This is a genomic window from Vibrio sp. 10N.247.311.14, assembly GCF_041467715.1.
Lineage (GTDB): Bacteria > Pseudomonadota > Gammaproteobacteria > Enterobacterales > Vibrionaceae > Vibrio > Vibrio crassostreae_C.
Genome location: NZ_JBFSVE010000015.1, coordinates 1 through 89,490, shown reverse-complemented (window position 1 = coordinate 89,490; position 89,490 = coordinate 1). Strand labels below are relative to the sequence as shown.

The following is an 89,490-nucleotide window of genomic DNA, read 5'->3' as shown; positions in this document are numbered from 1 at the left end:
CATGTAGGCTAGCTACACATCGATGCCTCTGCCTTGTATAAATACCCAGCAACTCACTGCAAAGATCAGCTCGAAAGATCAACACGCCCTAGTTATTGATGTGACAGAGCCCTAACCGAAGGGGTATCAGGCAAGAAAACCTCGATAAACAAGAACAAAAAAAGCCAGTCAACAGACTGGCTTTCTTGTGTTCATCTTAGTGCGATGAGCTCATCGCGTTTAAACAAAGGCGAACATTAACCGATAAACGAGATGTAACCTTGAAGGATAATCAGGTTAACGATATCGATAAAGAAGGCACCAACAATTGGCACCACCATGAACGCCTGTGGTGAAGGACCAAAACGGTTCACCAAAGAGCCCATGTTCATTACCGCTGTTGGTGTTGCACCTAGGCCGAAACCACAGTGACCACCTGCCATAACCGCTGCGTCGTAGTTAGAACCCATTACTTTGAACGTCACAAAGTAAGAGAAGATACCTAACACAACCGCCTGAACCGCCAGGATAACCAAGAACGGAATCGCAAGGTCAAATATGTTCCAAAGCTTAAGGCTCATTAGCGCCATTGCTAGGAACAGTGACAATGACACCGTACCAAGAATATCGACCGTTTCGCTGTCAGTCTTATGCAGCTTAGTCACTTCAAACACGTTAGTGATGAACACACCGATAAACAACGCGTAAACGAAGTCAGGAATCATCAACCAAGAAATTTCAAAAGTCGCCACCCACTGCTCTAGGTACTTCGCACCCGTGATACAGATAAGAAGGATGAACAACACTTCAATCACCTTCTTCGCCGTCACTTTGTCTTCTTCATACTCGTTGTAAGTAACAAGTTCAGGGAAGCGTTCATGTGTTTGCGTGCCAGTGCCGTACTCAGATTCAAGCTGGTTTTTATCAATCAGCTTTTGCGCCACTGGGCTACCGATAATACCACCGATGATCAAACCAAAGGTCGCTGAAGCCATCGCGATTTCTAGCGTATTTGCAATGCCAAACGTGTCTGCAAAAGTTTGAGACCAAGCCGCGCCTGTGCCGTGACCGCCCGAAAGGGTGATAGAGCCAGCAATCAAACCCATCAAGGGTTCAAGGCCTAGTGCCGTAGCTAAGGTTACGCCTACACCGTTTTGGATAATGATGTAAACCGACGCTACCCCTAAGAATAGGAATACCTTAGCACCACCTTTTATCAGCTGCGTGTAGTTCGCCGCAAGACCGACCGTTGCAAAGAACATCAACATAAACGTGTTCTGCAGGGGCAAGGAAAACTCAAGATCAAGGCCGTTAAAGTGCAGGGCTGTAATAGCAAAAGCGACAATCAAGCCGCCGACAATGGGCTCTGGAATGTTGTACTTTTTGAGAATCGGAAGCTTTGCATTGACGAAATGACCTAGAAACAAAACACTAATCGCGATTAGGAAGGATTCTAGTGGTCCAATTGAAATTAATTGATTCATATAACCTCTATTTTTTTACGTTCTCATCTTCCCTAATGAGTCTAGTTTTATCTGTAATTATTTGTGCTGCTCTACCTATATTTATACAAACTGGAGAGAAAGTGTGGATTCGAAAAGCGAACACATTACTGCGATCGCTTAGTACCATGTTAGTAGCACGTTAACTTTTATAGGAGATAAAAGGATTTGTGACAACAATCACCTCCTAAAAGTTGAAAACGGCGTGAGTATCTATGCCGCTGACTCTGCTTTCTTAATACCTAAAAAAGCAAAAAGGAGCTATTTCTAGCTCCTCTTTCATCACCATCGCTGGTAATTAGAATTTTTTCGGTGCGTAACCAGTCATAACCTCAATGCGAAGTTCTTTACCGATCTTCGTCATTGGGTGAACAATTACGAGTCCTTTAACAGACTTTTTAAGTTTACCCATATCCGCTTGCTCAGCCTTAGTGATCTCACGGCTAAATGGCATATCAACCAGAGACTTACGCTCTTGGTTCACATCATAGCTTTCTTTGTGTTTAAGCTGGGCAATTTTCTTAGTTAGCTTCTTAATCTCTTCCTCGAACTGACGAACAACAGGACGATCATTACGAGTTTTAGCAGCATCTAACTTGTGGCGACACTTGTCTAGACGGTTGTTAATTTGTTGAAGTTCGTTTTTAACACTCATAATAATTTCCTAAGATTAAACAAGCCAATTCGGATTGGGGCGCGGAGTATAGCACAAGGGTTGTGTTGAACCGAAATTTATCTGTTAATTACCAATAGAAACGAATCACATCGACACCGCTCATTCAGCTTACTTATTCTTTGTGGCGAATCTCTAAGCGGATTATTCATTGATATGATAGCGCCTACTTCAAAAATTGCAGTCCTCGATGCATCAAAATTCCGTCTAAACTTATACTCTAACGAAATAACTAAATCAGGGTGCACAGCTTGGAGTTGTTACCCCCAGCACGACTCTGAATCGCAACGTAATCACAAGGATAGCCGATGACATTATTGAAACGAACATTGACCTGCAGCCTAGCCCTGAGTGCAATGTTTGCCACAACTTATGCATCTAGTGAACAAGCCACCCAAAGTAACCTAATCGTCGAGTACTCTACACCGCAAAATACCGAAGAAGAGCAGCTCAAACGAGAGATTCAAAGCAGTGGCGTTAATGACACCGTGGTCGACCTATCAAACCAACTCTTCATGTTTGAGAAGCCATTAACCATTCAATATGGCGGGGAAAAAGGACCACTCTACGATCCACAAACCCATCAAGTACTGATCCCTTACAGTTTTTACGCTGAGTCACTCAATTACTTTGAGAAGAACCAATACGAAAAAGAGTATGGGAAATCTGCGCAAACCGGCGCTATTGATACCTTGCTGCACACCCTGCTACACGAGACTGGGCATGCGTATATCGAAGATCAGAACATTGCCATATTGGGTAAAGAAGAAGATGCGGTTGATAACCTAGCAACCGTGCTACTGCTTAACTACGTAGAGCATGGGGCCGACGCTGCTATCAGCGCTGCAGACATGTTCGCTTTCGAGTCAGAAGACCGCCCAGAGTATTACGACTTGGGGGAATACATCGACGAGCACAGTTTCGATCTGCAGCGTTACTTCTCCACGTTATGCTTGGTGTATGGCAGCGATCCCGATGCCTATAAGAACTTGCTCGATGAAGTGGAAAACGACTATTTGAAAGACAGAAAAGAGTTCTGCGTTGAGCACTTTGACGTGATCGATGAAAATTGGCATCAGTATTTAAAAAAGAGTGACGATGCTTAGATGCTTAAAGGTTAGTGTCGAGAACTAGGAAAACGGCTTTGGCATCAAATTCCAAAGCCGTCACTCGATAGATTGGCTTAAGTCTTACGTGTTAAGAGTTAAGAGTTAAGAGTTAAGAGTTAAGAGTTAAGAGCTTAAACCCTAGACGTTCACTTTGTACTTCAGATCTTGTGCTTCATCGCCCGTCATCCCTCGAAAACCCCAACAATGTGAAGGCTGCTCTTTAATGGTGATTTCAATATCAATCGGAGAGATAGCTAACTGCTTCTCTATCTCAGAAAATATCTTCTTAATTAAGCGCTTTTTGGTGTTTACCGCTCGACCTTCCATCATATTTATCTCAATGACGGTATAGGCTTCTGTTCTTCCTTCCGGGTAAAAGAAGTCATCTCGTTCCAATGGCACAAACCGATGTGCTCGCTTGTCATCGGGTAAACCCATTTCACTGTTCAAGCACTGCTGCAACACATTAGAGAGCTGCAACTTAATTGGATTTAAGCACTCTTTGATACCATAAATAACAATCATGACCATTCCTTTGATGCGATGTTAGGTATAGAAGAACGTCAGATAGAAGCATCGTCTGGCAACTACCCATTCGCTTACTATTTGTTCATATATTACCTAATGACGCGTATGAGAAAAGGTAAAAACAATGAATTTATGAACAGGTGCAACAAAATATCTATCCCTTTGCGAACATAAGCCGAAGCGAATTGATCGAACACCACCCTCCCCGCGTATATCTTCTCGAATCACATCTGAACTAAGGAGTACTATGTGCCGAATTCACCTAGGAAGACCACGCGGACAGACGCCGAACCAGAAACACCCGTAGAGTCTTCTCTGGAGCTCGCTGTGTTTCCCCTCCCCATCTTCCTTTTACCGGGAGGCAGACAAAGACTGCGCATTTTTGAGCCAAAGTATCTCGCGATGGTCGCTCACGCAGCGCAGGGCGATGGTTTCATTATCGCCACTCAAGACAAATCTAACTCTGATCATCTCAGCTCTTGGGGAACAAAGGTGACCATCGTCGACTTCAATATGTCGGACGACCAGATATTAGAAATTGATGTCGAAGGCGAAAAGTTGGTGCAATTGCATGGGTCGTTTCGAGACGATGATGACCTGATTAAAAGTAAGTTCAGCTTGTTGCCTCACTGGCCTACCGATGAATATAAAGTGCCTAACGTGTTTACCGCTTTCTTGGTTCAGTTGTTTCGCGACCACGATTCGATAAGAACACTCTATCCCACTCCTGATTTTGAGAGCCCACAATGGATCTGTGCGCGATTGCTCGAAATGATGCCTATCCCACTGGAAAAGAAAACAGAATTTACTGAGCCAGCCAGTTTTCCGTCTCTAGTTCCTTTTTTGAATCAAATCATTACGGGGCAATAAGCACTTTTCTTCACTATAATTTTGTATAGTAGAAATTAATTTAAATTAAAGTGATCCCGACTTTCTCCTTTCACGTAGTGCCCATCAAATTCGCATGATGGTTAGTTACTATGCAAGTGGAAAGCAGAAGTTCAGGGAACGGCAAGGAGCATGTCATTATTCCCGATAACAAAGTACCTACAGACAACAAAGTACCGACAGAGCTCTCGAGCTGGCTGGTGTTGGTTGGTACAGACCGAGACAAGCAGGCGTTCACCTGTTTGTTCAAGTTCTTCGCTCCTAAGATCAAGCGTTTTGGTATCAGTAAGTTGGGTGGCGAAGCTGCTGCAAACGAGCTAGTTCAAGACACGATGACTAATGTTTGGAAGAAAGCACATCTCTACAATGTAGATAAAGGCGCTGCGACCACTTGGGTCTACACGGTAATGCGTAATGCAGCATTCGACATGTTGCGCAAAGTGAAAGCGAAAGCCGAACAAACGATAGCCGACGATATCTGGCCAATCGATGCGATGGTAGCCGAGTCTCAAAGCGAAGATTTGCCATTCGGTGACCATTTGATGAGCCGACACGTAATGACTCAAATAGAAAAGTTGCCTCTCGCTCAGAAAACCATCGTCAAAGGCGTTTACTTTCAAGAGCTCTCTCAAGAGCAACTCGCTCAGCAACTTGGCGTCCCACTTGGAACAGTGAAATCACGTCTGAGACTCGCTTTAGCCAAATTAAAAGTTCACATGGGGGAACAAGACCATGATTAAACATCACCCAAACGCGGCAATCTTGAAAGACTTCGTCGATGGCACGTTGGCTGATTCAGTTTCTTTGATTGTTTCTAGCCATGTAGAGCTGTGTGAACACTGCCAACAGCAAGTCAAGCAGCTTACAGCTGTAGCAGCGAATAATGCTTTTGACGCAGAACCAGTATTCTCAAATGAAGATCTAGACAGCTTCTCAATGGACGACATGGACTTTGATTTTGACGCGATAGAGCAAATCACAGCTGATACTTCTCAGTCTGTTGAAGTGACTCCAGAGGTTCAGAAAGTAACTGTTGCTGACACGACATTCACAATCCCTCGCGCTCTAAACTCAGTAGCGAGAAAGGACTGGATGAACCTAGGCAAAATTTCACGAGCAAGACTCGATTTTGCTGACGAAGCACACCACACCAGCTTGTTGCACATCGACAAAGATGGACAAGTGCCTTGCCACACCCACAAAGGCTTCGAGATCACGCTTCTTCTAGAGGGCAGTTTCGAAGACGAAATGGGCGTTTACAACAAAGGTGACTTCATCTGGTTGGATGGCAATCACACTCATCAACCGGCAACAAAAGAAGGTTGTGTCTGTTTAACCGTTTCAAGTGATGCGCTTTACTTCACAAAAGGTGTGAGCCAACTATTCAATCCACTTGGAAAATATATCTATTAACCCAGTTGCAGGCTATAAATATACAGGATGGCATAAAGCTATCCTGTATATCGTCAATACATCTGAATAAAAACAACTACGGTGTCAAAGTAAAAACACACCCAGCTCTGTAAATACGATTAGCAATGTTGAACTATAAGAAAAAGCTCAGAGCAAGAGCAAAGGAGTTGGCCAATGGAAAAGAAAATCAAAATCGGTATCAGTGCATGTGTTGCTGGACACAAAGTACGTTTCGACACAGGTCATAAACGCTCTCGTTTTTGTACAGACGACCTAGCAGACTACGTGGAATTGGAACCTGTTTGCCCAGAGATGGCTGTTGGTCTTCCAACCCCTCGTCCAACCATTCGTCAAACAAGAATGCTAGATGACATCATCCATGTTTCTCGCCCTGATGGCTCAGGTGATGTGACCAACGAACTGATCGAGTTCGGTCAAAACTACTCAAAGAAAAACCAACACATTGCTGGCTTTATTGTGTGTCAAAAAAGCCCAACCTGCGGCATGGAGCGCGTGAAGGTGTACCACCACCATGGTCGCGGCTCTGAATCGACAGGCATAGGCATGTTCACCCAACAAATTATGGACGGCAACCCGTTACTTCCCGTTGAAGAAAACGGCCGCCTTAACGATCCCATTTTGCGTGAAAACTTCATGACTCGAGTGTTCACTTACCAAAAATGGCTCGATCTTGTGGATGAAGGTGTGACCAAGCACAAACTGATTCAGTTCCACAGCGCCCACAAATATCTAGTCATGTGTCACCACGTTGAGGGTTACAAAAGCTTAGGCAAACTGCTAGCGGGTAATGATTTAGATATCGACGAACTAGCGGCTCAATACATCGAAGGCTTGATGACGGCGTTGTCTCATCACGCGAATCGAGGCAGTCACGCCAATACGCTGCATCATTTGCAGGGTTACTTTAAAAAACAACTGAGTAGCGCTCACAAGCAAGAGCTGACCAACCAGATCGCATCATTCAGAGAGGGCGTTGTTCCACTGCTAGTGCCACTGACACTGATCAATCACTACCTGATGGAATACCCGAACGAATACCTAGAATCACAGGTTTACCTAAACCCGCACCCTCAAGAACTTAAACTGAGATACGGATATTGAGCGACATACTATGGATACGACGAGACCTGCGGATTCACGATAACCCAGCGCTCGTCGCGGCAGTTGAAAACGGCGTAACGACCGCCGTTTTCATTTCAACGCCTCAAACGTGGCGGCAACACCACCTTGCGCCGATCAAAGCTGATTTCATCTATCGTCATCTAAAACAACTCGATTCCCAGCTCGCTGAATTCGGGATAACGTTGCTTCACCTGAAAGCTAGCGACTTTGACGACCAATCCAAACAGCTCATCGATTTGTGCCAGCAGCTTGATGCCAAGTGCGTCTACGCTAACTCTGAACCAGAGGTCGATGAACAAGCTCGCGATAAAAAGCTGATTTCAAGCGGCCTAAACCTGAAGATCAGCGATTGTGACGTTATGCTGCCACTCGGTAGCGTTCTCAACAAACAAGGCGAGATGTTCAAAGTCTTTACGCCCTTTAAGAACGCTTGGTTAAAAGAAGTTCAGGTGAAAGGCATCATCTGCAGTCCAGCTCCTGTCGAGTCAGCTGAACGTTCACAAACACAGCTTCCTGACGACTTACAAGCCTTAACCATCTCTGCTGACTATGATTTCGATTTTCCGCGTGTTGATTCGAGTCGCTGGCCATTAAGCCAAGATGTATTGGGCAATGTGATCCCCAATTTCTTAGGCAATAAAGTCAACGACTACGCACGTCTGAGAGATATTCCCTCAGTTAAAGGAACATCGGGGCTATCACCTTATTTAGCGATTGGCGCCGTGAGCCCACGTTGGTTAGCGATTCAATTGATTCAGCAGCAACCCGATCTGTTATTTGATACGCAATTACCGGCCTTTTGTTGGCTCAATGAATTGATTTGGCGAGATTTTTATAAGCATTTGATGTTCCACCACCCTAAACTGGTCAAAGGTGCTAACTTTCAGCAAAAATACAATGGTTTAGATTGGTATCACGATCATCCTAGCTTCAAAGCTTGGTGCGAAGGAAAAACAGGATATCCATTGGTTGATGCCGCAATGCGTCAACTGGTTGAAACGGGCTGGATGCACAACAGACTAAGAATGGTGGTGGCAAGCTTCCTAACCAAGCACCTGCTTATTGACTGGCGTTGGGGCGAGCGTTTCTTTATGTCGCACCTTATCGACGGAGACTTTAGTGCCAACAATGGTGGCTGGCAGTGGGCTTCAAGTACTGGCTGTGATGCTCAACCTTACTTCCGAATTTTCAATCCAATCACTCAGAGTGAAAAGTTTGATCCAAAAGGAATTTTTATTCGTAAGTACATACCAGAGCTGCAAAATATCCCAGATAAGCATGTACATTTCCCACATGACTTTATCGCTAAAAACGGAATAGACAGCGAATACTGGCAACCCATCGTTGAGCATAAAGAAGCACGATTGAGAGCCTTAGCCTTCTTCAAATAATTAGAGTGAATATTATGGATAACTCTCTATGGCTTGATAACTTTCTCAACATGTATCGAGAACTCGGAACCGACAATTTCGACGTGCTTAAGACGGTTTATCACCCTGATATTGAATTCCAAGATCCGCTGCATCATGTCAGCGGTATTTCGGCGCTTACGCACTACTTCGAGAACCTCTACACCCAAGTAACCAGCTGTTACTTTCATATCGAACACACTTTCGAAGCGAACGACGAAGCTTCCGTTTACTGGACGATGCAGTTTGCTCACAAGCAATTAAATGGGCAAAAGCCAATCGAAGTACAAGGGCACAGCCACCTTAAGATGCTCGACGGTCAAGTGGTCTACCACAGAGACTACCTCGACGTCGGCTCTATGTTGTACGAACACATTCCAGTACTGGGCTGCGCGATCAAATCCATCAAAAAGAGGGCGAGCCGATAATGCGTATTATGATTACAGGCGCGACCTCTGGTATCGGCCAATCCCTAGCTAAAGATTACGCTCAGCAAGGGCATCAGGTGATTGCTTGTGGCCGCAACTCAGACAAGCTGCAAGCCTTAGTTGACTCGCACGAGACAGACGTCGCGCATTCATCAATTTCACCGCTCTGTTTCGACTTGACTGATTACCACAACTTCCCAGAACTCGACCAAGACAAGCCGCTCGATCTGCTGATTTTAAATGCGGGTGATTGTGAGTACATCGACGACCCAGTGAATTTTGATGCCGAGCTTTTTGAGCGCGTCATCAACATAAACCTAATTTCAATTGGCTACGCCCTTAAAGCTTGGTTAAAAAACATCAAGCCCGGCGGCCGTTTGGTTTTAGTCAGCTCCAGCGCCAGCTTTTTACCTTTGCCAAGAGCCGAGGCTTATGGCGCTTCAAAGGCAGCCCTCACCTACTTAGGCAGAACACTTTCGGTTGATCTGGCAACGCACAACATTCATGTCTCAATTGTGCACCCTGGCTTTGTTGAAACGCCATTAACCGAGCGAAATACGTTCTCTATGCCTATGATTATTAGTAGTGAGGCCGCAACTCAGCGAATCGTAAATGGTATCGCTCAAGGAAAGAGTGAAATCGATTTCCCAAGACGATTCATCATGTTGATGAAGCTACTAAGAATGCTCCCAACTCCAGTTTGGCAAAAACTCGCTTCAAGGATGGTATAACAATGAAGAAAATCGCCATTATTGGTTCAGGTATCTCTGGACTCACTTGCGCGCATATATTAGATAAGCACCACGACGTAACAGTATTCGAAAAGAATGATTACGTTGGGGGGCACACCGCGACCGTTGATATTGAACATCAAGGCTCGGCGTTTTCGATAGATACAGGTTTCATCGTATTCAACGATCGAACCTACCCGAATTTCAATCAGCTTCTAGAACAACTCGATGTCGAAAGGCAACCGACTGAGATGAGCTTCAGCGTCCACAACACCACCACTAAGTTCGAGTACAACGGCCACAGCATTAATTCGTTGTTCGCGCAGAGGAGCAACATCTTCAAACCTCAGTTCTGGTCTTTAGTGTCTGACATTCTCAAGTTCAACAAGCTGTGTAAGGCTCAGTTTGAAAGCAATGAATTCACACCAGACGTTACCCTTGGCAGTTTCCTACGAGATAATCAATTTTCCGACTTTTTCAGCCAGCACTACATCTTACCGATGGGCGCGGCGATTTGGTCGACAAGCTTGGAAGAAATGGAAGAGTTTGAGCTCAAGTTCTTCATTCAGTTTTTCTACAACCATGGATTGCTCGATATCGCGAACCGTCCTCAGTGGTATGTGATACCAAAGGGATCGCGTTCTTATGTTGAAATCATCCTTTCACGCCTAAGTAAGACTGTTGCACTGAATACATCGATTAAACAAGTGACTCGCCAAGAAACAGGCGTCACGATTGAATTTGAAGATGGCAGCGCACAAGGTTTCGACGAAGTAATCTTTGCTTGCCACTCAGACCAAGCCTTACGCTTGCTTGGTGATGCAACAGAACAAGAGCAACAGGTACTGGGCGAGATCCCATACAGCCGCAATGAAGTGGTTCTGCACACCGATACTCGCTTGTTACCAGACAGAAAACTGGCTTGGGCAAGCTGGAACTACATGTTGGATGGCGACAGTAAACGACCTGCCTGTGTCACGTACAACATGAACATTCTGCAAGGCATCGAAAGCCAAGACACCTTCTGTGTCACCTTGAATCAAAGCGAAGCCATCGACCCAGAAAAAATTATTCGCAGCTTTGTTTATCATCACCCGGTACTTAATTCGAACACGGTCGAAGCTCAGCACAAGCGTGAGCAAATCTGTGGCAAAAACCAGACGCACTTTGCTGGCGCTTATTGGTATAACGGCTTCCATGAAGACGGTGTCCACAGTGCACTCGATGTGACCAAACGCTTCGGTTTAGATTTGAGTACGAGTTCCGCGCTATGAACAGTCAAACCCTGACACCCGAGATGGGGATCGCATCCGAAAAGAGTGAAGAGCTCAGCGGTATCTATTGGGGTAACGTCAGACATCGCCGCTTTGGCGACATCACTCATGAGTTCAGCTATCAGCTGTATATGATGGGGTTAGATCTTGATGAGCTGCCCCAAACCACAGCGCGCAGTGCGCTGTTCGGAACTCGTTGGTACAACCCGATTCGCTTTGTCGAATCGGATTATCTCGCTGAAAAAAAAGAAAATGTCACCACGGATGAACCAAAATCACTTAAGCAACGTATAGCTTCCAAAGTGCAACAACTTGGTGGGGTTTGGTCTGATTCAAACCGTGTGACGATGCTGGCTCAGTGCCGCTGTTTAGGCATCTACTTCAGCCCAATCAACTGTTTCTTCTGTTATGACGAGACTGGAGATTGTAAGTACATGTTGGCTGAGGTGAGTAATACGCCTTGGCGAGAAAGACACTACTATCTCATCGACATGCACCAAGAATTGAAGGTAAAAAAAGAGTTTCACGTTTCGCCGTTCATGGATTTGAACATGACTTATTTTTGGAAGATTAAGCCACCAGCGAAACGCACGTTAGTTCACATCGAAAGCCGCCGAGACGACAAGCTTTTCGATGCGACACTAGCCCTGACGAAGCAGTCAGTAACCAAGACAAACATTAGACGAACGGTATTCAAGATTCCGGCGATGACGATAAAAGTCGTGATGGGAATTTATTATCAGGCTCTCAAATTATTCCTGAAAAAAGTACCGTTTGTGGCGCATCCAGACTCAACATCTTAAGCGCTTAAAACAGAAATCATTTCTAGCTTGGGTTCGCTCCAATCAAGGAGCTGAACTCAGCTTAGTTGGCACAAAATATTAGAATGAGTTATCAGCGAGGTTTACATGGAACAGCTTGCCAAACAAAACAACAATATTGAACAACAAGCTAAAGCCGTTGCTGTTTCAAGCAACTGTAAATATCGAGCTTTAATCTTCAAGGTGTTAGAAAGCCTGCAATTCGCAACGCTTGAAATCATTGAGCGCGACCAGCATTCAGTATTTGGTGATCGAGAAGCTGAATTGAAAGGTCGAATCGTGATTCATGATGCGACCTTTTTTAGAGATGTGGTCATCAATGGCAGCATTGGGGCATCTGAAGCCTATATCGATGGTAAATGGACCAGCCCAAACCTCACGCGTGTGATTCAAATCATGGCTCGTAACCAAGCCCAATTGGATGAGCTTGATGACAAGACACAATGGATTTCTCGCATCAAAAACCTATTGCTGCGCCGTAAGAATGCCAACACCGAGCAAGGCTCTAAGCGAAATATTCTCGCCCACTACGACATTGGCAACGAACTGTATGAGCGCTTCTTAGATAGCTCGATGCAGTACTCTTCCGCAATCTACAGCGAAGACGCAGAAACCTTGTCGAAGGCTCAACAAAACAAAATGAAAACCATCTGTGAGCGACTAGAACTGTCTGAGAAAGATAGCGTGGTCGAGATAGGCACAGGGTGGGGCGGCTTAGCCATCTTCATGGCGCAACACTACGGTTGCCACGTCACCACTACCACGATCTCAGATGCCCAACATGCACTAGCTGAACAGAGAGTAAAAGCGCTTGGTTTAACCGACAAAATCACCCTGCTCAAAGAGGATTATCGCAATCTCACTGGTGAGTATGACAAGTTGGTTTCGATCGAGATGATAGAGGCGGTCGGACATGAGTATCTACAAACCTTCTTTGAAAAATGTTCCTCGCTACTTAAGCCCTCAGGCAAGATGCTGATTCAAGCAATTACTATTGCTGACAGCCGTTACGACAAATACCGTAAAGGTGTCGACTTTATTCAGAAGTACATCTTCCCCGGCGGTTGCCTACCTTCTGTTTCAGTGATGACCCAACACCTTGCGACCAGCACCGACCTTGTGGTTCAAGAAATTGATGACATTGGCCTGCACTACGCTCGAACGCTGAATGATTGGAACATCGCCTTTGAAAATAGTTGGGAAGAGCTCGAGTCTCTCGGCTATTCAGAAGAGTTTAAACGCTTATGGACCTTCTACTTCTGCTACTGTGAAGGCGCATTCAAAGAGCGCGTGATCAGCACTCACCATGTAGTCGCAAGAAAACCTCGTTACTTTGGAGAAAAAGATGAAGCGGTTTTGGATTATTAATCTCGTACTGTTTCAAGCGACCTGGGTTTGCAGTGCTTTCTTTACCGCGCAAGCCCCGTTCGTCACACCACTGATTGTAGTGGTTCACTTCCTTCTATCACCGACTCGCAGTAGCGATTTGAAGATACTCATTTTATTACCATTGGGGCTATTGCTTGATAGCCTCTTACTCCACTTCGGCGTGTTTGCCGTCGACTCTGAAATTGCGAATCAATCGTGGTTCCCGGTGTGGCTTGTCTGCCTGTGGATCATGTTCTTAATCAGTTTTAACCACAGCCTAAATTGGCTTTTAAAATGCTCGAAAGTGATCTTGTTTGTCATAGGGTTCGTAGCAGGTACTAGTAGTTATTGGGGAGGCATCAAAGCAGGTGCTCTTCTTACTACTTGGCCAGATGCATCGGTAGTTGCTGCCCTTGCAATAAGTTGGGGGATTTTGTTGCCCTTACTGGTGGCCGCCTACTCCAACTTAATACAACCTAAAATGGCAATAACGAGGTGACTTATGGCTTATCCACGCAACCCGACACAAACGTTCAAACCTGAGCGAGGTATTGTTCGCGCTCATCAGCAAGCAAAAAACACACTTCTAAGCTTTATTACTCTCCCGTTAATATTTGCTGCGCTGTTATTTGCCGGACACGCTAGAGCCTCTGCTGTCGATGATCTGAACAAACGTGGTGAGGGTGAAATGAGTTACCTGTTTTGGACTCTCTACTCGGCAGAATTCTACGCGACTCCAACCAACTCCGAACGAGCTTTGAAGCTTGAGTATTACCGCTCTATCGATAGCAAAGACCTCGTAGACGCTACCGAAGATCAGTGGAACAAGCTTGGCTACTCTGACAGCAACATTCAACGTTGGTTGAAACCCTTGTACGCGATGTGGCCGAACGTGGAAGAAGGAAGCACACTAACGATTCGTGTCGCTGAAGATAACGTAAGTCGTTTTTATTTCGATGAACAACCGATCGGCACCATCCAAGACAAGCAATTTGGTGAAGCCTTTCTAGCGATTTGGTTGTCTGAAAACACCTCTGAACCCGGTCTTCGTAAACAACTTTTAGGTTTGAACAAATGAATCCAAAAACAACAATAATAAAATTTGCTCTGGCATTTTTTTCACTCACTTGGCTAGTGGGCTGTGGCTCTGCAAGTTTAGAAGACCATGTCGACACAACGCCAGAGCTCAAGCTTGAAACCTTTTTTAATGGCGAGCTAATGGCCTACGGCATGGTGCTAGACCGCTCTGGTAACTTACTGCGCCGCTTTGATGCCAAACTGATCGCGACTTGGGACGGTGACAACGGAGAAATAAAAGAGTGGTTCTCTTTTGCTGATGGCGAGCGCTCAACTCGCGTTTGGAATCTGATCAAAACGGGCGAAAACACCTATTCTGGGACTGCCAACGATGTCGTTGGAACCGCTTATGGTGAAACCCAAGGTTCTGCGCTGTATTGGAAATATGATCTAGAAATTGAAGTAGACGGCAGCACCTATGAAGTGGTGCTCGATGATTGGATGTTCTTAATGGACGATAAACGCTTGTTCAACAAGACTGAGATGTCTAAGTTTGGCTTTAAAGTCGGAGAGGTCATCTTATACATCGAGAAGATTTGATGTAACTGCCGTTTCTGATTCTTAGTTTTAAAACGATGACTACATCTACAGTACGTAACAAAACAGCCCACAACAAAAATTGTGGGCTGTTTTGTTTGATCCCTCGAATAGCATACCTGCATGCTCAAGCCATTGTGCTAAGATGCGCCACCAGCATACAAATGGACTAGACTGACACTAAGCAGTCCCCATTTGTTTCGCTAAGCGTAGATTCCCTACCATGAATAATTGAAAAGGCTTTAAAGCATGAGCAAGTTGACCTCAGCGGAGCGTAAAGCTCGCGACAATGAACGTTTCTCACAACGCGTAAACGACCGCAGAGAAAAAGGTGAAGACGTAGTTGCTTACGCACTGACCAACAAAAAAGCTGTAAAATTCCTGACTAAGTCAGAGAAAAAACGTTTCAACGAAACGAGAGCGACTCTGCAAGAAGAGAAGCGAGTGAAAGAACAAGAAGAGCTTAACCGAATCGAAGACGCGTTCACGATCAAACAGTTCGACGACGAATAATCACTTATGATTACTCAAAAGCGCTGGCTCTATGCCGGCGCTTTTACTTGTTAGTTCGTTGTTTTTTAACGCTGTTATTTCTTGCTAAACCCGTCGATTCTTAACGGCTTTCCCCCACTCTCTTAGCTCAGCCTTACCGCTCGCCCGATCACCCAAGCTATTAACCTATCAACCTATCAACCAGGCTATCGATCAACTTTAGCCATAGATCTCAGAAAATCTTAGCCTAGCCCCTTACTATCTCGAATCAACTCTACAAACTTAAGACAGTATGATTTTAATTACCGGATCAAGCAGCGGTTTAGGCGCAGCGCTCGCGATACAATACGCTAACACTGCAACAGACGCTCAGCGTGTAGCCATTACAGGTCGCAACTCACAACGTTTAGCAGAAGTAGCGCAAGGCCTACCTGCGAATACCATTAGCCAAGCGTGTGATCTCTGTGACCCGCACTCAGTGAGTGAGTTATTGGATGCGTTACCTGAAATGCCTAAACTGGTGATCCACAGTGCTGGCAGTGGCTACTTCGGTAAAATAGAACAGCAAGATCCAACCACCATCAGCGACATGCTGAAGAACAATATCGAGTCTTCGATCTTTTTGATTCGCGAGCTTGTGCAGCGCTACAAAGATCAATCGGTCACCATTGCAGTGGTGATGTCGACGGCGGCCCAAGGTGCTAAAGCGGAAGAGTCCACCTACTGCGCGGCAAAATGGGCCGTGAAAGGCTTTATCGAATCGGTGAGGTTGGAGCTAAAAGGTCACCCGATGAAAATCGTGGCGGTTTACCCTGGAGGAATGGCGACCGAGTTTTGGAATACAAGCGGTAAAGACATGGATACCTCGAGCTTTATGACCGCGCAAGAAGCCGCTCAGATGCTACAACAGGCGTTGACCAGCACAGAGCATGGCTTCGTATCAGACATCACGATAAACCGCGGCTAGTGCTTAGATAGAGCTACAAGGAAATAGAGCCGCGAGACAATTATTTGTGAGGGTGAGCATGAAAGTGTGCGACAATGCTCGGCGTAAATTCATATTCAAGGTTTATTATGAAACTTCTAGTTCGTAACCTATCGCGCTCTACCTCTGAGCAAGACATCCGTGTGCTATTTTCTGAGTTTGGCTCAGTAAAAGAGTGCAGCCTAGTTTTAGACCAAGAAACTGGCGACTCAAAAGGCTTCGCTTTTGTTGAAATGCCAGAGCAAGAAGAAGCTAAAGCGGCACTAAACAAGCTGAACTTGTCAAAGCTTGGCAAAAACACGATTCGTGTAAAAGTAGCGAACTCTTAATCGATTCAATGCTTCATAAGCCGCATGGCTTAGCTTAACAGCAGCACAGATGATAAAGCCCGTAACGATATGACGTTTTCCAGCGCAATATCGTTACGGGCTTTTTGCTGCTCGCAATTCTCTTTTCACACGATTTGAATACGCCTACAGACCTTCATGTTCATCAATAGCACGTCTTGCTTCGGCCATTGAACATCCAGATTCCATCACCAGCTGAGCCACAGTCATTGAAGGTGTAGCGGCCAACAGAGATGCCAAACACACCACGGGTTTAGGCAGCACTTTGTCGATTGCAATTGCTATCCAACCGTCTTTTTCATGGGTTAACATCGTTTTAAATTCAACGAGTTGATACTCTTGAGCGACCAACAGCCAATTACGCGAACGACGAACTCGTTTCAACTGACATCCACATTCCGCAGCATTCACCATCACTTGGCTTTTATCACTCACTCGATGTACAAAACTATTCAATGGGACGCTAAACATAACTCTCTGCTAATCAATCTATTCCTACCATTCAAGAGCTCTCTACCTATCTCTCAAAACTTTCTAACTGTCACTCAATTAAAACCGTACGTAGGATTACACAGACACAAAAAAACCGCCAGTGATGCACTAAGCAACCTCGCGGTTTTTGGATGTTAACGTGTGTGGTTTACGCTTTAGTTTCTACCACAATGTCCGTTTTTACCGAGTTCGCGATAAAGCAGTTTTTGTGCGCCAAGTGGTGCAGTTTGTCGAGCTGCTTGGCGGTGGGCTTTTTGGTACCTAAAAACACAATTTTAGGGCGCAGAGTCACCTTAGTGACCGATGAGCGGCCAGATTCATCTTCTTCCAGCACACCAATCGCATCATCGACATAGGAGTCGATCACGTACTTCTGCTTTGCGGCAATGCCCAAAAACGTCAGCATATGGCAGCTAGAAAGTACCGCGATAAAGGCTTCTTCAGGGTCAACATTCGCTTCCACCGAAAACGGCAGTGGCACAACATGTGGAGAGGACGAAGCAGGCACAGTAACACCGCCATCGAACTCCCATGTGTGGCCGCGGCTGTATTGGTTATCACTAAAGGCTTCATCTTGCGCTTTTTGCCAGCGAATGACCGCTCCGTATTCAGACATAATCCCTTCCCTTTTTAGTGCTCAATAAATTAACGATCAGCTGGGTGATTGACACCGTCGTTGGTCACCACATCTCCAATATCAAAAGGGTTCACCCCTTCCAAACAACCGATATTAAAACCATATTCATTTGGGCTAGAACGGCGCTGATGATGGGTATAGATACCGCAGTTTGAGCAGAAATAATGCTTGGCGGTATTGGTGTTGAATTGATAAAGCTTGAGATGTTCTGCACCTTTAAGGATCTTGATACCATCAAGCGCGACAGAACCCACAATTGCGCCTCGACGACGACAGATAGAACAATCACATCGGCGTGGCTTTTCTATTCCGTTAGGTAGGCTGAGTTCTAGTTCGACTGCGCCACAGTGGCAAGTTGCTTTGTGAAAAGGTTGGATAACCGTGTTACCGACGACTTTCATTTCTCTCTCCAATCACATCCCTTATGTTGGTCGTATCATAACCAGTTCAATGTTCTCTGTCCGTACCCGGGTGTTGAGTTCGAGAGATCTGTCATGCGCTGCTTCTCGGCTAATCTAACTAGACTTTTCAACCAAATCGCCAAACCGCTCAAACAAGAAATCAAGAAACAACCGGATACGCTTGGGCTGATATTTCTTGCTGATGTACACCACATTCAAATCGGCACTCGACACCGACATCGCGGTGTTGAAGTTCTTCATGTAGCCATTAAGCAGCGTCACAAGGCGCTGGTTATTGATGTCGCCTTGCACATCCAGTACCGATTTAAGAGCAATGCCCTCGCCTTTTAATGCCCAGTAGCGAATCACTTCGCCATCGTCTGAAAATCGCTTTGGAACAACAGTAATCGACTTCTTCATATCATGATCTTGGAAGTGCCATGTCTTGAGCTCTTCATTGCTGCGCAGCATGGCTAAACAATCGTGAACAACCAAATCTTGTGGTGTTAACGGTGTTCCATGCTTGGCAAGATATTCAGGAGAAGCACACAGCACACGTCGGCTTGGTGACAAGCGTCTGGATATCAAACTGCTGTCGACCAATTCACCATAACGGACCACGATATCCATGCCAGATTCAGCAATGTTCGAGAGGTTATCGTTCAAGTAGAGGTAAGGGATCACGTCGGGATATTGCTGACAGAACTCAGAGAGAATCGGAAGAATGTACTGCTTTCCGATGTCTTTCGGCGCGGCGATTTTGAGTGGACCTTTGACCTCTTTGACGCCATTTTGGATCAGGTTTTCGGCCTCACTGACATTATCCAATATCTCCAGACACGCCTTGTGATACAGCTCGCCAGAGTCGGTTAAAGACACATGGCGCGTACTTCGATTCAACAACTTCACACCATATCGCTCTTCCAGCGCTTGAAGCCTTGCTGTCATGGTCGCAGGTGATAAACCCAGTTCGCGCCCAGCCGCCGCTAACCCGTGATGCTTAACAATACTGACGAACATCGCCATATCTGAAAACTTATCCATACGATTCTCGCTTCCGTCTCTTCGTCTTACTTCTCGATCTTAATGCTCGATCTGAATACTCAGCGACACTATTCAGATTAACCGAATAATGAATTTATATTTTAACCAATTATCAAATTTAGTCGAATAAATATAGTGACAAACATCAACAGAACAACGCAGGAATTCAGAGCATGACTAACGAATCGACTAATCAAGAGCAACGCACTTTCGTCATCATTGGTGGCACATCAGGCATCGGTAAAGCACTCGCGATGAAATTGAGAAACGAAAACAACACAGTGCACGTCGCTAGCCGACATACAGGCCTTAATATCAGCAATGAAAAGTCAATTTGTGAATACTTCGAATCGATTGGCGTGTTTGACCACTTAGTCGCAACGGCTGGCTCATCCGCTCCCGCAGGAAAAGTAACAGACGTAGCAACCGCAGACGCTAAGACAGCTTTTGACACTAAGTTTTGGGGCAGCTTAAACGTAGCAAAACATGCCTCACGCTACATGACGCCAAACGGCTCTATCACGCTCACGACAGGCATGTTGTCTCGCAAAGTAGTGGCTGGCACTTACGTAAAAACCGCCATCAATGCCGCACTAGAAAGCGTGACTAAAATACTGGCGAAAGAGCTATCACCCATTCGAGTCAATGCCGTTAGCCCGGGTTTAACCATGACGGAAGCCTACAAAAACATGGACGATTCCGCTCGTACAAGCATGTACGACAACGCCAAAAATAACCTACCCGCAGGCAAGGTTGGCGAGCCTTCAGAGGTGGCTATGGGTTACCTATTCGCGATTAACAACCCATACGTAACAGGGTCAATCATCGATATCGATGGCGGCGCTCTACTCGGCTAACACTCCGCAAAGAAGCAAAGAAGCAAAGAAGCAAAGAAGCAAAGAAGCAAAGACATAAAGAACAATCGTTAGGGCGTGTATCTCACGTCCTAACAAACAAGAATTAACACAGGTACTTCACTATGAAATCAGAAGCGATCCATAAAGAAAAGATCCCATTCCAAGTTTGGATACTGACACTCGCAGCTTTTGCCATCGGCACCGCTGAGTTTGTTATTGCAGGCATCCTTCCACAAATTGCCACATCCCTTTCGATCACCGAAGGTCAAGCCGGATACCTAATCAGTGCTTACGCATTGGCTATCGTTATTGGTGGCCCGATCTTAACCATCTACCTCGCACGTTTTAACAAGAAGATGGTACTGATTGGCTTAATGGCACTGTTCATCATCGGTAATGTCTTATCAGCCCTTGCTCCTAGCTACCCACTTCTACTTGCCAGCCGTGTTATCGCAGGCTTAGTGCAAGGCCCTTTTTATGGTATCGGTGCGGTTGTTGCAACCAACTTAGTGTCTGAAAAAATGGCAGGTCGTGCCGTTGGCCAGATGTTCGCAGGCTTAACACTCGCTAACGTTCTTGGCGTTCCTGCTGGTACATGGGTGAGCTTGCAATTCGGCTGGCACACCACTTTCTTTACCGTGGCTGCACTTGGCACGATTGCGATGATTTCTATTCTAACGTCAATCAAATCGACTGGTCACAGTGAAGCAAAAGACATCAAAACTCAGCTGTTAGCGTTCAAAAACCCAATGCTGCTGATCAGCTTGGCAATCACTGCTTTTGCTTGGTCTGGCTTCATGACGCTATACGGATACCTTGCGCCAATCGCTATGCACATCACCGGCTACGGTCAAGAGTCTGTTACTTGGATCTTAGTGATTGTGGGTGTCGGCTTAATCATCGGTAACACCTTGGGCGGACGCTCTTCAGATAAAAACCTAGGCAAAGCTTCAATGTTTTGGGCCGTCGCAATGATCGTGTCATTGGTTGTAGTTGGCCTTGTGGTAGACAACAAAATCCTATTCGTTGCAGCGGCATTTGTCTTTGGTATTGCATCATTTGCGAACGTTCCAGCCATGCAACTTCGAGTGATGAACAACGGTGGCGAAGGCCAAGAGCTAGCAGCAACCGCGAATATCTCAGCGTTTAATTTAGCCAATGCCTTTGGTGGATTCCTTGGCGGCATGGTACTCGACAGCCAACTAGGCGCAGGCATGATTCCATTCGCAGCCGTTGTTGTCCCTGTTATTGGTTTGCTGCTTATTGCGAAAGCCAACCGAGCGGGGAGGCCACAAAGCAACTCTATTTTCAGCCCAGCAGAAAGCAAATAAGCCCCAATAAAAAACGAAAGATCACAGCATTAAAACAAGGTAGAAACCATGAACAAATTATTCGAAACATCAGAACTAAAAGGCCTAGAACTGCAAAACCGCGTGGTTATGGCACCTATGACGCGCGCTCGTACTAGCCAACCTGGAAACGTGCCAAACGACATGATGGCAACCTATTACCAACAACGCGCAAGTGCTGGGCTTATCATCACTGAAGCCACGCAAATCTCAGATGATTCTCAAGGTTACTAATTCACACCCGGCGTTTATACCGATGCACAAATCGAAGGTTGGAAATCAGTAACCACAGCCGCAAAAGGGCAAGGTGCCGCGATATTCTGCCAATTATGGCATGTGGGCCGCGTGTCTCATCCAACCTTCCAAAAAGGTGAACTGCCAATCGCGCCTTCGGCACTGGCTCCGGTAGAAACTCAGGTTTGGATCTCTGATGAGAATGGTAATGGCAACATGGTCGATTGCATCCAACCAAGAGAAATGACCCAAACCGATATCGATCGCGTTGTTCAAGATTTTGCTAACTCAGCTAAAAAAGCTGTCGAGGCAGGATTCAACGGCGTCGAGATCCACGGTGGCAATGGCTACCTCATCGATCAATTTCTACGCACCAATTCAAACAAGCGCACCGACAACTATGGTGGCAGTCGCGAGAACCGACTTCGCTTCCTAATCGAAGTGGTCGATGCTGTGATTGAAGCGATCGGCGCCGATAAAGTTGGTGTGCGTTTAGCTCCCTTCATCACCTTCAAAGACATGAACTGCCCAGACATCGTGCCAACGATTCTAGAGACATCAAAGGCGCTGCAAGCGCGTGACATCGCTTACTTGCACCTATCAGAAGCCGATTGGGATGACGCGCCTGTGATACCTGAAAGCTTCCGTGTCGAGCTAAGAGAACTATTCTCTAACACAATCATCGTCGCTGGCAGCTACACACCAGAACGCGCCGAAGAAGTGTTAAGCAAAGGCTACGCTGACCTTGTCGCATTTGGTCGCCCATTCGTAGCTAACCCAGATCTCGTATCACGCCTACAAAACGGCAACGAACTATCCGATCTCGACGGCGCCACTCTGTTCGGCGGCAACGAAAAAGGCTATACCGATTACCCAGCATTGTAGTGAATTTGGAGGAAATGTTTCTAATCACTAGAAACATTTCCTTCAGGCAAAAGAAAGGCTCGCGTGACTAGTGCGAGCCTTATGCAGTTTAGGGGGTAAACCACAATCTGATATTAATCTTAGACTAATTATTTAACTTATGAGCCTTTATGCACTTGCGCGCATTGATATTCTATTTTTAAATGATTCACTGCAATTAATCAATCGATAAAAGTTAGCGTTTGGTCAATTTAAACCACACAAAAATTAGCGATTTAGTGAGACACATCTCGAAAGTAATCATAAATCCCATATAAATCAGAGCTATAGACTTCTGATTTGCCAATACCCTTCACCATTGGTCGCGAGTTGGCTGTGTAAATAATCGAGCGTATCTGCAACTGTCCCAGCAATGCCTTGTGGTGGATTGAACAACAGTAAACCACTACCGATCAGGCGATCATCACCCTTAGGATCTCGAAGGCGAAGCTCCGATTTAATCGGACTTGGCAGTAAACCATCTTTCACTGCGGTCACACAGTGGTTCAAAATCAGTGAGCTCTTGTCATCCGTGTAGAGCGGGTACCAAATTAGTGCAGATACTTTCTCCGACTGCTGATATGCCTTAACTAAGGCATCAATCACCGCGAGATATTCTGAATCGGTTTCATAGGGTGGGTCGATAACAATCAGATGATGATTGTCATGTTTAGCTACGTCATCAGGTAACGCTTTAAGCCCATCACCTGCGCTAATCGTAAGCTTGCTTGAAACACCAAAGTTACGCTGTAACTTATCAATATTAGTTTGCAGTAAATCAGCTTCATCTTGCTGAATGTCTGAAAAATAGAAGCTATCTTGGCTGCGACCTTGTTGGTAAGTGATGGCGGCAGAACCCGGATACAAAGAGATAAGTTGATTCGGATTGTAGTATTCCAGTACCGACATAAAAGAAGCGAATGCAGGAGGAAGATAAGCCTTATTGCGCCACAAGTACCCGACCCCTTCAGCAAACTCACCTGCATGATTACTTGGTGCGCTGGTGAGGTCATAACACCCTGTACCAGAGTGTGTGTCGATAACATTGAGGCGTGAATGTTGCTGCATTAATGACTGAACAAGTGCACTCAATACTGGATGCTTTAGCGCATCACCATGGTCGCCTACATGACATTGATGTCGATATTCCATTCCCTTGCCTCATTTCTACGAACGTCATCTAAACATACTTCATATCATGAGGGCTTGCCTGCTCAATCCATCGTTTTTTGAAATAGGCTCTCTTTTCTGTAACTGTTTGACTCTTATAAAAAATAAAGCCCCTCGTTTTACTATAAACGAAGGGCTTTGTTGACGTTACTGACTAAGTTGTACTGTTAACCAATAGATAACCTAAGGGTACTCACCCTCAACTTCTACCGGCGCTTTCACTTGGTAGTGACAAGGCTGTAGACCAAGTAACTTAGGCAGTGTGATACCTACTGAAACTGAAGACCACGTACCGCTGACAATACCTACAACCAGTGCAATCGCGAAACCTTGCAGCGCAGCGCCACCAAGTAGCCAAAGTGCAGATACGGTGATTAGCGTTGTACCTGAGGTCACCATGGTGCGTGAGAAGGTCGCTTTAACCGATTCGTTAAGCAGGTTATCAGTGTCACCATTTGGATTACCACGCAGCATTTCACGAACACGGTCGGCAATGATGATCGAGTCATTCAATGAATAACCTAAAATCGCCAACACAGCCGCTAACACAGTCAGGTTGAACTCGAACTGAGTAAAAGCGAACAGACCCAAGATAAGCGTCACGTCATAGATGATTGCGGCTAGGGCGCCGAGTGCTAAACGCCATTCAAAACGTACACTCAGGTACAGCATGATCATTAGGAAACACACCAATACCGCTAAGCCACCTTGGTCAACCATGTCTTGACCGACTTGAGGGCCAACCACGCTGCTGTTAAGCACTTTTACTTGGTCGCTGACAGAAGACAAAGCATCCACTAAGTTTGGCTGTGGAGCATCTGTCAGTTGGCTATAACGGATTGTCCAGCGATCCTGTTCTGCCATACCAACCACTTGCACATCTTGTTGGAAGGCCGTATCAAGTTTTGTTTTTAACGCATCTTTGGTGACTTGATCAGAGAGCTGAACCTCAGCAACCACACCACCTGTGAAGTCCAAGCCCCAGTTAAAACCTTTCACCGCCACCAGCATCACAGAGCTCATGAACAGCACAATAGATATCGCAGACATCACCTTACGAAGGCGAGTCATATTGCTATTTGAAAAATAGCGGTCTGAAATAGTCATTTTTGAAGTACTCATGCTTAAATCCTTACATCGTGGCGTTGGTCACGCCCCCAAACCAAATTGATGATCGCTCGTGAAGCAAAAATGCCCGTAAACATACTGGTTAGAAGACCTAAGCCCAGTGTCAGAGCGAAGCCCTGAATCGGTCCATTACCAATGGTATATAGAGCCACAGCAACGATCATGGTAGTGACGTTAGCATCGAAAATTGACGAGAATGCGCTATCGAAACCACGGTCGATAGAGCTAGCAAAGCTGCGCCCTTCTTTCATCTTGTCTCGAATACGCTCGAAGATAAGCACGTTGGTGTCCACCGCCATACCAACGGTCAGTACTAGACCCGCAATACCCGGCAGAGTTAACACCGCACCCGGTAGCAGCGCAATCAAACCAAATAATGTGGTCATGTTAACCACCAATGCACAGTTCGCGACCCAACCTAAGCGGCGGTACCATAGCGCCATAAACGTTAGCGTAAGGCCAAGACCAAGTGCCAAAGCAGCAAAGCCGTTGGTTACATTTTCAGCACCCAAAGATGGGCCAATAGTACGTTCTTCAATGATGGTCACAGGCGCAGTCAATGACCCCGCACGCAACAGTAACGCAAGCTCTTGTGCGTCTGCCAAACTGCCTGCGCCAGTGATTCTGAAGCGGCTACCCAGTTGAGATTGGATGTTTGCCACACTAATCACTTCACTGTCTTGCTTGCTGTTGCCCGCTCTATCACGGCTGTATTCGCTGTACACCGTTGCCATTGGCTTACCGATGTTATGACGTGAGAACTCGGACATTTTCTTACCACCAGAAGAATCCAGCGTAATGTTGACTTCTGCACTGCCCATCTCACCAATGCCACTGCGAGCATCAATAATGTGTTCGCCACTCAACACAGCCTTGCGGTCGACTACCACACGGTTGCCGTCTGAATCTTTCAGGGTTTGAGTACTGCGAGTGGCATTGTCGTACACCGAATAGAACGCCAATGATGCCGTTGCACCAATCACGTCTTTCGCTGCAGCAGGGTCTTGTACACCCGGCAACTCGATACGGATACGGCTTTCACCTTGGCGTTGAATCGATGCCTCCGTGATGCCTAGCTCTTCAATACGGCTGCGCATGATCTGCAGGTTTTGTTGAACCGTTAGATTACGTAGCGTTCTTTGCTCTTCTTCAGACTGAGTTAACGTTAGCGATTTATCTGAACGGTCACGTTGCCATTGTGGGAACTCTTCGCGAATCAGTTTCTGTGCTTTCTCGAAATCGGCATCAGTACGGAAGTTAAACTCAACTTGGTTGTTCACCACTTTACCGCGTGCATAACGCACTTGGCTGGTGATTTCATCGACTACAGATTGCGCTTGTGCGTGGTAAACCGGTTCCATGTCTACTTCTAACAGGAACTGCACACCACCACGTAAATCAAGGCCTAGCTGAATCGGTGCGAAGCCCATGTCAGTCAGCCATTTCGGAGCTGCTGGCTCCATCGCTAGCGCAACTGTCGCGTTGTCCAATAGGCGCTCATTCAGCACCTCTTTAGCCTTCGCTTGTTGTTCTGCGTCTTCCAAGATTACGACTAAACGTTGGTCTTTTTGAAATGCCGATTTGGCTTGAATGCCTTCGCTCGCAAGGTATTGGGTAATTTGGCTAGCATCGATGGTCTGTTCAGAACGGTTGTTAATTTGAACCGACGCATTCTCGCCATACCAAGAAGGTAAAGCACTCAGAACCATGATGATGATAGTGGCGATAAGCACCACGTATTTCCACTTTGAGTAGTGGTTTATTTGTTTTCTTTGAATGCGTTTTTTCACAGTCAAGATCTCTTCTTTGAACTAATATTTTGCGAACACGAGCAATGGCTAATCGCAACCAGAACAAGCTGATTGAAAGATAGTGATGCTAAAGCTGATGACGCTATGTTTGTTTTGGTTAATTGGCGAGTTCAACGGGCACAATTGACCATCGATACGACCAATTTAGGGTCAAACGATTAGCTAAGAAGTTCTCGGAAATGCGAGTATTGGATGTTGCCCTCTTTCCACCCAGAAAGCCGGGAGGACGGAGAACTCACAATACTGGTCCAGTGCAGCTTGGAATCCAACAACGGCGTGTTGAAGAGCAGGGAAGCCAGTATTGAGGGGGGAGAGAAGTCAATCAGTAGATGATAAGCAGGCTCAAGATCGGCCACGCTTTCTTGCTCGTTACTGAGCATACGTCTGAAGTTTGCTGCTTGAAGGCTTGATTCGGTGTCGTGATAGTTAGAACTGTCACCAGAAGGCACGGTGCCAAACTGAGCCTTATCACACTCTAAATAGCTCGACGGATTATCCGTAGTGGCTTGTTTACAAAGATCGTTCTGTGAAGATTGCTCTTGAGCCGAGTATATTTGAAATGGCTTAGAAGGAAACGAATAGCCGTTAGAATTCACTAAGCCAAAGCTCAGTAAAAACAACATTAAGACTAATCGGGTACCCAGTTTAAGCAATCTAATATCCAAACAACATTCTCGTAGATCGTCAATCTACAATACAAATGAAACGCTGTCTTGATTTAAAACATTTTTTTAGAAAATGATACGATGCAACCGATTAAGCACCCTCGCAATTTAGATTTACATAGATCTAAAACGGCTTAACAACTGGTGATGGATAGATGTTATGAATAGTAGAAAAACAAGAAAGCCAAGCGGTGATCGCTTGGCTTTGAGTTGTCTATTTCTGTTGGTTTCAAGCTTTAGGCTTTAGGACGCATGATGTTCTTAACCTTACGGCTATCTTCACCAAAGATGCGTTGGACAAGTTGATTCATGTCTTCCGCAGTAATCGACCTCGCCACTCGCTCAACTTGAGACAAAGCTTCGATATCGTAACCATGAAGTAAATAACGAGACAGATACCATGCTTGGTCAATAGAGCTCGTCTCGAGAGGCGTGAAGTCCGCTTCAAACTGTTTCACGACTGCGTGCATTTCCTTTTCAGAGACGCCTTGTAAAAGGTCTGCAATCACTTTATCGATCGCCACTTCGACTTGGTCAACGTTCTCCGGCGCTACCATCGCCCCGATAACCCACTCACCACTCAGCTCACTATCTGCGGATGATGAATACGTATATGGCGAGTAATCTAAGCTCAACTCTTCACGAATATAAGCATCTAAACGAGCCGCCAGCAGTCGTTCTAGCAAGTTTTCCGTGAAGATATCTTTTGCCGTTACGCCTTGGTCGGTTTCGGCTTCAGGTTCAGAGATGACTCGTAAGATGTACTCTGCACTATTCACATTGTTGATCGCTAAATCAATGCGTGATTCAGATGGCTGCTTGTAAGCCACCTTAAATTCAGGAACCTCAGCTTTTTCTAATGGAATCGAAGCCAAGTATTGCTCAACCAAAGGCTTTAATTCACTTGGGTCGATGTCACCCACGATCACCAATTGGTTATGCCTCATTTGACCAAACAATTGCTGATGAAGATTAGCGACGTCTTCCACAGAAACCGCTTCAACACGTTCTTTATCAACAAAGAGGTGGCCACTGTCTTGACGATAGATATTCTGGTTTCTTGCGCGCTCAAACTGACCGACAGGGCTGCTCAAGAAAGATTCTTGACCTTGTACAAACTCCTGTTTCACTGCCTCTAACTGCTCGGGAACAATTTTAGGCGCAGTTATGAAGGTATAAAGCGCAGCAAACGTATCTTTAAGTCCGTCTTTATTGATATTAAATTCAATACCATGACGAGTATTACCAATGAAAGAATCGGCGCTAATATTTTCACGATCAAAGTACGCTAAAAGCTCAGAGCCCGTAAACTCACCGACACCACTTCGATCGAAGGTAGGTAACGCAACCTCAACAGCTGGGTACAAGCTCGGATCCAAAGCGGCTTTTCCGCCGAGGCTCATGTACATCACCCCAACATCATCACCTGCCTCATAATCACGCAGGTACCACATGTCGATGCCATTGCTTAACGTCCACTTTTGGATGTATGGGTCAATAGACATTTGTTCAGCAAGTACAACCTCGCCTTGCGAGCTAGGTACAGCAAAAGCACTCGCTGTTCCAATCGCAAGCGGCGGAACTCCCGCCTCGCTATACGTGGCTTTTAAACTATCGAGAGAGTTGATGATCGCTGTTCTGTCTTCGGAGTCATCCATCCCAATAACAATAAAGTAATCATCAGAAAGTAGATTCTTGATGTTGTCGTTAATCACTTCAAGGCTCAAGTTAGCGATGAAAGCTTCCAAGCTTGCTTGATAATCTTTCTGTGATTGGACTATTCGATCATTGACTAACGCACTCACTTTGTAATTCGCGTGTTCAACACTGTCCATTTTATCCCAGTTATGCTCGATGTTATCCAGCAAGTCTTGGTAGTAGTACAGTTCGCCAGCAATATCCGTTTCCGAAACACCAAAATCACGCAATGATGCCAATGTAGAAAGCAGATCTTGTTGGATAACTTCACGGTCTCCAGCCGGAAACCCAACACTTATTGACGAATAGTAAAAAGCGCCCATTCGATAACTATCAGATGCAATCCATTGAGTCGGGAACGCGGCATCATTGAACACCGCTTCTAATCGTCGTTGAATCAATTGCTGAGCGGTTTCATCTAACCTGCGTTGATTCTGCTGAGCATGATTTTCAACTATATTTGAACCGCGGTTAAACGTCAGAGTGATGCTTGGCGCTTCTCTTCCTGCGTACTCAACATAATCATCTTCATTGAATGAGGTCGTTTTCTGTTTCTCTGGTCTCGGCGTATCGCCACGCTCCCAGCTAGAAAACTTTTCTTCAATAAGTGGAATCACAGTTTTGATGTCCACATCACCAGAAACGACCAGCTCAACTATTTGAGGTTGATACCAAGTCTGATAAAAGTTGGTGATGCCTTGAGGAGTAGCATTCACGATCGACGATTTAGTCCCTAATGCATCTTGCGATTCGTACGGGCCGCCTTCAATGAAGTGGTCAAAGAATTTCTCTCCGAATGACTTATCATCGAGGCGAGCCATACGAAACTCGCCAAGAACCACGCCTTTTTCTTTTTCGACTTCTGAACTTGATAGATCCAGGCCATCACCAATGTCACGCATCCACGTCAAAGCAGACTGCAATTGGATGTTATCTGGCAAATCTAACTGGTAGACCGTCTCTTCATAAGAGGTGTAGGCATTAATATCAGCACCAAAGCTAGCGCCTGCGTCTTCGAATAGACGAATCACATCGTTCTGAGAGAAGTTTTTACTGCCATTGAATGCCATGTGTTCCAAGAAGTGCGCGTAGCCTTCTTGTTGAGAAGTCTCTTGAATCGAACCGGCGTGCACGACTAAACGAACAGATACGGATTCTTCATGATCTGGATAAACATGATAAGTAAGGCCATTTTCTAGTTGGCCTGAAGTCCATGCCGGATCCGGCTGGATTGGCGTTTCGGTAGTTTTTGATGTTGAGCTACAGCCAACTAAGGTGAGGCATAGAGCCGTCGCTAAATAATATGTTTTCATAACAACCTCTTAATGTCATTCATCGACAATATACAGATTGAGCTAACGATTATTATTTAATATTGAACCTGATGAGTATCTTTGTGATCTAGATCTTTATTTTATAAATCATAAATCGTTATGTAAGATCGCTGTGCTCGTTTAAAGCAGCGTTTTGATAGAGCCTAATACATCCATTTAAACTCGCTAACTACATCCATTTAAAATCAATGGCTACATACATTTAAGCTAGTTCGCTACATACCCTTAAAGAGCGCTTGCGAAGCGCGGCTGATCGGTAACTTCTCTCCTGACACATAAGCAGACATCTGGCCTGAGAGCCCTTTCTTCACTTTATCAATGGCCGACACTTTAACCACCACCGAGCGATGGATCTGCCAAAACTCATCCGGGTTAAGCTGCGAAATCAGCTCTTTTAATGATACGCGAAGAATAAATTCCTCTAGCAAACCGCCTTGGCCTTTTTTGAATATCGACACGTACTTGTCTTCCGCTTTGAAGTAAGCGACATCATCGACGGCGATTAGGTGAATGTCTTCCCCTACACTGGCTTTGAGCCATGTGAGATACTTTTTCTCCGATAGATAAGGAGGCTGCGTTTGCTGTGACGTCGACTGGGATAGTTGTTGAAGCTGAGCCATTAACACCGTGATATCGGGCTGTTCTGGCGTGGTACCTGTTTGTGTTTGATTGCTCGACAGACGCGCTTGCACTTTCTGACATGTGGCCAGTAAACGCTCTTCATTGATTGGCTTGAGTAGGTAGTCCATCGCATTGTGCTCAAAAGCTTTGACCGCGTATTCGTCATAAGCCGTGATAAACACAATCAATGGTGGCGAATCTAGCTTGTTGAGTTGTTTCGCCAGCGAGATTCCATCCAGCTCCGGCATACGAATATCGAGAAAAGCCACGTCGGGCTTAAGCTGCTGAATACTCTCCATCGCCTCCAAACCATTTTGTGCCTTGCTAACGATCTCTAGCTCCGGCCAAACCTCAGCAAGGCTCTTGTCTAAGTGGTGCCTTAACAGTGCTTCATCGTCTGCGATAATCGCCGTTACGCTCGGCTGTACTGCTGGGTTGTTCATGGTCAGTCCTTTAAATTCACACTGTAAATCATCTATTTTGCGTCACTGTTCGGTGTTTTCTGATCTGTAATTCTAGGCGGCTGCCTCAGTCAACGGTAACAAGATCGTCGAGACTACCCCGCCTTCAGCGTGTTCAGTAATCGTTAGGCTCGCCTTATCACCATACAGGGTTTCGATTCTTTGACGAATATTGCTTAACCCAACACCGTGACCCGTATTCGCAGAAGGCGTTTTCAACCCAGCGCCATTATCAGCCACTTCAATTTTTAGCTGCTGTGCTTGTTGAGTAATACGAATATTCACTTGGCCACCAGCGGCTTTGGGCTCGATGCCGTGCGTGAGTGCATTCTCGACCAAAGGTTGAATCAAGAACGGTGGAATCACCTGCAAATCGCTAATCTCGTGTGTTTCAATCGAGAACGTTAAGCGCTCACCCAAGCGTATCTTTTGGATATTAAGATAAGCGTCTAACAAGTCGACCTCTTGTGCGATGGTCGATTGCTCGGTGCGGCTGTTTTTCAGAGTTACACGTAATAAGTCAGTCAGTTTTTCGAGCATCAACTTGGCTTTCGCGCTGTCACTCTCAATCAATACATTGATGGTCGCAAGCGTGTTGAACAAGAAGTGCGGTTCAATTTGGCTTTGCAGTTGTTTAAGCTGGCTTAGCACCACCACCTTTTCTTGGTCGGCCTGACGACGCTTGGCCACTTCCAATTCGTTATCGGCACGTAACTGCTGCTCCCGAGTATAGAAATAGTAATAGCAAACCGAACAGAAGATCACACCGAGCAAGACTACAGATTTAAGGTCCGAGATATTAGCCCCGAAATACCCGTTCAACCAATAGTGTGCGTTCAAGGTACCAAAGGTCATCGCGATCACCATTGAGATACCCACCTCAAGCGTTCGAGATGTCCTCTTAAACAACTTCACCAAGATGAAAGAAGAACCCACGGCGCTGTAGCCAAAGCCAAAACTGATTGCCAGGTTAACCGTTAATCCGCCGCCCCAAATCGTATGGGTTGTAATCGCAATAAGAACACAAAATAGCGTGGTGAACGCGAAACTCTTAATCCATGAAAATCGACTGTTTGAAGAAGTGTCCATTAAAATCGTCCTTTGATATTTAAGAGAATCATATGACTATCGGGTAAACTGGCGTAAGCAGAATCACTTTTACCACCTAGAAAGCGTGCAGCAAGTTCCAAATCCAACGATGAATTGCCATTATCGAAAGCCTGATAATTGAGCCACTGAGTCGCAATAAAACCGCCATCTTGAGGAGACAACATGACATCGAATGTTGGCGTGATATCTTCAAGCCAGCCATGTGTCGAATCCAGAGACCAATGAAACATGATGTTGTGTTGAACCAAATTGGCGTGCTGATAACCTTGAGCATAAGAACCTACCAACGAAGATGTCATCGGATTAACCGACAAAGACTCTGCACTTTCTATCGCGCTTTGCCACTCAGAATGACTCCAAGCACGGCTATCAAACCAGTATTCCAGCACCACATTATGGCCCGTGTCATTGGCCCATGTTAATCCTGCTAACGCTTGATAAGCCTCGCCCTGCTCTTCAAGATAAACCGGTTTAAGCATTGAATCCGGCTGACTGTAGCCAAGGCTTTGTCGCTGATAAACCACCGAGCCATGAAACTCCCAAGCGAGATTCAACACCGACACTAAACTCGCCCCAAGTAAGCCATGGCGTACATCGTCGTAATAAGCGACCCACTGATATTCGTGGTCGCCAACCAGATTGTAACGACGTATCCCAAAGCCTTGTTGCTGATTCTGCTTTTCGAATTCATTTACGTCTTGGGAAGTCCATGACGAATCGCTGTAAAGCAGTGTCCATTCGCCCGTCATATCGAACAGTGACGCTGAAGCCACACCGGCGCCCTCTTCTGCGACAATGCCAACAGGGTTTTGTCGGTAAGGCTTGATAATGTCTAACGGTCGGTAGCCATAACCAACACCCCAATCTAGGCGAACCTTACCGAGTGTCACATCAAGGTAGTGATCACCGAACGCTGAATTAGACAGTTCAACACCACCTTGCCAAAACAGCTCGCGCGCAATGAATTCCGATTCAAAGCTCGCGTCTTGGTCTTGAGGAGTATTAGTCAAAATATCATTGGCTTTCACGGCAAACAGGCCAAGCCAATTGCCATATCCAACTTCAAGATCCAACAAACCATTGAGTGACTGACGATTATAAGATGCAAAAGGGCTAAATGGCGACTCTCGCGATTCAACGGCTTCAGCACTCAGTTGCCAGTCCCACGCTAGGCTCAGATCGTCCGCTTGAGTCGTGTTACTCACACAAGACAATGCAAGAAAGCTAGCGATTAAAGGCTTAATGTGGAATCGACGACTAGAAGCTTTCATGGCACCCACCTAAAGCCCAGACACGCTATTACGTGATAAGTAAGCAGGGTTGTAGTATTTGTCCGCTAAAGCTTGTTCGCTTACCTCGCGGTACTCAATCACGGTTTTCTTACTTGGTTGAATCTTATCGAGCAAAGTCATCGAAACTACACTTGGCAAGCCATCTCGCACGCCTTCAGTAAACCAAGCTTGCTTGGCTAACTTACCTGAACGCAGATACAGATCCGCTTTAACAGGAAACGCTCGGTCTGCCGTTAACCACAGATCAATCGATTGATAGCTGGCACCCTTGGTTTTCGCCGTTAGCTTTAGATGATAAGTATCGAGTGTCTCGCCAGTCGACCTCTCAACCTGTTGCTCGGCAACCCACTTACCTTGGTAATCTTCGCTCCAAGTGAGCGTCGAAATGTCCCCTACCGAAGCTTCACCCAAGAGTTTCTGCATTGGTGTGATTCGGATAGGTCGGCGCGATTTCGGCATCAGTAACCAATAGTTGTCCTCTATCATCAGCATCTTTTGACCCGCCTCGACCGCCGACTTGAACACGACCAGCGACTCTCGGTTTGGTCTTGTGTAGACGTTGTATTCGCGGGTTTTGTCTAGTTGCTCGTCTTGATATAGCGCGACCAGAGAAACCACTTTAGACGCCTGTTCGCTGTTCAAGCGATAGCTATCCGCCTTGGCGATCATCTCTGTGACTTGTTGTGAATCGACTGCCCAGCTTGGTGTCGATGCTAGAACCAAAACCAATACAGAACCTAAAACAGTGAGTGAACGAGTAAATTTATACATAAACCAGCGCCTCCGTGATTGGCTTGTTTACGCCTTTGCGAGCAGAGAAATAAGCGGCTAGCAAACATACCGTCAACACACCTAAAGTGGCGTAACCAACTAATTCCAATGAGAAGTAAATGTTGAGTGGGTAACCCTCGGTTCTGCCGGGAGGTGGTGGCATTTGCACATCAATCACCAGCAATAACACCGACACTAAACCGCTCACTAACGCGCCGATCGCGCTGCCAATCACAGCCAACAATCCCGCCTCTTTTAAGAAACCTGCGACGATTTCAGACGGGTAACTGCCTAGTGCCGACAAAGTGCCAATCTCACGAGTACGCTCGGTCACCGACATGGTCATGGTGTTAAACAAAGATACGAACACTACCAATGCCATCACTGCGCCCATGATGCCGAAGATACGGTCGTAAAGGTCTTTAACCTTGGTGTAGAAGAACGCGCGATCTTGCCATGGGGTGAGCTCAATATCTGAGCCCTGTTGACCAACTTGCTTGTCCAAAGCCAATTGGATGCGCTGTTGAACCGTCGAGGTCTTGCTTGTTTCAAATAGAAACACCGACAAGGTACTGACTTTGTCTGACGCTAAAAGCTCTTGGGCAGTGATGATGTGTACGTATAACTGACGCTTATCCAGCTCAGGCACTCCTGTCGAGTAAATACCCTGCACCTTAAAATCAAAAGCGTTCAATGCGCCGTCACTGGTAGTCGCGAGCAGTGTCACCCAATCGCCAACGGCAACTTTGAGATTACGAGCAAGGTCAGTTCCCAGCATCACTTGTGGCTCTTGGCTGTCGTATCTTGGCGATTTCACATCCGAGAGGGTCTGACCGCTGCGCACATCTAAGAAAGGACCTTTCATGTCGAACTCACGCTCATTGACACCCGTTCCCATAAAGATGGTCGATTTGCTGCCGTTAGACACCAAACCACTAAAATAGACTCGTGGCTGCACACCACGCACGTCACTGTCGCCAATAATGCTCTTGGTTAGGGCTTGAACATTGTCTAGACCATTGCTCAGCGGCATGTCTTCATCTTGCTCAAAATATCCCGGTGTGCTCAATGTGAGATGACCAGTATCGCGCGCGGTCGATTCACGCAGAGATTCATAGGTGTAAAGCCCGTAGCCTCCAGCCGAGGTGAGTGCAAATACGGCGATGGCGATGATCAACACCGACAACAAACTGCGGCGACCGTTTCTAAATAAATTAAGCCACGCCAAGCGAAGCGATTGCAAAAAGCCAAACTGCATTAACTTGCCCATGAGACTGCCTCCTTGTTTGACACTGAAGAAACCAACTTACCGTCCACCAACTCAATCACACGGTCGCAACGTTTAGCCATTCTTGGATCATGGGTCGCAACAATAAAGGTGGTGCCAAACTCGTGGCCAAGCTCGTGCATAATATCGATCACGTTATTAGCAGTGTGGCTGTCTAAGCTCGCTGTCGGCTCATCGGCGATTACTAAGCTTGGGTTGTGGATTAGCGCTCTGGCTATTGCGACACGTTGCTGTTGGCCACCTGAAAGATTGTCTGGGCGATGATGTACATATTCGCCTAGCCCAACACGCTCCAACATCTCTTGTGCTCTGGTCTGCTGTTCTTGTTTCGAACATTGGTTCAACATCAATGGGTAGGCCACGTTCTCAAGTGCCGTCATCACTGGAACCAGATTGAAGCGCTGAAACACAAAACCCAGCGACTGACGACGAAAACGCGCAGCGGCGATTTGCTCAGTCGGATACGGTTGGCCATCAATATTGATCTGTCCTCGATAGTCCATATCCAACAAACCCAAAATATTCAAAAGTGTGCTTTTCCCTGAACCAGACGGGCCACACAACGCCACCATTTCACCGCGCCGGATATGTCCATCGACCCCGCTTAATGCATCAACACGTTGACCGCCCGTGACATATGCTTTGCAGATATCTTTAAATTCAATCATTCCTTTGTCCTCCGCTGACCCATAATTTTTAAGCGTTCGCAGTTGTTAATGAGCTTTAGTAAACCGCTATTTGGCTTTCGCTATTAGGGCTTTCGCCGTCATTGTCTCGATGTTGCCAGCATCGGTGTTTTCCATCTTTTCAAGCCACACCTGTGCTTGCTCGAAGTCCTCAGCACGAATCGATGCAGTAATGGCGTAACGGTAAATCCACGATGTCGCAGCGAAATGTTGCTGTTGGAAATCATCTTCCGCGAGTAACGCGAGGAACAGGTCATAACCACGATCGAAATGGTTAAACATGTCTGGCAGAGAGGTGTAAGTCACCGCTGCCATTGCACGGGTTAGGTAAGAATCTGGCAGCCCTTGAACACGGGGTTGTTCATGAATTGGTTGGTCTTCGTCTTTCAGCAGCACCAGTGATTTATCAATGGTTGATAAGCCTCTCTCCACATACTTCATCTTGTTCCAAGGTAAGAACGCATCACGCCCTATCAGGGTTTCTGTGCTTCCTAAATAAACTAAAGTCAGTGGCGTAGCGCCGTCTTGTTGCAGCGTGTCATTAAGGCGTTCATAAGCCACCTCAACCAAGTCTTCATTGCCTTGCGCCGCTTGGTTGTAGATATCGAGCACGTCTGAACTCGGGTTCGCTAAAGCTAACGACGGTGCAAACGAAACAAGAGCAATCAGCAATGAACGCTTAAGCACAGAAGTTGTAGAGCCTGAATTAAATGAGTGTGAAGTAGTCATGATTTCTAATCCCTTTCAAATGTTGACGTTGAAAGGTTAACTAGAATTTGTCGTGCAGTTTTACCAATGCGACGAATGGTAATAATGAGGAGTGAATGGTTGAGAGGCGGTGTGAGTGGGGATATAGGATTCAGTTATTGTATTTCAGTAAAAGTCGTGCTTATTTTGCACAACCCATATTTACTAATTATTCATACTGGGTAGACATAAACACACCTGATACATTGGAGCTATGTATTGTTTTTGTAATCTTCGGAATAGAAACGGTGATTCAGGAGATCGATGAGTAATTGTTGAAATAAATCATTCGCATAACCACTTACAGCTTTAAAATACGAGACAAAGTTAATACAATATTGTTGCACATTGAAATGGTTCAATGTTTATATCAAATTAGTTATGGATTTATCAATATCATGGAAGCAACAACAGTTAATGCTAACGAAACTCAAACGCCAAAAGTTCTAAACAAACTTGGAACTGCATCATATGGTCTCGTTGCAATTGGGTCTTTCTTACCTGCAATTACTATCAAAATGTGGGGAGTGTCTGAATCAATTACAGGTTTAGATGTCTACGGGTTCACTATAGTCTTACTAATGATTGTAGGCTCAGCATCCTGCGCTCTTGGCTTACCAAAAATCGTAGCAAAAGGCATTGGTGCAGTGTCATTAGCGTATCTTTATTACCACTTGTTTCAAGCCATCGGTGATTTAAATGAAATGGCGCAAATGATGGGGGGGCGTCGTGGTGGTGAACTGGGACAGATCATTGAATTAGCTCTACAAAGCGCAAATATTGGCATTGTCGCCTTACTACTTGGCTTCATTTCGTTAAACATTTTTATGTTTGTAGGTTACAAACTTCACCCTCGCTTCGAGGCATTAGATGTAATCTTGAAACACTACTCTTCAAAAGCCTCAGAAAAAGCCGTTGAAAAATCAACTCAAATCAAGAAAGCAACCGAAGAGAAAGCATCAGCAGTTAAACAGAAAGCCAATCAAGTTCAGAAAGAGCAAATCGATAAAGGTGAATAAACTCATTTAAATCATCAATTTTGGACATCTATTTTAACGATTTTCGTCCCATTGATAATTCATAGATTGCTGAATTAGGAATCAAACAGAAAATTCAATACGTTTAAAAGAGCTCAAACCAAACAAAAATAGCCGCTAATCAGCGGCTATTTTTAATTTTCAAACGAAGCTTTTACTGCTTCTTCGATGCGACTACTTCTTTGTCTCTTCAACCACGGCTTTCATCAATACTGATGTATCCATGCGGCCTTGTCCTTCGGCAGACAGTGCCTTGTAGGCGTTGTTGGTCTTTTCAGTCAGTGGAAGCTGGATGCCTTGGCGCTCAGCTTCATCTAGACAGAAACCTAAGTCTTTGATCATCCAATCAATTGCAAAGCCAAAATCGAACTTGTCTTGTGCCATTGTGGTAGCACGGTTTTCCATCTGCCATGAGCCAGCAGCGCCGTTTTTAAGGCAATCAACCAGAGTTGGGATATCCAAACCTGATTTTTCAGCAAGCACTAAGCCTTCAGATAAGCCATTCAACACTCCTGCAATGCAGATCTGGTTAACCATTTTCGCGCGTTGGCCTTGGCCGACTTTACCCATAAGAACTGACGACTTACCGTAAGCCTCGAACACAGGTTGAAGGTCGTTGAAAAGCGCTTGTTCGCCACCACACATGATGGTTAGCACGCCATTTTCTGCGCCCGCTTGGCCACCAGATACAGGTGCATCCATAAAGCGAATACCGGCTTGCTTCGCTGCCACTTCAAGCTCTTCAGACAGAACTGCAGACGTTGTAGTGTGATCGACAAGAATCGCGTTTGGCTTCATCGCTGCCAATGCGCCTGTTTCGCTGGTTGTCATGCTGCGTACGTCGTCATCGTTGCCCACACAAACCAATACCACGTCAGCTTCCGCTACACATTCAGCCACAGATTCTGCCGCTTTACCTTGGTGTTTATCAGCCCAGTCTAGCGCTTTACTGTGAGTGCGGTTAAATACCGTTACTTCAAAACCGGCTTTGACTAGATGGCCTGCCATTGGGAAACCCATAACGCCTAGCCCGATAAAACTTACTTTCATTTCTTTCTCCTTTTATTTGACCAAACCATCGCTATGAAAAGATCGAACACTCTCAATCAATGCATCAATAAGCAGGGTCAAAGCCTTTGGCTGATATTTTCTTTCTTTGTACACTAAATACGCTTGGCGATCACCCCGATGGTACTCAGGGAGCACTTGAATCAGATTCATGTCGGGATAAGACGAACAATATAATGAAGTTCAGCGATAAATCGCGACCAGAGAACGCTTTGTCAGCCGTACATTATGGAACGATGATCAAGGCTTGATCAATACTCAAAGCATAAAAAAACCGAGCACTAGGCTCGGTTTTTTTATAACTGTTGTTACTGTAAAGATTACAGCTCAGCGTTGTGGTAAACCTGCTGAACGTCATCACAGTCGTCAAGCATGTCTAAGAACTTCTGGAACTTCTCAGAATCTTCTTCAGCTACTGGCGTAGTTGTTTGAGGAACGAAAGTGATTTCCTCAACGTCTAGCGTTAGCTCTGGGAACGCAGTGTTTAGTGCAGTCTTCGTTTTGAAGAACTCAGTCGTTGGAGCGAATACAGTGATAACACCGTCTTCTAGCTCAACGTCAGTCACGTCTACGTCTTCCATCATTAGCGTTTCTAGGATGATCTCGTCGTCTTCGCCTTTGAACTGGAATACAGCTTGGTGAGCGAACATGTGAGAAACAGTACCTTCAACACCGATTTTCGCGCCAGTTTTAACGAAACATTGGCGAACGTCTTGGAAAGTACGGTTGCCGTTGTCAGTTAGACAGTCAACGATTACGCTTGTGCCACCTGGGCCAAAACCTTCGTAACGAGCTGGTTGGAAGTCTTCACCGCCGCCGCCGTTCGCTTTATCGATCGCTTTGTCGATAACGTGAGCTGGTACTTGGTCTTTCTTCGCTTTAGCAATCAGGTGCTTAAGAGGTAGGTTCATGTCTGGGTCAGAGCTGCCGTTCTTAGCCAGTACGTAAATCTCTTTACCGTATTTAGAATAAACTTTAATTTTTGCGCCTGCAGTTTTCGCCATTGAGGCCTTGCGCACTTCAAAACTTCTTCCCATCGGGATCTTCTCTCTGATTCAATTAACGGTGCAGATTCTAGCAAATTACTGTGTCATTTCAATTCTACAGCACTGCTGGGCAAGGTTTGTCTGCGTTTATGCGACACCCATTACCCGTTTGTATTTTTCTACAGACTGATCAAACCAAGCCTTTTCTTCTGGGTCACCTAGCTTCATTGCTTCTTCAACAATGGCTTCAGGGCCACATTTCGCTTGCTTCAGTTTCCATACAAGAAACGATGCTTGCTTATCCAGTTCGATTTTATTTTTCTCGCTGGGTGGAAGGAGTGAAAGGTTGATAGACATTATTAGCCTTCGTCTGTAATACACTTGGCCGAGAAATATATCATAGAGCAGCCTCATAAAACCAATACTATGAGTAACAGAAAGGGTTTATGAGACAAGAAACCAAGCAAGTCGCTGATGCAGGTCAAGCTAGTTTAAGAGAAGTGACACCCCATGATGCGAAAGTATCACTTATTCAACTCATACTATGAGCTGTTTAAGGCAATTATTCAACTCACATTATGAGCCGAATAATGAGTTAATCGCATCACAGAGGTTGCAAGAGTAACTCCTAACCTACAAAACTATTCACTCACCGCGAACACATCGCAGCGTGAGGCGCAGATGAAATCATTTTTGTGCAGGCCTTTGATTGAATGACTCCACCAAGTGACGGTGACTTTACCCCACTCCAATAAGATCGAAGGATGGTGGAACTCTTCTTCTGCCAGTTCTGACACTATGTTGCTGAATGCCCATGCTTGCTTGTAGTTCTTAAACTTAAACACCTTCTCAAGCTGTGGGATGCCGTCTCTTTCCATGATCTGCCAATCAGACAACTCCAACAGTAAAGATTGTTGTTCATCTTTACTTAGGGCAATCGCGTCGATACTGCAGGCTTCGCATTTTTGTTCATTCAACATGTGTTGGTTCCTTGGGTTCAAAAAGTGGTAGTAACCCCGCGTCTATGGCGAGATCAGCTTGCTGTAATAGGTTTTCCTGACTGATTTTAAAGAGCTCAGATAGCTCGTCGATCACGTAATATTTCGGCTGCATGATGTCGATTCGATAAGGAGTTCTTAACACCGTCTGCAGATCGAACCGCTCACGAACCGCCAAATCACCGCCCAATGCGTACATGGTTTCCGCCGGAGACGAGAGAATGCCACCGCCATAAATTTTCAGTTTTTGCCCCTCTTTTACTAAACCGAACTCGACCGTAAACCAATACAAACGGGCAAGATAAGCGCGCTGTTTGGATGTGGCGGCTTGGCCTAGTTTTCCATAATGCTCAGTGAAAGCCGCGAAGTCGGCATTGGTGAGCATGGCACAGTGACCAAAAATTTCATGAAAGAAATCAGGTTCTTGTAAGTAATCGAACTCGTCTCGCGTTCTCAGAAATGTCGCAACTGGGAATTTCTTGTTGGCGAGCAAATCAAAGAATCGGTCGAAATCGATCAATGCAGGCACAGGCTGAACTTGCCAACCGGTTGTTTCCATTAGCACTTTATTTATCTCTGGCAGCTGGGGAACTCTGTCTAATGGTAGATCCAGCAAGGTCAAACCGTGCAAATAAGCATCGCATGCGCGGTCATTAATCACGTCCAGTTGCCTTTTCACTAAGTCGTGCCAAATAGCGTCTTCTTCGAGGCTCCACTCAACCCATCCCTCTTGGCTCACGGGCTTAGAATGATATTGAGTCATTACACACCTCCTTTCGAATGTCTCACTTTAAGCCTATCTCCACTCCTTATAAGCGCCAATTTGCGCGATTTTTCGAAACAAGCGATCGTGTAACATTTTATTTACACAATTCCACCAAGCGCTTATTTTGCTGAACTTTTGACTTTGTAAAACCTAAATACCAGACTGAAAATGTTAACTTTTTGTTAAAGGTAAAGGAATGCACGAGAGCAATAAGCCAATTTGGCAACCTAGCGACCAGCGTATCGCACACGCCAACGTAACCCGATTTATGGATAGCCTCGATCAGCAGGGCGTACTCGAGCGGGAATTGAAAAACTACACGGAGCTTCATCAATGGTCTGTGGAACATCCCGAGTCGTTTTGGCAGAACGTGTGGCAGTTTTGTGGAATGGTCGGCTCGCAGGACAATATTGATAACGCACAAAGAGAGCTCATAAAAACTCAAGGCGAGAGCCGCTGGCAGCAGCCTAAATCGAATCGGGATGCGGTGTGGTTTCCGAATGCTCAAGTTAACTACGCAGAAAACTTGCTGCATTCAGCAAAAACGTTGCCAAACGAGCTTGCGATTTGGTTTGAAAATGAACGTGGCGAGCAGCAAAGCTACACATGGAAAACCTTGTGTGAGGAAGTCTCTAGTGTTCAACAGTGGCTCCTGGATTGTGGCGTGGAGCAAGGTGATGTAGTTGCCGCTTATACCCCTTATCTGCCACAAACCGTGGTCGCAATGCTAGCCGCCACCAGCTTAGGGGCGATTTGGACATCGACCTCGCCTGATTTTGGAGTAGAGAGTGTGATTGAGCGATTCGGACAGGTGAAACCTAAGGTGCTGTTCACCTGTGACGGTTACACCTTCAATGGCAAAACGTTCGATATGGCGGGCAAGAACCGTGAAATCATCGAACACTTAAACGAATTAAAACAGGTGTGTGAGATCGGTTATTTGAAACCGAGTAATGACTTAGAGAAGAGCGATTTAGAGAAGAAAAAAGTTGAACATGATGTGTCGATTCTAAGCTGGCACAGCATCATTAATCACTATCAGACAAAACCTCTTCGATTTACTCGTGTCGGCTTCAATGAACCGTTGTTTGTACTCTACTCTTCCGGCACCACAGGCAAACCCAAATGTATAGTGCATTCTGTCGGTGGCACTACCATCAACCACCTAAAAGAGCATCAGCTTCATTGCGATATTAAACCAAGAGATCGCGTGTTCTACTACACCACTTGTGGTTGGATGATGTGGAACTGGCACGTATCTGCGCTCGCCAGCGGTGCTTGTTTGGTTATCTTTGATGGTAGCCCGGTTTACCCGCAACCTAACGTTCTATGGGATTTAGCGCAGCGTGCTGACGTATCGACATTTGGCACCTCAGCCAAGTACATAGAAGCGATTGAGAAAGCCGAACTCTCACCAATCGACAGCCACTCTCTGCCTCAATTAAGAACACTGTGCTCGACGGGTTCTGTGCTTTACCCAGAGCAGTTCGATTACGTTTACAAGCACATCAAGCAAGACCTGCATTTAGCGTCGATTTCTGGCGGCACGGATATTTGTGGCTGCTTTGTTTTGGGTAACCCAATCTCGCCTGTATATCGCGGTGAGTGCCAACAGGCCGGGCTCGGCGTCGACATCAAGGTGTTCAATTCGTCTGGTCAAAAGGTCGATCACGAACGTGGCGAATTAGTATGCACCAACTCCCTACCCAACTTCCCCGCTGGCTTTTGGAATGACACCGGAGAGCGCTATCACAGCACCTATTGGGATAGGTTCGACAATGTGTGGCATCACGGTGATGAAGTCGCACAGAGCGAACATGGCGGCTACCTGTTCTACGGGCGAGGCGACACCACACTCAACCCCGGTGGCGTGCGAATTGGTACGGCCGAAATCTATCAGCAAGTGAACACCATTGACGGCATCATCGATTCGATAGCAGTCGGTAAAAACATCGACCGCAATGAACAGGTATGGCTGTTTGTTCAGCTGCAGCAAGGTGTGAATTTAGATGAAAAGTTACTGACAGCCATCAAAAGCAAACTCAAATCCTCTTGTTCGCCAAGACACGTGCCAAGCCAGATATTTGCGATCAGCGACGTGCCAAAAACACGCTCTGGCAAACTGGTGGAGTTGGCTGTGAAACAGGTGATCAATGGCAAAAATGTAGAAAACCTCGGGGCTATCGCTAACGCCGAGGTTTTGGAAGAGATAAAGAGTGTTGTTTCGCTGTAGCGCTCTTATCTCACAAGCTCTCAATTAGAAGAAAGTAACTTCCAACGAAAGCCCTCCACGAATAAACATCGTGGAGGGCTTTTTTATCTTCGTATTAACTGTAACTCAGGTTTAAGCGGTTCTAACAAATTGCTCAACTCATTTTTACCCCTAATTGAAGCGAATAATATTTAACCAATTTTTAATCAATCAGTCATCAATATTCTCTAACGTAAACACTCAGTGAACGCGCGTGCAAAAATTAAGGAGAAATTATGCATAAGTTATTTTGGCCAGGGCTAGCTTTACTGGCAAGCTCTCAAGCCTTGGCATCAGTCATTCAGGTAGAACCTGTAGATCCAAGTAAACATACATTCAGTGACATCTATTACATGCAGCAACATAACACCCAAGACTATGGAGATAAGCTGACGGATTGGTTAGATCAGGGGTTTGGTATCGTGGAATTGGATGTGATCGATAGAGGTAGATGGGAACACGAAGAGTTTGGCCCTTACGTGTCTCACTCCTCAAGCCCCGGCAACAAAAACTGCGCAGCAGCTGGCAATACTCGGCTGGGTCATTGCTTCGATGACATCATTCAATGGACAAACCAAAATAACCCGAAATACCCCTTAGTGGTTCTAATCGATCTAAAAGTCAGTTGGGATCCCGCTAACGCATGGAACTACGATGAAGTTGGCATGATTGACAAATGGATCAGTGACTACTTGAGCGAACACCAGTACCGGTTCTCGTCGTACTTAAACGAGCATTTAGTGCCAGCAGCAACAGCAGCGGAACACGCAGGAGCAGTTAACCCCAGTAAACACATTCGTGAATTGACTAAAACATTTGGCTGGCCCTTACTACGCGACCTTCAAGGCAAAATCATCGTTGTTCTCACTGGTGGAAAAATAGGGAGCAAGAACCAAAACTACCGATCAGGTTGGAACTGGTTATGGGAGACACATGGCGTGGTGCCATCAACTTTCATGTGTCCTGAAGGTAGCACTATTGAACATATTAAGGTGGGAGGGCAACTCAATGGGATATCAAAAGAGGAGTCTCAACGCTTTATTTGTAACAACATGGGTCAGAGTAAGCACTACCAAAATGTCGCAAATGAAGCCGCTAATAATAAGCAAATGATGCATATTTGGGGAGACTCTCTAGTTAGCCCTGAAACATTTGAATACAACTACCTTTCAGTTAGCCACGGGGTGCAGTTCATCAATAGAGAAAGATCTAAACCTCAAGATATTTCGACTTGGGGTAATGCTGTTCCACTTATTGGCGTACGACGTTCAATCGCGGGTTTTTTCCAGATTTACAACGAACAAACCGGGCTGTGCTTAAGTGTCAAAGACTCTAAATATAGTAACGGAACTCAGCTAATCAGCAGTCAGTGTCAAAAGTCAGAGGATCAAAAGTTTGTTTACACCGTTGAATCTCAGCTAAGACCCAAAGGAAACTCTCGATATTGCGTGGATATCAAGGGAGGGAAAGCAGGGAACGGCAAAGACCTTCACTTATGGAGTTGTGATGGAGGAACCAGCGAAAAGTGGAGTATTACACCAACCAGCGCATTCATTAGTTGGCACAGTAACACTAGTGGTGACGACGGTAACGGATACTGCATGGACAATAAAGGGGCTGGGGCAGGAACACAATGGCACCTCTACTCCTGTCAGGATTTTAACGCCAATACTCGCTTCAAACTGCTACCAGTCACTCGTTGGGATGACACTCACCAATAAATATTAACCCATATCTAATTTCAGTGAAGCTTAAAATCGCTTCGCCATCACGATTTTAAGTTTCACATCTTCGTCATCAATCTGACATTTAGCTTCACTAAGGTAATAAGCATTAGTTTGAACGCGCGTGCAATAACGCTCAACTTATCAAGGAAAGGGAGAACGTCATGTTCCGAAAAGCAATCATTGCCTCGGCAATTCTCGCCACAACACCATTGGTCAATGCAAGTGAACTGGTCATTGCAAGTCGCGATAGCAGCTATGGCGAAGCCATGGAATTTGTAGTGAGTGAGTACAACAAGGTTAAGCCAGAGACGAAGGTAACCTTGGTTAAACGCCCAACCAAAGGACTATATGAAAGTACGGTTCTTTCTATGCGTGAGCAAACGGGTCATTACGATGTGATCCTTATGGACGATACGTGGGCACCTGAGTTTTTAACCAATCAATGGTTAGCACCACTGTCTAGCTCAGTAGAGGATACTGACTTTGTTCAAGCGTCATTTGATATTGGCCGCTACCCAGATGCAAGCGGCCCTGCTTATGCGATGCCAATGGTGGGGAACGTTGCGATGTTCGCATGGAATCGTGCTGAATTTGCAAAACATGATCTGTCAGAGCCAACGTCATGGACAGACGTGCTCAATTCAGCAAAAACCATCAGTGAATCAAGTGACACTAATGGCGTGGTTTTTCGTGGCGTAAAAGGCAACCCTATCGTGACGGGTTTCCTACCTGTACTTTGGGGATATGGCGCTGATGTGGTCGACGAGAATGGCCGTTCAACTCTCGACTCTAAAGAGGCTGTAGAAGCATTAGAAACCTTCCTAGCAATGAAGCAATTTGCGCCGAGAGGCGTCGATGTTTACAACGCTGATGAAGTACGTGATTCGCTGCAAAAAGGGACAGCGGCAATGGCGATTGAAGTATGGCCAGCCTGGGTGCCAAATCTAGATAACGCTGACGTATCCAACGTTGTGGGTGATATGGAGATAATGGCACCGCCAGCAGAAGTAGGAAGCCCTGCGCCAATGCTAGGTATTTGGCAGCTCGCCATTCCTTCAGACTCAAACAACAAGCAAGAAGCAGAGGCATTCTTAAAATTTGCAACCAGCGCCGATATTCAAAAAGCTCTCGCTCTCGACTACGGCATGCCACCAACGCGTAACAGCATTTACTTTGATGACGAAGTGGTGAGCAAGTATCGTTGGTATCCACAACAAGCCAAAGCACTATCAACTGGTAAGGCTCGTCCTAGAATCCATAACTGGGCGGAAGTGGAAAGTATCTTAGGTGACTTCTTACAGTTAGCAATGATGGGGCAAATGAGTCCGGAGCAAGCCCTTAAGCAAGCTCATACTCGCATCAATCGTATTGTTAAATCGTAATCACTCATAATGAATGCCATCGGTATTGACCTGTGTCGTTGATGCCGATGGCTGCTTTTAGGCTTTTGTATGTTGTTTGAAAATCGTAAGCAGCTCACTGTTTTGTTGCTCCCTGCAATGCTTGTGCTTGGCTTACTCACGGTCTACCCAATTTTGTCGGTACTTTACAATGCGTTCTTCAGCTTAGACAGTGAACGTGCCGGCTATCAATTCATTGGCTTCGCGAACTTCAGCGAACTCTTCAATGACTTCTTCTTCATCGCCGCGATAAAAAACACGTTCGTTTTTACACTGGTAGCCTCAACCGCTCAGGTGCTGCTTGGTTTGGCATTAGCCTTGCTGTTTCATCGCCAATTTCCTGGTCGACGATTCGCTCTGCCCATTATCATCTACCCGATGATGATCTCGACCTTAGTTTGCTCTTCTATATGGCGCTCTTGGTACCACTATGATTTCGGCCTTCTGAACGCCGTTTTGGTGTCGATTGGGCTGCCTGCACAAGAGTGGTTGTTTAACCCTAACTTAGCTCTATTTGCCATTGCCATGGTTGATACTTGGCAGTGGACGCCAATGGCATTTCTCATCATTCTCGCGGGATTGCAATCTGTGCCGAAAGACATCAATGAAGCCGCGATGGTCGATGGTGCAAAAGGCTGGAAATCGACGTTTTACATCACCTTACCGCTCATCCAGAAACAGATATTATTGGCCTTTCTTCTACGCTCGATAGACACCTTTAAGCTATTTGACAAGGTGTACGTGATGACGGGAGGAGGCCCGGGGAACGCCACAGAAACCTTATCGATGTTTGTCTACAAATACGGTTTCCGATTCTTTGACTTAGGAATGGCAAGCGCCTCATCACTGGTCATGCTCGCTATCTCACTCTCTATGACTCTTATCTATGCGAAACGCGTAATGAAAGGAGGCCAAAAATGAATACACGCCTTCATATTTTTTTCGTCTGGGCTGCGACCGGCCTATTTATACTTCCGATCATTTGGATGTTCGGTACTGCCTTTAAGTCACCCGCGGAAATCTTACATTCTGGGACCGCATTATTGCCTTCGACACTGAGCTTCGACTCCTTTCTAAAGGTATGGCAAGGGGAGCTGTTTACTCTAATCAGTAATACCGTACTGGTATCGCTATCTGCAACGGTGGTTTCCGTAATTGTGGCATTCTTCGCTGCTTACGCGTTGGTTCGATACCGCTTTCCAGCCAAACTGGACAACCTGTTTTTATTGTCGGTGTTAATCATCAAAATGATGCCACCGATTGTGGTCGCCATTCCGTTGTACTCGTTAATGAACCAATTCGGGTTACTAAATAGCAAGCTTGGGCTGGTATTGGCGTATCAGGTTTACACCCTGCCCTTTTGTATCTGGATGCTGCTAGGCTTCATTCGTGACGTCCCTTTAGAGATTGAAGAAGCAGGCTCAATGGATGGCGCTCACTTGTTCAAACGCCTTCAATATATTGTATTTCCACTCTGTGCCCCAGGTTTGGTTGCCACGTCTATTTTCGCCATGATTTTGGGATGGAACGAGTTTTTATTCTCTCTTCTTTTCGTGCACACACCGGACAAATTTACCATCCCGCTGTTCATTTCTAACTTCATGACAGAAGACGGCACCGCATGGGGCGAGCTTATGGTGATAGGCATTATCTCCTCTGTTCCTATGCTTTTTCTTGCCAGCTATATGCAGAAATACCTGCTGCGCGGCTTTTCGATGGGCCTGAAATAGGGATTGAAATAAGGAATTAATCATGACGAAACTAAAACTAAAAAATATCCATAAAACCTACGGTGACCACATTGTGATCCCTGAGGTTAACTTGACCATCAACGACGGTGAATTTGTCGTGCTTGTAGGCCCATCAGGTTGCGGAAAATCGACGCTTCTTCGCATGATTGCTGGTTTAGAAAGCATTACTAAGGGCACCATGACGCTCAACGAGCATATTTTGAATCGCGTACACCCTTCTGAGCGTGAAGTTGCGATGGTATTTCAGTCGTACGCTCTCTATCCGCACATGACGGTAAAAAAGAACATTGGCTTTCCGCTCAAGATGGCAGGGGAATCCAAAGAAACCATCGATTCATTGGTGCAGTCCACAGCCGAAAGCTTGCAACTCACTCCCCTTCTAGAGCGCTTACCCAGTGAGCTCTCAGGTGGTCAAAAACAACGAGTAGCCATTGGCCGAGCCATTGTAAGAAATCCTGAACTTTTCCTATTTGATGAACCGCTATCTAATCTAGACGCTAAACTACGCAGTGAAATGCGCCTTTATTTAAAGCAACTACATCAGAAGCTCAAGTCCACTATGGTTTACGTGACCCATGATCAAGTGGAGGCCATGACACTAGCGGATAAAATCGTGGTGCTTAACAAAGGATCAGTTGAACAAATAGGAACGCCTGAGGATCTGTATAACAGACCACAGAACAAATTCGTTGCCTCATTCATTGGCTCGCCAGTCATGAACTTTCTGCCAGCTGACACCTATGAGGCGCTCACTCATAAAGGCTTAGTGCCAAAAGGGGTTGTATCCGTCGGACTGCGCCCTAATCAGGTTTGTGTCGACTCCATTAACCCAAATTGCACAATGACTGTAGAAGTCATGGAGCCGCTCGGTTATGCCCGTCTCTATTATGGGCATTTGAACGGTTCAGCCTTCATTGTAGAAAGTGATGAACTGTATGACGTGGGTGACGCTCTGCCTATCAACCTGCCTAATTCAGTGCAACATTGGTTTGACGACAACGATGAACGAGTACTCGATATCGAGGTTTCTCATGCCGCATGATTTTAAGGTACACACACTTGGGATTGGGGATGCTTATGATGGAGAGCATACTAACGCCAGTGTTATCGTCAAGCAACGCGATTACTCGTTATTAATTGACTGCGGCCCAACGGTGCCAGCTGCCTTATTTCGCTGCAATATAAGTTGCCATGAACTCGATGCCATCTACATTACCCATTCGCACCCCGATCACTGCTTGGGGTTAACCACACTGCTCAATTGGATGGACTCAAAGCAACGCTCACGACCAATCAAAATCATTGTTCAACGTGAACAAAAGGCGATTATCGAACCTTTAGCTCATTTTGCACATTGGCCTGTTGATGCCTTGGGTTATGAGATCGAATGGTGTGAGAGTGAAACGTTAACGAAGATTGGACCTTGGGATGCTCAAACCGCACCGACACAGCATGCAGTCAGTAATTTGAGCCTGCATTTAACCACCTCTCTAGGCTATCAACTCCTCTACTCTGGGGATGGTCAATTAACTGGGAAGAGCTTAAAACTGGCCTGCGAGAGCGATCTAGTCTTTGCTGAATGCGAGACGATCGAACCTCATACCAGTCACGGATCGTGGGCGCAACTCTCCAGTGTTGAAGTAAAACCTGGCAGTCAGTGGAAACTCTATCATATAGAACCAGCGGTACGCTCGCCGCTTTCAATTGCAATCCATCATCGTACTGAGTTCGAGTTGGCAAAAGAAGACGAGATTCTGGTTGCTATCAATCATTGGGGAAACGGTAATGTCGCTTAATCAACCAGGTTCAAACTGCTCAAGTCCAAATCGAGTTCAATCACGTGACGAACTTAATGTCATGTTAAACACCGTTATCGAGATAGCTAACGACGCGGCAACCATTGCAATGACATGGTTCAACAATCGACATGACCTGTCAGTGGAGTCAAAGGGACACCACGACTGGGTATCTGAAGCTGACCGAGAGGTAGAACAGTTCATTCGCCAAGCACTAAGCCACGCTTACCCTACGCATCACTTCTTTGGCGAGGAGCTTGGTGGGAAGTTAATCGCCCCTTGCTGGGTAATAGACCCCATTGATGGCACGACAAATTTTCTCTACGGGCATGGCGACTTTGTTATTAGCATCGCCTTTCTAGACCAAAATGGCGCGTGTATTGGCGTGATCGCAAACCCAATACAAAAGCGAGTGGTCGTCGCCAGTCGCGGGCAAGGAGCCTACGAAATTAAAAATGGAGAGACCCGCCCTTTAAGGCCAAGGCCACTTTCAGACAAAGAATTAGTCATAGGGCTAAATCTTAATTACCAACCAAAGGTTGCCAACGGCTACTTACGCAACACAGAATGGCTAATTGAGAACGGCCATCAGGTTCGAGTGAGTGGTTCCGCTGCTTGGTCAATGACACAAGTAGCCTGCGGAGAACTGGACGGATGCTACATGGGACACGTGTATATTTGGGATGTTCTCGCGGCCCAATTAATCTGCGCCGAAGCAGACTTAGTGGTAGCCCCGTCACTCACCACCACTTATACTGGCCCAGTGTGGGCATGGCCCAAAGGATCAATACTGGAACAATTGTGCCAGCCATCTGATGGCCACGATGTAAGCCAGAAAGTTCGAAAGGAGTCCATTTATTAATAGCACGAAAAAGACCGTTACCGCGCTGGATGTTGCCGAGCATGTAGGTGTCTCACGATCCGCTGTTTCAAGAGCATTTACCGAAGGTGCAAGCATTCAAGCCGACAAACGAGATCGAATTCTTGAGGCGGCAAAAACACTGGGCTATCAACCCAACTTCTTTGCTCGAACCTTAAGTACCCCTGCACAAAAAAAACGGTCAAACTTAGTAGCCATATTGATCAGCGACTTTTCAAACCCGTATCAGTCGCATTTATTTGAGATCCTCTCCAACATACTTCAACAACATGGCAAGCAGCCTATGCTACTCAACGTTAAGCACGAGCAGGACTTAGAGCAAGCCATATTACGCCTCTCTGGTTATCAGGTTGATGGCGTAATTGCTGTCGCAGGATCTCTCCCTGTCGAAGGATTTGAACAATGCCTAAAGCTCTCTCTACCCCTTGTGACACTGGGACGAGCGGACGAACGAGGCATCATTCCCTCTGTTCAAACCGACAATGTTCAAGCTGGTCGCCTTGCTGCTGAACACTTGATTCGCCTCGGTATAACAAAGCTCGGATTTATTGCTGGTCGGCAAGACGGGTCAGCCTCAAATGAACGCTATCAAGGCTTTAAAAACGTCGTTGAAGAGCAGCTTGGCTTTATCCCTGAACGTTTGTGCGCGCACAGCTACGGCTATTCAGCCGGTTTTGAGTTGGCTATTCGAGAGATAGAAGCTATTCGTGAGCTTGACGGCATTTTTTGCGCTTCAGATGCGCTCGCTATGGGCGTCTTGGACAGCTGTCGCGATATCGCTCGTATCCCAGTGCCAGAACAGTTAAGAATCGTTGGCTGTGATAATGTTCCCCAAGCGGCGTGGCAGGGTTACCAGCTCACAACCATTGCCCAACCGGTCAATGAGATAGCCAAGACCGTGATGGAAAAGCTCAACCAGATCTGGTCAAATCAACACGGTACTCAAACCTACACCCGCATTTCTCCCATATTGAAGGTACGCAGAACCTGATTTGGCATTTATTCAGGCTCTTAAATGTCAGGCTGTGTATAAGCTATTGCAGTAAAGCCAGTTGTTAATTGTTGCTATTCGCTTACATCGGTACATTCGCATCCGCTTGGTTCTCTGGCATCGCCCCAATAAAAGCGGGTAACTGATTACACGCTTCAACAATCGAGTTAATCAACGGATAAGGTGACATATCAACGCCAAAACGCAGCGCGTTATACACCTGTGGCACCAAGCAAATATCGACAATGCATGGTGAATCGGTGAGGCTATAAACTGAATCAGCGTATGTTTGACGATGCTTAGAAAGCTTCTCTTCTAATGCCGAAAAACCTTGGCTCATCCAATAGTGAAGCCAGTCTATTTTCGCCTCTTGCTCACACGACAACTCTCGCTCCAAATACTGCAACACACGAAGGTTATTGAGAGGGTGAATTTCTATCGCAATATCCTGCGCCATTGCCAACGCTTGATAGCGCAATGGTGTTTGCTCGGGAATCAACAAGGAGTCTGGGCTGCTCTCACATAAATATCTTTCATCCAAGTATTGCAAAATAGTCAGCGACTGATTGAGTTTAACTTCACCATCCACCAGCACAGGCACTAACTCACTGGCGTTGAGCTCACGATATTGTGGATCATGCTGCTCGCCGCCATTACGCACCAAATGCACCGATTTAGACTCATAGTCGAGTTGCTTTAGGTTCAATCCAATACGCACCCGATAGGCGGCCGAAGAGCGCCAGTAACCATAAAGTGTCATGTTCTGATTCATACAATGATCTCGCTCGAGCTGAATCTTTATAATATGGGCTATAACGCTCGATATTGGCTAACTTTTTGGTCAATCGCACCAAAAATGGAATCACCCGCCGTATCAAACATCTCTAGGCGAATCGAGTCGCCAAACGACATGAATTTAGTCGACGGTTTACCATCGCGAATCGTCTCAATCATGCGCACCTCGGCAATGCATGAATAGCCCACGCCGCCCTCGGCAATTGAGGTGCCGTGGTCAGTGCCTTGCTTATTCGATACCGTGCCTGAACCTATGATCGCGCCTGCCGACAGTGGTCGAGTTTTAGCTGCATGCACAACCAACTCTGCAAAATTGAAGGTCATATCTACACCGGCATTCGGACAACCAAAAGGCTGGTCGTTGTAGGTCGATATCAACGGTAAATGTACCTTACTGCCTTTCCATTGCTCGCCAAGCTCATCAGGTGTTACCGCAACCGGAGAGAACGCAGAAGACGGTTTAGACTGGAAGAAGCCAAAACCCTTAGCAAGCTCCGCCGGAATCAAACCGCGCAGCGACACATCGTTCACCAACATCAGCAAGCGAATCGAGTCGTGCGCTTGTTTAGCGCTAGCGCCCATCGGTACATCACCGGTCACAATCGCAACCTCACCTTCGAAATCGATGCCCCACTCGTCGCTGGCAAATTCGATATTGTCACAAGGGCCGATAAACGCATCTGAGCCGCCTTGATACATTAATGGATCAACCCAGAAGCTTTCTGGCATTTCAGCACCACGCGCCTTACGCACCAGTTCAACATGGTTTACATAAGCACTGCCATCCGCCCATTGATATGCGCGTGGCAGAGGTGATTCACAATACTGAGATGCAAACACTTCACTGCCAGTCACATGCCCGTTGTTTAACGAGGTGTATAACTCTTGTAACTGAGAAGCCACGCTGTCCCAGTTATCCAATGCTACCTGCATGGTTGGCGCTAGATGCATCGCATGGAAAATTTCGGTTGCAGCTACACATTGTTTAAGATCTTTACTTACGACCATCAATAGACCGTCGCGAGTGCCATTTTTCTTGGTTGCTAATTTCATCCTTGTCCCTTACTTCTTATCGTCAGCCATGGTTTGAGAACCTGTCTCTTGCAAACCAGTGTCTTGCCAACTGTAGACATATTCTTTGTTCTCAACGCTATCGAGTTCATCAGAGAACTGCAGCGCGTGGCGAGTATCGATCATCACCGCGACTTCATCAGTGAACTTTTTCTTATACGCTTGCCCTGCCTTAAAGGCTTTTGGGTGAGGCCCATGCGTGAAGCCTGCAGGGTGGAAGGTCACCATGCCCGCTTCAATGTTATCGCGGCTGAAGAAGTCACCAGCGTGATAGAACAGCACTTCGTCGTAATCATCGTTGTTGTGGTAGAACGGCACTTTTAACGCCCCAGGATCGCTCTCAATCGGGCGTGGCACAAAGGTGCACACCACAAAGCCTGCGCCAACAAAAGTCGTGTGTGCAGACGGTGGCAAGTGGTAGCGATGTGACATCAGCGGTCTGATATCGCGCCAGTTCACTTTCACCACAGCCAAGTCACCATGCCAGCCAATCGCGTCTAAAGGATTGAACGGATAAGTGATCACGCTGACTTTGTCGTGGCGTTTTACCTGAACTTGAGTTTGATCTTCTGAATACTGAGCGCGGAATTGATCGTTGATCGATGGTATTTCAAGAACCGCTGGATCAAACACCGCGTGATTGCCGACCATGCCTTTCTCTGGCAAGGAGTAAGCCGCGTCTGTGTTCTCAATCATCAAGATAAACATCGGCTCGCTTGGCTCTAAACGCCAGTTGGTCGAGCGCGGGATCATCACGTAATCCCCTTCACTCACCTCTAGATGACCATAGTCACAATAGAGATCGGCGCTGCCTTGATGAATGAACAGCAGCTCATCACCGTCGGAATTACGCACCAAGAAATCCATCTTCTCATCCATGCGCCACACACGGATTTTGCAGTCCGCATTGTGCAAAAGATGAGGCACCGCCCAAGGGGTTATCTGGCTAGCTTTCTCCACCAGCGTAAAATCAAAAGCGCGAGGACGTAAATCACCCTCCCACTCCGACCAACCTGTTGGGGCATGCTGGTGATGAAAGTGAGCGGCAGGGCCAAAGAATCCACTTCGGCCCGCTTCTCGCTCATAAATTGCCTCTTCGGGGAAGTCGGCGTGCGCTTGTTTAGAGCACACCCCCTCCCGATGAGGAAACGAGATCCATTTATGCATCGTCTAATACTCCTCGACGAATCTGGTCCTCTTCAATCGATTCAAACAGCGCCTTGAAGTTACCTTCACCAAAGCCTTCGTTGCCTTTACGCTGAATGATTTCAAAGAACACAGGCCCGATTACCGTCTGTGTGAAAATTTGCAGCAAGATGCCGTCTTTGGTCGGCGCACCATCAATCAGAACGCGTAGGTCACGCAACAGATCGGTATCTTCCCGGTGGCCTTTTACACGATCGTCAACTTTCTCATAGTAGGTATCTGGGGTTGGCATAAAGTCCATGCCGCGATCACGCAGAGTCTTCACGGTTTTGTAGATATCATCGGTGGCGAGTGCGATGTGTTGGATACCTTCGCCGTTGTATTCACGAATGAACTCTTCAATTTGTGATTTGTCGTCTGAAGACTCATTGATAGGGATGCGGATTTTGCCACATGGTGAGGTCATGGCACGGCTCACAAGGCCTGTCAGCTTACCTTCAATGTCGAAGTAGCGAATCTCACGAAAGTTACCGATACGCTCATAAAAACCAGACCACAGATCCATATTGCCTTGTTTCACGTTGTGCGTGAGGTGATCGATCTCATAAAGGCCTACGTCGGCTTTCGCCATGCGCTCTTGCGCGTCATCATAGAATCGGAAATCAACGTCGTAGATGCTCTGCTTGCCGTAACGGTCTACGAAATAAAGCAAACTTTCACCAATACCGTAAATAGCAGGAATGCTCAGCTCCATTGGCCCGATTTCTGTCTTGTACTCTTCACCACCACCGCTAGACGCCTGCGTCATTGCCGTGGTTGCATCGTTAACACGAAACGCCATGCCACACACCGATGGGCCGTGAACTTTAGCGAACGCTTCCGCTTGGCTGTGTGGTTGTTCATTGACGATAAAATTGATATCACCTTGTCGATACAGCCAAGCTTCTTTTGAGCGGTGCTTGGCTATCTCAGCAAAACCAAGTGACACAAACAGCGCTTTAAGTTGCTCTATTCCCTTGTGGTCAACGGCCGTGTATTCAACAAACTCGAATCCATCCGTGCCAAGCGGGTTGTATGTATCCACCATGAACTTCCTCCTTGTACCTATTGGTTTTGTGTTGTGTATTTTTTGTCCTTAATTAAATTTGGCCCACAAGCCGAGATAATGGAATGGGTGGAGGAAAATGGGCAATTTCGATGAAACCCTGTCAGTTTGTAAAATATTTGTTACACACAAACCATCGAGACAAGAAAGTGAGTGCTATCAAGGGATTGAAAGGTGGTGGTTTGATTTACAGAAGAAGAAGGAATGTTATTGAATTGTTACATTTGAGCTTTATGGGCTAAAGCAGAAAGAGATAAGTGTATGTTGAACGTAAAAAGAGCATCACAAAACAGGTGATACTCTTTTAAAAAGCTTCATATCCCAATGGTATTCTCATAGGGTGAGCCATCAACTCTAACCCATTACTTTAATGGTTGATGATTGATGGTTGATGGTCAAATAGAGGTTGTTTATCTCGTGAGCACGTCATCAATTTAGGTAATCACAGAACGAGATTTTTTCAAGCGAACTGAAAGCACGGACATCAAACTGATAAGCACCAATAACCCGGTACCGGCACCACTACGTTCAACATCTTCAGCGCTATCATCACTTCTTTCAGCAATGTCTTCACTTGTTGCTCCAGATATCGGGATAAGTTTCACAGCCACCACCCTCTCGTCACCTACTCCATCATTACAATATGCAAAGTGCGCGGTTGAATCATAAGCCATAGAAGAGGAGCTACTTTCACTCGCAAAACATTGTATTGCCGTCCCTGAGATAACACCCGCATCATTAATGTCGGTTGCGTCCAATATTCTAAAGTGGTTGTTGGCATCACTGTCGTCACCACCGTTAGTTAGGTCGTCTAACCACCAAGCTTGATCATTATATCTTGCACGTCTATCAGAATCGGTACCAGTGTCGTTATAAGGGAAAATGAAGCCGCGATGCCTTCTTTCATGTCCGTCTACTTCAGCGTGAGTTTCGGCGTCAACATAGCCAACAATTTCATTGTAATTATTGATCTCACTTGCTTTTCCTTCTGCACTATCAAAGAAAATGTCTTCACCTAAACTTGCGAAGAATGTAGCTGTTGGCGTTGTGTCATTCGCATCAGCGACAAACATACGATTGTCAGACACACGATCCGACGGATAATCACCATCTCGTTTTGCATAACCAATAACCATCATGTTTTCATTAATATCTGTTGCGACAGAATTACTGTGGATGTATGAATCACTCACTTCTACCGTCGCATTAGCGATAAATGTCGTCGTCCAAGCATTTTCCGAAACGCTGAAATTTGACGTACTGCTTGGCCTAAACACAGCAGCCTGCATAAGAAAGTTATCAGAATCATCTAGCTCTGTATTGTAACCAACTAAAACAGGATAAGAGCTATATGTCCCTCTAGATGAAATCGTTGCAGCCCTCACACTCGCCTGTGCTGAAGCTTCATCATCGTTGTAAGAGTAATAGGTCGAACTGGTTTCCCAATCAGATACTGAGAAACGGTTTCCATCATCATTGGGGCCATTCGCATCGGTTATATTCCAGACAAAAGCTCGATTAGCAAAAGCAAAGTTCTGACACTCTGGATATAAAGCAGGCTCAATATCTTCATCGATACAATTATCTAGATCCTCAGCATCACTGTCGGATGTGTACGGAGAGTCATAATCTTTGTATCCATCACTGTAATAAAAAGTCGCAACGGACGCGCTTCCGACCACATAGCTTTCCCCTCCATAACTGAAAGAGTCAAAAGCCATCGTTCTTCCCATTTGGGAGATTATATTCGCTTCGCCGTCAGCATCGCTGATCGTAATGCTGGTATCGGCTTCAGGTTGGAGAACCGTAAATTCAGTGCCTGTATCGTAGTAACCACGCTGCCTATACAACTGAATATATTGGTTGTTATAACTGTAGTAACCACTGCTGGTGTTACCAAGAACAAAACCATTCTCGTCAACTTTAGTGATGACCTTCTCCTCTGTTCCATCAACAAAGGAATAACTATAACTGCTCACATCAGGTGGGTTGCTGCCAACATCTGGGATCTCGCTTAGCGAAGAAGAATCATAAAAAGCCGTGGAATTGGTCTGATAGCTCAGCCCGTAATACGCATCACGCTCATTTTTCAAGCCTCCAATGCCCGCATCATCATCGCCATACCACAATAAAGAACTCCAAGCTTCACAAGTCGCGTAGCCAAGTTCGCTCGTGCAGTAGCTATAGATATCGTCATAATCCAAATAGTAGAACGTGTTATCGATACCAAAGGGGACCTCCTCTTTAAAGGAAAAACCTGGTTCTGCATTTTGAGCTTCCCCTGCGAATGCGTAGTCGGTGTCACCACAACTGGTACTAAAGCAATCCGTTGTACCAAGCTCTGGTTCAACTGCGACCCCATACACCGATTCAGTTTCTACTGGTGATTCCTCCAAAACCACCCTATAAAGAGCAGCGTTACTATAAGAAGCAACCAACAACGTAGAAGAGACAACGACTGATTTTTTTACCATTGCCTTCATTCTACGGCTCCTAAAAAATAATCCATTTCAATACCAACGATAGCTTTCTGCCTTTATTGCTAAAGGCATTAAATTCATGAGTTCAATAATGGACTAGGATAAAAATAGAAAATGTGGAAACTATGTAGAAACAATGGAGGTTTAAACAACCTGACTTGATGGGCTAATGATCTGATGCTCTTATAAAGTTAAGCGCTAACTTTCATCTCCTAGATTTATCCATTTTCTCTGCTAATTTGATCGCTAACCTATTTGCGTCAAAGAATTACACTTATATTTGGTTACGAATAGGAATTAAATGACGAAAAAAATCACGACAGCATTACTTTTACTGACATCGACATTCGCGCTTCAAGCGTGTGCTGAAAGCCGTGAAGGTCTAAGAGAAATGCCAAGCTTTGAAGAAATGGATGCAAACGGTGACGGCGAATTACAATTAGAAGAGCTTAAAGGTCCACTCGCCGATGACTTTGACAAGCTAGACGTAGATGGAAGCGGTGGTCTATCGGAAGAGGAAGTTCCGCCGCCACCACCAAGACGTCAATAATTATTAGAGGGTTATCCAAAAATAGTGATAATTCAATGCGAGCTGATGGGGTATAGCACCCTGTCAGCTCACTATTCGTTTCTAACAAAAAGATGCTTATACATGGCCTAAGATGAATAAAGAAATCAATGTCCATATTTCCCACAATATTGGGGACTAATATTGGTTTAACTCACTTTTGTCTTAACTCATTTTACTAACTTAATTCACTTTAACTTCTGGAGAGAACGTGCGCATATCAATTTTCACCAAACTGTTTGTTTCAATACTAATGGTATGCGTGACCATGCTCTTTGTACTCACTTATTTTATTAACTCCAGTTTTCAAAGAGGGCTCCAAGATTTCACAAATAACAATGAGATTGCGCTAGCTCAAGAACTCGCCAATAACTTAAAGCAATATTACTCACCTTCCGAAAAGTGGAGGCGGCTAGAACGTGAACCACATTTAATCGCCAGTAGCATTGGCGGCCCCTCACGACCACATACTCGTGACAGACACCCATCGCCACCACCATTAAGAGAGCCGGAAGCGCCAGATCTTCAACCTATTTGGCAACGACTCAATATTTTAGATCAAAACGGGCGAGCTATAATTGGACCTCCTGAAAACCTACATCACCTTGAAGATGGTCAGCATCAAGCGCTAGTCGAAATAACACGGGGTGATCAAGTGATTGGATATATCTCAATCGTCCAGATGGATGAAATATCAGGGCCTTTAGCTGAAAGCTTTTTCAAACAACAAACGACGCATGTAAGCACCATCGCATCGATTACCGTATTGCTTTCATTTCTTATCGCTTTATTTCTTGTTAGGCGATTTTTGAAACCATTGCGTGCTTTGTCTAAAGGTGCCAAATCTATCGAAAATGGCGACCTCGATTTCTACATTGAAAAAAGTGGCAATGATGAGTTATCTGATCTCATCGGAATATTCAACGGTGTAGTCGAAACACTAAGAAAACAAAAAACACTTAGAGAACAATGGTTATCGGATATTTCACATGAACTTAGAACGCCTATCACCGTGCTAAGAAGTGAACTAGAAGCACTACAAGACGGTATCCGATCTCCTGAGCCAAAATACATCGACTCGTTACATCAACAAATCATCACACTGGGTCAACTCGTTGAGGATCTTCACCAACTCTCCCTTTATGACATCGGATTTAACCTCAATGTTAAAAACAACGTTGATATACATAAACTGATTGATTCTGTGATCGTTCAAAACTCGATCCGTTTAGAACAGAAAAACATCACATTAACAAAGCACTATGACCATTCGGCTCCACTGTTTACCTCGTGTGATGAGAGATTACTGACACAACTGTTTGTGAATCTGTTGGAAAATAGCGCGCGATACACTAGCGGTAATGGGCATGTATCGATAGATGTTACCGACATTAGTGATAGTATTATTATCAACGTTGAAGACAGTGACCCAGGTGTACCTGATGCATCACTTCCGCGTTTGTTTGAGAGGCTTTACCGCGTTGATAAATCGCGCAGTCGCTCAAGTGGCGGTTCTGGGCTTGGCTTATCTATCTGTAAAAATATCGTTGAAGCGCACCAAGGACACATTACTGCCGAGCACTCAGAATTGGGTGGACTGCGAATCATCATAGCGTTACCAAAGGAAATAAAATCGTGATTTTAGTCGTCGAAGATGAGCCTGCATTAGCAAGTGTACTGTGTGAGTACTTAGAACACTCTGGCCTTGAAAGTCATCATATTATCGATGGTAGTCTTGTCATTGACTGGGTAAAAAAAGCATCGCCTAAACTCATTATTCTCGACCTCATGCTACCTAATCGAGACGGGTTGGATATTTATCGAGAGCTGAGAACGTTCAGTGACATCCCAGTGGTTATGGCGACAGCCAAGGTCGAAGAGATTGATCGACTCGTTGGGCTTGAATTGGGTGCAGATGATTATATATGTAAACCGTACAGCCCGAGAGAAGTGGTCGTGAGGGTGAAAAATATTTTGCGTCGTTCCAACAAGCCCCAAGCCACGTCAGCAACGAACGCCATTGATATTGATGAATTGAGTATGACCGCCGTTCTATGTGGTATTAAGTTGAGTTTAACGCCAGCTGAATTTCGGCTTTTGCACCTTCTGTATCAAAATGTTGGCCGCATTTATAGTCGCGATCAATTGATTGATAAAATCTACGACGATAGAAGAGTGGTCAGTGATCGCACTATCGATAGCCATATTAAAAACTTACGCAAAAAAATGGTCTCGATAAATGAAAAATGTGACTACATCAAATCCATTTACGGGATAGGTTACAAACTAGAAATAGAATAATACGAATCATAAAGCCGCTGTAGTCAGCGGCTTGATGAATTCTAGAACGAACCTAATTCGAATATAAGATTCAATTTAATCCCAGTTGAGAATCGACCAATTCGGTTGATCAGCCAGTGCTTTCAAACGCGGACATGGGTTCACCAAATAAGCAAAATCAGCGTGCTCACACAAAGGTAAGTCATTGATTGAATCCGTATAAAAGTGGATATCTGAGTAGTTAGTTTCTTGATTGTCTAACCACTCTTTTAAACGCGTCACTTTGCCTTCACGGTAGCTTGGCACACCTGAGATTTGAGAAGTAAAACGGCCTTGGTTTTCAATCAAATCGATACCGAGTGCATTCTCGATACCAATCTTACGGCCGACAGCTTCCACTAAGAAAGTCACACTGGCAGAGATGATCAACATGTCGATATCATCATTCTCAAGCTGCTCAATCAAAGGTTTCGACTGCTTGAACTGTTTAGGCAAAATATGCTGTTCAACACACTCTTCCACCAAGGCGGTGACTTGCTCTGTTGGCATATCGGCTAATGGCTGCATGGAAAACGTTAGGTAATCTTCCATGTTCAGTTTGCCTTCCGAATACAGGCCCATTAAGCGTTTATCTTCATCAATAAAGTTGGGCGCAGTGGCAATGCCCTTTTCAACCAAGAATTCATTCCAAAGCATCGCTGCATCGGCATTGATCAGCGTTTCGTCCATATCAAATACATACAAAGGTTTGAACATCTTAGGCTCTCACAGGTTGAATTTCGTTAAGGTTAAACAGGAGTTCAAGTTGGCTGCCGTTTGCCAACAGTCGTTCAGAAGAACGGTTAAGTAGGTCGACGGTTAATTCACACTCATCGACGTCCACTTGGTAGCGAATCACGTTGCCCAAAAGCTGGTGATTACGAATGGTGCCCGTTTTCGGCGCAGAGATATGCTCACCATATTGTCGACCTTGCTCTTTCACGTATATCGATTCAGGTCGAATCGCCACTTTCCACTCGGTTTCAATGTTGAACAGCTGCTTGGCTTTGTTCGCCTGCACCAGATTGTAGTGCCCCATGAAGCCAGCAACAAACTCATTAGCAGGTTGAGTGTAGATCTCTTCGGGTGTGCCTGCTTGGACGATCTCACCTTTATTCATCAAGAAGATGCGGTCAGACATGATCATCGCTTCTTCCTGATCGTGGGTCACGAAGATCGTGGTCAGGTTCATCTCTTTCTGAATATCTCGGATCTGTTGGCGTAGGTGTTTACGGATCTTCGCATCCAGCGCTGAAAGTGGTTCATCAAGCAATAGAATACGCGGCTTGACCACCAAGGCTCTTGCCAAGGCGACACGCTGGCGTTGACCGCCCGATAACTGATGCGGGTAGAACTTTTCTTTGCCCGTTAAGTCCACCAGCCCAATCACTTTCGCGACCTCACGCTTAATCTCGTCAGCAGCAAGCTTTTTCATCTTAAGGCCAAACGCAATATTGCCTTCAACCGTCATGTTTGGGAACAGCGCATAAGATTGAAACACCATGCCGATACCACGTTGTTGCGGTACTTGGTGAGTAATCTCTTCACCGTTGACCCAGATCTCGCCACCATCGACCGGATTCAAACCTGCCAAGCTACGCAGTAGAGTCGATTTACCACAGCCACTTGGGCCAAGCAGAGTAATGAATTCGCCCTTCTCGATGGAAAATTCAATATCTTCAAACACCGTGTTGTCACCAAAGCTTTTGGTAAGGTTTTTCGCATTTACATAGCTCATTATTTTGTTCCCTGGCTGAAACGACTTGCCAACCAAGTCAGTAAGAAAATAAACAGGAAGTACGTCATCACAAGGGCTGACGTGAAGTGGCCGCTGGTTTGACGCATGTTGTATAGGTAGATTTGCAGTGTCTCGTAACGTGTACCCACCAAGATGTTGGCGAACACGAACTCGCCCAATAGGAACGAGAACGACAAGAACAGCGACGCCATTAAGCCTTTCTTAAGGTTTGGCAGAATAATCAATAAAAACGCTTTGGTAGTGCTTGCACCGAGCAGGTGTGCCGCGTCCATCAAATCGTGCAGGTTAATCGCTTCAAAGCTGTTGGCAATCGCGCGATACATGAATGGCAACGCGATGGTGAAGTAAGTACCAATCAAGATCCACGGTGTGCCTATCAAGGAAATTTCACTATCGGCATATAGCTGAAGCAAGCCAACCGACGACACCACGGGTGGCACAGCGAATGGCAATAAGATCAGGATATTCATCACCTTGTCGAGCTTCGGGAAATAGTAAAACACCACGAAAATCGCAGGCAGAACCAACACCACACTCAATGACAGCGCTGCCACACAGATAAACAGTGAGCGACCAAAGGCTTGTAAGAAGCGAGGATCCGTCAGCAGGTTGATGTACCAATCTAACGTGAAGCCATCCGGCAGGATAGTGGCGCCCCAACGCGAGGAGATCGAGTAGATAAAGGTCGCTAAGATCGGAATCATCATGATGCCGACAATCGAATAGACAACCGTTTTATGAAAGCGAGTATTTACGGTGTTCATTACTTTCTCTTCCCTGCGTAGCTTTTGCTGATCAGCCATTGGTTAATCACGGTGATGAAGGCCAGCATCGCCATCAGAATCACGGAAATTGCGGCAGCCAGGTTTGGTTCTAGGAACAGGTCGCCCGATACCAAGCTCGCAATTCGAATCGTAATCACGTTGTAGTTGCCCGAGGTCAACGCATACACACTCGCATAGGCGCCAATCGCATTAGCAATCAAGATGATGAAGGTGCCGAACAAAGCCGGAGATAACACAGGCAGCGCGATTTTGGTCCAGTATTGCCAAGTTTTCGCGCCAAGCAGTGCCGAAGCGGCTTGCCAGTCGTCACTCAGAGCATCAAACGCTGGATAGAGCAACAACACCGCCAATGGGATCTGGAAGTAGATGTAAATCACCAGCAAGCCCCACTTGCCGTACAGGTCGAAATCACCCAGTAATCCATACTGCTTGAGCAATAAGGTGATAGCACCGTTGGTGCCCAAGATGATGATGAAGGCGAATGACAGAGGCACACCTGAGAAGTTGCTGCTCATGTTGGTAAACGCAATCACCGCATCGCGGATTTTAGAATCAACGCGGCGCAGTGAAGAAACGAGCAGAGTCGCGATCGCTAAGCCAACAATGCTCGACCAAATCGACAGCCATAAACTGTTGCCAAAAGCCTGCATCATGAAGGCAGAATCGAATATCTCAGAGTAGTTTTCGAGAGAGAGCTCATCATCGTAGAAGAAGCTGTTGATCAGCACCCAAACCATAGGTGCCAGTTGGAACAGATAGAAAAACAGTGCGAAAGGCGCAAGCCACAAGGCGGGCTTGAAGCGTTGAAACAAAGATTTGGTTTTGGGTTGAAGCGCAGAGCCATCGCTCTGCGTGATTACAGAACTGCTCATAAGGCCAACAATTCCTGAGTGTAAGATTTATCGTGTTCTAGATTGAGTAACTGACACACGCTGCCGCAGATGTCGGTCTGTTTCACTGAACAAGCTTGGTGTGTGAACTTATCGCCAATCACAAAGAATGGCACTTCACGCTCTTCAGGCAGAATGCCACCGTGAGACAAGTCATTGTTCATGCCGTGGTCACTGGTGATGATCACTTGATAACCATCGTCTACCCATTTCTCAAGGTAGTTCGATAGGTAGATATCCGCGCCACGAGCACTATTACGGTACTGGCGAGAATCCAGCCCATGCTTGTGTCCCATGTCGTCAATGTTCATTGGGTGAATCAGTAAAAAATCAGGCTGATGAGTCACGCGCAAGTGCTCAGCATCCAAGAACAAGGCTTCATCTGGGTAGTGATCCCAGTGGTAGAAACAACCGTGTTGAATGTTCATGGTTTCGTCGTTGGTGAAACGGTCGCGTACAGCATCAAATGGCGCTCGGTTATACAGCTCACTCACCCAATGATATGCCGCTGCAGCCGTCACTTTGCCCTGCGATTTCGCCAAGCTAAAGATCGACTCGTGATTCGATAAACGCACGATTTGGTTGTTAACGATGCCACTCTCGACAGGGCGAACTCCAGTTAAAATGCACTCATACAGTGGGCGTGACATAGATGGCAGTTCACATTGCACAGGGTAAAGCGTGGCGCGCAGCTTGTTTTTTTGCGTGCTCTGCGAAGTGCTCTGTTTATTCTGCAAATCGCCCTGCTTTTCATGCATATCACTTAGTTCTAGAAGACCGTTCAGGTAGCCCATGCAATCACGGGCTACCTGATAGTTCAGTCCATCTAGAACAACAAGGATAACCTTATTGATCATGGTCTATTCTCTATTGCTTGTTTCTATAAGCCACCCGTTACAGGTGGCGTGTTAAGCGGGGTTATTGCTGGTGAATCAATACGCTTTCTTGCCATTGACGTGGCAGACGACGTGCTGATTTTTCCCATGCTGAGAAGTCAGATACTGGGTGCACGTTGCTGTATTCATCGTTAGAGATCAGCTTGTCTTGTACTGATTGAGGTAGCGTAACGCTGCTACGGATTGGACGTGCGTAACCTTCTGCTAGGTTAATTTGGCCTTGGTCACTGAAGATGTATTCACGAGCCAACTTCGCCGCGTTCGGGTTTTGTGCGTATTTGTTAATGATGGTGGTGTAACCAGAAATCACTGAGCCATCTTGTGGAATGCTGACGGTAAAGCGCTCACGGTCGATCTTGTCGCGGTAGTTCAGTGCGTTGAAATCCCACATGATTGCCACTTCCACTTCGCCTTTTTCAAGATTCGCGATGCTTGGGTCGGTGTAAGATAGACGGCCTTGCTTCGCTAGCTCACCAAAGAATTTAATCGCCGGTTTTAGGTTCGATTCGTCACCGCCATTAGCAAATGCTGCCGCTAGAATTGCGTTGTTTGCTTGTGCTGCTACACCTACATCACCGACTGTGACTTTGTAGTCGCCTTCTAATAAGTCGCTCCAAGATTTTGGTGCATCTTCCACAAGGTTGTTGTTTGAAATGAACGAGATAGTACCTGTGTAAGCCAAAGCCCAGTGACCATCTTTGTCTTTCGCCCAATCTGGAATGTCATCCCAAGTGGTTGGCTTGTATGGCTGCGTTACGTCTTTCTGCACAGCGACACGTGCAAAGGCGAAACCAACGTCACCGATATCTGCGGTTGCGTTTCTTTTCTCTGCTTCAAATTTCGAGATCTCTTGTGCCGAACTCATGTCTGTATCCTGATGCTTCAAACCGTAGTTTGCTTTCAGATCAGCCCATGTGCCTTTCCAGTTTGCCCAACTGTCAGGCATACCCACACTGTAAACCGCACCCTCTTTTTGAGCGGCTTCAATCAGTGACTCAAGATCAGCATCCTTCGCCATCGCTGGCATTGAAAGTGTTGCCGTTATTAACGTTGCACCTATTAGCTTTGTAGATGAATCCATAAGTTTGGCTGGCGATACAGTTGAACGGCTAAGCAAAGTTTTCATTGTCTCTATCCCTCTGGACTAGGTCAGTAAGTTCGTTTTGTATGCTATCGCCGGAGTGTGACGCTTTCGCGCAAGTTATTTGACAGTTAGGATGCATTTCCGTGGCAGTTATATTTCACTCATATGACAGCAAGCCTTTGTTTACTGTCACATTCCTGTTAACTCCATGGTTTACCTTATTAAGTACACGAACTTATGGACTAGATCAGCAATGAGAACATTGGGTACAGGGCAATCAGGGACACAGCTAGGCAGAATTAAGGCGAGCATTAGAGAACAGCTTCAATCTGGCATCTTCACCGAGGGGCAAAAACTGCCATCCGAAAGAGAGCTCAGCGAGCTGTTTTCCACCACACGAATCACGCTCAAAGATGCGCTGGTGTCTCTAGAAACCGAAGGTTTGATATACCGAGAGGAACGCCGAGGTTGGTATGTGTCGCCCGAACGGATTCGCTACAACCCATTGTCACGTTCTCACTTTCATCAAATGATCCGCGAACAACACCGCATAGCAGAAACCAGACTGCTCAGCACCCGCACAGAGATGGCGACTGGCGATTACGCCAAAGCATTAGAGATAGAGCAGATAACGCCAATACACGTGATTGAGCGCCTGCGTTTTATTGATGGCAGAGCAGTGCTGTTTGTTGAAAATGTACTGAAAGCGCCCTTATTTGATGGTGTCTTGTCGGAAAACCTCACCATGTCACTAACAGGCATCTACCGAGAAAAATACGGCTACGAGACCCAACGCTCGCGCTTTGATGTGATTCCCACTTCTGCCCCTGCTCATGTCGCCAAGGCGCTGAATTTGGCAGAGGGACAGCCTGTTTTGAAGATCTGCCGAGTGAACTACAAACAAGACGGTGAGCTAATGGACTGCGAGTTGGAGTACTGGCGACCGGACTCTGTGGTGATTCATATTGATAGTATTGGTTAGCGCCACATGGCCATTTGTATAGTTTTAGGCTTAAGTTTAGGTTTGGGAAGAAAAAGCTAACATACAAAAACTCCGACAAATTCTGTCGGAGTTTTTTAACGGTCGAACCTTGAAGCTGTGCAAGCTATCTAACTCATGAATCAAGCTTGAGGAACTGTCTTACCCTTGATGAATCTGGGTTAGTGAAAAACTTCTCTGGGTTGGATTTTTCAATCAATATGCCCTTCTCAAGAAACACCACCTGATCCGACACCTGACGCGCAAACTCCATCTCATGTGTCACAACTACCATGGTGTAGCCCTCTTGCGACAATTTCTTCATCACCAATAACACCTCTTCGACCAATTCCGGGTCGAGTGCTGACGTTGGTTCATCAAACAGCAACACATCCGGCTCCATCGCGAGCGCTCTGGCAATAGCGACACGTTGCTTTTGCCCACCCGATAACATGCTTGGGTAGTTCTCTAGTTTGTGCGACATCCCAACCTTATCTAGCTGCTTACGAGCCATTTCCTCTGCGTCTGATTTCGCTATCTTCTTAACGTGAACGAGCGCTTCCATGACGTTTTGCAACACGGTTAGATGTGGCCACAAGTTGAAGCTTTGGAAAACCATACCAAGGCGCTCTCTGAGTTTCGCCAGCTCTTTATATTTGAGTGGTTTACCCGTTTCAGAGTTGATACCAATACGCTCATCACCCATAAAAATCGTGCCGCGCTCTGGCTGTTCTAGCCAATTCATGCAACGTAATAGCGTCGATTTCCCCGACCCAGACGAACCGAGAATACTCACCACATCGCCTTTGTTGATATTGAGGTTGATGTCTCGCAGTACTTCGATGCCATCAAACTGTTTCGACAGGTTTTCAACCTTGATGATCGTCTCACGCTCTTCCAATAATGGCTCGCACTCAATCACTTCCAAACTCACGCTAGAAGAAGGGTTAATCGGTGCTTCCGTTTCAATAATCTCTGATTGTTTAAGCATGGCTAAGCCCTCTAAGTTCAACTTTGGTTTGGATTCGTTTGGTGATGGTTTCAAGTGCAATACTCACAGCCCAGTAGAGCGCGATAGCAATGATGAACGCATTCAATGGGATGAAGTAGGTCGATTGAATGCTGTTGGCTGCCGCGGTAATTTCTGCGACGGTAATGATGCTAAGAAACGCAGTGTCTTTTAAGCAGATGATGAGTTGGTTAGTGATCAGAGGAACCGACTTAAACAACACATTTGGGGTAATAACTCGGGTAAAGGTTTTGAATTTAGAAAAGCCATAAGCGTGAGCTGCTTCGATGTAGCCTGGCTCTAGCCCTTTACGAACACCTCGGAAAATCTCACAAAAATAGGTACCGTGATAGAGACTTAGCGCGATGATTCCCGCTGTAATCGCATCGAGTCGAATACCAACCTGCGGCAGCCCGTAATAGAGCAGGTACGCTAAGATAAGAAACGGCAAGGTGCGCATCATGCCTATCAAACTATTGATGGTGTACTTCACACCAAGTTTTGAATTTTCGAGGCAATACAACAAACTGATGCCAATGATAAAACTCAAGATTGAAGACGAAACAAAAAGATAAAATGTGGTCACAAACCCTGAAGCAAACAGCTCTTTTTGTTGCCAGATAATATTCCATTCTTCCATATTTACTCCTTAAACTTACCCGCTCAATAACGCATCACAAGCAGGTAAATGGTGCTTCTGACCAAGTAGCCGTGACGGCTAAACTGTGGCTGTTGTTGATAGCTGTGACTGAGGTAGATGACTGCTAGCCACACTTACTGCTGCAGATAAGTGGCTCGGTTTTCAGCCACCGCTTGCAACTTCACCAACACGCCAATAATCAACATGTATATGGCGCCGGCACACAGAATCGGCCCAAGTGGTTCATAGGTAACCGCAGAGATTCGATTGGTGACACGAGTTAGGTCGACAATACCGATCACCGCAATCGCTGGGCTGCCCTTAATTAAGAACGACATCTCATTGACTAGCGCAGGTAGGCTCATGATCACCATTTGCGGGAACATGATGCGGCGAAAGTAAGTGATGCGTCTCATACCAATGGCTTCAGCCGCTTCCATTTGCCCTTTTGAAAAGTTAAGAAAGGCGTTGCGCCAAATCTCTGCATTGAATGCCGATGTATTGAGTGTGAGAGCTAAAATGGCAGAAACGTGTTTATCTAAATTGATGCCAAATGACGGAAAAGAAAGGAAAATAAACAGAGCCAGTGTAACCAAAGGCGTTGCTCGTGCCCAGCTGACATAGATACCCAACATTTGATCCACAAACGGGATTTTCATCATTCTAACTAAGGCAATCATTAGGCCGATGACGACACCTAATACAATCGATACTGCCGATATCCATGCCGTTGCCCACGCGCCCTGTAGTAACTGTTCCCAAGCATAATAATCCATAAACGACCTCTTTGATCAGCGACTTCTTTCGATAGATTGTGCGCCAAAGACTCATGGGTTAAACCGCTTTGAACCCATTGGCATGGACACAAACAGCCGCTAACTGTTTGTGTCGGCGCATGCTTATTCATCTATTGAACGGCTGTTAGCTTGTGATACTGCTCAACCGAAGTGATGGCTTCTGAAGGGAGTTGGTCGAACGATTCACCGAACCACTTCTTCTGCAACTCTGCCATTTTTCCTGTTTGCTCAAGGTGTAGGAAGAATTCCGTTAGGTAAGCCAAAAGCTCAGGATTATCTTTAGGAACTGGCCAGCTAACGAAACCTGGGCCAGAGACTGCTTCGCCTTTTTTGAATACCTTTGACTTCGACTTCACTACCTCGTTAACTGAAACCACACTGTTGATCACATAGTCTATTCGGCCGATTGCCAAGTCGGAATACGCTTCTGGGTAGGATTGATACTGCACCACTTTACCCAAAGATTTGCCTTGTGCTTCGAGCATCACTTCCAGCTCTGGAAGCCTTTCTAGCAAAGCACTGCCCGCTTGTAAGCCCACTGTTTTTCCATCTAAATCGGCTACCGTATTAATATCTTCCGCGTCAGCTCTGGTTAAGAAGTAATGCTGCGCTGAAGCGATAGGTGGAGTGAAATCAAAGGCCTTCAAGCGAGCATCGGTAATGATCGCGCCAGTTAACGCCACATCATATTGACCCGCAGATACCGAAGCGAGTAGTCCTGTCCAAGGTAAGATCTCTTGTTCGATATCGAACTTCGAATATTCACGTAACTCATCAAGCAAATCTTTGTTAATCCCCGCAGGCTTACCGCGGTCGATATAGTTGAATGGAGAGTAGTTGTCTTCTGTCGCCACTTTCATGAAGCCTTGCTTTTCGATGGCTGCAAGCTCCGATGCTTGTGCGACTCCAAAACAACCCAGTACAACTGTCGCTGCCGCTGTTGAAACCCATGCCTTCATCGTCATTCCCTGTTTCATACGCTTTCCTTATCGAGATTATTTGCCTGCCTTTACTTTATGAACGGAATGCATCGGAGACGTAGAGCCAATTTAATTTTCAGGTTGGGACAGAACGATTTTCTAGTTTGGGACAACGTAATTTTCGGGGTTGAGAGAGAGCAAAACACACTCTTAAAACATCAATATGAACTCTGGCGCATTTCTTGCTCTTTTATACAAATTGGACTGAGGTTCACTGAGAATAAGGACTGTATCTCATGGCGATAAATCACAATTGTTTCATCGAGTTTGATTCCAAAAGAAGCCTGCAAGAACAAGTACGTAGCTATTTGGTGACGGCGATATTGAATGGTATTTTTCCGGCTGAACAAGCGCTTCCGTCTTGTCGTAAGCTGTCTAGCCAATTGGGTGTTTCACGCAATACTGTCTCCTTGGTGTACGACAGTTTGCTCGACGATGGCTACCTCATCAGTAAACCTCGCAGTGGCTATTACCTTTCAGAAAAGTATCAAAAACCGAGTGACACAATCGACGCGAGTTTGGATCATTTTGAATCAACCGACAGCGACAATGCACCGGATTGGAGCAAACGCGTTAAGCTGCAATTGGGCCAATACCCACGCATCGTCAAACCCTCGCATTGGAGTTGTTACCAATACCCATTTATTTTTGGCCAACCCTCTATCAATGACTTCCCATTAGCTCAATGGCGAGAAGCGACAAGAAAGGTCACCTCAGACCCACATGATCACCGCTGGCTTTGCGACAAGGTCGATAAAGACGTCGACATGCTGGTCGAACAGATACGCACAAGGGTGCTCCCACAGCGCGGTATTCATGCCCAAAGTGATGAGATCCTCATAACCTTAGGTTCGCAGAATGCGCTGTATTTGATTTCGACTTTGCTCATGAACCATCAGAGTCGAGTCGGAGTCGAGAACCCCGGCTACAAAGAAGCGAATCACATCTTCAATCTCTCTGGCGCGCAGTTACACCCGCATCAAGTGGATGAACAAGGATTGAGATTCAATGAGCACTCTTCACTGTGTGATCACTTCTATGTCACGCCTAGCCATCAAGCTCCAACCGGCGTCACCATGAGTGACGAGCGTCGAACTCAGTTACTTGAAATGGCCAAAGCCAATGACGCGGTAATTATCGAAGATGACTATGACGCCGAGTGCAACGTGGAGTGGAATCCTAAACCCGCGCTAAAAGCCAATGACAAGGAAGGGAGAGTCATCTACGTCAGCAGCTTCTCTAAGCTACTGGCACCCGGCTTGAGGTTAGGCTACATCGTGGCACCTGAAGAGTTAATCTACGACCTTAGAATACTGCGTCGCTTGATGTACCGACATGCGCCAAGCCGTGTTCAGATGGAAGTAGCGCACTTTATTGAACAAGGCTACTACGACAGCTTTGTGAGGCGCTTTAGAGAAAACACTCGCCAGCGCTGGAAGCTGATCAACGATGCTGTCTTGAAGTACTTACCTGACTGCAAGCGACTGGCTCAGAGTGAACAAGCCAACTCTCTGTGGCTACAAACGCCCAGCCACATCAATAGCCAACGTTTAGCATCACGAGCTGCCCAAAAGGGCATATTGATTGAGACAGGCTATTCACACTTTATGACTAATACCGAAACGGAATCGGGCTGTGAAGCATTGTCAGAATATGACCCCAATTCCTATTTTCGATTGGGCTTTCACGCCATCGACAAAGATCTGATCGCACCCGGTATCAAAGAGCTGTCAGAGGTGATGAAGATCTAGCATCACTCAAAAGCTGTTTGCCCAAAGTGATTCTGTGGATAAACGTAAAAAGAGCATCAATCGATGCTCTTTTGTCGTTTCTGAAGGTTAGGTTTGGCACGTTGAAAAGAACGGGGAATCCTTTGTCAAAGTGCCTTAGTTGCTGTGTTGGCTATCTTATTGGAGGCTTAAGAAGCGAGCTCAAACAACACTTCATCAATGATCTTAACGCCTTTCTTTATCTCGCTTGGCTGAATAACCAAAGGTGGCGCAACGTGAATGCGGTTATTCACAATGAAGGTCAACAGGCCTCGCTTGGTCAATTGCGCTTTCAATTGCCCCATTTTTTCATTGCTTAAAGGTGTTTTACTTTCACGATCTTCCACCAGCTCAACCGCCCAGAACATCCCTTTACCGCGCACATCACCAATCATAGGGTGCAACTCTTGAAGGCTCAGTAGGAGCGGCCCTAGAACGCTGTTACCGACGTTATCAGCATGTGTGACAATGCCCTCTTGCTCCATCACATCGAGCGTTGCAACGATAGAAGCCATCGCCAAAGGGTGACCAGAGTACGTTAAGCCGCCCATAAAGAAGTTTGACTTAAAGTGCTCAACGATCGGTTCGCTGACCACCACGCCACCAGCCGGCACATAACCCGAGTTCACCCCTTTCGCGAAAGTAATCAGATCTGGCACGACATTAAAGTGCTCAAACGCAAACCACTTACCCGTGCGACCAAAGCCGACCATGACTTCATCGAATATCAACTGAATGCCATGTTTGGTTGCCAGCTCACGCACGCCGATAAGGTAATCTTTGGGCGGAATGAGAAAACCAGCCGTTCCCGGAATCGTCTCTAGGATAATCGCCGCAATCGCCGTTGGTCCTTCGCATTCAATCACTCGCTCTAAATGCTGCAGGGCACGCTCACTCTCTTCTGCCTCAGTCGCCGCGTTGAATTCGCTTCGATAGAGAAATGGATTGAAGAAGTGAACGTGCCCACGGCTATACTCGTTTGGAATTCGACGAAAATCCCCCGTCGCAGCAATAGCAGTACCTGTATTGCCATGGTAAGAACGGTAAGCAGATAGCACCTTGTCGCGCCCTGTGAATTGTCGCGCCATGCGAATCGCATTTTCGTTGGCATCTGCCCCTGCATTGGTAAAGAACACCTTCTTAAACGAGCTTGGCGCTTTCGACAAGATACGCTTAGCCGCCAAACCACGAGTGAGGTTGGCGGTCGCAGGGGCAACGGTCACTAATGAATCTGCCTGATCTTTAATCGCTTTGATCACTTGTGGATGCTGATGACCAATGTTGGTGTTAACCAGTTGGCTACTAAAATCAAGGTATTCTTTACCTTCGTAGTCCCACATTTTGCATCCTTGCCCACCCGCAATGGCGATAGGCTCCGCTGCTTCTTGAATCGACCAAGAATGAAATACGCTCTTGTCGAGGTCGATAATATCTTGGTTCACAAGCTGTTCTGTTGATACTTCCATTTCATCGTCTCCATTAACAACACTAGATTCACAGCCGCTCGTGCTTGGCTCGTCTTCGAGAATGAAAGACACAAAACACGACATTGAAAAGGCTGCGCTATCGGATGGAATAATCTTCATCCCAAACAGGGCGGAGGTCATAGTGTCAGTTTCAACAAAACATTGGGCCAGTACATCAGCCCAAGTCTCATCCCCGATCCAACAAACTGCCTGACCCAATCCAATCGTCGATCTGGCTCTATTCAAAACTCTTAGGTGTGAATAGATTGAAAGGCAGACGAGACAGGTCTCATCGAACGCTAATTAACGCAGCAGCAATATCAAAAGCAAAGAGGTGAGCAAGAGTGGAATTAGGATTAGCGATGACATTGATTCTGTTTGCAGGAGTAGTTCGAGGCTATTCAGGATTTGGGTTTGCGATTATCGTAGCGCTTTCCCTCAGCTTTATTGTTCCACCATTGCAAGCGGTAACCATCGCTATCTTGTTGGACTTTTTAAGTGCCTTTCCTCTGCTCAAGCGAAGTAAAACCACCATCAATATCCGGCTTATTGCGCCGCTGTGTATTGGCATGTTGGTTGCGGTGCCTTTCTCGCTGTATTTCATTAGCACGATATCGGAATCAGGCTTGAAGGCCTTTATCGCGATGATGTCTTTGGTCGCTAGCACGCTGATTATTTTGGACTTACGCCTCACTTGGTTGCACCAACGACACGCGTTTTGGGCGGGAGCCATTTCGGGGTTTAGCATGACCACCGCTTCTTCAGGAGGTCCGCCATTAGTGACGTATTTGATGAACCTGACCATTAAAACCAGTGAACAGAGAGCCACCGCGATTGTGTTTTTTCTGCTGAGTTCAGCGATTTCACTGATCGGCTTCATATGGATTGGCGCATTTAACCAAGAATCGTTCATCACAGGTTTATGGCTATTACCGGCAGCTTTGATTGGCAATGTACTGGGGCAAAAACTGTATCTATCAGTACCGAACTTGTCTGCAAAAACAACGACCGCGCCGATTTTGATCGGCATGGCACTACTTATGTTAATTTCAAATTAGAAGGATGTATTTATGGATAAGATAGCGTTCATTACAGGGGCAACCTCTGGTTTCGGCAAAGCGGCAGCAAAACGTTTCGCAGAAGATAACTGGTCGTTAGTGCTGTCTGGTCGTCGAATCGAAAGGCTACTCGACCTAAAGGAAGAATTAACGGTGCCTGTGCATGTAATTCAACTCGACGTTCGAGACGCAGACGCCGTAAAACAAGCCATTGATTCATTACCCGCTGAATTTTCATCGATTACCGCATTGGTCAATAATGCTGGGTTAGCTTTGGCACCAGAAGGCGCGCCTGATGTGGACTTGAAAGACTGGCACACTATGATCGATACCAATGTCACAGGCTTGGTTAATGTTACTCATGCGCTGTTGCCTACGTTAATTAAAAAAGGCGCAGGAAGCTCAATCATCAATGTTGGGTCAATCGCCGGACAGTGGCCTTACCCAGGAAGCCATGTGTATGGTGCCAGCAAAGCGTTCGTAAAGCAGTTCAGTTACAACCTACGTTGTGACTTACAAGGCACAGGGGTACGAGTGACTGACCTCTCCCCTGGTATTGCAGAAACGGAATTTACTCTTGTAAGAACTAAAGGTAACCAGACGGCTTCAGACAACCTTTACCAAGGCACTACACCGTTGTCAGCAGAGGATATTGCCGAGCAGATGTTTTATATCGCAACCTTGCCAGATCACATCAACATTAACCGAGTCGAAGTGATGCCGACACGCCAAGCATGGTCTGCGTTCGCAATCGATAGAGATTAAGTTCAAACCGACACATACAAAAAAGGTGGTCTTTTCAGGCCACCTTTATCATTTCTTTCACACGATACTTCAAATATAACCAACGGCATAAAAGACTATGTCTAATTCGCCTCATTACTCTTTTAATGAAAGTAAGATTAGAGATACTCAACTAAACAATTTGCTGCTCATGTTCTTTGTTTGATTCCGTCTCTTTCGACAAGAAACTCGCTACGATCTCTCTCAGTTTGCCTTGGTTAACCGGTTTAGGTAAAAACTCATCCATGCCTACATCGAAGCACAAATGCTTGTCTCGCTGCACGACGTTGGCCGTCAGCGCAATGATTGGAATATGCTTTGCAGCCCCTTCTTCGAGCGCTCGGATCTGCTTGGTCGCTTCGAAGCCATCGAGAACCGGCATCTGACAATCCATAAAAATCATCTCGTATTCGTTGACTTTGAATTTCTCGACACCAATTTCACCGTTGTCGGCAATATCAACCTCAAAGCCAAGCTTCTTGAGCATCATCTTGGCGACTTGTTGGTTTACTCGCGAGTCTTCAACAACTAAAACTGTACCACTAAATTCTCCGGCAACTGCGACAGGTTTTGACTCTGCTTGAATTGGAGCTTGTTTATCGGCTGGTGTGGCGTTTACAGAGACAATGGGAGCATCTTTAACAACCGCTGCAGGTTTACTTAACGGCACAGGTTCATTGTCTTTAAACGCAACCTCTCCTCTGTTCGGATAGGTAAAGACTGAAGTATCAGCCGCTCTCGCGAGTACCTCACTGATGGTCCATTTAAGCTGATTATCTTGGTAAGGACGCGCAATGTAGGCAACAAAACCGACTTGTTTAGCACGAGCTTCATCTTGCTTTCTAGGGTCAGCAGAGATCATCACTAACTTGGGACACTCGCTACCAAAGCGTTCAACTAAGCTTCTCGCCAGTTGAAAGCCATCAACGGACGGCATTACTTTGTCTATCAGAACGAGAGCATAAGGTGATGACTGAGCCACAGACTCTGAAACCAACTCTAACGCTTGGTTTGCCGTTTCACAGCACTCAGACTTAACGCCAAAGGATTGAAGCTGTGTAGACGTTATACGCATGTTCAGCTGGCTATCATCCACAAGCAGAACCGAAACCTTATTGAAATCGATATTGCTTTCATCGGCTTCTAAACACGGGTCAAAGTCAGCCGTAAAATAGAAGGTACTGCCTTTACCTTCAACACTGGTGAGTTCAAGCTTGCTGCCCATCAATGTCACTATCTTCTCGCATATTGTTAGACCAAGCCCTGTGCCTCCATAAATACGAGTGGTACTGCCGTCGGCTTGTTGAAACTTATCGAACACCGATTTCTGTTTGTCTTCTGCAATACCGATACCGCTGTCGACAACCTCGAACCTCACTCTGAGTTTTTGCTCAGGCTCAACCACCTCTTCCAAACGAAGCGAGAGCGTGACGTGGCCATGCTCGGTAAATTTAATCGCGTTGCCTACTAAGTTATTTAGGACTTGTCTTAGTTGAGTACCGTCGCCAATCACCATGGTTGGGATCTTAGGGTCGATCGCTAATTGGAATCGAAGCCCTTTCTGTTCGGCTTTCACTCGAAAGATTGATTCAACGTCGGCCGCAATGCCCATCATTTTCATCGGCTCTTGCTGAAGCTCTAGTCGCCCCGCTTCGATCTTCGAGTAATCGAGAATGTCATTGATTAAGTCGAGCAAAGTAAGCGAAGAGGTATTGAGCATGTTGATGTACTCTTTTTGCTCTTTCGGCATATCCATTTCAGAGAGCAAAGACGATAACCCGATAATCCCATTCATTGGGGTACGGATTTCGTGACTCATATTGGCAAGGAATTCACTTTTATTGCGGTTGGCCACCTCAGCAACGTCTTTGGCTTTTTCCAGCTCTTGATATTGTTGACGAATACGTTCTACCGATCGGTTATAGCTACTCTCTAGAGTCGATATCTCATCTTTGTAAGTAGAGTGAGTTGGCGTTATAAAGCGCGGTTTGTTGTCTTCGACCTGTTGCTGGTTGATTTGGGAAGACATGGTCATCAAACGTTTTACGACAAGACGATAGACGATGGTTAAACATACCAGAGACAACAAGAAGATTTTAACGGCTTCGAAGGCGAGCAACAATAACACTCGTTCTTCAAAGTCATCTAGGATCATGCTCAAGTCTGATTGAACCGTGAGCGTCGCCAACGGGAAGTCTGTGCCGCCCATCTGGTGCACCATTTCCCAAGACTGAGAATAAGATTGGCCTTCGGTCTTTTGACCTAACTCTAGAATTTTTTCATCGGGACTTTCGATAAGAAGGTAACTGACCGAAGGGAGGCGAGAGATGCCTTCGGCTTGCACAAACAATTGCTCTCGATCTTCAACCCACAAACTGGCCGTTAAACCAGAAAGGTAGCCAGCCTTGACCTGCTCGATCTGAGAGCTGATAAAAGAAACTCGACTTTGGTACTCTACATACAACCCGAGACCTGTCACTATAACTGTGAATAAGGTACTGATCGCTATTATCATCCCGATCAACTGTCGGGAGAGCCCAACGTAGCGTTTTCCTTTTGTCACCATACAAAAATTACCATTATTGTTATCCTAGCAAACTACAATTACTCAACTAGTATAATAGTAGTCATTCATCAAATAACTAGGGAAGGTTATGAAAAAACATCTTATCGTTGCATCCATAGTCAGTTTGTTTTCAAGCAGTTATGCTTCTGCAAGCGAACCTCTTCACTACTACATTATTGCGAGCCAAGCGCAACCTTTTCAAATCGAAACTGACGGGTCATCTCACAGAGGAATCGTTTCAGATATTGTGGAAGCCGTGTTTGATGACAGCCAATATGAGATCAACTACCACACCTACCCTTTTAATCGAATGATCGACAAGCTCGATGCGAGAGAGAACCCAAACTGGGTTACCTATGGCAGCCCTAGTTGGGGGAATATTCAATCTGCGAACCTATCTGAAGACCCGATTTACAATGTAAAACACGTATTACTCAGCAGCGGTAAAAAGCCATTTGAGTTCAATACAATCGATGATCTCGATGGGAAAGCCGTGGTATTGCTAAAAGGATTTGAGTACCCGAATTTGGAACCTTATATCCAACAAGGCAAGCTCAACGAGATTCGAGTAAAAGATTACACTGCTGCGTTTCGTGTCCTGAACCGAGCACCTGGCGACACCGTGTTTGTGGAAATGGAATCACGAATCAAATACAACCTAAACGAACAAAAACTGAGTATTGATGATTACCAGATGCAAGAGTTTGGTTCTGTCATCAATAACTACCCTATCCATTTGGCGTTTGACCCTGAGATGGATCCTAAACTGCAAAGCTTCATCAACCAACGCCTAGACCAAATGAAAGACGATGGACAGCTTGACGACATCGTACAGAGTTACTTATAGCACCAGCGTAACTTAGAACTTAGCAACGGATAGCTTAGTCACGTACGTTAACTCTCGTTGATGCCTGACTCTCTAAAACCGAAAAGGCCGCCCTGCTTCATACTAGATAGCAGGGCGGCCTTTTAAATGCGTCTAAGGGGTAATCATAAGCATGCCGCTATCTGAATCGACGAATCAGTGCGAAGCAATTAAATGCAGTTGCTGAGTGCGAAGCTGGTGACGCACTGCCATCAGAATCTTACCCAAATGGTTCTCGCCGGTTCCATCGCCGCCATCGCCCCAGAAGTGGTCTTTGTGCGAATGTTCTTTGATCACCGAATCTCCGGTATTGGTAAGAAACAGCGCAAACTGTGGATTCTGTCTGAACTTCTCCGTCACAATAAACTGCATCACTTCAACACGAATGTCATACCAATCTTCGCGAACTTGGTCTTCGTAGTCACGACTTAAAGAGAACGCTTCAGCAGGTGTACTGGCTTCCAAAATGGTATTACGTAGCGCTTCGGAGGCAAACTTCATCGCTTGATAATAATGTTCGCTGGTTGCCCAAACTTGATCACCTACCTTGATAGGACAAGCGGCAAAATTTGACAGGTATCCGTTCGGATCTTCGGGTTCGTAAAACAGCACTTCTTTAGCTTGAGCCACAGAATTAGACATAGCCTTCTCCTTACCAACGACATCGCATATTTTTGCTTTAACTTTAAAATTAGTGGCGTTGAATATGACTGTCAAACAACTTAGCTCAAGAGTATGCCATGTGCGTGTTTTTCATCTGAAAAGCGTAATATCAAAAGGGTTGGGCTAAACAGAACAGTGAGCCAAAGAATCAAGGAGTTGATTAAATCTGGATAGGAAACATGAAAAAACACTTATAAATCAAAGGGTGGCGTTGTGCCACCCTTCTAAATGCAATGGGGATTATTAGTGAATAAGACCTAGCTCCCTCGCTTCTTCCAGACTCAAACCGCTTTCTCTAATTTCTCTTAGAGTCTCGATACGACGACGAGCTTCAGCAGACTTCATTTTCTTTTCTGGTTTGAAAGATACTTCTTCTTCAGCATCCCACTTGTTTGCAATATTTGTCATTTCATCATGGTTGATAGAATTAATGGACATGTTTTCCTCCGAAAAGCACCATGTAATGGACAGGTAATCTGTAGCAAATGCTTTTTCGCTTGTTAAGAAATTCTGTACTGAAGTGTGATGATTCCGACGCTTCACAAAGCTAATTAATAAATGCCTCATTTAAACTTTGCCAAAGCCATTTTCTGCAATTATATTTAAAAGATTCCCCATAAGAAATGTGGTTTGATCCAACTCTCATTTTCCCCTCTTTCAATGCAATCAAATCCGTTAGCTTTCACATAGGCTAAGGCGAGATTTTCGGCTTAGCCGGAGAATCAGGCTGCGGGAAAAGCACCTGCGCACGATTGATGACCAAGGTTTACCCTGCGACAGAGGGAGAGATACTGTTCAAAGGCAGAGACATCTCTACGCTGAAAAGCCGTAAAGATATCTTGGATTATCGCAGCCGTGTGCAAATGGTGTTTCAAGACCCCTTTGGTTCACTTAATCCCACTCACACCATTGAGCACCATTTAGCGCGCCCACTTAAGATCCATAAACAGGTAGCCACTAAACAGGCTCTCACAGAACGCCTCAAAGAGTTATTAACTCTGGTGGAGTTACCCATCGAAACGCTCGCCAAATACCCGCACGAGCTCAGTGGAGGCCAAAGACAGAGGGTTAACCTAGCGAGAGCACTGGCCGTTGGCGCTGAGGTTATTCTTGCTGACGAACCCACCTCGATGTTGGACGTTTCGATTCGACTTGGCGTGTTGAACCTGATGCAAAAAATGAAGCAAGAGTTGGGGATTGGCTTTTTGTACATAACCCACGATCTTGCCACAGCACATTACATCGCAGAAGAGACAGCGGTTATGTACAAAGGACAGATCGTCGAATGGGGATCAACCCAGTCGATCTTAACCAATCCACGACACCCGTACACTAAGTTGTTGATCTCTGCCGTACCAGATCCCGATCTGCCATTTGGCGAACTCGTCAAAAATGAGCCAAACTATTCAATAGACGCTGATCGTATTCGAGAGCAGAGCAGTGAAATACAGCATGAAATCAAACAAGTTTCTGATAATCACTTTGTAAAACAGTGGGATAACGTTGCATGAATGAACTAGACACTTGGTTAGAGCGGATCGGAGATTGGTACAAAGACCGAAAGCATGATCAAGTGGACCGGTTAGAACCTTTGATCTTAACGCCTCCAGATGCGCTCTGGGGGCCATTGATCACAGATGAGCAGAGCAAAGGTATCGCATGTTGGCTAGACGGATGCCTGAGAATCTTTACTTTCTATCGCCACCTCGCGGATTCATCGAATCCGGAGTTGGCTTCGCAGGAGGCCAGCAGCTCAAGCCATCAAGATAAAGCCTACCAATACCTAATGTTTGCCTACAGTAAGCTGCAAGCGGTGTCATGTGACCCAAAATCAGAAGCAGGATTGCAAGAGTGGTGTACACAGCGGCTACAACACTTGTGTGTATTGGCTTTGGAGTTTACGAACCAACAGCAAGAACCACGTTGGAAAGCAGAGTCTGAAAAATTGATCGAGTCGCATGTACGCTTTATGGCAACCCATCCCCGAAACGATGATCAAGGCATTATTCAACGCCATCTCCACTGATCAAGCCCTTCTCGATCAAGCATCAAATCAGAATCTCACCAGAGCTAGATCCGTAGAAAGCATGATCGAGCCTTGATCATGCTTCGGCGTTTAACTCTGTAAGCTATTGAATTTTAATGATTGACTGAATTTTAGGCAAAAAAAAGCGAGTCCCTTGGGAACTCGCAAAAATCTATTCAGTATGATGTAACAAAATATGAGCCAATCTATTAATCACAAGAAAGGACAAAGGTTGTCTATTCGGGATAAATAATAATCAACTAGATGCGCTACTTTGTCATCACTTTGTCAGCGTTAGGTGCGATTTTAATCAGCACCTAATGTGTTCAAAACTATCCATTCAGCGACGGTAAAACAGGCTTATCGCGATAGGATAATGACTAGTGGCCAATCGCCATTTCATCGAGCGCAAGGAACACGTTTTCGTCTAAATGACCTTCATGAACTTGTTTACACACTTTACGACGCACCGCTAAACCAGAGATCAAACGTTCAATGGACAGATGTCGATTGCTGGTGCTATCTCGGTCGTTATATAGCTCAATCAAGCGACTCAGTGTTTCGTATGGGATAACGTCCTCCCCTACTCTCAACCAATCAAGCTTCTCAATGAGCTCTGAGCACTCTTCTTTGATTGAGGCATGTGAGTGCCCTGTCATAGCAGATAAAGCCGTTATGCTGCGTTCTAGAGCCTCTGCAGAGGTATATTTAGAGAGAGTAATCATGATCTCGTCAGCGTTGATCTCAACAGAGTGTTTACGCTGCTTAACTCGACGTCCCAATTTACCTCTTGGCGACGGTGCTTTACGCTGAATTGGCTCAAACTCACCGTCGATAATCTCAGACAGCTCTTCCAGTTTCTGCTTAGACACCATTTCGTTACGAAGTGGGTTCGGCAGCGTTGGTGCCATATTACGCTTACCCGCGTTAGTGGTACGCGCTCTTGAGTAACGTAAGACCTCTTCCACATTACATTTGATATCTACCTGATAATCGGTCGTTTTCCCTTTTTCGATCAACGCGGTGATCGTCAAGTGATAACCCCAAAGATTAACCAGGAAGGTATCTTCTTGCTCCCCGACTTCACCCAGCTTTCTGAGCTCGCGGATCAGATCCATCGAGAAACGACGCCAATCGATGTTACGCGCCAATTTCTGGTTGAGCTCACTGAGCAACATGCTATCTGAATGACGACGTGCCATGCGGCTTCTAAAGTACGAATACATTTGGAAGACCAAGGTATGTTGCTTCAGGATTTCTGGCGGAAATAGGAAGAAATAGTCACGTGTCAGCAGCTCTTCGTAGAACGAAGGCTCCCAAACCAGGATGTATAGGTTCGGTTTAATGCGAATTTCGCCGTCAGAGCCTTCTGTAGGCGCTTCTTCCGATGCGGTAATGGTTCTAGCTAAGAATCGGAAACGATCACTCTTAAAGCCTTCTGGCATGTTCTCACTAAGCCAACGGCCTGTAAGCTCGTGCAGTTGGAAATCCGTGAATTCGATACGATCAATACTGTCGCGGATAGAATCACGTGCAGGGCCGCTGTCTTTCTTGCCACGTAAAGACAAAATATCAGTGATGTAGAGTGGTGTTTTGTTTGGCGTGTGTTTCGCGTCTAGATGGTAATCATCTTGGTGATGATCATGATATTGAACGGTGAGAGTGAATAACGCGAATAGCGTCATCAGATCGTCAACGGTCATGATATTTTTAGAAGATCGTGTCTCGATCACAGCGCGAGTGCCAGAGATCGAAACCATGGATTTCTGGTAGCTCTTACGAGTTCTAGGTGGCGCTAACGCTTGATCAATAATCCCCGCCCAATTGGTTGGCGAAACAATGAATTGATCCGCTTCATCTTTCATCGTTGGTGGGGTATTCAACCCATGTTCATTCAGTAAGCGCTTGTTTACTTTGGTTTGAGCTAGGGCTTTAGAGCGCTTTTGCTTTTCATTTTGCTTCACGCTTTCTGTCACTAAGCTGGTGGCACCCAGCACCGATATCAATTGGTTTGGGTTCACAAAGCGATGCAACATGGTTTTACCAGCAAGGCCTTCTTCAAAGCGAACGGGGATTTGTTTGAACAATCCGATATTAACTGCAGCTCTCAGCCTTTGCTGCAAGGCTGCGCGAGTGACTTGACCATCGGTTGATTCAATAATCTCAGTGGTGGAAACGTACCCGTCTTTACTGCTAAACCCACGAAGTGAAATTAGGTTAAGAAGCTCAACTATGCTTTTGGTGACACCTTTGAAGTGTTGATATTGTTCTATCCATTCAACGGCTATTTCAGATACCTCAAATAAATGACCATCTTTGTGGCTTCGTGCCTTAATTAACAATTTCTCTTCTGGTTTCATTTTTGATCCGTATCACACTAACCGTAATTTCACTATAGTTCCTGAATGATAAAGAAAGAATGATCATAAATAAAGAGAATTTATTGGCTTTTAAATAACTGATCTTTTTGATTAATATGATCTTAAATGATTAAGTGATCTAATGATCTGGACGTAAGTTTGCTTATAAGTGGCTGAATTTAAAGCATTAAAATAAATCGCCTTGGAAAGCATGATCATAAAGGTTCCGAAACTATGATCATTAAACTTAAGAAAGCATGATCACAGAACATCAGAACGATGATCATTAAGTCATTGTAAGTATGATCATTATTGGTTCGAAAGCATGATCATTATACTTATACAGCTTATCCACAGATCGGAATTCAACATCGGTTTCTAAGTCGCTTTTGACTTGTCTAAGTGGACACTTGTGGTGGCCAATCTATCGGAACAATGATCAAGAGAGCATACTTTTTTATCGTTCCTACCCTATTGAGTGCAAAATTTAGTCTGTATCCGCTGGAAATGGATTGCTTTGATGTATTTAGAGCGGGTGGGTCTTAACTAGGAAGCATGATCATGAAATTGTCATGTTTGTGTATTCTTGGTCTGTGTCGATTGAATTTTCAATCATTGAGCCCTTATAGGCGTTGAATCCCCATTCCAAAAGCATTTGTCCGTAACTTAGTTCATAAATTACATGCTTCCGGAACTATGTTTACTTGATCATTTTTCCGGAGGTTGATCATTTTCAATGTGCAGTTGCTCGGATCAATATTGCTCAGTTTACGCCTTGATCATGCTTCATAATTTGGCGTTATCAATTATCTTACACTGGATGTGCTCCATGATCATTTTTCCGGTTAGGTTCCAATCCTCTGTTGTTTTTTGACACCCCATCTTCTCTTCTGTTTTGAATTTTTTGGTCATTGAGTGTTTTTTAATTTTTATTGGATTGAAAATCTATAAATTCGAATGCAAATCACACCAACCGTAATCTACGGTTGTATTTCAATCGTTCCGAAGGTTTTTCGTTGAAATTCCATTTACATTGTAAATAAGTGATGCTGTAACATTTAAAATGTAGACTAGAAATAGCATGGTTATTACATGATAGAAGCAGTCATTTTTGTGTTTGTCTAAGGCGATGTTTCATCAAATTGTAAAAATGCGGTCTATTTTATGTGATTTTACTCATAAATGTATGTTCATGTTTTTGTTGTGTTTGTTGTTAATCGCTGTACAATTTGTACTTAGTTAATCATTACGGAAACTGGCAATGAAAAGAGAACAAACGATTGATAAGCTCTATCAGCTAGCCGAACAAACTCAACAAGTTCAGGCTGACCGAATTGAGATTATTTTGGAAGAGCGAAGTGATGAACATTTCCCTCCAATGTCTAAAGCTATGATGGAGACTCGTTCTGGTTTAACGCGTCGTAAGCTCGATGAAGCGATCACTAAACTTGAAGCTGATGGCCATCAGTTCACAAAGAACAACGCTAATCATTACTCGATTTCATTGACAGAAGCTCACATGTTGATGGACGCGGCAGAAGTGCCGAAGTTCCATGAACGTAAGCAGCACGCTGACAATAAGCCATGGATTATCAACGTACAAAACCAGAAGGGTGGTACGGGTAAATCAATGACAGCAGTTCACTTAGCCGCTTGTTTGTCTCTGAATTTGGATAAGCGCTACCGTATCTGTCTGATTGACTTGGACCCACAGGGCTCTTTGCGTCTGTTCCTAAATCCACAAATTAGTGGGGCAGAGCACGACAGCATCTATTCTGCCGTCGATATCATGTTGGACAATGTGCCTGAAGGCCAAGATGTCGATCTAGAGTTTCTTCGTAAGAACGTACTATTGCCAACTCAGTATCCAAACCTGAAGACAATTTCTGCTTTCCCAGAAGATGCGATGTTTAACGCTGAAGCGTGGCAAAGCCTTTCACAAGATCAGTCACTTGATATTGTTCGTCTGTTAAAAGAGAAGCTTATCGACAAAATCGCCGATGACTTCGATGTGATTATGATTGATACCGGCCCGCACGTTGACCCTCTAGTATGGAATGCAATGTACGCGTCGAACGCACTTCTGATTCCATGTGCAGCTAAGCGTTTGGATTGGGCTTCAACGGTTAACTTCTTCCAGCACTTACCAACGGTTTACGAAATGTTCCCGGATGACTGGAAAGGGCTCGAATTTGTTCGTCTAATGCCAACCATGTTTGAAGACGACAACAAGAAACAGGTGTCAGTTCTGACTGAAATGAACTACCTGTTGAATGACCAAGTAATGATGGCAACCATTCCAAGAAGCCGTGCTTTTGAAACCTGTGCCGACACTTACAGCACGGTTTTCGATCTAACGGTGAGCGACTTTGAGGGCGGTAAGAAAACTCTAGCTGTTGCTCAAGACGCAGTACAAAAAAGTGCTCTAGAATTAGAGCGCGTATTACATAGCAACTGGCCTTCACTTAATCAGGGATAACAACAATGGCAATTAAAACATCTGACTTAAATGCAAAGCTATTTGGTAAAGCAAACAAACGTCGCGTAGCAACACCACAAGAAGCGCAAACAGCGGCAAAAGAACAGGCTCAAGTGATTGAGCTTTCTGTTGCTGGCGAAGATTTGGTTTCATTTGAATTGGTTCGAATTCCTGCGGCTGAAGTGGCAACTCGAACGGTTGTTTTTGAAGAGAATGCTCGTGAGCAATCTTTCTTAAACGAGCATGCGCTTTCTGATGTTCTTACAACATTGAAAGAACGTGGTCAGCAATACCCAGCAGTTGGTCGTAAGAACAAAGACGGTAAGATTGAAGTTCTTGATGGTAGCCGTCGTCGTATGTCATGTATTTTGGCTGACAAAGAGTTCCTAATCTATGTTGCTGAAAACATTAACGGCGAACACGCTAAATTCCTATCAGACGTAGCTAACGCTCATAAACCGCTTTCTCTTTATGAGAAGGGCAAAGAGATGCAAGCGAAGCTAGATAAAGGCGAAGCTGAAGACCAGAAAGCACTGGCGAAAATGTTCCAGTGCAGTGAAGCTTTGGTGAGTGGTGCATTGAAAGCAGCCGCTTTACCACTTGAATTGCTACAAGCTTACCCAAATGTGAGCGACCTTGGTCGTCCAACCATTGTTAAACTGCACAAGCAGTTTGGTGGATTGACGAGTGAACAGCAGCAAACACTGCTGACTAAGTGTGATGCTTCTGAAGGTTTTGTATGGCAGCGTAGCGAAGCTCAAGGCGTAACTCGTCTAACCAAAGACGTGACAGAAACTTTGGAAGGTTGGATTCTTGAATTGGCGCCAGCGCCAGCGAAGAAAGCTTCTCCAAAAGTTGAGCTTATTAAGGGCCGCGCATCATACAGCCGCAAGGGTTCAAACTTGGCGTTGAACCTTAAGAAAGTTGATGATGCAACAATGGAAGAAATCCTCGCCTTCGTTCAATCGAAGCTCGACTAAGTCGACGACTTTTCATTACTCCTCTAAAGCCGCTTAATGCGGCTTTTTATTGGTTCATCGCGGATTAGCGGGAACTAAAAACAAAAACGGTAGTAAGTGATATGGTTTAGTCGCCAAA

At 45.6% G+C, this 89,490-nt stretch carries 84 protein-coding genes and 3 pseudogenes; 42 read left to right on the top strand and 45 right to left on the bottom strand.

Annotated elements, in window-relative coordinates:
• Positions 1-236 precede the first annotated feature (236 nt).
• Positions 237-1,463: a sodium/glutamate symporter gene (gene gltS / locus AB6F11_RS07890; RefSeq protein WP_017060972.1), complete on the bottom strand. Its 1,227-nt coding sequence runs from the start codon at positions 1,461-1,463 to the stop codon at positions 237-239.
• 316 nt (positions 1,464-1,779) lie between these two features.
• The gene (locus AB6F11_RS07885) at positions 1,780-2,136 is read right to left on the bottom strand and encodes a YibL family ribosome-associated protein (protein WP_017060971.1); all 357 of its coding nucleotides are present in this window, start codon (positions 2,134-2,136) and stop codon (positions 1,780-1,782) included.
• Between the two features lie 326 nt (positions 2,137-2,462).
• Between AB6F11_RS07885 and AB6F11_RS07880 the strand changes: the two genes are divergently transcribed.
• Positions 2,463-3,260 (top strand): DUF4344 domain-containing metallopeptidase, encoded by a 798-nt coding sequence (locus AB6F11_RS07880; protein ID WP_104216092.1) that lies wholly within the window; start codon positions 2,463-2,465, stop codon positions 3,258-3,260.
• Between the two features lie 141 nt (positions 3,261-3,401).
• On the opposite strand, the gene AB6F11_RS07875 is transcribed toward AB6F11_RS07880, so the two are convergent.
• Positions 3,402-3,788 carry a tautomerase family protein gene (locus AB6F11_RS07875; protein WP_102320407.1) on the bottom strand — a complete coding sequence of 129 codons (387 nt, stop codon included), beginning with the start codon at positions 3,786-3,788 and terminating at the stop codon, positions 3,402-3,404.
• Positions 3,789-4,040: 252 nt separating this feature from the next.
• Between AB6F11_RS07875 and AB6F11_RS07870 the strand changes: the two genes are divergently transcribed.
• From AB6F11_RS07870 to AB6F11_RS07795, 16 genes are all read left to right on the top strand, one after another.
• Positions 4,041-4,661 (top strand): LON peptidase substrate-binding domain-containing protein, encoded by a 621-nt coding sequence (locus AB6F11_RS07870; RefSeq protein WP_017065084.1) that lies wholly within the window; start codon positions 4,041-4,043, stop codon positions 4,659-4,661.
• 110 nt (positions 4,662-4,771) lie between these two features.
• Positions 4,772-5,419 (top strand): sigma-70 family RNA polymerase sigma factor, encoded by a 648-nt coding sequence (locus AB6F11_RS07865; RefSeq protein ID WP_017060967.1) that lies wholly within the window; start codon positions 4,772-4,774, stop codon positions 5,417-5,419.
• Entirely contained in the window at positions 5,412-6,092 is a 681-nt protein-coding gene (locus AB6F11_RS07860; RefSeq protein WP_017060966.1) for a ChrR family anti-sigma-E factor, read from the top strand. Before AB6F11_RS07865 ends, AB6F11_RS07860 begins: the two co-directional genes overlap by 8 nt.
• Before the next feature lie 174 nt (positions 6,093-6,266).
• Positions 6,267-7,214 (top strand): DUF523 and DUF1722 domain-containing protein, encoded by a 948-nt coding sequence (locus tag AB6F11_RS07855; RefSeq protein WP_017060965.1) that lies wholly within the window; start codon positions 6,267-6,269, stop codon positions 7,212-7,214.
• Positions 7,211-8,626, top strand: coding sequence for a deoxyribodipyrimidine photo-lyase (gene phrB / locus AB6F11_RS07850; RefSeq protein WP_065583940.1), 1,416 nt, complete (start codon positions 7,211-7,213; stop codon positions 8,624-8,626). The genes AB6F11_RS07855 and phrB overlap by 4 nt, the downstream gene beginning before the upstream one ends.
• 14 nt (positions 8,627-8,640) lie before the next feature.
• Positions 8,641-9,072, top strand: coding sequence for a nuclear transport factor 2 family protein (locus AB6F11_RS07845; protein WP_017061283.1), 432 nt, complete (start codon positions 8,641-8,643; stop codon positions 9,070-9,072).
• The gene (locus AB6F11_RS07840) at positions 9,072-9,803 is read left to right on the top strand and encodes an SDR family NAD(P)-dependent oxidoreductase (RefSeq protein ID WP_017061282.1); all 732 of its coding nucleotides are present in this window, start codon (positions 9,072-9,074) and stop codon (positions 9,801-9,803) included. The genes AB6F11_RS07845 and AB6F11_RS07840 overlap by 1 nt, the downstream gene beginning before the upstream one ends.
• Positions 9,804-9,805: 2 nt before the next feature.
• A complete protein-coding gene (locus tag AB6F11_RS07835) occupies positions 9,806-11,077 on the top strand; it encodes an NAD(P)/FAD-dependent oxidoreductase (protein ID WP_102428126.1) in 1,272 nt (423 codons plus the stop codon).
• Positions 11,074-11,880 (top strand): DUF1365 domain-containing protein, encoded by an 807-nt coding sequence (locus AB6F11_RS07830; RefSeq protein ID WP_017061280.1) that lies wholly within the window; start codon positions 11,074-11,076, stop codon positions 11,878-11,880. Before AB6F11_RS07835 ends, AB6F11_RS07830 begins: the two co-directional genes overlap by 4 nt.
• Positions 11,881-11,985: 105 nt before the next feature.
• The gene (locus tag AB6F11_RS07825) at positions 11,986-13,266 is read left to right on the top strand and encodes a cyclopropane-fatty-acyl-phospholipid synthase family protein (protein WP_017070213.1); all 1,281 of its coding nucleotides are present in this window, start codon (positions 11,986-11,988) and stop codon (positions 13,264-13,266) included.
• A complete protein-coding gene (locus AB6F11_RS07820) occupies positions 13,244-13,765 on the top strand; it encodes a DUF2878 domain-containing protein (protein ID WP_017061278.1) in 522 nt (173 codons plus the stop codon). The genes AB6F11_RS07825 and AB6F11_RS07820 overlap by 23 nt, the downstream gene beginning before the upstream one ends.
• Positions 13,766-13,768: 3 nt before the next feature.
• Positions 13,769-14,344 carry a chalcone isomerase family protein gene (locus AB6F11_RS07815; protein ID WP_017061277.1) on the top strand — a complete coding sequence of 192 codons (576 nt, stop codon included), beginning with the start codon at positions 13,769-13,771 and terminating at the stop codon, positions 14,342-14,344.
• Complete coding sequence (locus AB6F11_RS07810; protein ID WP_017061276.1) at positions 14,341-14,883, top strand: DUF3833 domain-containing protein; 543 nt, start codon at positions 14,341-14,343, stop codon at positions 14,881-14,883. Before AB6F11_RS07815 ends, AB6F11_RS07810 begins: the two co-directional genes overlap by 4 nt.
• Positions 14,884-15,129: 246 nt before the next feature.
• A complete protein-coding gene (locus tag AB6F11_RS07805) occupies positions 15,130-15,393 on the top strand; it encodes a hypothetical protein (protein ID WP_017061275.1) in 264 nt (87 codons plus the stop codon).
• Between the two features lie 271 nt (positions 15,394-15,664).
• Entirely contained in the window at positions 15,665-16,339 is a 675-nt protein-coding gene (locus AB6F11_RS07800) for an SDR family NAD(P)-dependent oxidoreductase (RefSeq protein ID WP_102397976.1), read from the top strand.
• Between the two features lie 107 nt (positions 16,340-16,446).
• Positions 16,447-16,686: an RNA-binding protein gene (locus AB6F11_RS07795; protein WP_017061273.1), complete on the top strand. Its 240-nt coding sequence runs from the start codon at positions 16,447-16,449 to the stop codon at positions 16,684-16,686.
• A gap of 144 nt (positions 16,687-16,830) precedes the next feature.
• Here the strand turns inward: AB6F11_RS07795 and AB6F11_RS07790 are convergent, their stop codons facing one another.
• The 4 genes from AB6F11_RS07790 to AB6F11_RS07775 form a co-directional block, all read right to left on the bottom strand.
• Entirely contained in the window at positions 16,831-17,175 is a 345-nt protein-coding gene (locus tag AB6F11_RS07790; protein WP_017061272.1) for a ribosome recycling factor family protein, read from the bottom strand.
• A gap of 169 nt (positions 17,176-17,344) precedes the next feature.
• Complete coding sequence (locus AB6F11_RS07785; RefSeq protein WP_102397975.1) at positions 17,345-17,812, bottom strand: OsmC family protein; 468 nt, start codon at positions 17,810-17,812, stop codon at positions 17,345-17,347.
• 29 nt (positions 17,813-17,841) lie between these two features.
• Positions 17,842-18,234 carry a GFA family protein gene (locus tag AB6F11_RS07780; RefSeq protein ID WP_017070209.1) on the bottom strand — a complete coding sequence of 131 codons (393 nt, stop codon included), beginning with the start codon at positions 18,232-18,234 and terminating at the stop codon, positions 17,842-17,844.
• Positions 18,235-18,348: 114 nt separating this feature from the next.
• Positions 18,349-19,278 (bottom strand): LysR family transcriptional regulator, encoded by a 930-nt coding sequence (locus AB6F11_RS07775; protein ID WP_102397974.1) that lies wholly within the window; start codon positions 19,276-19,278, stop codon positions 18,349-18,351.
• 173 nt (positions 19,279-19,451) lie between these two features.
• Here AB6F11_RS07775 and AB6F11_RS07770 point away from each other — a divergent pair, with 173 nt between their 5' ends.
• The 3 genes and pseudogenes from AB6F11_RS07770 to AB6F11_RS07760 all read left to right on the top strand — a co-directional run bounded on the left by AB6F11_RS07770 (position 19,452) and on the right by AB6F11_RS07760 (position 22,603).
• Positions 19,452-20,135, top strand: a complete 684-nt coding sequence (locus AB6F11_RS07770) for an SDR family oxidoreductase (RefSeq protein ID WP_102393351.1) — start codon at positions 19,452-19,454, stop codon at positions 20,133-20,135.
• A 122-nt stretch (positions 20,136-20,257) separates the two neighbouring features.
• The gene (locus tag AB6F11_RS07765; RefSeq protein ID WP_102397973.1) at positions 20,258-21,466 is read left to right on the top strand and encodes an MFS transporter; all 1,209 of its coding nucleotides are present in this window, start codon (positions 20,258-20,260) and stop codon (positions 21,464-21,466) included.
• A gap of 48 nt (positions 21,467-21,514) precedes the next feature.
• Positions 21,515-22,603 (top strand): annotated as a pseudogene (locus AB6F11_RS07760) (alkene reductase).
• A gap of 303 nt (positions 22,604-22,906) precedes the next feature.
• On the opposite strand, the gene rlmJ reads toward AB6F11_RS07760, so the two are convergent.
• From rlmJ to AB6F11_RS07700, 12 genes are all read right to left on the bottom strand, one after another.
• Positions 22,907-23,773, bottom strand: coding sequence for a 23S rRNA (adenine(2030)-N(6))-methyltransferase RlmJ (rlmJ, locus tag AB6F11_RS07755; protein ID WP_010432368.1), 867 nt, complete (start codon positions 23,771-23,773; stop codon positions 22,907-22,909).
• Between the two features lie 201 nt (positions 23,774-23,974).
• Positions 23,975-24,913 carry a protein translocase subunit SecF gene (gene secF / locus AB6F11_RS07750; protein WP_050647564.1) on the bottom strand — a complete coding sequence of 313 codons (939 nt, stop codon included), beginning with the start codon at positions 24,911-24,913 and terminating at the stop codon, positions 23,975-23,977.
• 2 nt (positions 24,914-24,915) lie between these two features.
• The gene (gene secD, locus AB6F11_RS07745; RefSeq protein ID WP_065608309.1) at positions 24,916-26,715 is read right to left on the bottom strand and encodes a protein translocase subunit SecD; all 1,800 of its coding nucleotides are present in this window, start codon (positions 26,713-26,715) and stop codon (positions 24,916-24,918) included.
• Between the two features lie 173 nt (positions 26,716-26,888).
• Positions 26,889-27,353: a hypothetical protein gene (locus tag AB6F11_RS07740; RefSeq protein WP_104216091.1), complete on the bottom strand. Its 465-nt coding sequence runs from the start codon at positions 27,351-27,353 to the stop codon at positions 26,889-26,891.
• 278 nt (positions 27,354-27,631) lie between these two features.
• Positions 27,632-30,406 carry a pitrilysin family protein gene (locus tag AB6F11_RS07735; RefSeq protein WP_104216090.1) on the bottom strand — a complete coding sequence of 925 codons (2,775 nt, stop codon included), beginning with the start codon at positions 30,404-30,406 and terminating at the stop codon, positions 27,632-27,634.
• A 236-nt stretch (positions 30,407-30,642) separates the two neighbouring features.
• Positions 30,643-31,491 (bottom strand): LytTR family DNA-binding domain-containing protein, encoded by an 849-nt coding sequence (locus AB6F11_RS07730; RefSeq protein WP_104216089.1) that lies wholly within the window; start codon positions 31,489-31,491, stop codon positions 30,643-30,645.
• A gap of 72 nt (positions 31,492-31,563) precedes the next feature.
• Positions 31,564-32,598, bottom strand: coding sequence for a sensor histidine kinase (locus tag AB6F11_RS07725; RefSeq protein ID WP_102397968.1), 1,035 nt, complete (start codon positions 32,596-32,598; stop codon positions 31,564-31,566).
• Positions 32,598-33,890, bottom strand: coding sequence for a hypothetical protein (locus AB6F11_RS07720; RefSeq protein WP_104216088.1), 1,293 nt, complete (start codon positions 33,888-33,890; stop codon positions 32,598-32,600). The genes AB6F11_RS07725 and AB6F11_RS07720 overlap by 1 nt, the downstream gene beginning before the upstream one ends.
• A gap of 9 nt (positions 33,891-33,899) precedes the next feature.
• Entirely contained in the window at positions 33,900-34,682 is a 783-nt protein-coding gene (locus AB6F11_RS07715; protein ID WP_017065102.1) for an outer membrane lipoprotein-sorting protein, read from the bottom strand.
• Positions 34,675-35,952 (bottom strand): ABC transporter permease, encoded by a 1,278-nt coding sequence (locus AB6F11_RS07710; RefSeq protein ID WP_104216087.1) that lies wholly within the window; start codon positions 35,950-35,952, stop codon positions 34,675-34,677. The genes AB6F11_RS07715 and AB6F11_RS07710 overlap by 8 nt, the downstream gene beginning before the upstream one ends.
• Positions 35,940-36,638, bottom strand: a complete 699-nt coding sequence (locus AB6F11_RS07705; protein WP_102393363.1) for an ABC transporter ATP-binding protein — start codon at positions 36,636-36,638, stop codon at positions 35,940-35,942. Before AB6F11_RS07705 ends, AB6F11_RS07710 begins: the two co-directional genes overlap by 13 nt.
• Before the next feature lie 66 nt (positions 36,639-36,704).
• On the bottom strand, positions 36,705-37,385 hold the full coding sequence (locus AB6F11_RS07700; protein WP_104216086.1) for a hypothetical protein: 681 nt from the start codon (positions 37,383-37,385) through the stop codon (positions 36,705-36,707).
• 416 nt (positions 37,386-37,801) lie between these two features.
• Between AB6F11_RS07700 and AB6F11_RS07695 the strand changes: the two genes are divergently transcribed.
• The gene (locus tag AB6F11_RS07695; protein ID WP_017061252.1) at positions 37,802-38,422 is read left to right on the top strand and encodes a hypothetical protein; all 621 of its coding nucleotides are present in this window, start codon (positions 37,802-37,804) and stop codon (positions 38,420-38,422) included.
• Positions 38,423-38,614: 192 nt separating this feature from the next.
• Here the strand turns inward: AB6F11_RS07695 and AB6F11_RS07690 are convergent, their stop codons facing one another.
• The 6 genes and pseudogenes from AB6F11_RS07690 to phhA all read right to left on the bottom strand — a co-directional run bounded on the left by AB6F11_RS07690 (position 38,615) and on the right by phhA (position 42,255).
• Positions 38,615-39,490: an NAD(P)-dependent oxidoreductase gene (locus AB6F11_RS07690; protein WP_017070192.1), complete on the bottom strand. Its 876-nt coding sequence runs from the start codon at positions 39,488-39,490 to the stop codon at positions 38,615-38,617.
• Between the two features lie 12 nt (positions 39,491-39,502).
• Positions 39,503-39,667, bottom strand: a pseudogene (locus AB6F11_RS07685) (LysR family transcriptional regulator); the annotation flags it as partial.
• 161 nt (positions 39,668-39,828) lie between these two features.
• Positions 39,829-40,545, bottom strand: coding sequence for a YebC/PmpR family DNA-binding transcriptional regulator (locus AB6F11_RS07680; protein ID WP_017057670.1), 717 nt, complete (start codon positions 40,543-40,545; stop codon positions 39,829-39,831).
• 96 nt (positions 40,546-40,641) lie between these two features.
• Positions 40,642-40,851, bottom strand: a complete 210-nt coding sequence (locus AB6F11_RS07675; RefSeq protein WP_004732615.1) for a DUF3283 family protein — start codon at positions 40,849-40,851, stop codon at positions 40,642-40,644.
• Positions 40,852-41,135: 284 nt separating this feature from the next.
• Positions 41,136-41,474 carry a 4a-hydroxytetrahydrobiopterin dehydratase gene (locus tag AB6F11_RS07670; RefSeq protein WP_102393366.1) on the bottom strand — a complete coding sequence of 113 codons (339 nt, stop codon included), beginning with the start codon at positions 41,472-41,474 and terminating at the stop codon, positions 41,136-41,138.
• Positions 41,464-42,255, bottom strand: a complete 792-nt coding sequence (gene phhA, locus AB6F11_RS07665) for a phenylalanine 4-monooxygenase (protein WP_102397966.1) — start codon at positions 42,253-42,255, stop codon at positions 41,464-41,466. The genes AB6F11_RS07670 and phhA overlap by 11 nt, the downstream gene beginning before the upstream one ends.
• A gap of 199 nt (positions 42,256-42,454) precedes the next feature.
• On the opposite strand from phhA, the gene AB6F11_RS07660 reads away from it, so the two are divergent.
• The 9 genes from AB6F11_RS07660 (at position 42,455) to AB6F11_RS07620 (ending at position 53,054) form a co-directional block, all read left to right on the top strand.
• Positions 42,455-44,491, top strand: coding sequence for an acetoacetate--CoA ligase (locus tag AB6F11_RS07660; RefSeq protein ID WP_102393368.1), 2,037 nt, complete (start codon positions 42,455-42,457; stop codon positions 44,489-44,491).
• Positions 44,492-44,745: 254 nt separating this feature from the next.
• A complete protein-coding gene (locus AB6F11_RS07655) occupies positions 44,746-46,230 on the top strand; it encodes a ricin-type beta-trefoil lectin domain protein (protein WP_102393369.1) in 1,485 nt (494 codons plus the stop codon).
• Between the two features lie 167 nt (positions 46,231-46,397).
• Entirely contained in the window at positions 46,398-47,618 is a 1,221-nt protein-coding gene (locus AB6F11_RS07650) for an extracellular solute-binding protein (protein WP_081229142.1), read from the top strand.
• Positions 47,619-47,687: 69 nt separating this feature from the next.
• A complete protein-coding gene (locus AB6F11_RS07645) occupies positions 47,688-48,557 on the top strand; it encodes a carbohydrate ABC transporter permease (protein WP_102393370.1) in 870 nt (289 codons plus the stop codon).
• Positions 48,554-49,366: a carbohydrate ABC transporter permease gene (locus AB6F11_RS07640; RefSeq protein WP_065676058.1), complete on the top strand. Its 813-nt coding sequence runs from the start codon at positions 48,554-48,556 to the stop codon at positions 49,364-49,366. Before AB6F11_RS07645 ends, AB6F11_RS07640 begins: the two co-directional genes overlap by 4 nt.
• Positions 49,367-49,388: 22 nt before the next feature.
• Entirely contained in the window at positions 49,389-50,429 is a 1,041-nt protein-coding gene (locus AB6F11_RS07635; protein WP_102393371.1) for an ABC transporter ATP-binding protein, read from the top strand.
• Complete coding sequence (locus tag AB6F11_RS07630; RefSeq protein WP_081229147.1) at positions 50,419-51,183, top strand: MBL fold metallo-hydrolase; 765 nt, start codon at positions 50,419-50,421, stop codon at positions 51,181-51,183. The genes AB6F11_RS07635 and AB6F11_RS07630 overlap by 11 nt, the downstream gene beginning before the upstream one ends.
• A complete protein-coding gene (locus AB6F11_RS07625) occupies positions 51,173-52,045 on the top strand; it encodes an inositol monophosphatase (RefSeq protein WP_081229149.1) in 873 nt (290 codons plus the stop codon). Before AB6F11_RS07630 ends, AB6F11_RS07625 begins: the two co-directional genes overlap by 11 nt.
• Complete coding sequence (locus tag AB6F11_RS07620) at positions 52,041-53,054, top strand: LacI family DNA-binding transcriptional regulator (protein ID WP_065676062.1); 1,014 nt, start codon at positions 52,041-52,043, stop codon at positions 53,052-53,054. The genes AB6F11_RS07625 and AB6F11_RS07620 overlap by 5 nt, the downstream gene beginning before the upstream one ends.
• A gap of 82 nt (positions 53,055-53,136) precedes the next feature.
• On the opposite strand, the gene maiA is transcribed toward AB6F11_RS07620, so the two are convergent.
• The 5 genes from maiA to AB6F11_RS07595 form a co-directional block, all read right to left on the bottom strand.
• Positions 53,137-53,826, bottom strand: coding sequence for a maleylacetoacetate isomerase (maiA, locus tag AB6F11_RS07615; protein WP_102397965.1), 690 nt, complete (start codon positions 53,824-53,826; stop codon positions 53,137-53,139).
• Positions 53,827-53,864: 38 nt separating this feature from the next.
• A complete protein-coding gene (locus AB6F11_RS07610; RefSeq protein WP_102397964.1) occupies positions 53,865-54,902 on the bottom strand; it encodes a fumarylacetoacetate hydrolase family protein in 1,038 nt (345 codons plus the stop codon).
• Between the two features lie 9 nt (positions 54,903-54,911).
• The gene (locus AB6F11_RS07605) at positions 54,912-56,087 is read right to left on the bottom strand and encodes a homogentisate 1,2-dioxygenase (RefSeq protein ID WP_104216085.1); all 1,176 of its coding nucleotides are present in this window, start codon (positions 56,085-56,087) and stop codon (positions 54,912-54,914) included.
• Positions 56,080-57,153: a 4-hydroxyphenylpyruvate dioxygenase gene (gene hppD, locus AB6F11_RS07600; RefSeq protein ID WP_102397962.1), complete on the bottom strand. Its 1,074-nt coding sequence runs from the start codon at positions 57,151-57,153 to the stop codon at positions 56,080-56,082. The genes AB6F11_RS07605 and hppD overlap by 8 nt, the downstream gene beginning before the upstream one ends.
• Positions 57,154-57,605: 452 nt before the next feature.
• The gene (locus tag AB6F11_RS07595) at positions 57,606-59,654 is read right to left on the bottom strand and encodes a DUF3466 family protein (protein WP_104216084.1); all 2,049 of its coding nucleotides are present in this window, start codon (positions 59,652-59,654) and stop codon (positions 57,606-57,608) included.
• 298 nt (positions 59,655-59,952) lie between these two features.
• On the opposite strand from AB6F11_RS07595, the gene AB6F11_RS07590 reads away from it, so the two are divergent.
• From AB6F11_RS07590 to AB6F11_RS07580, 3 genes are all read left to right on the top strand, one after another.
• A complete protein-coding gene (locus tag AB6F11_RS07590) occupies positions 59,953-60,201 on the top strand; it encodes a hypothetical protein (protein WP_104216083.1) in 249 nt (82 codons plus the stop codon).
• 286 nt (positions 60,202-60,487) lie between these two features.
• Positions 60,488-61,858 carry an ATP-binding protein gene (locus AB6F11_RS07585; protein WP_102397959.1) on the top strand — a complete coding sequence of 457 codons (1,371 nt, stop codon included), beginning with the start codon at positions 60,488-60,490 and terminating at the stop codon, positions 61,856-61,858.
• Positions 61,855-62,520 (top strand): response regulator, encoded by a 666-nt coding sequence (locus tag AB6F11_RS07580; RefSeq protein WP_102397958.1) that lies wholly within the window; start codon positions 61,855-61,857, stop codon positions 62,518-62,520. Before AB6F11_RS07585 ends, AB6F11_RS07580 begins: the two co-directional genes overlap by 4 nt.
• 75 nt (positions 62,521-62,595) lie before the next feature.
• Here AB6F11_RS07580 and AB6F11_RS07575 read toward each other — a convergent pair whose 3' ends face one another.
• The 6 genes from AB6F11_RS07575 to AB6F11_RS07550 form a co-directional block, all read right to left on the bottom strand.
• Positions 62,596-63,255: an HAD family phosphatase gene (locus AB6F11_RS07575; protein WP_086969061.1), complete on the bottom strand. Its 660-nt coding sequence runs from the start codon at positions 63,253-63,255 to the stop codon at positions 62,596-62,598.
• Between the two features lies 1 nt (position 63,256).
• Positions 63,257-64,276 carry an ABC transporter ATP-binding protein gene (locus AB6F11_RS07570; protein WP_017078395.1) on the bottom strand — a complete coding sequence of 340 codons (1,020 nt, stop codon included), beginning with the start codon at positions 64,274-64,276 and terminating at the stop codon, positions 63,257-63,259.
• Positions 64,276-65,061 (bottom strand): ABC transporter permease, encoded by a 786-nt coding sequence (locus AB6F11_RS07565; RefSeq protein WP_004732591.1) that lies wholly within the window; start codon positions 65,059-65,061, stop codon positions 64,276-64,278. The genes AB6F11_RS07570 and AB6F11_RS07565 overlap by 1 nt, the downstream gene beginning before the upstream one ends.
• On the bottom strand, positions 65,061-65,954 hold the full coding sequence (locus AB6F11_RS07560; RefSeq protein WP_102397957.1) for an ABC transporter permease subunit: 894 nt from the start codon (positions 65,952-65,954) through the stop codon (positions 65,061-65,063). The genes AB6F11_RS07565 and AB6F11_RS07560 overlap by 1 nt, the downstream gene beginning before the upstream one ends.
• A complete protein-coding gene (locus tag AB6F11_RS07555; RefSeq protein WP_102397956.1) occupies positions 65,951-66,829 on the bottom strand; it encodes an alkaline phosphatase family protein in 879 nt (292 codons plus the stop codon). The genes AB6F11_RS07560 and AB6F11_RS07555 overlap by 4 nt, the downstream gene beginning before the upstream one ends.
• A 61-nt stretch (positions 66,830-66,890) precedes the next feature.
• On the bottom strand, positions 66,891-67,994 hold the full coding sequence (locus AB6F11_RS07550; RefSeq protein WP_102397955.1) for an ABC transporter substrate-binding protein: 1,104 nt from the start codon (positions 67,992-67,994) through the stop codon (positions 66,891-66,893).
• Between the two features lie 211 nt (positions 67,995-68,205).
• Here AB6F11_RS07550 and AB6F11_RS07545 point away from each other — a divergent pair, with 211 nt between their 5' ends.
• Positions 68,206-68,934 (top strand): UTRA domain-containing protein, encoded by a 729-nt coding sequence (locus tag AB6F11_RS07545; RefSeq protein ID WP_017067362.1) that lies wholly within the window; start codon positions 68,206-68,208, stop codon positions 68,932-68,934.
• A gap of 133 nt (positions 68,935-69,067) precedes the next feature.
• On the opposite strand, the gene AB6F11_RS07540 is transcribed toward AB6F11_RS07545, so the two are convergent.
• The 4 genes from AB6F11_RS07540 to AB6F11_RS07525 all read right to left on the bottom strand — a co-directional run bounded on the left by AB6F11_RS07540 (position 69,068) and on the right by AB6F11_RS07525 (position 72,354).
• Complete coding sequence (locus AB6F11_RS07540) at positions 69,068-69,922, bottom strand: amino acid ABC transporter ATP-binding protein (protein WP_061037768.1); 855 nt, start codon at positions 69,920-69,922, stop codon at positions 69,068-69,070.
• Positions 69,915-70,580 carry an amino acid ABC transporter permease gene (locus AB6F11_RS07535; protein ID WP_017066357.1) on the bottom strand — a complete coding sequence of 222 codons (666 nt, stop codon included), beginning with the start codon at positions 70,578-70,580 and terminating at the stop codon, positions 69,915-69,917. Before AB6F11_RS07535 ends, AB6F11_RS07540 begins: the two co-directional genes overlap by 8 nt.
• A gap of 134 nt (positions 70,581-70,714) precedes the next feature.
• Positions 70,715-71,356 (bottom strand): amino acid ABC transporter permease, encoded by a 642-nt coding sequence (locus AB6F11_RS07530; RefSeq protein ID WP_017066356.1) that lies wholly within the window; start codon positions 71,354-71,356, stop codon positions 70,715-70,717.
• A gap of 131 nt (positions 71,357-71,487) precedes the next feature.
• On the bottom strand, positions 71,488-72,354 hold the full coding sequence (locus AB6F11_RS07525; protein WP_065584482.1) for a transporter substrate-binding domain-containing protein: 867 nt from the start codon (positions 72,352-72,354) through the stop codon (positions 71,488-71,490).
• A gap of 239 nt (positions 72,355-72,593) precedes the next feature.
• Here AB6F11_RS07525 and AB6F11_RS07520 point away from each other — a divergent pair, with 239 nt between their 5' ends.
• Positions 72,594-74,108 carry a PLP-dependent aminotransferase family protein gene (locus AB6F11_RS07520; RefSeq protein ID WP_102393382.1) on the top strand — a complete coding sequence of 505 codons (1,515 nt, stop codon included), beginning with the start codon at positions 72,594-72,596 and terminating at the stop codon, positions 74,106-74,108.
• Positions 74,109-74,275: 167 nt separating this feature from the next.
• Here the strand turns inward: AB6F11_RS07520 and AB6F11_RS07515 are convergent, their stop codons facing one another.
• Positions 74,276-75,592, bottom strand: coding sequence for an aspartate aminotransferase family protein (locus AB6F11_RS07515; protein ID WP_069595314.1), 1,317 nt, complete (start codon positions 75,590-75,592; stop codon positions 74,276-74,278).
• A gap of 362 nt (positions 75,593-75,954) precedes the next feature.
• On the opposite strand from AB6F11_RS07515, the gene AB6F11_RS07510 reads away from it, so the two are divergent.
• Both AB6F11_RS07510 and AB6F11_RS07505 read left to right on the top strand, forming a co-directional pair.
• Positions 75,955-76,650 (top strand): sulfite exporter TauE/SafE family protein, encoded by a 696-nt coding sequence (locus tag AB6F11_RS07510; protein ID WP_017066352.1) that lies wholly within the window; start codon positions 75,955-75,957, stop codon positions 76,648-76,650.
• A gap of 12 nt (positions 76,651-76,662) precedes the next feature.
• A complete protein-coding gene (locus AB6F11_RS07505) occupies positions 76,663-77,415 on the top strand; it encodes an SDR family NAD(P)-dependent oxidoreductase (protein WP_017061222.1) in 753 nt (250 codons plus the stop codon).
• Positions 77,416-77,566: 151 nt separating this feature from the next.
• Here the strand turns inward: AB6F11_RS07505 and AB6F11_RS07500 are convergent, their stop codons facing one another.
• A complete protein-coding gene (locus AB6F11_RS07500; RefSeq protein WP_102393383.1) occupies positions 77,567-79,999 on the bottom strand; it encodes a response regulator in 2,433 nt (810 codons plus the stop codon).
• An 88-nt stretch (positions 80,000-80,087) separates the two neighbouring features.
• Between AB6F11_RS07500 and AB6F11_RS07495 the strand changes: the two genes are divergently transcribed.
• A complete protein-coding gene (locus tag AB6F11_RS07495; protein WP_019823349.1) occupies positions 80,088-80,846 on the top strand; it encodes an ABC transporter substrate-binding protein in 759 nt (252 codons plus the stop codon).
• A 174-nt stretch (positions 80,847-81,020) separates the two neighbouring features.
• Here the strand turns inward: AB6F11_RS07495 and AB6F11_RS07490 are convergent, their stop codons facing one another.
• Together AB6F11_RS07490 and AB6F11_RS07485 are read right to left on the bottom strand one after the other, a co-directional pair.
• A complete protein-coding gene (locus AB6F11_RS07490; protein WP_050643559.1) occupies positions 81,021-81,581 on the bottom strand; it encodes an NADAR family protein in 561 nt (186 codons plus the stop codon).
• 189 nt (positions 81,582-81,770) lie between these two features.
• A complete protein-coding gene (locus tag AB6F11_RS07485; protein ID WP_017061218.1) occupies positions 81,771-81,965 on the bottom strand; it encodes a hypothetical protein in 195 nt (64 codons plus the stop codon).
• A gap of 185 nt (positions 81,966-82,150) precedes the next feature.
• On the opposite strand from AB6F11_RS07485, the pseudogene AB6F11_RS07480 reads away from it, so the two are divergent.
• Positions 82,151-83,038: pseudogene (locus AB6F11_RS07480) on the top strand (ABC transporter ATP-binding protein).
• The gene (locus AB6F11_RS07475) at positions 83,035-83,553 is read left to right on the top strand and encodes a hypothetical protein (protein ID WP_017061216.1); all 519 of its coding nucleotides are present in this window, start codon (positions 83,035-83,037) and stop codon (positions 83,551-83,553) included. The pseudogene AB6F11_RS07480 and the gene AB6F11_RS07475 overlap by 4 nt, the downstream one beginning before the upstream one ends.
• A gap of 380 nt (positions 83,554-83,933) precedes the next feature.
• Here AB6F11_RS07475 and AB6F11_RS07470 read toward each other — a convergent pair whose 3' ends face one another.
• The gene (locus AB6F11_RS07470) at positions 83,934-85,913 is read right to left on the bottom strand and encodes a replication initiator protein RctB domain-containing protein (protein ID WP_102393384.1); all 1,980 of its coding nucleotides are present in this window, start codon (positions 85,911-85,913) and stop codon (positions 83,934-83,936) included.
• Positions 85,914-87,174: 1,261 nt separating this feature from the next.
• Here AB6F11_RS07470 and AB6F11_RS07465 point away from each other — a divergent pair.
• Positions 87,175-88,392: a ParA family protein gene (locus tag AB6F11_RS07465; protein ID WP_017061213.1), complete on the top strand. Its 1,218-nt coding sequence runs from the start codon at positions 87,175-87,177 to the stop codon at positions 88,390-88,392.
• Between the two features lie 5 nt (positions 88,393-88,397).
• Positions 88,398-89,372, top strand: coding sequence for a ParB/RepB/Spo0J family partition protein (locus tag AB6F11_RS07460; protein WP_017065141.1), 975 nt, complete (start codon positions 88,398-88,400; stop codon positions 89,370-89,372).
• Positions 89,373-89,490 lie beyond the last annotated feature (118 nt).

Coding starts and splice junctions, on each gene's coding strand:
- gltS (WP_017060972.1), bottom strand. CDS start 1,463: ATGAATCAATTAATTTCAATTGGACCACTAGAATCCTTCCTAATCGCG.
- AB6F11_RS07885 (WP_017060971.1), bottom strand. CDS start 2,136: ATGAGTGTTAAAAACGAACTTCAACAAATTAACAACCGTCTAGACAAG.
- AB6F11_RS07880 (WP_104216092.1), top strand. CDS start 2,463: ATGACATTATTGAAACGAACATTGACCTGCAGCCTAGCCCTGAGTGCA.
- AB6F11_RS07875 (WP_102320407.1), bottom strand. CDS start 3,788: ATGATTGTTATTTATGGTATCAAAGAGTGCTTAAATCCAATTAAGTTG.
- AB6F11_RS07865 (WP_017060967.1), top strand. CDS start 4,772: ATGCAAGTGGAAAGCAGAAGTTCAGGGAACGGCAAGGAGCATGTCATT.
- AB6F11_RS07860 (WP_017060966.1), top strand. CDS start 5,412: ATGATTAAACATCACCCAAACGCGGCAATCTTGAAAGACTTCGTCGAT.
- AB6F11_RS07855 (WP_017060965.1), top strand. CDS start 6,267: ATGGAAAAGAAAATCAAAATCGGTATCAGTGCATGTGTTGCTGGACAC.
- AB6F11_RS07845 (WP_017061283.1), top strand. CDS start 8,641: ATGGATAACTCTCTATGGCTTGATAACTTTCTCAACATGTATCGAGAA.
- AB6F11_RS07840 (WP_017061282.1), top strand. CDS start 9,072: ATGCGTATTATGATTACAGGCGCGACCTCTGGTATCGGCCAATCCCTA.
- AB6F11_RS07835 (WP_102428126.1), top strand. CDS start 9,806: ATGAAGAAAATCGCCATTATTGGTTCAGGTATCTCTGGACTCACTTGC.
- AB6F11_RS07830 (WP_017061280.1), top strand. CDS start 11,074: ATGAACAGTCAAACCCTGACACCCGAGATGGGGATCGCATCCGAAAAG.
- AB6F11_RS07825 (WP_017070213.1), top strand. CDS start 11,986: ATGGAACAGCTTGCCAAACAAAACAACAATATTGAACAACAAGCTAAA.
- AB6F11_RS07820 (WP_017061278.1), top strand. CDS start 13,244: ATGAAGCGGTTTTGGATTATTAATCTCGTACTGTTTCAAGCGACCTGG.
- AB6F11_RS07815 (WP_017061277.1), top strand. CDS start 13,769: ATGGCTTATCCACGCAACCCGACACAAACGTTCAAACCTGAGCGAGGT.
- AB6F11_RS07810 (WP_017061276.1), top strand. CDS start 14,341: ATGAATCCAAAAACAACAATAATAAAATTTGCTCTGGCATTTTTTTCA.
- AB6F11_RS07805 (WP_017061275.1), top strand. CDS start 15,130: ATGAGCAAGTTGACCTCAGCGGAGCGTAAAGCTCGCGACAATGAACGT.
- AB6F11_RS07800 (WP_102397976.1), top strand. CDS start 15,665: ATGATTTTAATTACCGGATCAAGCAGCGGTTTAGGCGCAGCGCTCGCG.
- AB6F11_RS07795 (WP_017061273.1), top strand. CDS start 16,447: ATGAAACTTCTAGTTCGTAACCTATCGCGCTCTACCTCTGAGCAAGAC.
- AB6F11_RS07790 (WP_017061272.1), bottom strand. CDS start 17,175: ATGTTTAGCGTCCCATTGAATAGTTTTGTACATCGAGTGAGTGATAAA.
- AB6F11_RS07785 (WP_102397975.1), bottom strand. CDS start 17,812: ATGTCTGAATACGGAGCGGTCATTCGCTGGCAAAAAGCGCAAGATGAA.
- AB6F11_RS07780 (WP_017070209.1), bottom strand. CDS start 18,234: ATGAAAGTCGTCGGTAACACGGTTATCCAACCTTTTCACAAAGCAACT.
- AB6F11_RS07775 (WP_102397974.1), bottom strand. CDS start 19,278: ATGGATAAGTTTTCAGATATGGCGATGTTCGTCAGTATTGTTAAGCAT.
- AB6F11_RS07770 (WP_102393351.1), top strand. CDS start 19,452: ATGACTAACGAATCGACTAATCAAGAGCAACGCACTTTCGTCATCATT.
- AB6F11_RS07765 (WP_102397973.1), top strand. CDS start 20,258: ATGAAATCAGAAGCGATCCATAAAGAAAAGATCCCATTCCAAGTTTGG.
- rlmJ (WP_010432368.1), bottom strand. CDS start 23,773: ATGGAATATCGACATCAATGTCATGTAGGCGACCATGGTGATGCGCTA.
- secF (WP_050647564.1), bottom strand. CDS start 24,913: ATGAGTACTTCAAAAATGACTATTTCAGACCGCTATTTTTCAAATAGC.
- AB6F11_RS07740 (WP_104216091.1), bottom strand. CDS start 27,353: ATGTTGTTTTTACTGAGCTTTGGCTTAGTGAATTCTAACGGCTATTCG.
- AB6F11_RS07735 (WP_104216090.1), bottom strand. CDS start 30,406: ATGAAAACATATTATTTAGCGACGGCTCTATGCCTCACCTTAGTTGGC.
- AB6F11_RS07730 (WP_104216089.1), bottom strand. CDS start 31,491: ATGAACAACCCAGCAGTACAGCCGAGCGTAACGGCGATTATCGCAGAC.
- AB6F11_RS07725 (WP_102397968.1), bottom strand. CDS start 32,598: ATGGACACTTCTTCAAACAGTCGATTTTCATGGATTAAGAGTTTCGCG.
- AB6F11_RS07720 (WP_104216088.1), bottom strand. CDS start 33,890: ATGAAAGCTTCTAGTCGTCGATTCCACATTAAGCCTTTAATCGCTAGC.
- AB6F11_RS07715 (WP_017065102.1), bottom strand. CDS start 34,682: ATGTATAAATTTACTCGTTCACTCACTGTTTTAGGTTCTGTATTGGTT.
- AB6F11_RS07710 (WP_104216087.1), bottom strand. CDS start 35,952: ATGGGCAAGTTAATGCAGTTTGGCTTTTTGCAATCGCTTCGCTTGGCG.
- AB6F11_RS07705 (WP_102393363.1), bottom strand. CDS start 36,638: ATGATTGAATTTAAAGATATCTGCAAAGCATATGTCACGGGCGGTCAA.
- AB6F11_RS07700 (WP_104216086.1), bottom strand. CDS start 37,385: ATGACTACTTCACACTCATTTAATTCAGGCTCTACAACTTCTGTGCTT.
- AB6F11_RS07695 (WP_017061252.1), top strand. CDS start 37,802: ATGGAAGCAACAACAGTTAATGCTAACGAAACTCAAACGCCAAAAGTT.
- AB6F11_RS07690 (WP_017070192.1), bottom strand. CDS start 39,490: ATGAAAGTAAGTTTTATCGGGCTAGGCGTTATGGGTTTCCCAATGGCA.
- AB6F11_RS07680 (WP_017057670.1), bottom strand. CDS start 40,545: ATGGGAAGAAGTTTTGAAGTGCGCAAGGCCTCAATGGCGAAAACTGCA.
- AB6F11_RS07675 (WP_004732615.1), bottom strand. CDS start 40,851: ATGTCTATCAACCTTTCACTCCTTCCACCCAGCGAGAAAAATAAAATC.
- AB6F11_RS07670 (WP_102393366.1), bottom strand. CDS start 41,474: ATGTTGAATGAACAAAAATGCGAAGCCTGCAGTATCGACGCGATTGCC.
- phhA (WP_102397966.1), bottom strand. CDS start 42,255: ATGACTCAATATCATTCTAAGCCCGTGAGCCAAGAGGGATGGGTTGAG.
- AB6F11_RS07660 (WP_102393368.1), top strand. CDS start 42,455: ATGCACGAGAGCAATAAGCCAATTTGGCAACCTAGCGACCAGCGTATC.
- AB6F11_RS07655 (WP_102393369.1), top strand. CDS start 44,746: ATGCATAAGTTATTTTGGCCAGGGCTAGCTTTACTGGCAAGCTCTCAA.
- AB6F11_RS07650 (WP_081229142.1), top strand. CDS start 46,398: ATGTTCCGAAAAGCAATCATTGCCTCGGCAATTCTCGCCACAACACCA.
- AB6F11_RS07645 (WP_102393370.1), top strand. CDS start 47,688: ATGTTGTTTGAAAATCGTAAGCAGCTCACTGTTTTGTTGCTCCCTGCA.
- AB6F11_RS07640 (WP_065676058.1), top strand. CDS start 48,554: ATGAATACACGCCTTCATATTTTTTTCGTCTGGGCTGCGACCGGCCTA.
- AB6F11_RS07635 (WP_102393371.1), top strand. CDS start 49,389: ATGACGAAACTAAAACTAAAAAATATCCATAAAACCTACGGTGACCAC.
- AB6F11_RS07630 (WP_081229147.1), top strand. CDS start 50,419: ATGCCGCATGATTTTAAGGTACACACACTTGGGATTGGGGATGCTTAT.
- AB6F11_RS07625 (WP_081229149.1), top strand. CDS start 51,173: ATGTCGCTTAATCAACCAGGTTCAAACTGCTCAAGTCCAAATCGAGTT.
- maiA (WP_102397965.1), bottom strand. CDS start 53,826: ATGAATCAGAACATGACACTTTATGGTTACTGGCGCTCTTCGGCCGCC.
- AB6F11_RS07610 (WP_102397964.1), bottom strand. CDS start 54,902: ATGAAATTAGCAACCAAGAAAAATGGCACTCGCGACGGTCTATTGATG.
- AB6F11_RS07605 (WP_104216085.1), bottom strand. CDS start 56,087: ATGCATAAATGGATCTCGTTTCCTCATCGGGAGGGGGTGTGCTCTAAA.
- hppD (WP_102397962.1), bottom strand. CDS start 57,153: ATGGTGGATACATACAACCCGCTTGGCACGGATGGATTCGAGTTTGTT.
- AB6F11_RS07595 (WP_104216084.1), bottom strand. CDS start 59,654: ATGAAGGCAATGGTAAAAAAATCAGTCGTTGTCTCTTCTACGTTGTTG.
- AB6F11_RS07590 (WP_104216083.1), top strand. CDS start 59,953: ATGACGAAAAAAATCACGACAGCATTACTTTTACTGACATCGACATTC.
- AB6F11_RS07585 (WP_102397959.1), top strand. CDS start 60,488: ATGCTCTTTGTACTCACTTATTTTATTAACTCCAGTTTTCAAAGAGGG.
- AB6F11_RS07575 (WP_086969061.1), bottom strand. CDS start 63,255: ATGTTCAAACCTTTGTATGTATTTGATATGGACGAAACGCTGATCAAT.
- AB6F11_RS07570 (WP_017078395.1), bottom strand. CDS start 64,276: ATGAGCTATGTAAATGCGAAAAACCTTACCAAAAGCTTTGGTGACAAC.
- AB6F11_RS07565 (WP_004732591.1), bottom strand. CDS start 65,061: ATGAACACCGTAAATACTCGCTTTCATAAAACGGTTGTCTATTCGATT.
- AB6F11_RS07560 (WP_102397957.1), bottom strand. CDS start 65,954: ATGAGCAGTTCTGTAATCACGCAGAGCGATGGCTCTGCGCTTCAACCC.
- AB6F11_RS07555 (WP_102397956.1), bottom strand. CDS start 66,829: ATGATCAATAAGGTTATCCTTGTTGTTCTAGATGGACTGAACTATCAG.
- AB6F11_RS07550 (WP_102397955.1), bottom strand. CDS start 67,994: ATGAAAACTTTGCTTAGCCGTTCAACTGTATCGCCAGCCAAACTTATG.
- AB6F11_RS07545 (WP_017067362.1), top strand. CDS start 68,206: ATGAGAACATTGGGTACAGGGCAATCAGGGACACAGCTAGGCAGAATT.
- AB6F11_RS07540 (WP_061037768.1), bottom strand. CDS start 69,922: ATGCTTAAACAATCAGAGATTATTGAAACGGAAGCACCGATTAACCCT.
- AB6F11_RS07535 (WP_017066357.1), bottom strand. CDS start 70,580: ATGGAAGAATGGAATATTATCTGGCAACAAAAAGAGCTGTTTGCTTCA.
- AB6F11_RS07530 (WP_017066356.1), bottom strand. CDS start 71,356: ATGGATTATTATGCTTGGGAACAGTTACTACAGGGCGCGTGGGCAACG.
- AB6F11_RS07525 (WP_065584482.1), bottom strand. CDS start 72,354: ATGAAACAGGGAATGACGATGAAGGCATGGGTTTCAACAGCGGCAGCG.
- AB6F11_RS07520 (WP_102393382.1), top strand. CDS start 72,594: ATGGCGATAAATCACAATTGTTTCATCGAGTTTGATTCCAAAAGAAGC.
- AB6F11_RS07515 (WP_069595314.1), bottom strand. CDS start 75,592: ATGGAAGTATCAACAGAACAGCTTGTGAACCAAGATATTATCGACCTC.
- AB6F11_RS07510 (WP_017066352.1), top strand. CDS start 75,955: ATGACATTGATTCTGTTTGCAGGAGTAGTTCGAGGCTATTCAGGATTT.
- AB6F11_RS07505 (WP_017061222.1), top strand. CDS start 76,663: ATGGATAAGATAGCGTTCATTACAGGGGCAACCTCTGGTTTCGGCAAA.
- AB6F11_RS07500 (WP_102393383.1), bottom strand. CDS start 79,999: ATGGTGACAAAAGGAAAACGCTACGTTGGGCTCTCCCGACAGTTGATC.
- AB6F11_RS07495 (WP_019823349.1), top strand. CDS start 80,088: ATGAAAAAACATCTTATCGTTGCATCCATAGTCAGTTTGTTTTCAAGC.
- AB6F11_RS07485 (WP_017061218.1), bottom strand. CDS start 81,965: ATGTCCATTAATTCTATCAACCATGATGAAATGACAAATATTGCAAAC.
- AB6F11_RS07475 (WP_017061216.1), top strand. CDS start 83,035: ATGAATGAACTAGACACTTGGTTAGAGCGGATCGGAGATTGGTACAAA.
- AB6F11_RS07470 (WP_102393384.1), bottom strand. CDS start 85,913: ATGAAACCAGAAGAGAAATTGTTAATTAAGGCACGAAGCCACAAAGAT.
- AB6F11_RS07465 (WP_017061213.1), top strand. CDS start 87,175: ATGAAAAGAGAACAAACGATTGATAAGCTCTATCAGCTAGCCGAACAA.
- AB6F11_RS07460 (WP_017065141.1), top strand. CDS start 88,398: ATGGCAATTAAAACATCTGACTTAAATGCAAAGCTATTTGGTAAAGCA.